106 protein-coding genes (2 of these 106 cut by a window edge) are annotated in these 115,343 nt (G+C 39.7%); 29 read left to right on the forward strand and 77 right to left on the reverse strand.

Annotation, left to right across the window (positions count from 1 at the left end; genetic code table 11):
* On the forward strand, positions 1 to 1,010 hold the 3' portion of the coding sequence (locus R4Z09_RS27965; protein ID WP_338453372.1) for a bifunctional metallophosphatase/5'-nucleotidase. It extends 577 nt beyond the left edge of the window; the window shows 1,010 of its 1,587 coding nt (coding positions 578-1,587); the start codon falls outside the window, past its left edge; it ends in the stop codon at positions 1,008 to 1,010.
* Between the two features lie 42 nt (positions 1,011 to 1,052).
* Here R4Z09_RS27965 and R4Z09_RS27970 read toward each other — a convergent pair whose 3' ends face one another.
* The 8 genes from R4Z09_RS27970 to R4Z09_RS28005 form a co-directional block, all read right to left on the reverse strand.
* Complete coding sequence (locus R4Z09_RS27970) at positions 1,053 to 2,336, reverse strand: ATP-binding protein (RefSeq protein ID WP_338449938.1); 1,284 nt, start codon at positions 2,334 to 2,336, stop codon at positions 1,053 to 1,055.
* Between the two features lie 149 nt (positions 2,337 to 2,485).
* A complete protein-coding gene (locus R4Z09_RS27975) occupies positions 2,486 to 3,817 on the reverse strand; it encodes a citrate:proton symporter (RefSeq protein ID WP_338449939.1) in 1,332 nt (443 codons plus the stop codon).
* Positions 3,818 to 4,015: 198 nt separating this feature from the next.
* The gene (locus R4Z09_RS27980) at positions 4,016 to 5,176 is read right to left on the reverse strand and encodes a CoA transferase (protein ID WP_338449940.1); all 1,161 of its coding nucleotides are present in this window, start codon (positions 5,174 to 5,176) and stop codon (positions 4,016 to 4,018) included.
* Between the two features lie 102 nt (positions 5,177 to 5,278).
* Entirely contained in the window at positions 5,279 to 5,803 is a 525-nt protein-coding gene (locus R4Z09_RS27985) for a gamma carbonic anhydrase family protein (protein WP_338449941.1), read from the reverse strand.
* A gap of 38 nt (positions 5,804 to 5,841) precedes the next feature.
* Positions 5,842 to 6,726 carry a hydroxymethylglutaryl-CoA lyase gene (locus R4Z09_RS27990; RefSeq protein WP_338449942.1) on the reverse strand — a complete coding sequence of 295 codons (885 nt, stop codon included), beginning with the start codon at positions 6,724 to 6,726 and terminating at the stop codon, positions 5,842 to 5,844.
* A gap of 34 nt (positions 6,727 to 6,760) precedes the next feature.
* Positions 6,761 to 7,447, reverse strand: a complete 687-nt coding sequence (locus tag R4Z09_RS27995; protein WP_338449943.1) for a GntR family transcriptional regulator — start codon at positions 7,445 to 7,447, stop codon at positions 6,761 to 6,763.
* 258 nt (positions 7,448 to 7,705) lie between these two features.
* Positions 7,706 to 8,335 (reverse strand): hypothetical protein, encoded by a 630-nt coding sequence (locus R4Z09_RS28000; protein ID WP_338449944.1) that lies wholly within the window; start codon positions 8,333 to 8,335, stop codon positions 7,706 to 7,708.
* Positions 8,336 to 8,467: 132 nt separating this feature from the next.
* Entirely contained in the window at positions 8,468 to 8,710 is a 243-nt protein-coding gene (locus R4Z09_RS28005) for a DUF1450 domain-containing protein (protein ID WP_338449945.1), read from the reverse strand.
* 220 nt (positions 8,711 to 8,930) lie between these two features.
* On the opposite strand from R4Z09_RS28005, the gene hppD reads away from it, so the two are divergent.
* From hppD to R4Z09_RS28035, 6 genes are all read left to right on the forward strand, one after another.
* Positions 8,931 to 10,052, forward strand: a complete 1,122-nt coding sequence (gene hppD, locus R4Z09_RS28010) for a 4-hydroxyphenylpyruvate dioxygenase (protein WP_338449946.1) — start codon at positions 8,931 to 8,933, stop codon at positions 10,050 to 10,052.
* A gap of 242 nt (positions 10,053 to 10,294) precedes the next feature.
* Positions 10,295 to 11,236 carry a hypothetical protein gene (locus tag R4Z09_RS28015; protein ID WP_338449947.1) on the forward strand — a complete coding sequence of 314 codons (942 nt, stop codon included), beginning with the start codon at positions 10,295 to 10,297 and terminating at the stop codon, positions 11,234 to 11,236.
* Complete coding sequence (gene fahA, locus R4Z09_RS28020) at positions 11,233 to 12,528, forward strand: fumarylacetoacetase (protein ID WP_338449948.1); 1,296 nt, start codon at positions 11,233 to 11,235, stop codon at positions 12,526 to 12,528. Before R4Z09_RS28015 ends, fahA begins: the two co-directional genes overlap by 4 nt.
* A 57-nt stretch (positions 12,529 to 12,585) precedes the next feature.
* Positions 12,586 to 13,743, forward strand: a complete 1,158-nt coding sequence (locus R4Z09_RS28025) for a homogentisate 1,2-dioxygenase (RefSeq protein WP_338449949.1) — start codon at positions 12,586 to 12,588, stop codon at positions 13,741 to 13,743.
* A 52-nt stretch (positions 13,744 to 13,795) separates the two neighbouring features.
* Complete coding sequence (locus tag R4Z09_RS28030) at positions 13,796 to 14,482, forward strand: CoA transferase subunit A (protein WP_338449950.1); 687 nt, start codon at positions 13,796 to 13,798, stop codon at positions 14,480 to 14,482.
* Between the two features lie 3 nt (positions 14,483 to 14,485).
* Positions 14,486 to 15,163, forward strand: coding sequence for a CoA transferase subunit B (locus R4Z09_RS28035; RefSeq protein ID WP_422392224.1), 678 nt, complete (start codon positions 14,486 to 14,488; stop codon positions 15,161 to 15,163).
* Between the two features lie 67 nt (positions 15,164 to 15,230).
* Here the strand turns inward: R4Z09_RS28035 and R4Z09_RS28040 are convergent, their stop codons facing one another.
* From R4Z09_RS28040 to R4Z09_RS28090, 11 genes are all read right to left on the reverse strand, one after another.
* Complete coding sequence (locus R4Z09_RS28040) at positions 15,231 to 15,530, reverse strand: YerC/YecD family TrpR-related protein (protein WP_338449951.1); 300 nt, start codon at positions 15,528 to 15,530, stop codon at positions 15,231 to 15,233.
* A 360-nt stretch (positions 15,531 to 15,890) separates the two neighbouring features.
* Positions 15,891 to 16,340 (reverse strand): YhcH/YjgK/YiaL family protein, encoded by a 450-nt coding sequence (locus R4Z09_RS28045; protein ID WP_338449952.1) that lies wholly within the window; start codon positions 16,338 to 16,340, stop codon positions 15,891 to 15,893.
* Between the two features lie 83 nt (positions 16,341 to 16,423).
* On the reverse strand, positions 16,424 to 18,172 hold the full coding sequence (locus R4Z09_RS28050) for a glycoside hydrolase family 3 protein (RefSeq protein ID WP_338449953.1): 1,749 nt from the start codon (positions 18,170 to 18,172) through the stop codon (positions 16,424 to 16,426).
* Positions 18,173 to 18,191: 19 nt separating this feature from the next.
* A complete protein-coding gene (locus R4Z09_RS28055; RefSeq protein ID WP_338449954.1) occupies positions 18,192 to 19,034 on the reverse strand; it encodes an HAD family hydrolase in 843 nt (280 codons plus the stop codon).
* A 346-nt stretch (positions 19,035 to 19,380) separates the two neighbouring features.
* Entirely contained in the window at positions 19,381 to 20,235 is an 855-nt protein-coding gene (locus tag R4Z09_RS28060) for an SDR family oxidoreductase (RefSeq protein ID WP_338449955.1), read from the reverse strand.
* A 41-nt stretch (positions 20,236 to 20,276) separates the two neighbouring features.
* A complete protein-coding gene (gene uxuA, locus R4Z09_RS28065) occupies positions 20,277 to 21,323 on the reverse strand; it encodes a mannonate dehydratase (RefSeq protein ID WP_338449956.1) in 1,047 nt (348 codons plus the stop codon).
* 2 nt (positions 21,324 to 21,325) lie between these two features.
* Positions 21,326 to 22,759 carry a glucuronate isomerase gene (gene uxaC, locus R4Z09_RS28070; RefSeq protein WP_338449957.1) on the reverse strand — a complete coding sequence of 478 codons (1,434 nt, stop codon included), beginning with the start codon at positions 22,757 to 22,759 and terminating at the stop codon, positions 21,326 to 21,328.
* 23 nt (positions 22,760 to 22,782) lie between these two features.
* Positions 22,783 to 23,796, reverse strand: a complete 1,014-nt coding sequence (locus tag R4Z09_RS28075; protein ID WP_338449958.1) for a sugar kinase — start codon at positions 23,794 to 23,796, stop codon at positions 22,783 to 22,785.
* Positions 23,797 to 23,799: 3 nt separating this feature from the next.
* Positions 23,800 to 24,441 (reverse strand): bifunctional 2-keto-4-hydroxyglutarate aldolase/2-keto-3-deoxy-6-phosphogluconate aldolase, encoded by a 642-nt coding sequence (locus R4Z09_RS28080; protein WP_338453374.1) that lies wholly within the window; start codon positions 24,439 to 24,441, stop codon positions 23,800 to 23,802.
* A 203-nt stretch (positions 24,442 to 24,644) separates the two neighbouring features.
* Complete coding sequence (locus R4Z09_RS28085; RefSeq protein ID WP_338449959.1) at positions 24,645 to 25,364, reverse strand: GntR family transcriptional regulator; 720 nt, start codon at positions 25,362 to 25,364, stop codon at positions 24,645 to 24,647.
* A 137-nt stretch (positions 25,365 to 25,501) separates the two neighbouring features.
* Positions 25,502 to 26,875 carry a glycoside-pentoside-hexuronide (GPH):cation symporter gene (locus tag R4Z09_RS28090; RefSeq protein WP_338449960.1) on the reverse strand — a complete coding sequence of 458 codons (1,374 nt, stop codon included), beginning with the start codon at positions 26,873 to 26,875 and terminating at the stop codon, positions 25,502 to 25,504.
* Between the two features lie 500 nt (positions 26,876 to 27,375).
* On the opposite strand from R4Z09_RS28090, the gene R4Z09_RS28095 reads away from it, so the two are divergent.
* Positions 27,376 to 28,983, forward strand: coding sequence for a glucose PTS transporter subunit IIA (locus R4Z09_RS28095; RefSeq protein WP_338449961.1), 1,608 nt, complete (start codon positions 27,376 to 27,378; stop codon positions 28,981 to 28,983).
* 307 nt (positions 28,984 to 29,290) lie between these two features.
* Here the strand turns inward: R4Z09_RS28095 and uidA are convergent, their stop codons facing one another.
* Positions 29,291 to 31,090 carry a beta-glucuronidase gene (uidA, locus tag R4Z09_RS28100; RefSeq protein WP_338449962.1) on the reverse strand — a complete coding sequence of 600 codons (1,800 nt, stop codon included), beginning with the start codon at positions 31,088 to 31,090 and terminating at the stop codon, positions 29,291 to 29,293.
* Between the two features lie 267 nt (positions 31,091 to 31,357).
* On the opposite strand from uidA, the gene R4Z09_RS28105 reads away from it, so the two are divergent.
* Positions 31,358 to 32,614, forward strand: a complete 1,257-nt coding sequence (locus R4Z09_RS28105) for a helix-turn-helix transcriptional regulator (protein WP_338449963.1) — start codon at positions 31,358 to 31,360, stop codon at positions 32,612 to 32,614.
* Positions 32,615 to 32,710: 96 nt separating this feature from the next.
* On the opposite strand, the gene R4Z09_RS28110 is transcribed toward R4Z09_RS28105, so the two are convergent.
* From R4Z09_RS28110 to R4Z09_RS28130, 5 genes are read right to left on the reverse strand one after another with little or no spacing between them, the layout of a single operon-like run.
* A complete protein-coding gene (locus tag R4Z09_RS28110; RefSeq protein WP_338449964.1) occupies positions 32,711 to 35,968 on the reverse strand; it encodes a hypothetical protein in 3,258 nt (1,085 codons plus the stop codon).
* Positions 35,961 to 37,328 (reverse strand): glycosyltransferase family 2 protein, encoded by a 1,368-nt coding sequence (locus R4Z09_RS28115; protein WP_338453375.1) that lies wholly within the window; start codon positions 37,326 to 37,328, stop codon positions 35,961 to 35,963. Before R4Z09_RS28115 ends, R4Z09_RS28110 begins: the two co-directional genes overlap by 8 nt.
* Positions 37,329 to 37,359: 31 nt before the next feature.
* Positions 37,360 to 38,418, reverse strand: coding sequence for a hypothetical protein (locus R4Z09_RS28120; protein WP_338449965.1), 1,059 nt, complete (start codon positions 38,416 to 38,418; stop codon positions 37,360 to 37,362).
* The gene (locus tag R4Z09_RS28125; RefSeq protein WP_338449966.1) at positions 38,419 to 39,750 is read right to left on the reverse strand and encodes a GGDEF domain-containing response regulator; all 1,332 of its coding nucleotides are present in this window, start codon (positions 39,748 to 39,750) and stop codon (positions 38,419 to 38,421) included.
* Between the two features lie 8 nt (positions 39,751 to 39,758).
* Positions 39,759 to 40,043, reverse strand: a complete 285-nt coding sequence (locus R4Z09_RS28130; protein ID WP_338449967.1) for a hypothetical protein — start codon at positions 40,041 to 40,043, stop codon at positions 39,759 to 39,761.
* A gap of 253 nt (positions 40,044 to 40,296) precedes the next feature.
* Between R4Z09_RS28130 and R4Z09_RS28135 the strand changes: the two genes are divergently transcribed.
* Together R4Z09_RS28135 and R4Z09_RS28140 are read left to right on the forward strand one after the other, a co-directional pair.
* The gene (locus R4Z09_RS28135) at positions 40,297 to 40,449 is read left to right on the forward strand and encodes a hypothetical protein (RefSeq protein WP_338449968.1); all 153 of its coding nucleotides are present in this window, start codon (positions 40,297 to 40,299) and stop codon (positions 40,447 to 40,449) included.
* Positions 40,450 to 40,762: 313 nt separating this feature from the next.
* Positions 40,763 to 41,641 carry a processed acidic surface protein gene (locus R4Z09_RS28140; RefSeq protein ID WP_338449969.1) on the forward strand — a complete coding sequence of 293 codons (879 nt, stop codon included), beginning with the start codon at positions 40,763 to 40,765 and terminating at the stop codon, positions 41,639 to 41,641.
* 151 nt (positions 41,642 to 41,792) lie between these two features.
* Here the strand turns inward: R4Z09_RS28140 and R4Z09_RS28145 are convergent, their stop codons facing one another.
* A complete protein-coding gene (locus tag R4Z09_RS28145; RefSeq protein ID WP_338453376.1) occupies positions 41,793 to 42,797 on the reverse strand; it encodes a bifunctional metallophosphatase/5'-nucleotidase in 1,005 nt (334 codons plus the stop codon).
* 237 nt (positions 42,798 to 43,034) lie between these two features.
* Between R4Z09_RS28145 and R4Z09_RS28150 the strand changes: the two genes are divergently transcribed.
* Together R4Z09_RS28150 and R4Z09_RS28155 are read left to right on the forward strand one after the other, a co-directional pair.
* On the forward strand, positions 43,035 to 43,400 hold the full coding sequence (locus tag R4Z09_RS28150) for a hypothetical protein (protein ID WP_338449970.1): 366 nt from the start codon (positions 43,035 to 43,037) through the stop codon (positions 43,398 to 43,400).
* A gap of 73 nt (positions 43,401 to 43,473) precedes the next feature.
* Positions 43,474 to 43,770: a hypothetical protein gene (locus tag R4Z09_RS28155; RefSeq protein WP_338449971.1), complete on the forward strand. Its 297-nt coding sequence runs from the start codon at positions 43,474 to 43,476 to the stop codon at positions 43,768 to 43,770.
* Between the two features lie 187 nt (positions 43,771 to 43,957).
* On the opposite strand, the gene R4Z09_RS28160 is transcribed toward R4Z09_RS28155, so the two are convergent.
* From R4Z09_RS28160 to R4Z09_RS28240, 17 genes are all read right to left on the reverse strand, one after another.
* Entirely contained in the window at positions 43,958 to 45,301 is a 1,344-nt protein-coding gene (locus R4Z09_RS28160; RefSeq protein ID WP_338449972.1) for an ABC transporter permease, read from the reverse strand.
* The gene (locus R4Z09_RS28165; RefSeq protein WP_338449973.1) at positions 45,298 to 45,969 is read right to left on the reverse strand and encodes an ABC transporter ATP-binding protein; all 672 of its coding nucleotides are present in this window, start codon (positions 45,967 to 45,969) and stop codon (positions 45,298 to 45,300) included. Before R4Z09_RS28165 ends, R4Z09_RS28160 begins: the two co-directional genes overlap by 4 nt.
* 60 nt (positions 45,970 to 46,029) lie before the next feature.
* Entirely contained in the window at positions 46,030 to 47,250 is a 1,221-nt protein-coding gene (locus R4Z09_RS28170; protein WP_338449974.1) for a hypothetical protein, read from the reverse strand.
* On the reverse strand, positions 47,138 to 48,451 hold the full coding sequence (locus R4Z09_RS28175; RefSeq protein ID WP_338449975.1) for an O-antigen ligase family protein: 1,314 nt from the start codon (positions 48,449 to 48,451) through the stop codon (positions 47,138 to 47,140). Before R4Z09_RS28175 ends, R4Z09_RS28170 begins: the two co-directional genes overlap by 113 nt.
* 12 nt (positions 48,452 to 48,463) lie before the next feature.
* The gene (locus tag R4Z09_RS28180) at positions 48,464 to 49,594 is read right to left on the reverse strand and encodes a glycosyltransferase family 4 protein (protein ID WP_338449976.1); all 1,131 of its coding nucleotides are present in this window, start codon (positions 49,592 to 49,594) and stop codon (positions 48,464 to 48,466) included.
* Positions 49,591 to 50,733, reverse strand: coding sequence for a DegT/DnrJ/EryC1/StrS family aminotransferase (locus R4Z09_RS28185; protein ID WP_422392322.1), 1,143 nt, complete (start codon positions 50,731 to 50,733; stop codon positions 49,591 to 49,593). The genes R4Z09_RS28180 and R4Z09_RS28185 overlap by 4 nt, the downstream gene beginning before the upstream one ends.
* Before the next feature lie 24 nt (positions 50,734 to 50,757).
* Entirely contained in the window at positions 50,758 to 51,324 is a 567-nt protein-coding gene (locus R4Z09_RS28190) for an N-acetyltransferase (protein ID WP_338449978.1), read from the reverse strand.
* Positions 51,321 to 52,400 (reverse strand): Gfo/Idh/MocA family oxidoreductase, encoded by a 1,080-nt coding sequence (locus tag R4Z09_RS28195; protein WP_338449979.1) that lies wholly within the window; start codon positions 52,398 to 52,400, stop codon positions 51,321 to 51,323. Before R4Z09_RS28195 ends, R4Z09_RS28190 begins: the two co-directional genes overlap by 4 nt.
* 13 nt (positions 52,401 to 52,413) lie before the next feature.
* On the reverse strand, positions 52,414 to 53,742 hold the full coding sequence (locus R4Z09_RS28200) for a nucleotide sugar dehydrogenase (protein ID WP_338449980.1): 1,329 nt from the start codon (positions 53,740 to 53,742) through the stop codon (positions 52,414 to 52,416).
* 30 nt (positions 53,743 to 53,772) lie between these two features.
* A complete protein-coding gene (locus R4Z09_RS28205) occupies positions 53,773 to 55,071 on the reverse strand; it encodes a glycosyltransferase family 4 protein (protein WP_338449981.1) in 1,299 nt (432 codons plus the stop codon).
* Positions 55,068 to 55,691, reverse strand: a complete 624-nt coding sequence (locus R4Z09_RS28210) for an acetyltransferase (RefSeq protein ID WP_338449982.1) — start codon at positions 55,689 to 55,691, stop codon at positions 55,068 to 55,070. Before R4Z09_RS28210 ends, R4Z09_RS28205 begins: the two co-directional genes overlap by 4 nt.
* Positions 55,681 to 56,283, reverse strand: coding sequence for a sugar transferase (locus R4Z09_RS28215; protein WP_338453377.1), 603 nt, complete (start codon positions 56,281 to 56,283; stop codon positions 55,681 to 55,683). The genes R4Z09_RS28210 and R4Z09_RS28215 overlap by 11 nt, the downstream gene beginning before the upstream one ends.
* Positions 56,284 to 56,397: 114 nt before the next feature.
* A complete protein-coding gene (locus tag R4Z09_RS28220; RefSeq protein WP_338453378.1) occupies positions 56,398 to 57,507 on the reverse strand; it encodes a DegT/DnrJ/EryC1/StrS family aminotransferase in 1,110 nt (369 codons plus the stop codon).
* 28 nt (positions 57,508 to 57,535) lie between these two features.
* Positions 57,536 to 59,377 carry a nucleoside-diphosphate sugar epimerase/dehydratase gene (locus tag R4Z09_RS28225; protein ID WP_338449983.1) on the reverse strand — a complete coding sequence of 614 codons (1,842 nt, stop codon included), beginning with the start codon at positions 59,375 to 59,377 and terminating at the stop codon, positions 57,536 to 57,538.
* A 414-nt stretch (positions 59,378 to 59,791) separates the two neighbouring features.
* Positions 59,792 to 60,496, reverse strand: a complete 705-nt coding sequence (locus tag R4Z09_RS28230) for a CpsD/CapB family tyrosine-protein kinase (RefSeq protein ID WP_338449984.1) — start codon at positions 60,494 to 60,496, stop codon at positions 59,792 to 59,794.
* Positions 60,486 to 61,226, reverse strand: coding sequence for a YveK family protein (locus R4Z09_RS28235; RefSeq protein WP_338449985.1), 741 nt, complete (start codon positions 61,224 to 61,226; stop codon positions 60,486 to 60,488). Before R4Z09_RS28235 ends, R4Z09_RS28230 begins: the two co-directional genes overlap by 11 nt.
* Positions 61,227 to 61,566: 340 nt before the next feature.
* A complete protein-coding gene (locus R4Z09_RS28240) occupies positions 61,567 to 63,699 on the reverse strand; it encodes a sensor domain-containing protein (RefSeq protein WP_338453379.1) in 2,133 nt (710 codons plus the stop codon).
* A 353-nt stretch (positions 63,700 to 64,052) separates the two neighbouring features.
* Here R4Z09_RS28240 and R4Z09_RS28245 point away from each other — a divergent pair, with 353 nt between their 5' ends.
* The 6 genes from R4Z09_RS28245 to R4Z09_RS28270 all read left to right on the forward strand — a co-directional run bounded on the left by R4Z09_RS28245 (position 64,053) and on the right by R4Z09_RS28270 (position 70,619).
* Entirely contained in the window at positions 64,053 to 65,165 is a 1,113-nt protein-coding gene (locus R4Z09_RS28245) for an IS110 family transposase (protein WP_338449986.1), read from the forward strand.
* A 704-nt stretch (positions 65,166 to 65,869) separates the two neighbouring features.
* Positions 65,870 to 66,421, forward strand: a complete 552-nt coding sequence (locus R4Z09_RS28250; protein WP_338449987.1) for a hypothetical protein — start codon at positions 65,870 to 65,872, stop codon at positions 66,419 to 66,421.
* Positions 66,422 to 67,250: 829 nt separating this feature from the next.
* A complete protein-coding gene (locus R4Z09_RS28255; protein ID WP_338449988.1) occupies positions 67,251 to 67,589 on the forward strand; it encodes a YmaF family protein in 339 nt (112 codons plus the stop codon).
* A gap of 271 nt (positions 67,590 to 67,860) precedes the next feature.
* Positions 67,861 to 68,568 (forward strand): DUF421 domain-containing protein, encoded by a 708-nt coding sequence (locus tag R4Z09_RS28260; RefSeq protein WP_338449989.1) that lies wholly within the window; start codon positions 67,861 to 67,863, stop codon positions 68,566 to 68,568.
* 235 nt (positions 68,569 to 68,803) lie between these two features.
* Positions 68,804 to 69,898 (forward strand): cell division protein FtsZ, encoded by a 1,095-nt coding sequence (locus R4Z09_RS28265; RefSeq protein ID WP_338449990.1) that lies wholly within the window; start codon positions 68,804 to 68,806, stop codon positions 69,896 to 69,898.
* A 145-nt stretch (positions 69,899 to 70,043) separates the two neighbouring features.
* The gene (locus tag R4Z09_RS28270; RefSeq protein ID WP_338449991.1) at positions 70,044 to 70,619 is read left to right on the forward strand and encodes a hypothetical protein; all 576 of its coding nucleotides are present in this window, start codon (positions 70,044 to 70,046) and stop codon (positions 70,617 to 70,619) included.
* Positions 70,620 to 70,682: 63 nt separating this feature from the next.
* Here R4Z09_RS28270 and R4Z09_RS28275 read toward each other — a convergent pair whose 3' ends face one another.
* Positions 70,683 to 72,116, reverse strand: a complete 1,434-nt coding sequence (locus tag R4Z09_RS28275) for a PQQ-dependent sugar dehydrogenase (RefSeq protein ID WP_338449992.1) — start codon at positions 72,114 to 72,116, stop codon at positions 70,683 to 70,685.
* 280 nt (positions 72,117 to 72,396) lie between these two features.
* Between R4Z09_RS28275 and R4Z09_RS28280 the strand changes: the two genes are divergently transcribed.
* Together R4Z09_RS28280 and R4Z09_RS28285 are read left to right on the forward strand one after the other, a co-directional pair.
* Complete coding sequence (locus R4Z09_RS28280) at positions 72,397 to 72,768, forward strand: hypothetical protein (protein WP_338449993.1); 372 nt, start codon at positions 72,397 to 72,399, stop codon at positions 72,766 to 72,768.
* A 293-nt stretch (positions 72,769 to 73,061) separates the two neighbouring features.
* The gene (locus R4Z09_RS28285) at positions 73,062 to 73,223 is read left to right on the forward strand and encodes a Fur-regulated basic protein FbpA (RefSeq protein ID WP_338449994.1); all 162 of its coding nucleotides are present in this window, start codon (positions 73,062 to 73,064) and stop codon (positions 73,221 to 73,223) included.
* A gap of 147 nt (positions 73,224 to 73,370) precedes the next feature.
* Here R4Z09_RS28285 and R4Z09_RS28290 read toward each other — a convergent pair whose 3' ends face one another.
* The 13 genes from R4Z09_RS28290 to R4Z09_RS28350 all read right to left on the reverse strand — a co-directional run bounded on the left by R4Z09_RS28290 (position 73,371) and on the right by R4Z09_RS28350 (position 87,066).
* On the reverse strand, positions 73,371 to 73,550 hold the full coding sequence (locus R4Z09_RS28290; RefSeq protein ID WP_338453380.1) for a sulfurtransferase TusA family protein: 180 nt from the start codon (positions 73,548 to 73,550) through the stop codon (positions 73,371 to 73,373).
* Positions 73,551 to 73,619: 69 nt separating this feature from the next.
* A complete protein-coding gene (yedE, locus tag R4Z09_RS28295; RefSeq protein ID WP_338449995.1) occupies positions 73,620 to 74,846 on the reverse strand; it encodes a selenium metabolism membrane protein YedE/FdhT in 1,227 nt (408 codons plus the stop codon).
* 50 nt (positions 74,847 to 74,896) lie between these two features.
* Complete coding sequence (locus tag R4Z09_RS28300; protein WP_338449996.1) at positions 74,897 to 75,235, reverse strand: DsrE family protein; 339 nt, start codon at positions 75,233 to 75,235, stop codon at positions 74,897 to 74,899.
* A 382-nt stretch (positions 75,236 to 75,617) separates the two neighbouring features.
* Entirely contained in the window at positions 75,618 to 76,004 is a 387-nt protein-coding gene (locus tag R4Z09_RS28305; protein ID WP_422392225.1) for a hypothetical protein, read from the reverse strand.
* A gap of 268 nt (positions 76,005 to 76,272) precedes the next feature.
* Positions 76,273 to 77,706: a DHA2 family efflux MFS transporter permease subunit gene (locus R4Z09_RS28310; protein WP_338449998.1), complete on the reverse strand. Its 1,434-nt coding sequence runs from the start codon at positions 77,704 to 77,706 to the stop codon at positions 76,273 to 76,275.
* A gap of 402 nt (positions 77,707 to 78,108) precedes the next feature.
* Positions 78,109 to 79,314: a cytochrome P450 gene (locus R4Z09_RS28315; protein ID WP_338449999.1), complete on the reverse strand. Its 1,206-nt coding sequence runs from the start codon at positions 79,312 to 79,314 to the stop codon at positions 78,109 to 78,111.
* Between the two features lie 78 nt (positions 79,315 to 79,392).
* Positions 79,393 to 80,397, reverse strand: coding sequence for a biotin synthase BioB (gene bioB, locus R4Z09_RS28320; protein ID WP_338450000.1), 1,005 nt, complete (start codon positions 80,395 to 80,397; stop codon positions 79,393 to 79,395).
* Complete coding sequence (gene bioD / locus R4Z09_RS28325) at positions 80,394 to 81,095, reverse strand: dethiobiotin synthase (RefSeq protein WP_338453381.1); 702 nt, start codon at positions 81,093 to 81,095, stop codon at positions 80,394 to 80,396. The genes bioB and bioD overlap by 4 nt, the downstream gene beginning before the upstream one ends.
* Positions 81,095 to 82,264, reverse strand: a complete 1,170-nt coding sequence (bioF, locus tag R4Z09_RS28330; protein ID WP_338450001.1) for an 8-amino-7-oxononanoate synthase — start codon at positions 82,262 to 82,264, stop codon at positions 81,095 to 81,097. Before bioF ends, bioD begins: the two co-directional genes overlap by 1 nt.
* Positions 82,251 to 83,612 (reverse strand): adenosylmethionine--8-amino-7-oxononanoate transaminase, encoded by a 1,362-nt coding sequence (gene bioA / locus R4Z09_RS28335; RefSeq protein ID WP_338450002.1) that lies wholly within the window; start codon positions 83,610 to 83,612, stop codon positions 82,251 to 82,253. Before bioA ends, bioF begins: the two co-directional genes overlap by 14 nt.
* Positions 83,609 to 84,379 carry a 6-carboxyhexanoate--CoA ligase gene (gene bioW, locus R4Z09_RS28340; protein WP_338450003.1) on the reverse strand — a complete coding sequence of 257 codons (771 nt, stop codon included), beginning with the start codon at positions 84,377 to 84,379 and terminating at the stop codon, positions 83,609 to 83,611. Before bioW ends, bioA begins: the two co-directional genes overlap by 4 nt.
* A gap of 431 nt (positions 84,380 to 84,810) precedes the next feature.
* A complete protein-coding gene (locus R4Z09_RS28345; RefSeq protein WP_338450004.1) occupies positions 84,811 to 85,683 on the reverse strand; it encodes an STAS domain-containing protein in 873 nt (290 codons plus the stop codon).
* 387 nt (positions 85,684 to 86,070) lie between these two features.
* Positions 86,071 to 87,066 (reverse strand): MBL fold metallo-hydrolase, encoded by a 996-nt coding sequence (locus R4Z09_RS28350; protein ID WP_338450005.1) that lies wholly within the window; start codon positions 87,064 to 87,066, stop codon positions 86,071 to 86,073.
* Positions 87,067 to 87,418: 352 nt separating this feature from the next.
* Between R4Z09_RS28350 and R4Z09_RS28355 the strand changes: the two genes are divergently transcribed.
* The gene (locus R4Z09_RS28355) at positions 87,419 to 87,886 is read left to right on the forward strand and encodes a GNAT family N-acetyltransferase (protein WP_338450006.1); all 468 of its coding nucleotides are present in this window, start codon (positions 87,419 to 87,421) and stop codon (positions 87,884 to 87,886) included.
* Positions 87,887 to 87,985: 99 nt separating this feature from the next.
* On the opposite strand, the gene R4Z09_RS28360 is transcribed toward R4Z09_RS28355, so the two are convergent.
* The gene (locus R4Z09_RS28360; RefSeq protein ID WP_338450007.1) at positions 87,986 to 89,365 is read right to left on the reverse strand and encodes an aromatic acid/H+ symport family MFS transporter; all 1,380 of its coding nucleotides are present in this window, start codon (positions 89,363 to 89,365) and stop codon (positions 87,986 to 87,988) included.
* A gap of 325 nt (positions 89,366 to 89,690) precedes the next feature.
* Here R4Z09_RS28360 and R4Z09_RS28365 point away from each other — a divergent pair, with 325 nt between their 5' ends.
* Positions 89,691 to 90,485: an IclR family transcriptional regulator gene (locus tag R4Z09_RS28365; RefSeq protein WP_338450008.1), complete on the forward strand. Its 795-nt coding sequence runs from the start codon at positions 89,691 to 89,693 to the stop codon at positions 90,483 to 90,485.
* A gap of 1 nt (position 90,486) precedes the next feature.
* Positions 90,487 to 91,266, forward strand: coding sequence for an IclR family transcriptional regulator (locus R4Z09_RS28370; protein ID WP_338450009.1), 780 nt, complete (start codon positions 90,487 to 90,489; stop codon positions 91,264 to 91,266).
* Positions 91,267 to 91,507: 241 nt separating this feature from the next.
* On the opposite strand, the gene R4Z09_RS28375 is transcribed toward R4Z09_RS28370, so the two are convergent.
* Together R4Z09_RS28375 and R4Z09_RS28380 are read right to left on the reverse strand one after the other, a co-directional pair.
* The gene (locus tag R4Z09_RS28375) at positions 91,508 to 92,455 is read right to left on the reverse strand and encodes an amidohydrolase family protein (RefSeq protein ID WP_338450010.1); all 948 of its coding nucleotides are present in this window, start codon (positions 92,453 to 92,455) and stop codon (positions 91,508 to 91,510) included.
* Positions 92,456 to 92,817: 362 nt separating this feature from the next.
* Positions 92,818 to 93,561, reverse strand: coding sequence for an extradiol ring-cleavage dioxygenase (locus tag R4Z09_RS28380; protein WP_338450011.1), 744 nt, complete (start codon positions 93,559 to 93,561; stop codon positions 92,818 to 92,820).
* Between the two features lie 375 nt (positions 93,562 to 93,936).
* Between R4Z09_RS28380 and R4Z09_RS28385 the strand changes: the two genes are divergently transcribed.
* The gene (locus R4Z09_RS28385) at positions 93,937 to 94,872 is read left to right on the forward strand and encodes an AEC family transporter (RefSeq protein WP_338450012.1); all 936 of its coding nucleotides are present in this window, start codon (positions 93,937 to 93,939) and stop codon (positions 94,870 to 94,872) included.
* A 416-nt stretch (positions 94,873 to 95,288) separates the two neighbouring features.
* Here R4Z09_RS28385 and R4Z09_RS28390 read toward each other — a convergent pair whose 3' ends face one another.
* From R4Z09_RS28390 to R4Z09_RS28415, 5 genes are all read right to left on the reverse strand, one after another.
* Positions 95,289 to 96,050, reverse strand: coding sequence for an isoprenyl transferase (locus tag R4Z09_RS28390; RefSeq protein WP_338450013.1), 762 nt, complete (start codon positions 96,048 to 96,050; stop codon positions 95,289 to 95,291).
* A 54-nt stretch (positions 96,051 to 96,104) separates the two neighbouring features.
* Positions 96,105 to 96,875, reverse strand: a complete 771-nt coding sequence (locus R4Z09_RS28395) for a DUF817 domain-containing protein (protein WP_338450014.1) — start codon at positions 96,873 to 96,875, stop codon at positions 96,105 to 96,107.
* 97 nt (positions 96,876 to 96,972) lie between these two features.
* Complete coding sequence (locus R4Z09_RS28400) at positions 96,973 to 97,197, reverse strand: helix-turn-helix transcriptional regulator (RefSeq protein WP_338450015.1); 225 nt, start codon at positions 97,195 to 97,197, stop codon at positions 96,973 to 96,975.
* 10 nt (positions 97,198 to 97,207) lie between these two features.
* The gene (locus tag R4Z09_RS28405; protein ID WP_338450016.1) at positions 97,208 to 97,699 is read right to left on the reverse strand and encodes a DUF2975 domain-containing protein; all 492 of its coding nucleotides are present in this window, start codon (positions 97,697 to 97,699) and stop codon (positions 97,208 to 97,210) included.
* 821 nt (positions 97,700 to 98,520) lie between these two features.
* Complete coding sequence (locus R4Z09_RS28415) at positions 98,521 to 99,573, reverse strand: helix-turn-helix transcriptional regulator (RefSeq protein ID WP_338450017.1); 1,053 nt, start codon at positions 99,571 to 99,573, stop codon at positions 98,521 to 98,523.
* Between the two features lie 186 nt (positions 99,574 to 99,759).
* Between R4Z09_RS28415 and R4Z09_RS28420 the strand changes: the two genes are divergently transcribed.
* Positions 99,760 to 101,226 carry an amidase family protein gene (locus R4Z09_RS28420; RefSeq protein WP_338450018.1) on the forward strand — a complete coding sequence of 489 codons (1,467 nt, stop codon included), beginning with the start codon at positions 99,760 to 99,762 and terminating at the stop codon, positions 101,224 to 101,226.
* Between the two features lie 45 nt (positions 101,227 to 101,271).
* On the opposite strand, the gene R4Z09_RS28425 is transcribed toward R4Z09_RS28420, so the two are convergent.
* The 5 genes from R4Z09_RS28425 to R4Z09_RS28445 all read right to left on the reverse strand — a co-directional run bounded on the left by R4Z09_RS28425 (position 101,272) and on the right by R4Z09_RS28445 (position 106,117).
* Entirely contained in the window at positions 101,272 to 101,592 is a 321-nt protein-coding gene (locus R4Z09_RS28425; RefSeq protein ID WP_338450019.1) for a hypothetical protein, read from the reverse strand.
* Between the two features lie 733 nt (positions 101,593 to 102,325).
* Positions 102,326 to 102,760: a CBS domain-containing protein gene (locus R4Z09_RS28430; RefSeq protein ID WP_338450020.1), complete on the reverse strand. Its 435-nt coding sequence runs from the start codon at positions 102,758 to 102,760 to the stop codon at positions 102,326 to 102,328.
* A gap of 161 nt (positions 102,761 to 102,921) precedes the next feature.
* Positions 102,922 to 103,926 (reverse strand): DUF3231 family protein, encoded by a 1,005-nt coding sequence (locus tag R4Z09_RS28435; protein ID WP_338450021.1) that lies wholly within the window; start codon positions 103,924 to 103,926, stop codon positions 102,922 to 102,924.
* 113 nt (positions 103,927 to 104,039) lie between these two features.
* Positions 104,040 to 105,110: a branched-chain amino acid aminotransferase gene (locus R4Z09_RS28440; protein ID WP_338450022.1), complete on the reverse strand. Its 1,071-nt coding sequence runs from the start codon at positions 105,108 to 105,110 to the stop codon at positions 104,040 to 104,042.
* A 125-nt stretch (positions 105,111 to 105,235) separates the two neighbouring features.
* On the reverse strand, positions 105,236 to 106,117 hold the full coding sequence (locus R4Z09_RS28445; RefSeq protein ID WP_338450023.1) for a LysR family transcriptional regulator: 882 nt from the start codon (positions 106,115 to 106,117) through the stop codon (positions 105,236 to 105,238).
* Between the two features lie 274 nt (positions 106,118 to 106,391).
* Here R4Z09_RS28445 and trmL point away from each other — a divergent pair, with 274 nt between their 5' ends.
* Entirely contained in the window at positions 106,392 to 106,862 is a 471-nt protein-coding gene (gene trmL / locus R4Z09_RS28450; protein ID WP_338450024.1) for a tRNA (uridine(34)/cytosine(34)/5-carboxymethylaminomethyluridine(34)-2'-O)-methyltransferase TrmL, read from the forward strand.
* 176 nt (positions 106,863 to 107,038) lie between these two features.
* On the opposite strand, the gene R4Z09_RS28455 is transcribed toward trmL, so the two are convergent.
* A complete protein-coding gene (locus R4Z09_RS28455) occupies positions 107,039 to 108,043 on the reverse strand; it encodes a DUF3231 family protein (RefSeq protein ID WP_338450025.1) in 1,005 nt (334 codons plus the stop codon).
* Positions 108,044 to 108,148: 105 nt separating this feature from the next.
* On the opposite strand from R4Z09_RS28455, the gene R4Z09_RS28460 reads away from it, so the two are divergent.
* Positions 108,149 to 108,835, forward strand: a complete 687-nt coding sequence (locus R4Z09_RS28460) for a hypothetical protein (RefSeq protein ID WP_338450026.1) — start codon at positions 108,149 to 108,151, stop codon at positions 108,833 to 108,835.
* A gap of 122 nt (positions 108,836 to 108,957) precedes the next feature.
* Here R4Z09_RS28460 and R4Z09_RS28465 read toward each other — a convergent pair whose 3' ends face one another.
* Complete coding sequence (locus R4Z09_RS28465) at positions 108,958 to 109,974, reverse strand: acyltransferase family protein (RefSeq protein ID WP_338450027.1); 1,017 nt, start codon at positions 109,972 to 109,974, stop codon at positions 108,958 to 108,960.
* 302 nt (positions 109,975 to 110,276) lie between these two features.
* On the opposite strand from R4Z09_RS28465, the gene R4Z09_RS28470 reads away from it, so the two are divergent.
* Positions 110,277 to 110,501: a hypothetical protein gene (locus tag R4Z09_RS28470; protein WP_338450028.1), complete on the forward strand. Its 225-nt coding sequence runs from the start codon at positions 110,277 to 110,279 to the stop codon at positions 110,499 to 110,501.
* Between the two features lie 137 nt (positions 110,502 to 110,638).
* On the opposite strand, the gene R4Z09_RS28475 is transcribed toward R4Z09_RS28470, so the two are convergent.
* From R4Z09_RS28475 to R4Z09_RS28495, 5 genes are all read right to left on the reverse strand, one after another.
* A complete protein-coding gene (locus R4Z09_RS28475; RefSeq protein ID WP_338450029.1) occupies positions 110,639 to 111,646 on the reverse strand; it encodes a biotin-dependent carboxyltransferase family protein in 1,008 nt (335 codons plus the stop codon).
* Positions 111,647 to 112,531, reverse strand: a complete 885-nt coding sequence (locus R4Z09_RS28480; RefSeq protein WP_338450030.1) for a 5-oxoprolinase subunit B family protein — start codon at positions 112,529 to 112,531, stop codon at positions 111,647 to 111,649. It abuts the gene before it with no gap.
* The gene (locus R4Z09_RS28485; protein ID WP_338450031.1) at positions 112,524 to 114,599 is read right to left on the reverse strand and encodes a sigma 54-interacting transcriptional regulator; all 2,076 of its coding nucleotides are present in this window, start codon (positions 114,597 to 114,599) and stop codon (positions 112,524 to 112,526) included. The genes R4Z09_RS28480 and R4Z09_RS28485 overlap by 8 nt, the downstream gene beginning before the upstream one ends.
* Before the next feature lie 101 nt (positions 114,600 to 114,700).
* Complete coding sequence (locus R4Z09_RS28490; protein WP_338450032.1) at positions 114,701 to 115,324, reverse strand: nucleotidyltransferase family protein; 624 nt, start codon at positions 115,322 to 115,324, stop codon at positions 114,701 to 114,703.
* Positions 115,321 to 115,343 carry the 3' end of an XdhC family protein gene (locus R4Z09_RS28495; RefSeq protein ID WP_338450033.1) on the reverse strand. Its footprint extends 805 nt past the window's final position, so only the last 23 of its 828 coding nucleotides appear in the window; its start codon lies off the right edge, out of view — the gene reads right to left on this strand; it ends in the stop codon at positions 115,321 to 115,323. The genes R4Z09_RS28490 and R4Z09_RS28495 overlap by 4 nt, the downstream gene beginning before the upstream one ends.

The following is a 115,343-nucleotide window of genomic DNA, read 5'->3' on the forward strand; positions in this document are numbered from 1 at the left end:
TTGTAGTGGCAAGTGCTGTCGAAGGGATTGAATTTACAGATGAAGTGAAGGCAATCAATAGAGCAGCTGCAGAATTAAAAGAAAAAGGCGTTCAATCCATTGTTGTTTTAGCTCATAATCCGGTTTCCTCTGCACAAGACGGTTCTAACCCAACAGGTGATGTAGCTGAGTTCGCCAACCAAGTAGATGATGAAATTGATGTCATCTATGGCGCTCATAATCATGGATATGCCAATACAACTGTGGATAATAAATTAATTGTACAATCATATGCAAACGGAACAGCATTTTCTGATGTAGATTTATTAATTGATCCAAAAACAAAAGATATTGTCCAAAAAAAGGCAGAAATTGTTACGACCTATCACGAAGGAATCGAACCTGATACAGAAGTAAAAGAAATGGTAGATTCCTATAAGGAAACAGTAGCTCCTTTAGTGAATGAAGTCATTGGACAAGCTGCCGATTCATTAACAAGAAATCAGGATGACAGCGGTGAATCTTCGCTTGGTAATTTCACAGCTGACTCACAGCGTATAGCGATGGGTACAGATTTTGCTTTTATGAATCCAGGCGGAATCCGCGCTGATATTGATGCAGGTTCTATTACATGGGGCGAGGCATACACAACTTTCCCATTTGGTAATAATCTTGTTTCTATGGAACTGACAGGGGAGCAAATTAAAAGGGTTTTAGAGCAACAATGGAGCGGCAGTTATCCGCGCATGCTGCAAGTTTCCGGTCTTCACTATACTTGGGATAAGAACGCACAAAATAGTGAACGAATTGTAAAAATCACAGATCTTGAAGGGAATCCAGTTAATCCTGATCAAACCTATACAGTGACTGTAAACAGCTTTCTATCAACTGGAGGGGACGGTTTCACTGTCTTAAAAGAAGGCAAGAATCTATTAAACGGCCCTGTTGACCTTGACGCGTTAGTTGAATATATCAAAGGTTTCAATGAACCTATCAAAGCACCTGCACTAGATAGAATTGATGTTCAATAATACAGGGGTCGAGGGGACGGCACCTCGACCCACCAACTTTACTCAAACAATCGGGTCGAGGTGCCTGTCCCCCTGACCCACTGGGAGATTGATATAGAAAGTTGTCCCTTTTTCTTGTAAGCTTTCCACTTCAATTTTCCCGCCAATTCCTTTTATTACACTGAAGGCAACCATCATTCCTAAACCAGTTCCATTTTCTTTTGTAGTAAAAAATGGTTCACCTAATTGATCAATTTGCCGCTGGGTCATACCTATGCCCTTATCCTGAATGGTGATATTGATATTGGATGTCCGATTGCAATCCAAAGTAATATTTATTTCTCCACCATTTGGCATCGATTCAATTCGATTTTTTACTATATAGATTAGACATTGTTCGAATTTTTTTCGCTCGCCGAGGACAAAACAATTGTTATTCTTCAGAAGTGATATATTTATTTTTACGTTATGTTCCTCTGCTACAGGAGTTAGTACTTCGATCCCGCGTTGAATTGATTCAAAAATCGGAATCTTATCTCTATTTTTAGGAGCTGGGTTTGCAAAGGTCAAATAATCATCAATAATGTTTATTGCATGATCTAACTCTTGAGCTGCTATTTTCAAGTATTGATTTCTTGTCTCGATTGAAATCTTTTCATCCGAAAGAAGCTGAATAAATCCTTTCGTAGCAGTAAGAGGGTTGCCAATTTCATGAGAAAAACTTGCAGCAAGTTGACTGGCAACATCTAATTTCTTTGCTTTCATTGATTTGTGTAACAAATCAAAATTAATAAGAATAATCTCCGTTAAAAGAGTGGCAATGACCATTCCAATCACATTTATAAACCAATGTTCAATACCGATTTTCATTGTAAAAGTCTCAGGCTTGTTTATTAGAAATGATCCAATAATTAACGAAATAAGGATTAATACACTATTTATTAATACTTTCTGCTTTAACGATTTCTTTAAATAATAATTTGATAGTAAACTTGCACAGATAGTAGTTAGTATTAAAATGATACTAGATAAATAAAATACATCTCCACCCATTAAATACCTAGTGCTGAACATGACAGCTAATAATACAAAACCTACCTTATATCCCCCATATAAAGTTCCCAGAATCAGAGGAATCCTGCGAAAATCTAAAAGAAGAGGTTGAAGTAAGGCTATTGGAAAGGTCATACATAAAATAATGGATAATATAGGAAAAATGGCAAACATCCACCTTTTAACCCATTTAAATTGATAATTATAATGTAAAAGATAGAACAATTGCCATACAAATAGGGGAAACATAACTGATAAAAAACTGATAATTAAGTTCTTTGTATAAAGATCCATGCAAATACCCCTGAAGTTATTTTATTAAAAGTAATATAATTAGAATATATCAGAAAAATACAGTTTCACCAACCATAAAAAACGGGACGCGGGGACAGGCACCTTGACCCAAATTCGGGTCGCGGTGCCTGTCCCTGTGTCCCATTATTTTATAGAGGAATTATTCCTGAGAATATACCCACGATGATGTAAATGAGTAGTATTCCTAATGACCATTTTCCGGCGGTTTTATGAAGATCTCCTAGACTGATACCCGTAATGTAAATTAAAAGATAAACAGATGCAACGAGTGGGCCCATGATGCCAAACGGAGTACCGAATAAGGATGCCGTTCCAATGGATATTGCATCAATGCCGTAATTAGCAGCTGTTTCAGCTAGTACTGGTAGAACACCAAAGTAAAAGCCGTCAGGACCAATAAAGAATAGAGCTGGTGCACTGACAATCGCTGTAATGAGAGCCATGTATGGCCCAAGTTCAGTAGGAATAATGTCTACTAGAGATTGTGCCATAGACTCTGAGATAGGAGTACCTTTGAAAATACCTGAGAATACTCCAGCAGCTAAAACCATACTTACTACTGCCAATGCATTTGGAGCATGTGCTGCAATTCGTTCCCGTTGCTGATCTAAAACCGGGTAATTAATGACTAACGCTAGAGCTGTACCGATAATAAATAGGATAGCAGCCGGCAGCCATTCTAATATAATCGCTACCATAATGATCGCTGATAGCAGCGCATTGAACCAAATCAATTTAGGACGTTTCATCTTACTATCTTCTGGACTAATATTCTCAATTACAGCGCTTTCAATAGATGCATCCTGAATGACAGTATCTTCAATCTTAACTTGCTGCGTATTTTCCCTTCGAAGCCGGGCTCTTTCTTTTAAACCAATCATATAGGCTACACCCACAACGTATAGCAGACCGATAATCATACCTGGCAGCATGTTAAGATATAGTTTTGTCGGATCAAGATGCAGTACACTTCCTACTCGACCTGCTGGGCCTCCCCAAGGGACAAGGGTTGTGATTCCAACCTGCATAATGATGATGCTGGCCAAGACAATCGGACTAATCCCTAGCCTTTTATATAATGGAAGAAAAGCGGTAACGACAATCATCATTGTTGTCGAACCATCACCATCAAATCCGATAATTCCTGCCAATACAGCTGTTGCTACAATAACCTTTAATGGATCTCCTTTTGTCCAGCCTATCATCTTTGATGTTAATGGATCAAAAAGTCCTGTATCTAACATAATACCAAAATACAAAATAGCAAATAATAATAGAAACGCAGTTGGGGCTACATTTTGAATCCCTTCCATCATTAATGGACCTAATTCCTTGCCGAAGCCCCCAATGATTCCAAAGATAATCGGAATCAGCGTTAACCCCACAAATGGGGAAAGACGTTTTGTCATGATTAGAACTAAAAAGGTTATAATCATGGCGAATCCTAAAATAGACAACATAAACTCGGTTACCTCCTAAAATGAATATTCATAATTTAGTAGTCTACTTATAGCTAAAAATCAAATAGTCTAGCGGTCTATGTTGTCTAATCCATGTTGTTTGTATATAACATCACCTCCATTTTTTCATGATATATATCTCTTCTTAGCCGCTGTTATTTATTAGAAAAGATTAAACAACGGCTAAGAAAAATAAAACTATTTTTGCTTGCTTAACATATCTCCAATTACTTCTTCAGTATGTTGACCGAGCTTAGGTCCAATCCATTCGATGCTTCCTGGTGTTTCTGAAAGCTTTGGTACAATTCCTGGGACCTTGACACGCTCACCATCTGGGAGTGTAACGGTTTCGAACATACCACGTGCTTGGAAATGTTCATCATTGACAATATCTTCAATGCTATATATCGGTCCTGCCGGAACAGCAGCATCATCAAGAACTTTCTGAGCCTCTTTTTGCGTACATGACTTTGTCCACTCTTCAATCAGTTGGTCAAGGTATTCCGCATTTTGTGCTCTGCCTTGATTATTTGCGTAGACAGGGTCCTCAGCTAAATCTGGACGGCCAATGGCATTCATGAATCGTTTAAAAATACTGTCGCTGTTAGCAGCGATTACAATATATTTACCATCCTTACATAGGTACGTATTGGACGGGGCGATCCCTTCTAATGTTGCACCAGTTCTTTCCCTTATAATTCCCTTCACGTCATACTCTGGAAGGACGCCTTCTAATAGGGAAAAGACTGCTTCAGTTAGTGAAACGTCTACATATTGACCTCTCCTCTCTGGATCAATATCCCTTGCTCTTAATGCCATAAGGGTTCCATTTACCGCATATAGGCCTGCAATAGAATCGCCAATCGCCAAACCGACGCGAACAGGAGGACGATCAGGAAAACCAGTTAAATATCGGATTCCCCCCATTGACTCTGCGATACTTCCAAAGCCCGGCTTTTTTGCGTAAGGACCTGTTTGCCCATAGCCTGAGATTCTAGTCATGATGATACTCGGATTAATTTTCTTTAAATCTTCATAGCCAATTCCCCACTTTTCTAATGTACCCGGACGGAAGTTTTCAAGGACAACATCCGCTTCCTTCGCAAGTTCGCGAATAATTTCTTGATCCTCACTTTTCCGTAGATCAAGTGCAACGGATTTTTTATTTCTTGCATGAACATACCACCATAGGGATGTATCCTTGTGCATAACCCGCCAATTTCTTATTGAATCGCCTTTTTCAGGATCTTCAATTTTAATAATCTCAGCACCAAACTCTCCCATTATTTTTCCGGCAAATGGTGCAGCGACGAAATTTCCTAATTCTAATACTTTAATTCCATATAAAGGCTTTTTCATATTTAAATCTTCCTTTCTTTTTACGATAATGGAATACGATAATCTCTATTAGTTGGAATATTCTGAATAACAAATTCAAAAGTTTATCTAATTCTAATTCATTTAGGCTTTTTCTAAGATATTCTCTTCCTTAAACACAGCACCCTTTTGAACATAGGCAAGTGCCCCTTCTATTCCACGCTCAATGTTTTCTGGTGTAAGCTTTCGAATGACTTTCGCCGGAACTCCAGCCACTAAAACACCTGGTTCAATAACTTTCCCTTCTGAAACGAGTGCTCCGGCAGCGATCAGCGAGCCTTCCCCAATAACTGCACCATTCAAAATCGTTGCTCCCATTCCGATTAGTGCACCATTTGCGACCGTACATCCATGTAAGACCACGTTATGACCGACTGTAACATTTTCCCCTATATTAACTGGAAATCCTGGGTCAGCATGGACAACCGCTCCATCCTGGATATTGGAGCCTTTTCCAATCGTAATCTTGTCATTATCTCCTCGTAAAACCGCATTGAACCAAACAGAAGCATTTTCTTTCAGTTCAATGTTTCCAATCAACTGGGCCCCTGGCGCAATATATGTACTGGAATGTACATTTGGGTAGTGCCCTTTAAATTTATGCAGCATTCTTTGTTCTCCCTCCCAAAAACAAATATCTAAAAACGTTAAACTGTTTTTGTTAATACCTTTGATGAGCCTAGTAATTTTGGAAATTCTATATCTAGTTTCAATATTTGGTCGATATCTAAACCGGTGTTAATATTCTGTTTTTCTAATAATTGAACCACCTTACTTGCTTGGATATTGCCTGGTGAGCCTGGGGCATATGGACAGCCGCCTAATCCAGCCTGCGCAACATCAAATAGACGAACGCCCGCTTGTATTCCTGCCATTACATTTGCCAGGCCGTAACCATATGTATCATGCAGGTGAAGACTTAGTGGAACATCAGGAAACTTTTCTAGGATTCGGCTGCTATATTCATAGATTTGTCTAGGGGTTGCTTTCCCAATCGTATCTCCTAGTCCTAATTCATTCACACCACTGTTTACAAGGGCTTCAGCAACTTTTTCCACTTCTTCGTATGGAACCTCCCCTGAAAATGGACAGACAAAGGCCGTTGAGATAGCACCGACTGTTTTTCTGCCTTCTTTATTTGTAATGGCAATTAATTCTGTTACCTCTTCCAGTGATTCTTCAGTGCTCTTATTAACATTTGCTTGATTATGCGCGGTGCTGGCAGATAGGAAAAGAACTGCACTATGAAAATTTGATTGTAAAAAACGATCCAACCCGCGCTTATTTGGAACCAGTGCTTCATATTCTACACCTAGAATAATCGGTAATCGCTGCCCTAATTCATCTGCATCCTGCATCGTAGGGACCCATTTTGGATGGACAAAGGAGGTTACTTCAATCCGTTTGAATCCTGCTGCAATAATCTCCTTTACTTTTTCGATTTTTTGTTCCGTTTCAACAAACACGGATTCGTTTTGCAAACCATCTCTCAATGTGACATCACGGATTGTTACTTGTTCTGGGAATATCATCTTGTTCACACTCCATTTTTTTTAAGAATTTTTTCTATATTAGATCTAATGAAGTCTCTTGGTTCCTATTCGAATACTTAGAAAGGTAGAATTGATAATCACGCTCAATATGCAGCTTCATTAACTCTTCTGCTGCCTTTGCATCCTGTGCAATAATGGCTTCTCCGATGGCTTGGTGTTCGTCTGCTCCTTCTCCAATTCGCGTTGGGATATTTAACACGGCATTTCGATAAAAAGTCAGGTGGGAAATTAACTGTTTCATCATTTTATTCAAGTAAGGGTTTTCACTTAGTTGAATAATCAGCTGGTGAAATCTTGTACTTAAAGATCTTAAAAGATCAACCTCCTGTTTGTTCACTGCTAGCTGCATTTCAACCATCAAGTTAGATAAGTGTTCTTTTTGAACAGGATTGATACGAATAGCTGCATAATGAGCAGCAGTGGATTCAAGGCTTAACCGGCATTCGTAAAGATATTTAAAGTCTGAAAAAGTTGGCCGATATACCCTGACGCCTCCTCTAGGACTAACCGTTACTAATCCATCACTGTCCAATCGTCGAATGGCTTCACGAATCGGACTTCTGCTGATTCCTGTTTCCTTTGAAATGCTTTCTTCGACAATCCTGTCTCCAGGCAGAATCTCACCATTTACAATCTTGCTGTGTAAATAATCGTAAACTTGACTTTGAAGTGTTTTGGACTGCTCAATTTTCAAACTCAATAAACATCACCTCATATTTATTTTTCAGAATTTTCAGTCATTGTATACAGAAAATTCGCAAAAAAATATCCACGTAAATGGAATGATTTAAAATGTCAAATTAACACTATTTGCGTATTGCTAATTTTCTAAATATTAAAACACATTTTTGGTATTTTCAAGTAGTTTCATAAAAATATTTTATTTATGTGGTCTAGGATGGATTCAAAAGTGTCTGAGAAAACAAAAGCGACCTGTTGTAGGCCCGCTTTCTAAAATCTATTTTACTAGGGTACAGAATCCATCCTCATCAATTTCCATTTCACAATAATCATTTCTTGATACATAGACGGAATAAGTACTTTTTCCGACCATTGGATGGTTAATTCTTCTAATGGCAGCGGAAAACTTTTGAATGTAGTAGGGAATTTCTTTCTGGGATGGATCGACTTCGTTAATCAAAAATGTACGAAGATCCAGCATTTCTTTATTTGGAAAGGTCTTATAAAAGAGTTCTAGTGGTTTTCTCTGTTGAAAATAATCATCAGAGGAAAAATAAAAGATAAATGTTTCATCATCATCATTAAAGCCGGCTAAAATATAAACGGTATCATAGCTTTGCTGTGGATGGTTATTTTTAAAGTGATCTAATGCAGAACTAAATAGATTCTGTGCTTGCTTAATGATCTCCTCCAGTGAGTTTACAGGATCTTGAGCAAAATTCTGTAGATTGCCTACACACCTATCAACAATATTTTTGACACCTGCATAAGCAAAAATTAATTTGGGACTTAAAACCATTATTTTTTTTACATCATCGGTAAATTCTTGTGTTCCTCTAACGGTAATTCTTTTATCTGCTAAGATTAAAACCCCATCCACAAACTTTTTCCCGATTATAGCCGTCATAATAGGCCTCCTGCACAATATGTTCATGTAAAGAAATCGATAAAAAAGCCCCTCTAAATGCCATTGTAACATTCAGAAGGACTTTGTTGTAAATAGGTGCAATGATGTTGAATTCAAGGTGTCATATTTTTATTATACGCAGCTTCCCTTTAGCTCATTCACATGATTTTGAATTTCAACCAATAAAGCTTCTGGACTATCAGCCGTTAAATTTTCCCCATTCACAACAGCAAATGGTTCAACCAAGCATTGACCACAATAAAGCAGACAACGCTCTTCCCATATACTTACATCTTCACATTCCTGCAATTTCTCTTTTACCATTTCCATTTCATCTTCAAAGTTGCATGGACAGAATTTAACCTCTACTCCCATCTTTATCACTCCTCTTTTTTATGGCTGTATGTTAACTGATTTTTCAGAATCGAAGCAAGATGATGCCTAACTGTATTAATCCTTTAATCAGTTAAAGGATAACAGCTATAAATCAAAAACGCGGTAAAAGGAGGGTTTGTTTGCTAAAAAAATTTATATTATGATTTGTCACATCAACAGAAATTAGAAAATTTTTTATATTGAAAAAGGAGTGTTGGCAATGACTCAAAAGGTCACATCTGTTATCCAAACGAAAAAACAAGAAATTTTTCCTGTAAAAAATATTCACCACATTGAAATCTATACTGGCAACACCAAACAAGCTGCTTTCTATTATGCAAAAGCATTTGGTTTCAAATTAACGGCCTATAAAGGGCTTGAAACAGGATCCCGCGATAGAGTTTCCTATGTACTTGAACAAGGGGCCATCCGCTTAGTTCTTACAGGTTCTCTTTCAGATAATACAGAAGTTGCTGAGTTTGTGAAAAAGCATGGAGAAGGCGCTAAAGATATTGCCCTGCTTGTAAAAGAACTCGATAAGACGTACTACGAAGCAATTGAACGCGGAGGAATTGCCATCAAGGAACCTTGGATTGAAGAGGACGAAAACGGAAAAGTGAAGAAAGCCATTATTGGAACATATGGCGACACGATTCATACCATTATTGAACCAATCGATTATAAAGGTCCATTTTTACCAGGATATGAAGCGTATGAAGACCTTTATCAATCAACTTCAACTGGATTAGTTGGTGTGGACCATGTCGTTGGAAACGTAGAGGATATGGAAGAGTGGACGAATTATTATGAGAAAGTCTTTGGCTTCAGTGTATTGAAGCACTTTGATGATGATGATATTTCAACAGAGTATTCCGCACTTATGTCAAAGGTTATGACGAACGGAACGGGACGGATTAAATTCCCAATCAACGAACCGGCTGAAGGCAAGCGTAAATCACAAATTGAAGAATATCTTGAATTCTATAATGGAGCAGGTGTTCAGCATATTGCCCTATTAACCAATGACATTATCAGTACGGTTGCCAAGTTAAAAGAAAATGGAGTTGAATTCCTAACAACACCTGATACGTATTATGAAGAATTGGCAAACCGTGTGGGTGAAATTGATGAAGATGTGAAGAAAATTAAAGATCTCAATATCTTGGTTGACCGTGATGATGAAGGATACTTACTGCAAATCTTCACCAAACCGCTTGTGGACCGCCCAACCCTGTTTATCGAAATTATTCAACGTAAAGGCGCCCTTGGATTTGGTGATGGAAACTTTAAGGCCCTATTCGAATCCATTGAACGAGAACAAGAACGTCGTGGAAATATTTAAGTTCATTCAGCAGAAACCTTCCACTACTAAAGTTTAAGGATAATTTTTAAAAAAGCACTCTAATCCAGTAAAGGCTTAAGCCCAGCTGAATAAAAGCCTCCGGCGGATGCCTCGGATTTTTTAAAGGAAATTTATCGAGCAAGCTCGATAAAAATCCGGACGCAAATTCGCTGGCGCGAAATTTGATTTTTTAGGAGAGTGTCTCATCAGACACTCTCTATAAAAAAGGAGCGTTGATCTTCATGTTAACAAAGGTAAAAGCAAAGTGGAGAGAAACTGCTGTTAGTCACTTTATAACAGAGTTGATTGATTATGCGGGACTTTTCCCTCCTGCAGCGCTGCCACTTCCTGAAGCGATTCGAAACTATTCCTCCTATATATCAAGGTCTGATTCCTGGATGCTGGGGCCATTTGTGATTCCGGCTGCCCGATTGAATGAACTTGCGGAATATAAAGATCGATTTAATGAGCAATACCCATTACGATTATCGGTGATTTTAACAGAATCCAACGAGCTGCAAACACAACTCAGGAGCATCGAACAATTTTTACATACGTACCAAGATGTTGGCTCTGTCGATTCTATAGAAATCAAGCTTTCTCATGATGTCAAACCTTCCTTTTTAGAAAAATTGGCAAAGGACACAATTGATTATCCTATTTATTGTGAAGTAAGCGGCACGAATGAACAAATTAAAGCACTATTAGATACGATCAAAAGTGTGAACCATAAATCACCAAAACAAATTGGGGTCAAAATGCGGATGGGCGGGATTAAAGCTGACCTGTTTCCATCGGCAGAAAAAGCTGCTTTCGTGATCCATGAATGTCAGGGCCGAGATTTATTTATCAAATTTACAGCAGGCCTCCATCATCCGATCCGCCAGTATCGTAATGAAGTAGAAACGAAGATGCATGGATTTGTGAATGTGTTTACGGCTGCTCTGTTCGCTTACAATGATTCGATTGATGTGAAAACAATAGAAACGATTCTGCTAGATGAAGACCCGTCACATTTTTCTTTTACACCTGCAGGCCTGAGCTGGGGAAATATGTCCGTTTCTTCAGAAGAAATTAATAAAGCACGCAGTCTTTTTGCTCATTCCTACGGAAGCTGCAGTTTTGATGAACCGCGAGAGGAACTTGGCAATTTATCTATTTTTCATGAGGAGGAAACAGAATGAGTTATTCATTTATTGAGACAAAACAAGATTGTGATTTTCCAATTCAAAACTTACCATATGGGATCTTTCAACCTAGCAGCCTATCTCCTCGTGTCGGTACGGCCATCGGGGAATATGTCCTTGACCTGTCTGTCATTGACGAGGCCGGTTTGTTAAATGGGACGGGTGCAGAAGGAAAAAATATTTTCAGCGCATCATCACTAAATCCCTTTATGGAACTTGGCCGTCCTGTCTGGAAAATGGTCCGGGAAAAACTTCAATACTTGCTGGATCAAGAAACAGCAGATTTAAGAGATAACGAGGAGCTTCGAGTGAAAGCGTTTTATCCGCAAAGTGAAGTTCAAATGCTTTTACCAGTTCAAGTCGGCGATTATACCGATTTTTATGCCTCTAAAGAACACGCAACAAATGTTGGGACGATGTTTCGCGGCAAGGATAATGCCCTTATGCCGAACTGGAAGCATGTTCCGATTGGATATCATGGCCGGGCCAGCTCCATTGTTCTCAGCGGAACGAATATCCGCCGTCCTTTAGGGCAGACCAAACCAGCCAATGCCGAATCCCCTGTCTTTGGGCCATCTGCCCAGCTTGATTTTGAATTAGAAATGGGATGGTTTATCGGCCCGGGAAACAAACTCGGTGAGCCGATTCCAGTAGATCAGGCGGAAGACCAAGTATTTGGCATGGTGCTTGTTAATGATTGGAGTGCCCGTGATATTCAGTCATGGGAATACCAGCCGCTTGGACCTTTTCTAGCGAAAAACTTCGCGACTTCGATTTCACCATGGGTTGTTCCATTTGAAGCACTAGAGCCGTTCCGTCAGGCTGGACCTGCTCAAGATCCAGAGCCTCTTGCCTACTTACGACAAACGAAAAATGGCGCTTTTAATATTAATCTCGAAGTCTATTTGAAGCCAGAAAATGATCAAGAAGGAACGCAAATTACAAAAACCAATTTTAACTATATGTATTGGTCCGTTGCCCAGCAGGTGGCCCATCATACCATTACCGGCTGCAATATGCGACCTGGTGATATGCATGCATCCGGTACGATAAGCGGTACAGAGCGAAGTGAAAGAGGAAGTATGCTGGAGCTTACTTGGCGGGGGGCAGAGCCACTTGTACTAAAAAATGGCGACGAACGGACATGGATTAAAGACGGCGATGAGTTGATTATTAGAGGATATTGTCAAGGAGACGGTTACCGAATTGGTTTTGGCGAAGTGAAAGGAACCGTATTACCCGCCCTTTCAGAGGCAGACATTTTAGGCGTTGAAAAAGTAAGCAAGTAATTCTCCCCCACTCGAGGGGCTGTTCGAACAATTATTTTAAAGAAAGAGGTGTACAACATGCCGCACTATATCAAAATGGGACGGATTCCACATAAACGACATACACAGTTTCGAAAAGAAGATGGCGGTCTTTATTATGAACAGTTAATGGGAACAAAAGGGTTTTCCGGTATTCAATCACTAATCTATCATGTAAACCAGCCTACCCAAGTAAAAAAGGCAGAAAAAATTTGTGATGTTCAATATGAATATGAGGAAAAAGGAGCGCTGCAGCACCGTCATTTCCTAACAAAGGACATCCAAGCAGGCGGAGATTTTCTTGAAGCACGCCGGATTTACTTAGCCAATGATGATGTGGCGATCGGAGTGGCACGTCCTAATAAGCAAATGAAGTATTTTTACCGGAATGGTGAAGGCGATGAAATGCTGTTTGTTCATGAAGGAAGTGGAAAAATTGAAAGCATTTTCGGTGAGTTAAGCTTCGTACCAGGGGATTATCTCGTGATTCCAATTGGGACAACCTATCGTGTAGTACTGGAATCGGATGAAGCCCGTTTCTTAGTCTTAGAGTCCAATTCAGCGATTGTTCCTCCGAAACGCTACCGAAATGAATTTGGGCAATATCTTGAAAACTCACCATTTTGCGAGCGTGACATCCGAACACCGGAAAAATTGGAGACAAAGGATGAAAAAGGTGAATACGAGGTCCGAGTACGGGCACAAGGAATGATTACTTCCTATATGTATGATTTCCATCCACTTGATGCGGTTGGCTGGGATGGCTGCCTGTATCCATATGCCTTTAGTATTCACGATTTCGAACCAATCACTGGACGTGTTCATCAGCCGCCACCAGTGCATCAAACGTTTGAGGGCTATAATTATGTGATTTGTTCCTTTGTACCAAGGCTGTATGATTATCACCCAGAGGCCATTCCAGCACCATATGTACACAGCAACGTAGAAAGTGATGAAGTCCTTTATTATGCGGATGGAGACTTTATGAGCCGCCGCGGCATTGAGGAAGGATCGATTACCCTTCATCCAAGTGGTTTGCCTCACGGTCCACATCCGGGCAAGATCGAAGAAAGCATCGGCAAGAAGGAAACAAGTGAGCTTGCTGTAATGATCGATACCTTCCGTCCTCTTCGTGTTGTAAAAGGGGCACATATAATAGAAGATAGTCGGTATATGAGCAGTTGGATGCCTTCTTAATTAATTTTAACAATTGAAATCTTTTATCCCATACAAAGCGAGGCTGGAATAGATGAAGCAAGTGTATACATCTTATATTGACGCTGTAAAAGATATTCATAATGGAGCAACCGTCATGGTTGGCGGTTTTGGATTATGTGGTATTCCTGAAAATTTAATTATCGCCCTTAGTGAGACCGGTGTAAAAGACCTAACCATGATTTCCAATAACTGCGGAATTGATGATTGGGGTTTAGGGATTCTTTTAAAAAATAAACAAATCAAGAAAATGATTAGCTCTTATGTCGGCGAAAATAAAGAGTTTGAAAGACAATACCTGTCAGGTGAAATTGAAGTAGAACTGATCCCCCAAGGTACTTTGGCAGAAAAAATTCGGGCAGGCGGCGCCGGCATCCCTGCTTTCTATACTCCGGCTGGTGTCGGTACTCCTATCGCAGAAGGAAAAGAAGTCCGTACCTTTGACGGGAAAGAATATATCCTGGAAACAGCTTTAACAGCTGACTTTAGCTTAGTCAGTGCGATAAAAGCAGATACAATGGGAAATCTCGTTTACAACAAAACTGCACAAAATTTTAATCCGAATGTCGCTACGGCTGGGAAGATTACGATTGCAGAGGTAGAGGAAATCGGTGCAATCGACCCTGCCCAAGTTCATACTCCTGGTATTTACGTCCAACGATTAATTGTTGGGAATAAAGAAAAACGAATCGAAAAACGTACTGTTCAAAAGGCGGTGTGAAAAATGGGAACACAGATGGCAACAGAGCAGAACGTCAGGGAAAAGATTGCTAAAAGAGCGGCAAAAGAAATTGAATCAGGAAATTATGTCAATCTTGGGATTGGCATGCCTACCTTAATTGCTAATTATATTAGCGGTGATAAACAAGTGGTTCTGCAATCTGAAAATGGCTTGCTTGGAATTGGGCCTTATCCAACGGAATCTGAAGTGGATCCTGATTTAATTAATGCCGGTAAAGAAACGATTACGGTAATAGAAGGCGCCTCCTATTTTTCAAGTGCTGATTCCTTTGCGATGATTCGCGGCGGTCATATTGATGTGGCGATTTTGGGCGGAATGGAAGTTTCCGAGAATGGGGATTTAGCCAATTGGATGATTCCCGGAAAAATGGTCAAAGGCATGGGCGGCGCGATGGACCTTGTCCATGGTGCGAAAAAGACGATCGTGATTATGGAACATACCAATAAAAAAGGCCAGACGAAAATATTAAAAAATTGCACCCTGCCTCTTACCGGCAAAGGGGTCGTAAATCGAATTATCACTGATCGAGCTGTCATGGATGTGACAGAATCGGGGTTAAAATTAGTTGAAGTGGCCAAAGGATATACTGTTGAGGATGTTCAAGGAGTTACTGAGCCTCTGTTGATCATTGATGAAAATGTAAAATTGGATGCTTTTTAAAGAATGTTAGATTTTAAAATAAAGAATCCGCTTAGAAGCAAAATAACTCTGCTCAAAGCGGATTCTTTTACTTTTGACGAGCGGCTAAACGGTCCAGTACTAACGAAAATCCTCCATTACCATTGTCCAATTGCTGCTTTACTCTGGCGATCGTCGTTGAATTGGCATCCGTTTCAATTTGAATATCCATATACGTCGCCCCTTCCCTTAGCAATCTCGCAACGACCAATCTTTGAACAAAAGAATTAAGTTCTTTTGTGGTACAAAGATCATCAAAAAAGTCCATACACTCTTCTTTCGTTTGCAAGGAAAGGATCGCATTAAATAACTGTTTTATTTTATCCTCGGACAAGTTTCCCCCATGCATCGTGTACCTCCAGATGTATAAATCAAAAAATAGGACTGGTTGTATTATACTAAATATTCTGTATTTGGTCGAGGGGGACAGGCACCGCGACCCAGTACAGAAACTTGCATACGGTTCTCGTGTTTCGGCTTGCACCTGGATTTATCTTGCAGAAACTGTATCCAAAAAAGGCAATCCCTGAAGAGATGTAAATCCTCAGGGATCGCTTAATTTAAGATTGAAACGTCAGATGGTCACAGGGATAACTTGGCCCAATCCAGATGTCTAGTTAATAGCAGTGAACCTATTAATCAAACGTTTGTTTAATAATAACCATCCAATGGGCAAACTGGGTCGCGGTGCCTGTCCCTCTGACCCTCCCTAGTCACATAATACTTTGACTACTGCTTTTCTGATTGGTTGGGGCTGGTCGACACACATCCCAGGTCTGTGGGCATCCTCTGGTGTGAAGATGGCAAAGAACCCTTCATTGACAGTGAAGTTGTCTCCATTTGCTTCTAAGAACATAAGGTCTTTATCCATATATTCTTCTACTACCTTCGCATTTTCTATATGAGTATAGCCCATTTTTTCCTGGCCTTTGATGACATATTGAATGTCTGTATACTGATAATGAGACTCATAACGGCACTCTTCCGGCAGTTTTGTTTCATATTCTTGAATCATGACGAATACATTATTTTCTTCAATATGATAGGTACCAACCTCTAAAGAATCCAAATCATTCTCAAACAAGAAATCGAGCGCCTTCTTTAATCTCGGATGCAAGTTATCATACATGATTGCATTAGACAATTTATCAATAATCAAACTGACTTCCTCCTCTAGTGAGAATTCCAAATTACTCTAAACAAAAGCAAAGGCCGTCCAAACAGCCTCTGCTTTCTATCTTATTAAAGTCTTGTATCCCATTTCCCGCACCAAACATTTTCATTCGGTGTGCCTTTGAACTCGGATTCACCCATGATTTTATCAATCACAGCTTTGATAGTAATCTCTGAATCTTTGTATGCATTAATATAGCATTTTACCATTGGTACATCTGTTAAATGGGTAGTAAAGTTTAGTGATACAAATACAGTTGGTACTTCATGAACATACCAAGGTACTTCGTTAGACATAGCCGTCTTCCATCGAATACGATAGTTGTTTTCCGCACCATATCCTACTACATTGGCAAAGACTAAGGCGGCGTCTACTTCTTCACGGTATGTTAATGTAGAACCTTTCACACGAGTATTGCCATCATTTACGGTTACTTCAAATCCTCTTCGTGTTAGCTCCGCCACAATGAAATCAAGTGTTTTAGAATCCCCTTCATAAATGCCGCCTTTTTCACCTTCTAAGAAATACAGACGAATGCGCTTATGTGTTTCCGGACGAATAGGCAGCTGGTTTAACGTATTTTTAACAAGAGTGATTCCTTTATCAGCCGCTTGTGTCGCACGTTCCATATGATCCTCACAGCCAACCACTTGTAAATCTTCCCTTGTACGTAAAATCGTGCCGTCTTTTTGTGCTTTGTGTAGGCCAAGCGCAGCTTTAAAGCCTAAAATTCTTTCTAAAGCATCTTGAAGACGCTCTTCTGTAATGATTCCATTTTTATAGCCATTTAACATAAAGTTGAAATCTTCATCAATATTATTAAAGAATAAGAACATATCACAACCTGCTGCAATCGCTTGCGGTACATACTCTTCACGTTTCATCGCTGCTGTCATACCTAACATATGAGAGGCATCAGTTAGAACTAAGCCATTAAAGCCTAGTTTTCCTTTTAATAATCCATTAAGTAATTCAGGTGCCAGCGTTGCAGGTAAAATATCCTTATCTTCCAATTCAGGTACTAATGCTTTCTGGTATTCTGGTAAGGCAATATGACCAGCCATGATAGAGTGAACACCGTTTTCAATATGATTGCCGTATACTTGACCGAAGGATTCTTCCCATTCCTCAACGGATAATTCATTGACACCCATGACTAAGTGCTGATCGCGTTCTTCAGTTCCGTCTCCAGGCCAGTGCTTAATACATACACCGATGTTGCTTTCTGTTAACCCTTTAATGTAGGCATTTGTATGTTTAATAACCGTCTCAGCATTTGTACCGTAAGCACGAGTGTTTACGATTGTATTTCTCCAGTTTTTCAAAATATCCACACATGGGTCAAAGTTCCAGTTCACACCAATTGCATGTTCTTCACGGCCTGAGACATATCCTGCGTCAAATGCGACTTGCTCGTCACCTGAAGCTTCACACATAGCGGCTGCAGCAACATATGTACCATCATTCATCGCACCGTTACCGCCAGCATCACAGTTAGCAGCTACTAATAATGGAATCTTTGAATCCTTTTGCAGGCTATTAATCAAGTCCTGCACCTGCTCAGAAGTACCACCTTGGTAACGCGCTCCGCCAATATGGTATTTCTCAAGCAATTCTTTATTGGTAAAATTGTTTCCGCTAAACTTGTCTTCTCCAAAGAAAAATAGGTTTATAAATAATTGACCAATTCTCTCTTCATCAGTCATACCAGAAATCGTGTCTCTTACCCATTGAATATCTTCATCAGATAGATGATAGGGCTTTGCCTTTAAATCTACTTTTGGCATTGGGATATTTTTCGCGATCTTTTGTATCATAGCTAATCCCTCCTGAACTTTATTTCAAGTTATGATTAAATTCATCTATTAATTTTTGCTGATACTCACCTGCAAAGCTGCCATCAAGGAATTTCCCTAAAGCTTCGTCTCTAAAGCGGTCCCATGAGAACTTTTCTTTTCCAACTAGGATCGGATAATATAAAACTCCATTCTTCTGTGCAGCATCTAAATCCCCAGGTGCGTCGCCAACCATTAAAACATGAGTATTGTCAAAGCCAAATGTTTTCATTTGTTCAATACAATACGCCTTTGTACCGGCTTCTTGACCCAGCATGACGTCAACATGTACAGAAAGCTCATGTCTTGTCCATTCGTCTAACACAGCAGTACCGTTTGCGGAAGAAACAATCGCTACATTAGCCACATGATTGGCTGCAAGAAGTCCTTCCTTCGCGCCTTCAACCGGCTTGTCGTTGCCAGCCAGTTTTTCTTCAATCGTACGATTTACGGCATGGCTCCATTCAAGCGCTTTCTTTAATTGCTCATCATTTGTTTCTGCAATCGCTCTTTCAAGAGATGGATTTGAAAGTTCATTTGTCGTTTCCGTCCATTTTTTAAAAGAAGAAATATCCGGCATTTGAATTCCTTCTGCTTCAAATGCAGCAAATGTTGTAACGACTCCTTTGAAACGATTGATCCCTCTCGTTTTTGTATAAAGATTAATATCATTCCATTTTTCTAGAAAGTGATCTTTGATAGGATGAAGCTCCCACGTATTCACTGCCTCTGGTCCGAATGCCTCTATGTGTTTGACGTCCATCGTATCCATGGCACAGCCGTCAGAATCCACACACACCAAGAAGTCTTTCGTTTTCTGGAATTCTTCTATTCTAACTTTCATCTATGAATCTCCTTTATTCATAAGTTTGTTTATTTCTTAGAAGTCTCTGTTAAACTTAGTCGTTGATTTCCGTTCCAGGCACTTCGCGCACCTTAGGGCGATCGCCGAGCCTCCTCGACACTTCGTGTCTGCGGTGTCTCGACTGTCTCGCTTCTCCCGCAAGAGTCTTCGTGCCTTCCACTACAATCAACCTGCTTTTTTAAAATAACCATTTTTCTATAACAGAGTCTTTTGAAAAAAGGTACTAGATTACCGAGGAATGATCTGTTTTTGAACATAATGATAAGGCTGCCAACCCAAAGCATTAGGACTAGCAACCTTTCATTTCTATAAAGATCAAATATCATTAAACTCCTGTGTAAGAAGAGAAACCGCCATCGATTGGAAGTACAACACCTGTAACAAAGCTTGCTGCTTCTTCGCTTGCTAGGTAAAGAATTGCTCCGATTAATTCTTCTGGCTCACCGAATCTTCCCATTGGTGTGCTGTTAAGAATTTTACCTGTACGAGCTGTTGGTGTTCCATCATCATTAAATAATAATTTTTCATTTTGTTTTGTGACTAGGAATCCTGGCGCAATCGCATTTACACGGACACCAGTTTTGGCAAAGTAAGTAGCGCACCATTGTGTAAAGTTAGAGATTGCTGCTTTTGCTCCGCTGTATGCAGGGATTTTTGTTAATGGTGTATAAGCGTTCATCGAAGATACGTTAATAATGTTCGCACCTTTTTTACCGATCATATCTTTCGCAAAAACCTGTGAAGGAAGTAATGTTCCTAGGAAGTTTAAGTCAAATACGAAACCAACACCTTTTGGATCTAGATCAAAGAATGTTTTTAATTCTGGATTCTTTTTCACTTCTTCTTCATTGTAGAATTCATCATCCGTTGAACCTTTAGGATTGTTACCGCCAGCGCCGTTTAGAAGGATATCAACCGTGCCTAGTTCTTTTACAATGATTTCTCTTGCTTTTTCAATTGCTTCTTTATCTAATACGTTTGCAGCCACACCAATTGCTTGTCCGCCTGCTTCGTTAATTTCCGCTGCCACTTTATCAGCCGGCTCTTGATTAAGATCCATAATCGCTACTTTCGCACCGCATTCTGCTAAAGCTTTTGCAAAATATGACCCTAAAACACCGCCGCCGCCTGTTACAACTGCTACTTTACCTGTTAAATCAACTTTAAATGGAACTGTCATGTTATGATCCTCCTCAAGGTATGATTGATTTCGCATGATTATTATTTTCGATTTTTTTGTTCAGCTTCCCATAGTCCATAAAGGTACGTCGCACCTAATGCACGGTCATATAAACCGTAGCCTGGTTTACCTGTTTCGCCCCAGATCATTCTTCCGTGGTCAGGACGAATTGGACCTGAATAGTTGAAATCTGCCATCGATTTAATTACTTCATACATATCAATGGAACCATATTCAGATGGATGGGCACTTTCTTCAAATGACATTCCGCCTGTTAGTTTTACGTTACGAGCATGTACGAAATTTACGCGATCTTTTTGACCGAAGTAACGCAGCATTTCAGGGAAATCATTTTTAGGATCAGCACCAAGAGATCCGCTGCACATAGTTAACCCATTGTACGGGCTATCATATAAGTTAATAAATCTTTCTAGGTTTTCTTTGTTTGTAATAATACGTGGTAATCCAAAGATATCAAATGGAGGATCATCAGGGTGAATCGCCATTTTCACGCCAGCTTCTTCCGCAACCGGAATGATTTCTTTAATGAAATATTCTAGGTTTTCCCATAGTTTTTCGTGGTCCACATTTTTGTAATGATCAAATAATGCTTGTAAGTCTTCTTTCTTATAGCTTGAATCCCAGCCCGGAAGAGAAAGTTCACCTGTTAACGGATCCATTTTCTTCGCTACTTCTTCTTCAAAAATAAGTGCTGTTGATCCATCTGGAAGACGGTATTCTAAATCCGTACGTGTCCAGTCAAAGATTGGCATGAAGTTGTAACATACAACCGGAATGCCGGCTTTACCTAAATTGCGTAATGTTTCCTTGTAATTTTCAATATATTTATCACGAGTTGGCAGCCCGATTTTAATATCTTCATGAACGGGTACACTTTCAATAACTGAAATGTATAAACCAGCATCTTCAACCGTCTTTTTTAGTTCTTCAATTTTATCCATTGGCCAAGCTTCTCCAACCGGGATATCATAAATAGCTGTTACAATTCCTTTCATACCAGGAATTTGACGGATATATTCTAATGGGATCGAATCTGTTTTACCATACCAACGAAAACTCATTTCCATAATTAATTGCCTCCTAATGATTCAACTTCAATTGCGAAGTAATTTTTAGCGTTGTTATAACAAATATTTTCAACTAGCTTTTGCAATAATGCCTGGTCATTCGGAATTTCACCAGCTTCCACCCATGTTCCAACGAAGTTACATAAAATACGGCGGAAGTATTCATGTCTGCTATAGGAGATAAAGCTGCGCGAATCTGTCAGCATTCCCACAAAATGCATGAGTAGGCCTTGATCAGCAAGAGCTGTCAATTGACGGATCATTCCTGGTTTTGTATCGTTAAACCACCAACCAGAACCAAACTGGATTTTCCCGGCAATTCCTGCTTCATTCGTTTGGAAGTTCTGAATCGTAGTTCCAATCAGTTCATTATAGACTGGGTTCAAATTATAAAGGATGGTTCTTGGTAACGAGTCCCGCATTTCTAATGCATCTAATAAAGCATTTAACGGTCTTGCTACTTCCCCTTGATCACTAATAGAATCAAAGCCTGCGTCAGGGCCTAATTTTTGGAACATTTTCGTGTTGTTATTACGAATTGCACCAAAATGGATTTGCATGGCCCAATCTCTTTCTTTGTAAGCTTTTGCCAGTGCAAATAGAATGGCTGTTTTAAATTTCATCTCATCTTCTAAGCTTACCTGGCTGCCGCTGCGTCCTGATTGGTAAATGCCTTCTAATTCATTCTCTTCAAATGAAGCAAATGGAATATTAGATAAACCATGGTCAGAAATCCGGCAGCCCTTTTCATGGAAGTATTGAACTCGATCTACTAAAGCTTGAATATACTTTGCATAGCTTGAAAGAGATTTATTTTCTGCTTTTTCAAGAGCTTCAACAAAAGGGACAAATGTATCTTTATTTATTTCAAGCCCTTTGTCAGGACGAAATGATGGAACTACTTTCACTTGAAAGTCTGGTAAACTAGCAATTTGTTCATGATATTGAAGATCATCAGTCGGATCATCTGTTGTACCAATGACTTTTACGTTGGAACGCTTGATGATTTCACGAACAGAATAATCATCCTGTTGTAATAATTCATTACAGCGATTCCAAATGGATTCCCAACTATCTTCATTTAATAGCTCTTCAATACCAAAGTATTTTTTTAGCTCAATATGTGTCCAATGAAACAAAGCATTTCCAAGTGTATAGGGAACGGTCTTTGCCCATGCAGCAAATTTATCCTTAGGATCTGCATCACCAGTTATATATTTTTCATCAATCCCATGGGCTCTCATGGCTCTCCATTTATAATGGTCGCCTTCAAGCCATAGTTCTGTTATATTGTTAAATTTACGATTTTCAGCAATATCTTTTGGTGATAAATGACAGTGATAATCATAAATGGGCATATTCTTTGCAAATGTATGATACAGCCGGGTGGCTGTTTGATTGTTTAATAAAAAGTTATCATGAATAAACGTGCTCAATTGTTACCCTCCTTAGACCGTCATCAGCGGTCAATTGCAAAGGATCGCTGCATAAATTTTTCTACATCAGAAATGGGAACCAAATTGGCATCGCCTTCAATCGTATGCTTCAAGGCGAAACACCCTAACGCAAATTCAACGGCTGTTTGGGGCTCAAATTGGTTAATTAAGGAGTAAATCATTCCAGCAGAAAATGCATCTCCTGTTCCCACTCGATCAATGATATCGACTTCGACGTCACTTGATTGGTAAATCTCATGACCATCAAAAAGCAATGCTTGCAGACGATTGCGGTTGACAGAAAGATGGGTCCTTTTTGTCATGGCTATATATTTCGTTCCAAATTGCCTTTGCATCACAAGCATGATTTTTTTATAGTCGTCTAAATCCGGTGTTTCAGGTAATTGTTCTTTTATATCTTGTCCATTCGAATCCAGTAACTGTAATGGCTCGATTCCAATGCAGACATCGACATCTTTGATTAAATCCGTCATCTTTTTCCGAGCATCAGCAAAAGACCACAAGGCACTTCGATAATTAAGATCACAGCTCGTTGTTATTCCTTTTTCTTTTGCAGCTGCCAGCGCTTTTTTTGTTAAGAAAAATAATTCCTCACTTAATGCCGGCGTGATTCCACTGATATGGAACCAATCGGCACCTGCAAAAATCGCATCAAAGTCGTATTCTTCCCGTTTTGACATCGCAAAGGATGAATAGCTGCGGTCATAATAGACTTTGGAAGCTCGAATCGAAAAGCCTTTTTCAAAGAAGTAGATTCCCAGACGTTCTCCTCCGCGGATGACATGGTCTGTTTTCACCCCAAAGCGGTTTAATTGCTGTATCGCACTCGTACCAACCGCATTGTCAGGTACTTTCGTAACAAAGGAACTATCCAGTCCAAATTTCGCTAAAGAAATGGCTACATTTGCTTCTCCGCCTCCATAAACAGCATCAAAGGATTGTGTTTGAACAATTTTTTGATAGTTTGGAGCAGATAATCGAAGCATAATTTCTCCTAATGTTACAACCTTCTTCATTGTTTATTCCGCCTTAACAGAAGCTAGTTTCTCTACGAATTGGCGGGCCACTTTTTGTACAGAAGAATAGTCACCATTAGTAACCCCTTTAGTCAAAGCACTTCCAATTCCTACAGCGAATGCACCGTTAATTACCCATTTATCAATATTATCAATACTAACTCCGCCAGATGGCATTAACTCTACATGCGGAATCGGTCCTTTTACATCTTTAATAAATCCTGGTCCAAGCAAGCTTCCAGGGAATAGTTTAATCACATCTGCTCCGGATTCTAACGCCTGCATGATTTCTGTGACAGAAGCACATCCAGGTAAGTAAGGAATCGCGTAACGATTACATACAGTCGCGATTTTACTGTTGAAATGAGGGCTGACAACATAACGAGCACCCTTCATAATCGCAATTCTAGCCGTTTCAGCGTCAAGAACTGTTCCTGCGCCAACAATCATATTTGGATCACCAGTTTGTACTAATTCAGCAATGGCATCTTCTGCACCAGGTGTAGAAAATGTAATTTCTAGTGAGCGAATTCCGCCTTGAAATGTCTGCTTAGCAATTTCTACTGCATCCTCTTTATTTTTCCCGCGGATTACCGCGACTAAATAACCTTTGTGCATTTCACTTAGAATTTCATGTTTTTGCAACATGACTATCACCTCTTCCATTTCTTTGGTGAAATCGTAATTTCACATCATAGTGCTTTTAATCAAATCTATCACCTAGCACTAGTTCATATTAGTGAGTAATATCTCTTGCATACTTGTATACTAGCATGCTAATAATTTTATTTCAAGCGATTATTTTAAGAAATAGTGGCTATTTTTTGAACAAGTAAAAAGCCAGTATCCTATAAGAATACTGGCTTTTCATCAAGATATTCAAAATAATTGATATAAGGACTATCTGCTTTATATAGATCATTCCATAGTTTTGTTGGTTCAACAATATGCAGTCTTACGATATCTTCTACCTGGTCACTATCTTTTTGTTCAATAATTTCAACAATTTTACTATGCTGTTTAATGGGTTCAACAAAGCTATGCCTGATCTCCGATAACAGTCTCATGCGGTTATAGTGAGTACTTATGCGAATAATCGCTTCCCAAATGTGTTCCTTTTCTTTACCCTTAAAAATGATATGATGAAATTCCTTATCAAGTATATGGAATTCACGTTCTTTTCCTTTTTGCCCAATTAATTCTTCTTGGAGGGCCACATTTTTCTTTAGATCGTACATATCTGTTTTTGGAAAGGATTCACATGCTTGTTTTAATACCTCTTTTTCCAAAATATATCTCATAAAAGAGGCTTCCTTAATGAGTTGTGGTTTAATTTTAGATATATATGTGCCCACTTGTGGGATGACTTCAACTAAATGTTCTTCCCGTAATTTTCCTAGTACTTCTCGAATTGGTGTACGGGATATGCGTAACGCTTCTGCCAATTCAATTTCACTGATTGCCTGTCCGGGTTCTAATTCTAAAGACATGATTGAATCTTTTATCACTCTATATGCATAGTCTTTATTATTTTCTCCAGGAAGCTTTGGCGATACTGTAATCATCATGTTACACTCCCTATTTAAGACCATTTCTTTTTCATCATATCATGGCCAACATCTTGTATTCAAATAGAAAACAAAAAGATAGTTAACCAAAAATTAACTATCTTCTTAATTATAGATATATTAGGATAAAAATGGAATTAAGCAGATTGTACAGCAGACTTTTTCTTTCTGTTCTCAGCTAAATCTTTAGTAAGTTGCTCTGTACGTTTTTTGTTTAAAGGATAAAGGAATACAATAATTAAGAAAACTACGCCAAGGACTACTGCCGGCACCAACGTACCAAGCATATGAATTCCGCTAAGAGTTTCAGCTGTTTGTGATGCAAGTTCAGAATTGTAACCTACAGCTGCAATCGCTGCACCACCAACACCACCAGCAACAGCTTGCCCAAGTTTACGTGCCATTGAATAGATTGCATAAACTGTTCCATCTTCACGTAAACCAGTTAAATATTCGTGGTAATCAATTACATCTGTAACGAATGCCCAAATGACTAGGTTGAAAGTCCCGTAACCAAGCATAGCAACAGTTAGGATCACGATAAATTGTGTTGCATTTAAGTTTGGCAGCATATATAAAACTCCATAAACGACAGCAGCTATTAATAAGCCTACAGATGCTACTTCTTTTTTACCGAATTTTTTAACTAATTTTTGAATAAATGGTGCCACAACAAATACTGCTGCAGATTGCAGAAGACCAACCATACTTAAAGCTTTAGCGCTTCCGAAGTAATCTTTAAATAAGTAAACGTTTACTGTACCGATTAACATAAAAACAACCATGAAAGCTAAAGAACTGATAAGGAACCACATGAGCGGTTTGTTTTTCACTAAACCTTTCATTGTTCCCCCCTTTTTTGCTTGTGGCTTCGCAGTCTCGTCAATAACAACACGTTCAACAGATAATTTATAACAAGCCAAGTAACAAGAGATTGCTAATACACCGAAAATGATTGCTCCTAGTAAAAAGCGACTTGGAACAGCTTTGTTATCCACAAATAGAATGATGGGTCCAACAACATTAATAATTAATCCAGCTAATTGTGCTCCAATCGTTCTCCAAGAAGATAAGGCAGTACGCTCTACAGGATCAGCCGTGATAACAGAAGCCATAGATCCATAAGGGATGTTAACAGTACTATATAATGTTCCCCAAAGAATATAGGTTACGTAAGCATATGCAAGATAAAATCCATGAGACAATCCAGGAATATAAACAAACATTAAAATACCTGAGATAACTAATGGGAAAGACATTCTAAAAATCCAAGGTCTAAATTTACCATTTTTCCCCGCTTTTCTTGTATCAATGAAACGGCCCCACGCCATATCAGCAAATGCATCCCACACACGTGCAACCATAAATAGCACACCGACTGCTGCAGGATTAAGATGAAAAACGTCAGTATAAAACACCATTAGGAATGCCATAACAAGGATAAAAAAGAAATCGTTTCCAAAATCACCAAATAAATAGCCTAACTTGTCTCTCATACCAAACTTTCGCATTACGTTTCACCCCTATAAATTATGATTGAAATAATGAATAAAGCGATTACATTTCTACTAAGAAGAGAAAAATACCAAAAGATAAAAGATTAAGAATAAGAAAAAAATAAGATGATGCTTACATACTAGTATGCCAGATTTTACTAAGGCTTCCCTATTCAACTAAGAGTTGTAGTAGGAATTCGCGACTTTTTATACTAGTATACTAGCATGCAAAAATAGTTTTTGGCAATAAAAAAATGTAATCGTTAACAATTTGTTCGAAATTTAGTTTTGAGAGCGGCTGCTCCATGTTTAAAAAATATTTATTTAGATTATGAAAGCGCATCATAAATCAATTGAAAAGGTTTACATTCCTTGTGAAGAGATAAACAATGCCTAGACAAAAAACAATACGTTTGTATACTAGTATACTAAGGAGAATGATTTTACTAGGAGATGAAATACTAACAAGAAAACGTTCTCTAATTTTCAAGAAAATTTCAAGAAGGAGAGCTAAAATGGAAGCAAAGAATACTTTGAATAATAGTTCAGCGGAGCAAAAAGAGACAGTCATGAATAAAATATTAGGTACCGTAAGTGGAAGTTTCGCTCCTATCCTAGGGGTCTTAGCAGGATCCGCATTAATCACAGCCTTACTATCCCTATTAAAAACATTAGGCTTGATCAATCCTGAAAGCGGAACCTATTTGATTCTTGCTGCAGCAGGACATGCTGTTTTCTACTTTTTCCCAATATTCCTTGGGATAACAATGGCGAACAAACTCGGGGCCAACGGTTTTGTAGGTGGAGCCATCGGTGCAGCATTGTTGGAACCGCATTTTACTGATTTAGTTACCCAAAAGGCACAAGATGTATCTTTCCTGGGGATTCCTGTAATACTGGCAAACTATTCCTCAACCGTTTTTCCAATCTTAATTGCAGTTTCTATTTACGCCCTATTAGATAAGCTTTTGAAAAAAGTGATTTATAAAGATTTACAGATGTTTATTAATCCAATGATTTCATTAATCCTTATTGTTCCATTAACGATTCTGATTTTTGGACCATTTGGTACCTATGTCGGCGAAGCATTATCTATCGGTGTTCAATTTTTAAGTTCAAAGAGCGGTCTGTTAACTGGAGCAGTCATTGGGGCTGCCTGGTCATTTCTTACCATTGTTGGTCTCCACTGGGCTGTTATTCCAATCGCTCTTGCTAACCTTTCTGCTACTGGCTTGGATCCAATTATTCCCATGGCAGCTGCAGCACCATTTGCTCAAATCGGATTAGGTCTTGGAGTTTTCTTCAAAACGAAAGATAAGAACTTGAGAACGCTGGCTGGGTCCGGTCTTCTTCCTAGTGCTTTTGCAGGGACAACCGAAATCATCACATATGGTATTCTCGTCCCTTACAAACGAACCATGCTTTATGTTGCCATTGCCGGGGCAATCGGCGGAGCAATTATTGGCTCCCTCGGCGTATCAGGTACAGGATTTGCTTTGCCAAGCTTCTTATCCATTCCTGTATTTACACCAATGGGATTGTTCTTACTTGGTACATTAACATCTTTATTAATCGCAATGGTTCTTACCATTGTGTTTGGATATGAAAGTACAAACAAAGTTGTCTCTAAAAACACAGTCAAAGATTTTGTATTAGGGAATGTAAAGCGAGAAACCATTTCAAGCCCATTAAGCGGAGAAATTGTTCCATTAAGCACGATTGCAGACCCTTTGTTTTCAACGGAAACGGTCGGAAAAGGAATTGCGATTATACCAACAAAAGGAGAAGTTGTTTCCCCTGTTGATGGCGTGGTTACCACGATTTTTCCCACTCAGCATGCCATTGGCGTTACTTCATCAGAAGGAGCTGAAATCTTAATATATATCGGTGTGGATACGGTTCATTTAAAAGGTGAATTTTTCCATTCATATGTCAAACAATGGGATATGGTTAAAAGGGGAGATCTGCTCATTCAATTTGACATTGAGAAGATTAAAGCTGCTGGTTATGATGTTAGAACTCCTGTCGTTATTACAAATACGAATCAATATGAAGAGGTGGTTCTAGTTAATGATGGCGAGGTCCATGCGAAAGACGACGAATTACTTAGGCTGGTAGTCTAAGTAAAAAACGGTGAAGGAAACCCCTCACCGTTTTTTTATTTTTGGCTCTGTTATTATTCATTGTTGACTTTCTTGTAGGTATTTAAATTCATAGGCGGAGAATTTCCGGCTAAATGGATATTGTGGAGGCTTATTAGCAGATTTAAGCGGAGATATTCCGATTAACTGCTCTAAATAAGACAAAATCGAAAGGTTTGGATAATATAAACGGAAAAACTCCCTTTATTTTTAGGGAAATAAAGGTATTTCCCAATTTAATCGGATTTTTTCCGTTTATTTTCAATCAAAATTCAGTTAGAACAGGGCCTTATTTTTTATACCCAAAATTCGGTATGTTATTCCAACGGTTACTTAAATAACGTACAACCATTTTCGGTTCTCTTTCGCGGGTGAAGATTCCTTTTTTATTTCCTTGAACACGCTGAATACCAAACTTTGTTTGGAAGTCAGCAAAATTCCATAATTGTTCGCCGACAAAGTTAGAGATTTCATCGAACACTTTGCTATTCATACGATAGTAGTCCTCTTGATATTCTTCAGAGAATGGCTCCCCATACGCACTATGGAATCCAGCTACCGTATCCGCTCCATATTCTGTATACATAATTGGTTTATCTGGATATTTTTCCTGCCATTCCAATAATTCTTTACGGGTCTCTTCTTCTGCTTTACTTAAATCACCCGTTTGTAAATACCAGCCATAATAACGGTTTAAAGCGATGACATCCACTAAATCTGAACATTTATCAGCATTTGGCGTTGCCATTAGGATATTGACAAAGGTACAAGGACGTTTTTGTGGATCCAGCTGACGGGCAAGATTGAATAATGGTTCAAAATATTCATGCGCTCCTTCGATATGGGAAGCCGGCTCATTGGCAATCGACCACAAAACGACACAGGCATGATTTTTATCACGATCAATTAATTCACGAATGACCTGCTCGTGGGCTTCCGTTGTCTTGAGAACACTCCAAGTAGAATTGGCGTTTTTTCCGCTTAAATCAAAGCCAAAACCGTGGAATAAACCAACCGCCGGTGTTTCATCAATAACGACAATTCCTTCCCTGTCACATAAACGCATCATTTCTTCTGAATATGGATAATGGGACGTACGGAAGGAGTTCGCACCCATTTGTTTCATCAAATTAATATCAAGCACATTATATGCTTCATTTAAGCCTCGGCCTTGTACAAACGTGTCTTCATGCTTACCAAAACCTTTAAAATAGAATGGTTCACCGTTGATCAAGAACTTACCGCTACTCACTTCAACCTTGCGGACACCAAAGGATTCTTCATAAACATCAACCGTTTCTCCGCCTTTTACACCTTCTACTTTTGCCGTATAAAGATAGGCATTCAGTGGCTGCCATAGCTGCACATTATCAATGCTAATATTCGTATCATTACCAGAAGCTTGAGCCACTTGCTTGCCCTCTTCATCTAAAACAGTTACCCGTACTTCATCAAAAGCTCCTGCTGTTTTAATGGAAAAATGTACATCCGCTTTTTTAGCAGCTAAATCAACGTTAGGTACGATCACAATATCTTCAATGTAATCGCGTGGAGTCGTATAAATATTAACTGGACGATGCAAACCCGCATAGTTAAAGAAATCAAAGTTTTCATCTACTTTACGAATGATCCGCCCATTCTCATCTTTCTCTTCACTATAGTTCCCAACTGGCAGTGTTGTGTAATCTAATAGATTGCTTAAGCGGACTGTTAAACGGTTTGGCCCATCTACTAAATAGTTATTAATTTCAACTTCAAATGGAGTAAATCCACCTTTATGATAAGTGATTTCTTTACCGTTTAAGTACACCCATGCTTCATGTGTAGCAGATCCAAAACGCAGGACTAATCTTTCATTACGTAGAGCTTTTGCAATTGTAAATTCCTTTTCATACCAAAAATAACCGCTGTGCATGCGGGTTTCCTTTGATACTGTCTGATCATTAAATGAAGCTGGAACAGCCACTACTTCATTTGTTGGAAGCGGTTGCGATACTTCGATCGGTTCTACTTCTTTATCGGTCATAAATTTCCAAATCCCACTTAAATTGACAACGACACGGCTTTCTGTAGCTATTGGATATAACATATGATTCCTCCGTTCATGTTAAGTGAAATACTCAAGTGATAGTACTGCATGCTTATCCTTTTTATATTTCTCTTTCATCGGAATATATAAACAAATATTCCTTTAGGATAATATTTTTCATCAAAACTCCTTTTTGAAAGGGCTTTAATTTAAGTACATTATAATAAATCACTTCAAATCTTAATCGTATTTTTTTTACCTAATTAGTAATTATATTGTTTTTTGTCGATTTTATATGTAAATTTTAATAGAAAGGAGAATCCTTAAGTGAAAAAAAGAAAGTATCAAGATTTAAGTAAAATTGTTCAAATTCTAAACTCTACTACAAAAATGGATACGATAGTCATTGATCATGATGGAAATACCCTATTTCAATTGATCAACCATCCGATCCCTTCCGTGCTAACTTACCAAAAAAATGAGTATTTGTATTTTAATGAAATACTTAGCAAAAAGGCATCCAATTATTATTTTCACTATACCAATACATATGGTCTTGAATATATGGCTGTCGGCATTTGGAAAGGCCAGTCCTTTTATGGCAGCCTGGCAGTGGGTCCTTTTATTTCAAGCATCTCTATTATTGATCGGATAAAGGATATTATTTTAAGAAACAACTTGCCTGCAGCTGAACGTAAACATTTGGAGCAATTCTATCAATCCCTTCCTATTCTAAGTGAGGTGGAATACAAACATTTGGGAGAATTGCTTGTGAATATGTGCGGTCATGACTATATAAGCTCTCAGCTCATTTCCTCTGAAAGATCGATGCCATTATTAAACCAGGATCGGCTAAAAGTAAGCATAGAGGAGAACAAGGATATTATCGAAAAGCGATATAAAACGCAAAACCAGCTAATGGATGCCTTAGCAAAAGGTGATAAAGCAGAAGTCAATCATCTCATCAGTATGATGTCAGGTATCATCGAGTTTTCTGACCGCATACCTGAAAGTCCTATTCGAGCCTCTAAAAATATGGCTTTTGTTTTAAATACAACCTTTCGAATTGCTGCCGAAAGAGGGGGTGTCCATCCAATTTACCTCCATAACATATCAGAACGATTTGCCATATTGATTGAAAGAACAAAGAATATTCCAGATTTGAATAAGTTAATTCTCTTAATGGCCAATGAGTATTGTGACCTTGTAAACACATATGCTACCGGACAATATAGTTCTATTGTGAAAAAAACAGTCGATTACATTATGCTAAATTTAGGAAATAACTTATCACTTAATAGAATAGCGACGGAAATACATGTTAACCCTTCCTACCTTTCGCGAAAATTTAAAGAAGAAACACAAATGAATATAAGTGAGTTTATTAATCAAAAGAGAATAGAAGAAGCAAAATTATATTTACGAAGAGGAAATATATCGGTCACAGATATAGCCTTTTTGGTCGGATTTAATGATTTAAATTACTTCAGCAAAGTATTTAAAAAAGTCACGTCTGTAACCCCGTCACAATACGCAGAAGGAATAGGGCCGAGTGGGTCGAGGGGACAGGGACCCCGACCCTAAAAACAACGCAAAAAAGCAATCCCCTAAGAGATGTAACTCCTCGGGGATTGCATAATTGAATGATTGAAACGTTAGAACTATCCTGGCATTTCTTGTCTACTGGGTCGCGGTGCCTGTCCCTCCGACCCCTGCGACCCCAAAAACTTCCTTCATGACATCATACGATTTCTTCAACCGCTCGTGATAGATTGGCTCTTGCCAGTTGTCCCATGTAAACTGCATCCAAGGCACCTGCTGTACAATTTCTTTCTCCCGATCTGTTACAAGGACAGCAGCAGAAATGGAGTCAATATTCTCAGTGCTCTCCAGTCCATCACCAGACCACAGATCGCCCATAATCTCTTTTTGACTTGGGTCCTTCATGTTTAACATGAGCCACGGCAGCCTGATCTCCAAAATTCCGTCCTTCATATAGAAATCCGCAAGGGAATTGAAGTCTTTGGCATCAGGATTTCCATTGCCGTAGGTCAGCTTCCCTGTTTCATATGCTGTGAGCGGCAGCTGAACCTGTGAACCATCCTGCTTAGGAATCGTTAATCTCTTATTCAAAATCAACCGAATCGGATGGTACACTCCATTATTCACCGTTCCTGCATTCGGCTCCATTTCTATCATCTGCAGCTTCTCCCCATAGAGGTAATAGAATGGATCGTAATAACTATCAACCAACACCCTCGAATGATCCTTTCCATTCAACTCAACAAGGAAATCAATCCCCTCTTCCTTTGCTGCAGGTACCCCTGGAACAGTTGATTGCCCCTGATTTTGAATCGTATTTAGTAAAATAGAAGCGTTAAACTCATCTTCCTTCCACTGCTTCTTATCATAATCAATCCGTAAAAATAGGCCTCTCGCATCACTTGCCATATAGACATTTTTAATCGGACCGTTTTCATTAGCCCCAAAACTGATCGGCTCCAAACCTCTTCCCTTCCAATCAGAAGGATCCCCATCAACCTGTAATTGGGTGTCCTCCTTATCCGGCTCAAAACTCAGCAATCCAAAATGCTGCTCATTTGTTTGAACATTATCCCAGTAAGGCCTGCGCTCTGGATTATCAAAATCCATCGTATTCCAAGTTCGCTTAAACCACTCATCCTGCCACGAGAAGACAAGCCCTCCTGCCATTTTTTCTGCAGCAATGTCTTCATATAAGCTCTTCAAAAGCTCGCCCTGCTTCTGCTCTGAGTGATTCCCCTGATCAAACCCGTACACATTTTCATGGGCCATGCCCCTCGATGCCGGGATGCCAAACTCCGCTACCAAGAGCGGCATGTCATGATGCTCCTTCATATCATGCAGATAACCGGCATAATTGTTTTTCTTCCCTCGATGGTCCACATACTCGACATATTCCTCCTCATAATTCAGGAAGTCCGGATAATAAGGGTAAATATGATACGAGGCAAAAAGCCCGGGATAAAATGACTCCTTCGCAAGGATCACATTCGGATTGACCGAAACAAGATCCTCCTCCAGATTAGGTTCAGCAGGATGCTCCAGCAAATCAGTTGTAACCCAATTAGTAAAGCTCATCGGATGCTGCCAGCCGTAGGTTTCCGCTTCATAGTTTGCAGTAAAATCCATCATTTCCGCAAGCCATACTTCAAATGGCGAGGCATTTGAAGTCATGATATACTTCCCGTCAAAGCTTGCTCTATCAGCATTTTTTTCATTCGTCCCCACAACCGCTTCCGGATCCCACTCAACACCGAGAATCCAGCCTAATAAATACGGGGACAAATCATGAGCGTAGGTTCCACTAGCATGCCCGGCCCTCTCCTCAAGCTCAGCATTCCCATGAATCAGATCAATCGTCCGTTGAATTTCCTGTTTGAAATCATCGGTAACCGCCTGATCGAAAGCATTCTGTTTTTCGGTAAAAGTCTCTTCATTCACCCAGACTCCCTGGAACAGATATAACGGATCATTCCGCTCGCGATTATGTTCATACAATGCCTGGTAAAAAGCAGGAGGATGAATCGTATACACCCGAATGGCATTCGCGTTCATCTCACTGATTTGATCGAACCAGCGGGCATAATCTGACTTACTAATTTTTGTTTCCCCTGGGAATGCGCCGGGCTTCGCAATCCCCATATTCACACCCTTAATGAGAAGATCCTCCCAAGCCCCGTTTTTATACACCTGTAGATAATCCTCACCAGAATGACCAACGACCTTCATCCCTCCGGCGGTATGCACCTCCGGCTCAACCTCATTTCGGGCGGTTTCTTTTTTCTTTGTTAAAATATCCTTCATCATCGGCACATAAGCATCCCAATAGAAAGTATCCGTCCTTCCCTGCCCGTTAGAGGAAAACAACTTCTGCCACCAAGTGATACCACTTATCTGATAAAAATTTGGCACTTGTTCCTGATCCGCAAAGTCCCCTGCAAAATAATAGCTGTCATAGGAAGAACCCTTATGATGCACCACTGCAGGAAACGTTAACGGAATAAGGCTGCCAGCGAGTTTTTCTACTCCGCTTTTAGCTAATGACAATTCAAAATTCGCCTGAACTTGGACCTCCTTTTCATCATACGGCTCGATAATATCAAACCAATAATGATATGGAATGCTCTTCCCCAGCCCATATTGCTTAGCACCGCTTTTCGTGAGTGTAAACAAAACAGGCTCATCCTTAATGTCCTTCTCAGTTAAAATAACCACTTTGTCCTCTTCATTGACAAACACAAGACCATTCCCTTTAAACGTATAAGCCTCGCCATACTGCTTTTCATAGTTTTGCTTCAGCCAGACCGGCACCTCTTCATTACCCAAATCATGAAAATACCGGCCCATCCACCCTGTCCACCTGACATGCAGTAAATCGTAAAAGCCATCCCTCACAGGCTGCTCCGTTGGCGAACCAAATGTATTAAATTCGGCGATCAGCGTTTGATGATGTTTCATTAATGAGTCGCCTATTCTCGTAACATCTGAAGTTGTCAATCCGCCATACAATAGCTCCGAGCGGTTTCCCTCTTGATTTTTTCCAACATATTCATCCTTGTATACACCATAACTGTCCGCCACATACAGGACGTCATACAGCGACAAATTCTCAGGCAGCTCCCTGACACTGAACTTTGGAGGCTGATCCGTCGGGACAAACCCGACATAATCCTCTTTCGAATCGTACGCTTCATTCCCGCCTTTTTTAAGCTTCAAGTGATTTAGCAGCCAAACCAGCCCTTTGTGTTCACGGTACGACTCATCTGGAACGGTCTTGTCCATGATCAACACATTCAGCTCTTTTGCGGGCTTCAATTGCCAGACCCAAAACGGAGAGGAAAACAGGACAAAAAGCAATAAAATCCCAATAAGAATGATTCTATTTTTTCTAATCATTTGAAACACCTTTCCGCACCATTTCTCCCCATCCTTTTTTACCAAAGATGGCTTCAATCATCCCTTCGACGCGCCATAGCACAGTGAGTGGCCGGTACCAAAGGGTCTCCGTGAGGGACATCAAAAAAAGGATCGCAAAGTGCCGCACCTTCGGATATTTCTCCATGCTCCATTCCTCCAACAGCACTGCGGCCATCGAGTAAATTGAGCCGTAAATCAAAGATAGCAGGAAAAATAGAATACCATACTCAATCTGAATACTTCCTGTAAAAATAGAAATAATTAATAGAATATAGCCAAGCAACTCAACGAACGGGCCTAAAAATTCAATAAAAAAGAAATAAGGCATAGAAAATAACCCGATGGAGCCGTACTTCGGATTAAACATTAACCTTTTATGCTTCCACAGACTATCAAATAAGCCGCGATGCCAACGCTTGCGCTGCCGCCGTAAAAACATAATCGAATCAGGAGCCTCTGTCCAACAAACAGGGTCCGGTACATACATAATCTTTTTGTTCACCTTTTTTTCCTTCATAAACCGATGAAGACGTACGACTAACTCCATGTCCTCGCCAACCGTATGGGCATAGCCACCTGCTTCCACCACCCATTTTTTCGAAAACACGCCGAACGCGCCTGAAACAATAAGGAGTAGATTGTTCTGGCTTAAGCCAACCCTTCCTGTTAAAAAAGCACGTAAATACTCAATAACCTGCATCAACACAATCGGTTTACGCGATAAGCCAACCTTGATCAGTTCGCCATTTTGAATCTCACAACCATTAGCAATCCTTACACTTCCACCTGAGGCAATCACCTCATCGTCCGATTCAATAATCGGCTTCAGAACCTTTAAAAAAGCATTCCTCTCAATGATCGAATCCCCATCCAATGAGCAAAAATAAGGATATCTTGAACAATTAATCCCGGCATTCAAGGCATCAGCTTTGCCTCCATTTTCTTTATCTAATACAACTAAATGGGGGTAAAGCTTCGATTGATAAATTCCCTTTATCGACTTTGTCTCCAGCAGTTTCCGATACACACGGTTTATTTTTACCAACTGGAATCTCTCCGTCAGCTTTTCAAGCGTATCATCCGTCGAGCCATCGTTAATGATGATCACTTCATACTCCGGATATTCAATGCTTAACAAGGACCGAATACTCCCATAAATTCCAGCCGATTCATTATAAGCAGGAACCAGAATCGACACCGGCTTTGTATACTCGGACAGCAGCAGTTCCTCGTATGGCTCAAATTCATCAAGCTGATAGGTTTTTCTTATGGAAAAGAGGGAAAGGATCAGCATTCCGCCATACACAAGAATGATCATGATCATATAAAGGAAAATCATCCAACTTCCTACGATCAGTAGATTCGGCCAATTAATAGGAATAACCACCACCCTCCTTCTCAAGCCACTCAACAGCCATATCCTTTGCGAATAGATCCTTTGACTCTTCTGTTACTCTTTGTAAAATAGCTTTGCCTTCTTTATATCTCAGAATCGCTTTAGCCGCTTCCGCACGTACAATATATTCGCGATCAGATAATAGATTGAGCAGACTCTCTCTGTACATATCCAATCGCTGCATTCCCGCAACCCTTGCCGCCATCATCCGCAATTGCCAATTGTCCGCTTCAAAAAAACCGCCTAGCGCTTTGGCATCAATCGGGATTCCTGATTGAGCATAGGCCTTTAAGGCCCGAATCCTTAATTCCGCATCATCCTGCAGCACCAGCTTTTGTAAAAGAGGATGATGCTGTGTCAGCTGTTTTTTTCCAATCATATCAACCAATATATATTGTGTTCTATTTGGAAGTTCATCAAAATCTGAGAGTAACTCATCAAGCTTTTCATCGTCCATGATGGATAGGATCGATATCAGAGAAAACTCAGATAGGTTCTGGTTTTGATTGATTCCTTTTATATATTCAACGATTTTCGGATCATTATATTTAGCGATCAGTTTTAAAATTTGTGCCTTTTCAGAAGTAGTTGTGCTTCTTTTTTGATATAAATCATGTAAAGAGGGAACTAAATGCTCCATATAGAAATCTTCTATGGCAAATAAAGCATTCATTCGAAGACTCCAGCGTTTTTTGGTAAGCTTTTTTTTGATAAAATCGGTCAAATGCTCTTTTGCAAAAAGATAGATTCGCTCTTCCACCTCACGACCTGTTAACACATGTGAATAATCACTAAGAAGTTCGATAAGAGCCATTACCTTTTCTTTCTCAGGATCCTGCCCCCATAATTCGGTTTGTCCGTTTTGCAAATAATGAAACACGGCCAACCGATAATCTTCCTTCAGAGCATTTATTTGTTGCCTTGTTTGATTTTTTTGATATTTTTTGACCATCAAATAGAAAAAAAGGCTAAATAAGAGGAAGAGCAGAACAAGAAATAGGATAAAAAGCAAGACCAGACTCATTTCAATCATCTATATCATCCTTTTGATTAAATACCCCAGCCTGGTTTCCAGCTCCAAAGGCTTGAATGGTTTTGTGATATAATCATCTGCACCAAGCTGAATCGCACGCGATATATCCTGTTCACTTTTCCGTGAGGTCAGCATAATGATGGTATATCGATCTTGAAAGCTCAGCCCCCTTAGCTTCTGAAGCACCTCTATCCCGTCCATCCGAGGCATCATTCCATCTAAAATAATCAAATAAGGCTCCGTACTTTCTGAATACCAGTTTGACTCAATGAATTCCATGCCGTCCTTGAAAGTTTGAATGTCCAATTGGATGACTTCTGTAAAATTACTTTTACTAATTAAGTCCGTCAGAATTGCTCGGATAATCGGATCATCATCAACAATTCCAACATGAATCTGTTTTTGATGATAGCGGATATTGTTTACCGGAACTACTTTTACAAGGTTTCTGCCTTCCTGTTTCGCTTCATATAGGGCTTGATTCACAATTTCAATGTTTCGCTGAAGATCTAACTCATCTTCTTGAATTTCATGAACACCGGCAGAAAAGGTGCAATGAAAGGCTTGATGATGCTGTATATCAGTAAACTTCTGCTTTGAAAATAAGCGTCGAATTCGTTCCAATACCTGTTTTGTATCCTCTGCACGTGCCCCTGGAAGCAGCAGGAGAAATTTATCACTGCGATAACGAATGACAATATCACTTTGTCTTACCGTATTTTTAATCATTTCTGCAAATGAGACTAATACATAATCCCCTGCCGCATGACCATGTGCTTCATTCACTTGTTTAAAGCAATCAAGATCGATTAAGGCCATACTAAAGGTCACGTTTCTTCTTTTATATTGGCTCACTAGCCTTTCAAACGAGGGCTGCAAATATTTTCGATTATAGACTCTTGTTAATTCATCAAGCAGCATCACATCATCAATGGCCTGTTTTCGTTCTAGCTGCCGATTGATTCTTACAATCAACTCATCCATGTCAAAGGGGATAAGAATAAAATCATCTGCACCAAGCCGATAGCTTTCGATCCTTGTTTCCTTCGATGGATCACGGCTAATCATAATCGTCGGAATAAACTGCTGCCTCATGCCTTCCTTTAGCTTTACTAGAACATCAAGCCCATTAATTGCTTTCATATGGGCATTGATCATGACACAATCGGGCCTTAAATCATAATAAGAATTAAGGGCTCTATCAGGATCAGCCGCAGCCATGACCACCCAGCCAATTTCTCCTAACGTGTCCTTTAGATACATGATATATTCCGGGTCATCGTCAATTAATAAAATGAGCTTTCTCTCTCCCTCATCTTCCTTTCGTTTCATGACTTCATCTATACCTGAATGTTCTTCAAGAGAAAAAAAAAAATTGAAAGTAAAGGATTTAAAAAGGCCCTCAAGCTTTCCTTTGTCCATTCTCTTTCGTCTATTTCATGTAACTGCTCGATTAACAATTGAGCCATGTCCCCGGCCCTGTCCAACCCAATGACTACAGCTGTCTCCGAAATCGACTGGAGAAATCGGTATAATTCCTTATGTTGAACAACTTCTTGATCCTCCGGCCAGGAATCAAGCTTTTTCCTTACACTCTTTATCAGCGCTTGTTTGTATTCAGTCACAGTGCCCCCCCGAAAAATCTTGTTTCACCATATCGTTTCACAGAAGGTAATTTGTATTCGTACCATCCATTTACCTAATCACTCCTATTTTAATATAATGTTGGAAAAAAGTATAAAAAGAAGATGTGGGTCGGGGGACAGGCACCGCGGTCCAAAAGAAGCAAAACCATTTAAAGTTCTTGGATGTTTCTAGAGTTCCACGACATTAACACAATATTGTATATTAAATATAAATTGATAAGGAGTAACAGCGATGGGGAAAAAGAAAAAGAAAAAGAAAAAGAAAAAGAAGAACAAGAAAAAGGTTGAAAAAGTTGATTATGGCTCCGTGGAATTATATTGCAAGCACTGTGATTATATTGGGAAGTCATTTGGGAAATACAAGAATGTACCCACGGATATGTAGGCTATCATCTAAACGATACCTTTATTAGTTGCCCGAAATGTGATGGAATTTGTACAAATGAAGAGGCTGAAGCAGAACCTGAAGTTAGAAGGGCGATTCATACCCTTTCTGATGATCTTCCTTTGTAAGACTTACATAAAACTTAGGGACAGGTCCCTTGCCCCAGTGACATTGCCTAACTGGGTCGCGGTGCCTGTCCCTGCCTTCCTATGCCTAGCGCTGCCCTTTCGATGGTAAAAAGTTTACAGCTTAATGATTCTCTAAAAAGCAAACATTAAAATGTCACCAATTTTATGACAGGAGGATATTATTTATGGTCTATCTTAAAGCCATACTTGTAAGTCTGGTTTCAGTTTCATTTTTGTTTCACACCCATTCGGCAAATGCTGCCCCGCCTCAAAGTGAATTAAACCAATATTTGTCCGAAATTGGATGGACTAACCAGGAGTTACAGGATTATTTAGCCTATTACGAAATCCCATTAGATGAATTTGATACGATAGAAGATCTAAAAATGATCATGGGAACTCCGATTAACTCGGAAAATTTTCAGGAGCTGCTAACGAGATATCAACTAACGGAACAGGAACTAAATGCCTTGATGGATCATTTCGGTGACTCTGTGAAAGACTATAAATTTATTGAGGATTTGGATGCGACTGTTGATTTTTATGTTAATCATGATGAATATATGGCAGAAGTTGAAAATGGGCTGGAGGATTTAGGTATCACAGAAGAGGAAACGGAAAGATTCTTTAATTATTTAGCTCAAGTAGAGGAAAATAACAAAAACAATCTCGACCAAATGGAAACACTTGATACCAGAATTGAAAAGTTTTTTGATGTTGAAGACCCCTCTCAGCTCTCAGAAGAGGAAATCAATGAATTAGTTCAAATTTTAGAGGAGTCCATTGCCCTCTATGAAGTAAAAGTAACATTTTCGATGAACAATAAGGAAATCACATTAACAGAGCTATTAAAAATGAAGGAAGCTCCGAACAATTTATATATAAGTGTATTTAGTACAGCCGGAGAACTTCTCATTGACTTTACATTACCTGCTGAGTTTTTTGAAACAGCAGACGTCATCGATCAAGGTGAAGATATGATTCATGTAGGTGAGCTTTCAGACGAATACGTAGACCACATGCACGATGAAAAATACAAGAACGCCGAAAAAGAATTAAAATAACCACTGGGTCGCGGGGACAGGCACCGCGACCCAATAACCGTTTTTACGAAAACTTTATCCTGTCATGACAATTTTTTAACACTATAAATAATTTTTAAAAAAACGACAAAGCTGGAATCTCGCTTTGTCGTTATCTCATCGCATGATAAAATTATTCCGCCTTCATCTCTGCACGATAATCATCAATTATGGCTTGTACCTCCGGATCTTCCGGAACATTTGTTACGTCGTAAAGAAATCCATCAGATTCGACCAATGTCATTTTGCCGTCAACAACTTCAAAAGTCAAATCCAAGCGGCCCAAATAGTTTTCTTGTTCTCCGCCTGCTTGGGTAATTGGCACATTCCACTCTCCGTTAAATTCATATTCAGGTGTTTTGATAACCTTATGTGTATCTGCGCCAATTACTGCTGAAACTCCAGGAACCTTAGCCAAGTTGTGGTCTTCAGGGTTTCCAGCATGTGACAGGACAATGTTAATGTCCGATTTTTTACTCACTTCAGGAAGCAACGCATTCAATGCTTCAACCGGTTCGATGAAATCGAGGTCTGCTACATCATTCCAACCGCGAAGTTCCGGCTTCATTGAAGTTAGGCCGATCATGCCGACTTTTACACCCTTGAAGGTAAAGCCTGTCCAAGGCTTGACATTTTGGATATACTTTCCTGTTTCCTTGTCAATGACATTCCCAGTAAGGATTGGGAAATTTACGTTTCTATGATAATCCTTTAACTGTTCATAACGGCTTTCTGGCGTGCCCTCTCCGGCAGGGAAAACACGGAAGTCGTTATTTCCAAGAACCATTGCATCATAATCTAAAGCTTTTAATAGAGAAGTCTCGAGCTCTCCTTGTCCTGCTTGAAACTCACCGCGCAGGAAGACATCCCCGCCATCGACGAGAAGCACGTTCTCCTCTTCATTCCGCACATCTTCAATAATGGTGGCATACTTCGCAATCGAATTGTGATGAACAGTTCCATCATTCAGCGTGGTGATGTCATCCAAATGACCATGAAAGTCATTCGTTTGGAGAATAGTGAGATTAAACGTCTCACCCTCTTTAAGGTTTCCCTCCGCACCTGCCGTAACGGGAATTCCGACAAAAGCAGCAGCCAACGCAAGCGAAGCGCACCCCGTTAATAAACTTTTTCTCATTTTCACATGATTTCCTCCCAATCCATTTTATTCACATAGACTCTATTAAATTGTAAAACTAGAATGTAAATCTATGGTTAACATCTGATTAAAATCACGAAAAGATGGGTCGGGGGACAGGCCCGCGCCCCTATTTGGAAAACCGAATTTTTTCATACATAAAAGGTGCACTTGTCCTCACAAAAATTCAAAAAGAGAATAAATTGTATTGTTAAATGGAAAGGGGGGAAATCATGAATGAGTAAAGTATGGAGAAACCCAGATATTTTTGATAATGAAAGCTTTGAAGCTGACATTGACCTTGATGTTGAAAATGAGTTTAAATCAAGAATCAAAAATGAAGTAGAAAATGAAGCAGAAAATGAAACAGATGTTAATCTAAAAGATAAAAACACTAATGTTGCTAATTCGAGTGTAACCAAAAGTGGAAACTCAAACATTAAAGTAGAAATTAATGTTGATAGCGAATCAGCAGCTAAAGTACGTGCAAAATCTGAATCCAAGCAGGAGCAAGAGCAGGAGCAGGAGCAGAAACAAGAACAGGAACAGGAACAGGAGCAAGAGAAAAAAGAGCAAAAGAAAAAGCGAAAGAAAAATTATTAAGAGTGCTTCATTGGGATACTTGTTCCAGGGATACTAGATTTAGTATCCCTCTTTTATAAAAGGAGGGAAAGATTTGGAGAAATCAAATGAAAATAAACTAAATGCACTGGTTGGACACAGTGGAAACTCAGATGTTGACCTTGTTGTAAATATAGATATTAATACAAAAGCGATTGCCTATGGAATGTTATGCAGTTTATATGCTAAAGGGGAATTAACTGAATTACAGCTTGTAAGGGCAGTTGAAGTACTTGATAAGTTAATAAGAAGGGATAAGAGAAGAAGGAAGTCAAAAAAGAACCTTGCCAATGAAAATAAGCCAGCATTATTAGACCCGCCCGAACAAAGTTCAAGAAGAAATCGGTATTAGGTGGGTCTGGGGGACAGGCACCGCGACCCATTCTCACCCCAATGAATGGAGCCGGAATTCCTTCCATAATACCTCATAAAACAACTAGAAAGTCCATCAGCAAGAACTGATGGGACTTTCTAGTTGTTTAGTTCATCAACCTAGGTCGCGGTGCCTGTCCCCGTGTCCCTTCTGTCCCCGCGACCCTTTACTCAAACCTCAACGCCTCACTAGGCTGCAATCGTGCTGCTTTGGTCGCTGGATAGATGCCGCAAATGCACCCGATCCCGATGGATGAGAACAAGGATAGTTTGACGACCCATATTGGGATGATAAGTGAAAATATCGTAATCGACCCATTCCACCACTGCACAAAACCATAACCCAGCGCAAGCCCCACGGCTCCTCCCAATGTACACAATAACAGGGTTTCAAAGAAGAATTGGTATAATATTTCTACGGTGGTTGCACCTAATGCTTTTCGAATCCCAATTTCACGTGTCCGCTCTCTAACGGACATGACCATGACGTTCATGATCCCGACACCACTTATAAGTAAGGCTGTGGCTGTAATGCCCAACAGCATCACCTGTAAGATTTCCGTTACCTTATCAATGGCTTCCAGCATCTCCGTTTGTTTGACAATACTAAAATCGCTTTCCGGGTGATGAACACGAACAGCAGAATACACAGCTTTTTCAACTTGTTCCACCCCGTCCACCCCATTCGGTTGAACATAAATAGTGGTTAAATTCTGCATACTCGTCACTTCCAGCGCGGTTTGAACAGGAATCAAGATACTATTATCCGTCGTCATCCCGAGTGTGGCTTGTGATTCTAATACACCTACTACCTGAAAGGGCTCGCCTTGAATCAGAACTTCCTTTCCAACTAATGTTTGTTTGGCCTCTTCCGCATTTACGCTCGTTCCGATGAGCCAATTGAACAACCTCTGCCACCATTTCTGTTTCTGCTCTCCCGGATCTTCATTCTGAATTTCCTGCTCTGTCAGACGCTCCTTCATTAGTGTGGAATGGATATGGCTGCCAAGTACAACAACCCGCTCCTTTCCTTCTGCTTCTTCCATTGAAAAAAAGCGGCCTTCATCTAAGCCCGTATGCATCAACTCCGGATAGGTCGCACTCGTACCGATGAGCATCCCTTCAACCGCTGATGCTTCCTCTTGCTTACTGTTCTTATAGTCGATTCTCCCAACCGTTTCAAGAATAGGGGTAACAGATTCCACTGACTCCACCTTTTCAATCTCCACTACATCATTGTATGTCAAAGTACTAGGAGCACCAGACACACCGCTCAAAAGGTTCAAGTTTCCCGTATCATCCCCTAACACCCGTCCGGGCATGATCATCATCTGTTCTGCACCCAGTCCGCCTAATTGCTTCATGACGGTATCCTTCACACCAAGGGCAATCGCAGACAACACGATGACGGCAAATACTCCGATCACAATGCCAAGCATGGATAATAACACACGAAATTTATTGGCCCAAAGTCCAAGAAGAGCCAATTTAAATGAAGTGACAAGTCTCATATTGAAAACTCCTTTAATACTCCACCCTTTAGAATCATGGTTCGTTGGGCCCTTTTGGCAACCTCTAGATCATGTGTGATTAAAATAATAGTCACACCCTTTTGATTTAAATCATCGAATATATTCAAGATGAATTCTGTATTTTCTTCATCTAAGCTCCCAGTCGGCTCATCCGCCAACAGAAGCGACGGGTCATTCACAATCGCCCTTGCAATGGCCGCACGCTGCTTTTGACCGCCTGATAACTGATGGGGTTTCTGCCTCGTTTTGGCCTCTAACCCCACTAGATCTAAGGCCTTTAGTACGCGATCATTTTTACGCGTCAACCATTTTCGGCTATAAATAAGCGGAAGCAATACATTTTGCGAGATCGATAGATTAGGGATCAGTTGGAAATTTTGAAAAACAAAGCCTATCTGTTCATTCCGTAAAAGCGTTAACTGACCCTTTCTCATTCGTTCAATCTTCTTGTCTCCATACACATATTCACCAGCATCCGCCCGTTCAAGTGTTCCTAAAATATTCATTAACGTACTTTTTCCTGCTCCTGAAGAACCCATAATCGCAACATATTCACCTTTGTCTATCGAGAAGCTCAAATCCTTTAAAACTAATTCCTTACCAGCCGCTGATTTATAGGACTTATGGATATTCGATAATGTGATCATTCCAATCTCTCCTTTCGGGATCAGATGCGCATGGGATTTAAGCCCCTAGGACCTGAACTTTTATGCATCAGCAGACCTCTTACTCTGCTCTTTCTTGAGATCATTCGATACAAAGATTGAAATCATGAGCAAGAGTTTAAATAGGCCCGCCGCTAAGATTCCGATCGAAAATCCAACCAAACCGTAAAAATGATAAAGTATCAATACCCCTGTCAGATAGATGATTACATTCGTTCCACTTATAACGATCTGCCAGTTCATATGATTAAACCGGAGTACAATGGGATGAATAACACCACACATCACTTCCATAATGGCTGTTGCGGTCGTAATTGGTATTAACCTCAAGGATTCCTCAGCCCATTTAGGATAGAGCCATTGTAGTACAGGACCACTAATCCAAAATGTGACAAAATATCCAATCACACCGACAACAAACGTAATGGATAAGACAGATAAAAATTGCTTCATTTTCATTTTTTCCATCTTTGCTAAATAGCTCAGCATGACACTACTGACCGGTGTTATCGCCATGGATATGATTTTCCCCAATACAGTTGCACTATAGTAAACGGACACTGTCGCTGGTCCAAGCAGAGGAAAGAGCAAGAGTTTATCCCCATAATTTAAAATGGTTTTCATAAAGACGGAAATAAATAAAATGATACTCTTATAAGTTGTTTGCTTAAAAAATGGGGTTCGTGTTAGTTTTTCTTTTAAAAGGCTGCTATGTCTCATCACATAGATGAGACTTAAGGCAGATCCTATGATATAAATCGATTGCCAGTATCCCGTTAACCAAAAGACCAGCATTCCTGCTAAATAGCCTATTCCTAAAATGATGTTATTCATAAGAATGGCTTTATAATTTAACGTGATTCTAAAAGTTACGATGACATACTCTCTTGTTAAAGTTAAACAGGAGAGTATGATCATCATTCCTACATTCAAGAAGGAATCAGATCCTGCATAATAAATGGTACCGATGACCATCATACATGCATTGATCAGAATCGCTCCTGCAAGCAGAATATTAAAATCACCTGACACCCCATGATCTTCATACTCTTTATGGGTTAACAGCCTAATATTATTAAGCACATTTCCAAAAGGCTGGCTTAGCAAAGTAGAAAGACTGACTAATGTAATAATTAAGCCGTATTCGACATCACCTACTCTTGTACCGATGACGGGTAAGATCACCAGTTGAAGAATCATAATGGGCAGAGCCGTAGCGATGATATTTAAGATTGTATCGTTGATGATTTTCCTTTTGAGCATGCAGGCTCTCTCCCTTTGATGGAACTAAAAAATGAACGTTCATTAACAGACCAAGCAAGATCCAAAATTTCATTTCTATTAGGTACGAACCGCTCACCATTAAATGGACAAAACCAAGGCACAGCCAGATGATCACCATATGGCTTTTTTCTTTATTTTTTAGAAAGATAGTACGAAAAATAAAGAAAATCAGTACCATCGAAATCATTCCGCCAATAATTACGCCAAAGTTAGCCCCTATTTCTAAAAATAAGTTATGACTATAGCCCAATCCCCCTGCTCGATCGCCGCCAAGACCTATTCCTATTAGGGGATGCTCCGAGATTTTCCCCATCACATCTTGATAAATCTTTTCCCTGCCGCTTAAATGGACTTCTTCATTTATAAAAAGCCGTAAGCTCCTGCTATTAATTCCAAATTTTAATAAGAAGTCGTTAAGAGACAGCAGAATGCGTTCAAGATTGACCAACACCAAAATGATACTCACCAAAATAGCCAAGTACAGAAGGATCCTTTTATAATGAAAGTTCGCATGAGTTTTTATCAAATTAAACACCATAAATACAGCGATACACAGGATGGCCCCTCGCGATCCTAATGCCAGTATGACCATCACAGAAAGGAACGCACATAATAGAGCTTTTAGTGAAAACTTATCAAAAAATTTATCGGTAAAAAGGATGGCCGGAAGGAGAATATAATAGGACAGTGACATACTGTAGGTACCTGCTGCCGCTCCCCCTAAGACGATTTGTATTCCAGCAATCACTCCAAATACAAACACAATCCAGCTTGTTTTTTTCATCATTTCTTTTAGAACATTCCAGTCATTGAGGCACAGACTATACAAAAACGCTGGAACACACATCAAGAAAAAAGATACGCTTATTTCTCCTATAAAGATTCGATTTTCCGGAAAGAACAAGAAGTGAAGAAGAAACACAAAAATGGCTATGAAGTAGCTCCCTAAAAACATGATTTTCCTTCTTTTCAGCACGACTGGGAGTGCGTACAGGAAAAACAGACCTACAAATCCCTTTGATAGGAGCTGGACCATCGCACCACTGCCCGTATCCAATAAGTTAAAGGATATTAAAATAAAGTACTGAATCGTCAGAACGACATAGGAAGCCATTAAAGCCATGCTTATTTTTCTATCATCATTTTTCGTTACAAGGTTTGTTTTCGCTATTTTTCTCATAGGAAGCCTCACTTACAACGAAATACATTCAGAATGCCCCATGATCTGTGAATAAAGGTCGAGATACTCTTCCGATATTCTTTTCCAATGAAACTGATTCACCTTTTTCACACAATGACCGGATAAAACTTCATAGTTACCTAGGATATCTTCAATCCGATCCGCTATTTCTTCTGCTGAGGTAGAGGTGACAGAATAGCCCACTACTCCATCGTCAAACTGCCCATCAAAGCCTTGGCCTTTACTATAAATGACGGGCAATCCTTGACTCATTGCCTCCGGATAAACGAGCCCAAATGTTTCTGAGATGGATGGCATAACAAAAATATCGTTTGCACGATAAATGTCGATAAGCTCTTCCTTTGGCACTGGTTCTATATATTGAACATATGGCAAGGATGTTAATTTTTGATGTATCTTAGTATCCTCCATTCTTCCCACTACCGTGAATGTAACCCCGTAACCTCTCTTCCTTAAAAGCTCTACGGCTTTTATAGTGGTTAATACATTTTTTCGTTTATTGACAGCCCCTGCATAAACTAATTTCAAATTGTCTTTACGAGGAGACTCCTTATCATGATTTCTATTTTTAAACCAAAACTCATCAATCCCATTCGGTAGGATTCTTACTTTTCTGTCAATTTTACATGTAAGATGTTCAGGTACATATCTCTCGATGACCGTATTTTTATAGGGTTCCGACAAACAAATGATGCTTTCTGCTTCTTTTAAGATCCTAACTCCCAGTTTCCTTAAATGAATCATATATTTAAAAAAATAATTCACATCCGTATTTCTTATGGCTACCGTATAAGGAATTCCAAACTCTTGCTTTAACTTGTATGAAATATAGCCATTTGAAAATAAGGAATGAGCATGGATCATGTCATAGTCCTTGATAGTGAATTTTTCCTTTATGTCTTTAAGAATTTTATGATGTTTTAGATGAAAGAAAAATCGATCATATTTATGATGATTGGTACTGACGGTTGTGTAATCGCCAAGATTTAAGTTTGCGAGATTCACAGCCGTTGATGCTGGGACATACACATCGATCTCTAGTCCTTGGTCTTGCTGCTGATCATATAAATGTTTATAAAACAATCCGCCGCCATAGTATGAGTTGATATGCATTATTTTCATACCGATTTGTCTCCATCTAAGACCATCATGATGACCTTCGTGACCTTGATCACGTCATCTACGCTCATATAAGGATGAATCGGTAATGACAGCACAATTTCACTCAGTTCATTGGCTACATTAAATTCCTTATCATCATAATTTAGGTCTTCAAATGCTCCCTGTTTGTGCATGGGTTTACCGTAGTAAATCATACTAGGAATCCCGTATTCTTTAAGCTTCGCCTGCAAGTAATCTCTCTGTCTTTTATTTTTCAGCTTGATCGTATACTGGGCAAAGCTGGAATAATAGCCTTCAGGGATGACAGGAGTTTCTACGATACCCGAGAGTCTTTCGTTATACAGCCGGTATACCAGATTGATATCATCTAATTCATGATCGATAAACGCTTTTAACTTCACCTTCAAAACGGCCGCTTGAATGGTATCAAGTCTAGAATTGACGCCAATTCTCACATTGTCATATTTATGAATCCCTTTCCCATGAACCTTCAGGGACTGAATGAATGCCGCTAATCCGTCGTCATTCGTGAAAATCGCTCCCCCATCACCATAGCAGCCTAAAGGCTTTGCCGGAAAAAAAGAAGTCGTGGCAGCATCACCAAAGCTGCAGGCCCTTTTTCCCTTAATATTTCCTCCAAAACCCTGTGCTCCATCTTCTAATACAAATAACTGATATTTTTTTGCGATTTTCTCGATTTTTTCATAGCCTGCAGGAAGACCAAATAAATCAACCGGAATAATTGCCTTTGGCGTTAACTTTTCTTCCTCCATTGTTTTCATGATAGATTTTTCTAAATGAACGGGGTCGATATTGAACGTATCTCGATCGACATCGACAAAAACAGGTGTTGCTCCGCTAAAGGAAACGACCTCCCCTGTGGAAAAGAAGGTAAAGTCTGGAACAAATACGGCATCCCCTTCACCGATGCCCCATGCCATCAATACTAACGTCATAGCTTCTGTTCCATTGGCACAAGTTATACAGTGTTTGACCCCGACATAATGAGCTAATTGCTCTTCCAGCTCACTCACTTGTTTCCCCCCAATAAAATGTGCGCTGTCCAGAACTTCCTGTATCGCAGTATTTATTTCCTGCTTGTAGGTGTGATACTGTGTCTTTAGATCTCTGAATTCCATCATGTATCCCTTTCCACCTCCATGTCATTCGTCTTTTTCTTCTAGTCCTCCTTCAATAAGGAAATACGCTCTCCTACATACCTTACAATTCCATCCATCAGTAAGAGCCCTGCCGCATTCGCATACCCAGCCAATTTGTTTCCCAGGTACTCCGACAATTAATGCATGGTCCGGAACATCCTTTGTTACGACCGCCCCTGCTGCGATCATGGCCCACCGGCCAATCGTAACCCCACACACAATGGTCGCATTTGCTCCAATAGACGCTCCGTATTTCACAAGGGTCCTTTTATAGCCTGCACTTCCCTTCGGATACTTACTTCTAGGGGTTAAATCATTAGTAAAAACCATTGAGGGACCGCAAAATACATAATCCTCCAGCTCTACCCCTTCGTAGACCGACACATTGTTCTGGATTTTGACCCCATTACCGATTTTGACATGATTGGAGATATTAACATTTTGACCTAATGAACAATTTTTCCCGATAGATGCTCCTTTTTGAATATGGCAAAAATGCCATACCTTTGTGCCTTCCCCGATCGTTACCCCTTCATCTATATAACTGCTTTCATGAATAAAATAGTTCATCTACCAATCCCCCTGAAATCCAACGTACTGCCCTTTTCCATTGGCAGCTTCACACTTTTCCCGTCTAATGATGATTTGTAAATGGCAAGAACCAGTTCCAACGCTCTTCTTCCATCCTCTGCCGTCACATATGGATCTCGGTCCTTTTGGATGCTATCAATGACATCCGCATATAAGGGAATATGGCCAAATCCATAGACATTGGGAGGGTCCTCTTGAAAGGTTTGTTTCACCTCTTCTGGATGATCTCTTCTGTCAGAAAACTGCCATTCTTCAATTCTATTAACCGACTTTCCACCAGCTTTAACCGTGCCATTCTCTCCAAATAGATATAAGGTTTCTTCCAAGTTTGTCGGGTAAATATTCGTTGTACCCTCAATCATTCCATAGCTTCCATTAGCAAACTTAATTAGCGCCATTCCTAAGTCCTCCGCTTCGATAAAGGGATGCTTCAAATTAGCGGTGATCCCAATTACCTCATCAATTTCGTCGCCCATCATCCACCTCAATAGATCAATATTATGAATACACTGGTTCATCAGGGCGCCTCCGTCTTGCTCCCATGTTCCGCGCCAAGGAGCTTGCTTATAATAACCCTCCCCTCTGTTCCAGCGAATATGGGCCGTTCCATGCAGCATCTTTCCAAATCGATTTTGTTCTACTGCTTCTCTTATCTTTTGAATCGATTTATTAAACCGATTTTGATGACAGGCACATACCTTTACCTTTTTTTCCTTTGCTCTGGCAATGATTTCATCCGTTTCCTGGAGTGAAAGAGAGATTGGTTTTTCAATAATCAGATGGCAGCCTGCGTCGATACAATCTAAAGCGATTTGACCGTGCTTTCCGCTCTCCGTACAAATCGCTACAAGCTGCGGTTTTTCCTTTTCAAGCAGCTCTTTATAGTCCGTATATTGAGAAGTAGATGGGGGAAGATGGTGGGTGCGAATTTTATCCTTCATATGTTCAGGTACTATGTCGCATAAAGCAGTGATTTCCAGTTTATTTTCGATCGCAGCGGCAATATGATTGGGTGATATTCGTCCACAGCCAATTAAGGCATATCGTAAACGCATCATAATCCTCCTTCTATAGTAATTCGATATTTTCTCTATTTTGCATGGCCTTCATGGCATTTTTCGTATCAAATATCACCTTTGCTCTTTGGTGGACGAAGGAGTAATCGACTGTTGTATGGGCCGTGGTAATCATCACCAAATCAGCACTTTCAATCAGTTCCGCTGTTAAGTGAGATTCTCCCTTTTTCACCTTTCCTTGATCACGATACTCCTTAACGAACGGATCATAGTAAACGACCTCTGCTCCTCGTTTTTCTAACTCGTTAATGACCCGAAGAGCAGGACTTTCCCGGTAATCATCAATATCTTGTTTATAAGCAACGCCAAGTACGAGGACTCTTGATCCCTTTATCGCTTTTTCGTGCCGGTTGAGGATTTTACTGGCTCTTTCAACACAGTATTCAGGCATTCGGTCATTCACCATCATAGAAGCTTCAATCATCGAAGTATGAAATCCATATTCACGCGCCTTCCAAGATAAGTAGTAGGGATCAAGCGGGATACAATGCCCTCCTAGTCCTGGTCCTGGATAAAAAGCTTGAAATCCATATGGCTTCGATTTAGCCGCATCAATGACTTCCCAGATGCTAAGATTCATCTTGTTACATAAAATGGCTAGCTCATTCACAAGCCCAATATTGACATTTCGATAGGTGTTTTCTAATATTTTTTCCATTTCAGCAATGGCTGGAGATGAAACGCGGTGAATGGGTGCTTCTAGTATGCTTTCGTATAAAGTAGCGGCTACATCCGTACAATTTGGCGTCATCCCTCCAACGACTTTTGGGGTGTTTTTCGTCTTATAAATCAGATTACCCGGATCGACACGCTCTGGAGAAAAGGCAAGATAGAAGTCCCTGCCACAGGTAAGTCCAGATGATTCAAGAATGGGTTTAAGCAGGTCCTCCGTCGTTCCAGGATAGGTGGTTGATTCTAAAACAATCAGCATCTCTTTATGCATATAGGGAACGATTGCTTTTGCGGAGGCTTCCACATAACTAATATCCGGCTGCTGATGTACATCAAGGGGTGTAGGTACACAAACACACACACAGTCCGCCTTCGCAACCTGGGCAAAATCGGTTGTCGCTGATAGAAGTCCTGATTGGACAATTTTCTCTAAATCTTCATTAACGACATCGCCAATATAATTTTTACCGGCGTTCACCATTTTTACTTTATCTTCCTGCACATCAAAACCAATCGTTTTATATCCAGCTTTCGCCTTCTCAACAGCAAGTGGCAGCCCGACATATCCCAAGCCGACCACACCAAGTATTGCACTTTTGTTCAATAATTTTTGTTTCAAGTCATCTGCGTTTGTTTTGTTTACATCCATACCATTGTTCCCCCGTTTCGTTTCCTGTTTCTAACCTTGATCCCCCATCGAACGTTCCGTACCATTCGTTTCTCCTTTTAATAGATCCGCAAGCTTACTTGTTAATCGATTAAAATCATAATCCTGTGCGGCGATCCGGGCATTGTTACAATAGATGGTGTATTCAGCTTTAGACATGTTAGAAAATTGAATGATTACTTGGGCTAGTTGTTTGGCATTTGCGTTATCGATTACCATTCCGCATTGATATTTTTGAATCAGATCATATCCGAACTCACAATCTGACACAGTCGGCCTTCCGCTAGCAAAATACTCAAACATTTTATTAAGACTTGCTCCATATCGTTTTAAACTATTAGGTTCAAAATGCATGATGTTCAAGTTTGATTGGCTAAGGATGTAGGGGATTTTATTTTTCTCGATAAACCCTTTAAATTTTATATTTTGCAGCCCTTTATTTTGGCAGTATTGTTCTAATTCTTCTCTCTCCGTTCCGTCCCCATAGATCAAAAACCGTATGTTCTGATATCCCTTAAATTCGATATACTCTGCTGCTTCTACCATTTTTCTCACATTGTTTGCTTTTCTGATCGACCCTGTATAAATGACCTTAAATAAGTCTTTCCTGAATAGATCTTCATCCTCTAACATGTGAAATTCCTTGTTATATTCAAACGTCTCTAAGTCAACGCCATTATTGATATGATGCACTTTATTTAGATCGATTGGACCGCCATTTTCTTGATCCCAACCCTTTTCACGGATATAATCCATCCCGCCTTCCATCGTGAAAATTAATTGATCTGCTTTTTTGTAGATCCATTTTTCACCAAGATACAAAAGTTTGGCGATGATGCTGCTTTTCTTTAAAGCACCGTACGCAACAATCGATTCAGGCCATAAATCTCTTATTTCACAAATACATGGAATCCCAAACTTTTTGGCTATTTTAATTCCTGCAATAAGGGTCAGTGGATGAACACTTGAAGCCAAAATAACATCAGGCTTTCCAAATCGTTTGGCATATTGCCTTGCCACTGGAAAAAGATTGTGATAGAACATAACCATATTTAATATTCGTGATCTGCCATTTCCCTTATAATCGGGCGTTTTGACAAATACAAACGGAATTCCATTGACCTGCTCTGAAACATACTTTCCGGTTCCGATAGGGATTCTTTCATTTGAATTATGAAACGTTGATGCACAAAATATGGTTGGATTCTCCCCTAGCTTCCTTAAGTTTTCGGCAAACCAATAATGTCTGCCCGCCTGATCTCTGTACATATTGGTACCATAATGATTCCAGATCCAAATGTTCTTTTTCATTCTTTGGCTCTCCTCGCTGGTACCCCTATATAGGTTCCAGGATCTGTGATATCTTTCACAACCACAGCACCCGCACCCACTCGACAATGGGCTGTAATCGTCACATGATTACTTACGGTACTCCCGACCCCTAACCATGAACCTCTTCCCACTTTGACCAATCCAGCTAAATGGGCTCCTGGAGATACATGAACATAGTCTTCCAGCAGGTTGTCATGATCAATGGTCGCACCTGTATTAATAATGCAGCCCTTTCCGACTTTGGTGCAGCAATTCACCACAGCACCCGCCATGATCACGGTTCCTGTTTCGATCTCCACCTCGTCTCCAATCACCGCAGCAGGATGGATCAATGTAGCAATGCTTGCACCTTTGATTTCAAGTGTTTCCTGTAAGGCTTCTCTCGTTCGATTGTCACCGATCGCTACAAAAATGTCGTATTCCTCTATAAGGTCAAAAGCATCAAAGGACTTCCCTACTACTTCGATTCCCATGGAAGATATCAGACATTCGTTATCATCTAGAAAGGCAATCCTTTTCCATGTATTCATCTTTAAAGCAATATCTGCAGCCACTTTTCCGTGACCGCTGGCACCTATGATGAGAAGTTTATTTTTCATGGCTCCGTCCTTTCCGGTTTGTTCCTTCAAAGGGCTCCATTGTCGCCGTATTTTCCGAATGAATCCCTTCTCTTTTCAAAACCTTTGTGATCGTGAGAAAGATAATTTTCCAATCAAGGATGAGAGAAACGTTGTCTACATACTGAACATCCAAATTAAATTTATCTTCCCAGCCTATCGAATTCCTTCCACACACCTGTGCCAAACCAGTTAAGCCCGGTCTCACTTCATGGCGTCGTTTTTGATGATCATTGTAAAGTGGCAGGTATTGGACTAATAATGGCCTCGGACCTACGATCGACATATCTCCTATGAAAATATTAAAAAGTTCCGGAAGCTCATCAAGCGAGGTGGAACGAAGGAACTTTCCAAATTTCGTTAGTCTCACATGATCCGGCAGTAATTCGCCATTTTCATCTCTCTCGTCCGTCATCGTCCTAAACTTATACAGGGTGAAAATTTCCCCCATATATCCTGGACGCTTTTGCTTAAAAATCACTGGACCGCCCAGCTTGACTCTCACAAGGATGGCAATAAGGAAAAAGAAAGGACTAAGAACAATCATTGCCAGCAAAGATAATAGAACATCCATTGGTCGTTTGAAGTATTTTCTGTATAGTTCAAGCTTCGTTAACAAACAGGATCACCAGCTTTTTAGTAGTTTCAAAACTGACCAGAGCTTAGCCGTTATACGACCTGCCAACATCTACCATAACTTCTTAATCGTCTCTACCACTCTTACTAAATCTTCTTCTTTCATTTTTGTATCACTCGGCAAACATACTCCATTTTCAAACAACCATTCTGATACGTCCGTTCCCACAAAATCATATTTTTCAAAAAATGGCTGCAAATGCATCGGTTTCCATATTGGTCTTGATTCAATGTTCTCTTTTTCCAGTGCTTCCATCAGTTCTAGGGGACGAATGCTGCTATCTATTGTCATGCTGCTTAGCCAGTAATTAGGCTCATTCCACCCATTAATCGGCATAAACTGGACTCCCTCAAGTTCTCCCAGCTCTCTCTTGTAAAACTCAAAAATAGATTTCTTCTTCGCCACTCTTCTATCCAGCACTTTCAGTTGTCCTCTGCCAATCCCAGCAAGGACATTACTCATACGATAATTAAAGCCCAATTCACTATGTTGATAATGTCTTGCCTGGTCTCTGCTTTGTGTTGCCCAAAATCGGACCTTCGCTACTTTTTCTTCCTGATCCGAAACCAGCATGCCGCCGCCAGAGGTTGTAATGATTTTATTCCCATTGAACGAGAAAACCCCGTAATCCCCAATGGTTCCTGTATGCTTTCTTTTATAATAGGTACCTAAAGACTCTGCAGCGTCTTCAATTACCGGGACATGATGCTTCTTGCAGATATCCATAATGGGATCCATATCGGCCGACAACCCATAAAGATGTACGACGATCACGGCCTTCACGTCTGGATATTTCAAAAAGGCTGCTTCTAGCGCTTTCGGACACATATTCCATGTCTCATGATTACTATCGATAAAAACGGGAGTAGCATTTTGATAGATAATGGGATTCGCAGTTGCAGAGAATGTAAGTGTTGGACAAAATACAATATCCCCCGCACCCACATCCGCTGCTTTCAAGGCTAAATGAATGGCTGCCGTACCCGTTGAAAGGGCAGCTGCTGCTTTTGAACCGACACGGGCTGTAAGCTCCTTTTCAAATCGATTCACATTTTCTCCTACAGGAGCAATCCAGTTTGAATCAAAGGCCTCTTTCACGTACTCCTTTTCATATCCCTCATCACTCATATGCGGTGATGACAAATAGATTCTATCCCCCACAGTCCCCTTATTCTTTTCGGTCATCGCCTTACCCCTTCCATTGATGAGGTTTTACACTTACATTTGAGTACTCCCCCATCTTCGTATTAGCGATTCTCACCAGCGTCCTCTTCAGTTCAGCTTCATCTTGATCCAGCAGTGTCTCCATCACAGAATAAAGCTCTTTTTTCCCAATCGGCTCTGCCTTCCCAATAAAAATTTTCGGAAATACTTGTTTTTGCCCAACCTCATTTTCATTCAACAACTCTTCATAAAGCTTCTCACCTGGTCGTATTCCCGTGAAGGTGATGCCGATTTCTTCTACTGAATACCCAGAAAGAGTGATAAGGTTTTTCGCAAGGTCTACAATCTTTACCGGTTCCCCCATATCCAATACAAAAACCTCGCCGCCTCGAGCTAAGGCACCTGCCTGAATCACAAGCATGGATGCCTCGGGAATCGTCATAAAATAACGGGTCATATCTGGATGTGTAACGGTAACAGGACCACCTTCTTGAATTTGCTTCTTAAATACTGGAATGACACTCCCGCGGCTCCCCAGTACATTTCCAAACCTTACGGCAACAAATTTCGTATTGCTTTCCTTATTCATATTTTGAATAATCATCTCCGCAAACCGTTTGGTCGCTCCCATAACATTTGGTGGATTCACTGCTTTATCAGTTGAAACAAGCACGAAATTTTTCACCCCAAAAGCATCTGCCGCAACCGCCACATTCCTCGTGCCGAAAATATTGTTTTTAACCGCTTCTGCAGGATTATATTCCATCATGGGAACATGCTTATGGGCAGCTGCATGATACACTACATCTGGTCGATACTCTTTCATGATTTCAAGGATTCGGGCAGAATCTTGAACATCCGCAATAATGGGAATGATCTCAAAGTCATGCTGGAATTGTTTTTTTAATTCCATGTCAATGGTGTAAATGCTATTCTCCCCATGGCCGAGCAGCAGTAATTTTCCTGGCGAAAATTTGGCAATTTGCCTGCAGATTTCTGAACCGATCGAACCTCCTGCACCTGTGACCAAGACTGTTTTACTTGTTAATTTATCCGCAATACTCTCTATATCTAATTCAACAGGCTCACGGCCAAGTAAGTCCTCCACTTCAACATTCCTAATTTGATTGATGGAAACTTTCCCAGTAACCAAATCCTCTATTAAGGGAAGAATTTTGGTATTTGCCTTTGTTTTGGAGCATTCATCATAAATCTTGTTGATTTCTTGCTTACTTAAGGAAGGAATGGCGATCACAATATTTTGTATCCTGCATCTTTTTACAATACATGGGATGTCTTGAATCCCGCCCTTTACTTCAATTCCATAGATTTGCAATCGATGCTTATTCAGATCATCATCTACAAAGGCAACTGGATATAGCTGCCCTTTATTATTTTGCAGCAATTGGCGTGCAACCATCGTTCCAGCTGAACCAGCTCCTACAATCAAGGTGCGAATATTATTAGGACTGACTGTTATGTAATGGTCCCGGAACACCCTCCATGAAAAACGAGATCCTCCAATTAATAAGACATGCATCATCCATGTAATTCCCAAAACTCTGAAGTAGACATCTAGGTATACTAGGGATTGGACCAATGCTGTTACAGCAATTGAAAGGGTTACAGCTTTCAGAATCGCTTTTAACTCTCCGATACTTGCATACTCCCATGCTTTCTGATACAGATGATAGATTGAAGCAAATATATGGTGACAGGCTAATAAGGTGATGGCACTAATCCAAAGCATGGGCTCTGAATAGAACTTGGTGTAGGGATGCAGCAATAAATACCCAAAAAAGATAGCGGTCAAGACAATGATGGAATCTAACCCGACAAGAAGCGGAACCCGCTTTTCATAAGGCATTTATAACTTCCTCTCTCTAAATAGGTTAAAAAGGATATAATCCTTAGGTCGAATGACAACCTTGTTCCGAGTTGTTCTTCCGTTAAAACTTAATGTGTTGAATGTTTGAATAGTAATTATATTTATAGGTATAATTGGCTTTATCCCAAATAAATGCAATCCATATAGGTGAACGGAATCCTCTACAAAGCTGGTATCCTCACCCATGTCGGCTGCCTTAGGGCGAACCCAACCAGTCGGTTTGATGAATTCAAATATTTGAATATTCGTTTGTATTCATTAATAAATTTTTGATTTGATAAGAAGTCAATTGGATAAATTTTTCCAATTCGTTAACTTTTACATATATCGAGATATTATTCATGCGTATATTTAAATATTATTAAGGTATATTACCGTTAGGTTACAATCTGTTTACTGCTCTTCAAAATAAGAATAATAATTGGGGTTTTTTAGCTTTTTATTATTTAGGATGGCACCTAAAAGATGACTATTCACCGAGTTTAATAAATCCTTTGCCTTTTTCGCTTGCTCTATTTCTGTTTTTCCACTGCTTATAATCAACAGGGTACCATCACATTTACTGGCTAATATTTGCCCATCTGTCACAGCCAACAATGGTGGGGAATCAAAAAGAACCATATCATACTTATCTTTTACTTCATTCATTAACTCCTCCATTGCTTTTGAACTTAGTAGTTCAGCGGGGTTTGGTGGAATGGGACCGCTTGGTAAGATTGATAAATTTTCTTGAATCGATTCTTGGATCACTTCCTCTAGCGCTGATTGTCTTGTCAGGACATTCGTTAATCCTTTTGTATTGATCACATTAAACGTATAGTGAACGGTTGGCTTTCTTAAATCAGAGTCAATCAACAGTACCTGCTTTCCCTGTTGAGCAAAGACAACCGCTAAATTAGCAGCCGTCGTTGATTTTCCTTCTTCAGGACCTGACGACGTTACAACGATGGTGATCAATTCTTTATCAACTGACGCGAATTGGATATTCGTTCGGATCGTTCGATATTGTTCGGAAATGTGTGACTGTGGATCTTTATTCGTGATTAAACTCCGCTTTAAATCAGTCCCTTTCTTTTTTGCCTTTTTATTAAGAGCCATATGATCCACCCCTTACAGCTTCCTTCTTCTTGTTTTTTTTTCTTGACTTACTCTTACTGTCAAAGGCAGCAACGGCGCCAAGTACAGGTACTTGCAACAGCCTTTCAATGTCTTGTTCACTTTTTATCGTATTATCCAACAACTCTAAGAAAAGGGCTGTTCCAACACCAAGCATGAAACCAATTACAAGAGCTAAAGCCATATTTAACAGTGGCTTTGGCTTAATAGGAGATGGATTTTCTTCCACTTTTGCCTTTGATAAAATATTCACATTATCAATGTTCATAAGTGTGACAATTTTTTCTTGGAAGACTTCAGCTGTTTCATTGGCAATATTGGCTGCCATTTGGGGATCTGAATCCTGGACGGTTAAGTTGAGGACTTGAGAATCCTCTTCACTTGAAACAGTGATTTTTTCGTTTAATTCAGCTACCGTCAAATTCATTCCCAATTCCTCTACCACTTGATCTAGGATGGCTGGACTTTTAATGATGACGTTATATGAATTGATGAGTTGTAAATTTGTTTGAACTTCACCCGGATTATATAAAGGTTGTTCAGACTGAGTTTTGTTCACCAAAAGCTGTGTTGAGGCTTGATAAATGGGGGGCAATACAAAATAACTCATCACTCCAGTCGCGATTACTGCTAATGTCGTAAAAATCACGATTAAACCCAATCGCTTTTTCAACTTAAGCAATACTTCTTTTAGATGAATGGTTTCCTCCATGTTCTCCTCCTCATAGCTTAGTTAAAAAATCTTTTAAAGTGACATTTTCTATTCAGAAATAATGCACAATCTCAATCTCTAAAAATCTATATTAGATTATCTATAGAAATATTCTATAAAATCGTCAGAATGTACTTCACCTACATGTGAATAACGCTATGGAACAGCATGAGGAAGGGGTTCTTGTCGTTTTAAACAATTTCGGTATTTTTAGTAAAGATTATGTTAAAGCGAGGAATGGGTCGGGGGGACATCCCCGTGGGAAAGAGAAAAACTTAGAGACAGGCCCCTTGCCCCAGTGACATTACTTCACTGGGTCGCGGCGCCTGTCTCTAAGTCCCTATGCGTTTCTAGTTGCTTGTTTTAAATATCCTTCAAAATCATTCTTGGATAATGGTTTGCTAAAGAGGAATCCTTGTCCCTGAAGACAACCATTTTCCCTTAAGATGAGCAATTGCTCTTGGCTTTCAACACCTTCGGCAATCACATTTAAGTTAAGCGTTTGGGCGATGTCTATAATCAACTTTACAATTGCCTCACTTTCTTCATTTATATGAATATCTCGAATAAACGAGGCATCTATTTTTAAAGTATCTATAGGAAGATGTTTTATATAACTAATTGAACTGTAGCCTGTACCAAAGTCATCGATTGAAACGTGGACACCTAAATTCCTTATTTCTTGAAGCGTACTTACTGAATGGTCTAAATCCATAAAAATACCTTCCGTCACTTCTAATTCCAGCCATTTCGCTTCCAAACCAATTTCTTTTAAAATCTCTTTAATTTTTTCAGGTAAGTTAGGTTGAGTGAATTGCCGGACAGACAAATTGACTGATAATTTTAATGGCGGGTATCCTTGATCTTGCCATTGTTTATTTTGGATGCATCCCTGGCGAAGCACCCATTCTCCAAGAGGGATAATCAATCCTGTTTCCTCAGCTATTGGAATAAACTTATCTGGTGAAATTCTTCCTAACTCTGGATGTTCCCAACGAACAAGGGCCTCCATCCCAATTAATTCACCTGTACTGATATCCTTTTTAGGCTGGTACTCGATAGTAAATTGCTGCTGCTGAATGGCTTTACGAAGCTCATTCTCTAATAAAATTTGCTCCAAGGACCTTTGTTCCATATCTAAATGGAAGAATTTAAATCCACTTCTCCCTTGTTCTTTGACCGTATAGAGTGCGATATCTGCACGTTTTAACAGCTCGTCTACCTTTTTTCCATGTAAGGGAAAAAGTGAGATCCCCATACTACAAGAAAGATTAAAAGACTTTCCTTCAACCTCGAATGGCTCTCGAAAACTATCTGTCATTCTTTGGGCAACAGTTTCAACTTCTTTTGTATTCTCTATGTTAGACAATAAGATGGTAAACTCATCCCCGCCTATACGGGCAACCATATCCGTGGAGCGAAGACACTCCCTAATTCGATTCGCAACTTCTACTAAAATCAGATCTCCCATCTCGTGCCCATATGAATCATTAATATATTTAAACTTGTCAACATCAATAAACAGGATCCCAAGTTGCAGTTGAGATTCCTCCGCTTTTTGAACTTCCTTACGAAGCTGTTCCATAAAGAACCTGCGATTTGGCAGTTCAGTCAATGTATCGTGGTATGCTAAATGATAGATTGTTCTCTCTGTCTTTTTCCGTTCAGTAATATCTCGAACCACTAATACTAGGGTTTTAACTTTTCCCATTTCATCAACAATTGGATTCACCTTTGCTTCCACTTCAATCAACTCACCATGTTTCTTCTTGATACAAAATTCTATTTGCGACGATTTTTTTCTTTTAATAAAAATCATTGCCACTTCATAAGCAAAGAGATTACTTGAATACTCTTCGTCTATCCAATTGTAGATATTAGTAAACTCTTTATCTAAAACTTCCGTCCCTAAGAAACTAGTATACGAAGGTGAGGCATATAATAGGTTTCCTTCTTTATCAATCGTTACAATCAAATCTGATGAATTTTCAGTAATCAAGCGATATTTTTCCTCGCTTCTTTTCAACTCGTTCTCCATTTGCTTGCGTGAAGTAATATCATTTCTTATCGAGACATATTGATAGGGCTTTCCTTGTTCATTTAAAAAAGGAACGATGGTTGTATCCACCCAATAAAACGAACCATCTTTAGCTTGATTTCTCACTTCTCCATGCCAAGTCTGACCGTTCCCAATGGTTGCCCACATATCTTTGAAAAAATCTTTGGAATGGTATCCTGAATTGAGTATCCGATGATCTTGTCCAAGTAACTCTTCCAACTGGTATTGAGAGATTTTACAAAATTGGGCATTAGCGTGAAGAATTTTCCCTCGTTGATCGGTTATCGCTACAATGGTCGATTGATCCAAGGCATATTTAACATCAGCCAGTTCTTTCAATATACGCTTATTTTTTTCATCCTCATTTAGTAATGTTCCATGTAAATATAGAGGATCTATTTCAGCAGGCACCATCTCCAAACCGTTCTTAGTCATTTATATCACCCATCTCAAATTATTTTTATAATAGGTTCGTCTGCACTACTCGCTTCGAACCATTCTAAATACCCATATACATTTATCGAAATTTTACAATTTTAATTATTTTATCATAGTTTTATATTCAATAATAGCCATATAGTCACAAGGGCGGGTCGAGGGGACAGGCACCGCGACCCATTCCCAATCCAATGGATGCAGCCGGTGGGTCGAGTTATCATGAACGAAACTAGCTCCTTACTCGTAACAACGTAGGTTAATTTGGTAAGAATGTTTACTGTGAAAAACAAACCAAATCAGAGCCACAATACGAAAAGGAGCTAGTTATTATGAAGGATACCATAAAATACGTTGGTTTAGACGTGCATAAGGAAAAAATAGCTGTTGCCATTGCAGAAGAAGGTCGTGGAGAACCACGATATTGGGGAGTCATTCCCCATAAAGTAGAAGATATAAAAAAATTAGTTAATAAACTTGGTGATCCTGCAACTCTTCGAGTTTGTTATGAAGCTGGTTCATCAGGCTACGGATTATACAGATTGTTTCTAAGTATGGGTATTTATTGCGCGGTGATCGCACCATCTCTAATTCCTAAAAAGCCGGGTGAACGTATTAAAACAGATCGTAGGGATTCTATTCGGCTTGCCCAGCTTTTCCGTTCAGGTGAATTAACTTCAATATATGTACCAACTGAAGAAGATGAAATTCTACGGGATTTAGTGCGGGCACGTGAAGATGCTAAAGAGGATGAATTAAGAGCGAAGCATCGATTAACTAAATTTTTACTACGGCATAATATTCGAGCTCCGAAAGGAGTTAAAAATTGGACTCATAAATATCGCGAATGGTTAAATACATTAAAATTTGAACATTCATCATCGAAGACTGTCTTTAAAGAATATCTTCATCACCTCTATGAAATTGAACAAAGAATTAAACGGTTAGAAGAAGAAATACAGGTACAGGCAACTGAAGGTGTTCATGCCCCAATGATACAAGCACTTCAAGCTTTAAGAGGAGTAGCTATTATAACCGCAACAAGCTTGGTCGCTGAAATCGGTTCATTTAGAAGATTTATTTCGGCCAAACACTTTATGTCTTATGTAGGACTTATTCCAAGTGAACATTCTAGTGGAGATAGTAGGAGACAAGGGGATATTACAAAAACTAGGAACCGTCATGTTCGTCGTTTATTAATTGAATCTGCATGGAGTTACCGTTATCAACCTGCCGTAAAAGGAGAATTAAAAAGAAGACAAGAAGGACAACCAGCTAGTATTCAAGCAATTTCTTGGAAAGCACAAAATCGTCTCCATAAAAAGTATTTTCGCCTTTTATCAAGAGGGAAATCAGGTGGAAAAGCAGTAACAGCAGTAGCAAGGGAATTAGCAGGATTTATTTGGGCAATTACTCAAGAAGTGGAGAATCTAGCTGAGGCTTAAAAAAATCTATTAATACCAAAAGATTCGTAAGAAAAAATTAGAAAGAGAAATAGATTCCTGAGAACAGGGCTCGAAGGCAAAGAAAAATACCGGAAAGGATCATCCACGTGGTACCTCTGTACCGTGTCTAAATAGACTAATGTACGTGTCGAGTTAGTGGAAAGTCCTTTATACGGAAAGATAAAATGTGAAAACCCACGAATATCAGAGTGCTAACCGCAGTAGAGATTTTTGCCTTCGTGCCGTGTTCTTAACTTCTATTTATAATACAAAAAGGAGGAAATTGTTTCTACTTCCCAACCTAACACAGTGTCTCAATTCATAGAATAGTCGTCAAGGAAAGCACTTGACAACTATTCTATGAATTGAGAGGTGGCTACTAGGTTGAGAAGGAGATTCCCTAGCCTGTAAAGGCTCATTTATAACCAAAAAGAAAAGAAGCCGAAAATAGCTCCTCTTCTTAAAGTTGGTCAAAAATATAATAAAAAATGTTATTGAGTGGGACGCTTGACTGTTTCGTTCATATCAGGTGCCTGTCCCTGCGTCCCTATACGACCCTAATTTTTATTATCACGGGCGCTTGCCTTCACCGTTTCCATGATCGGAAATAAAATGCAAGTAATGACACTCTATAATGATGAGGGAAACCAGATACCAAATACACATGATCTTTCCTTAGGCATGATAAGCAAGGAGGGAGTGATATGCAGGTTGTTATTTACCGTAGTTTAAAAGGGAATTTTCAATCCGAAGCATACGAGTGGTGGAAAATTTTTGCCAATCTGTTAGGATTCATGATCGATGAGCATAACACAGAAAACACTAGCACCATTACCGTTTATCAAGATGAGACAACAGCCTCCTTTACCATCTATAAATCTGAGTCTAATCCACATCTTCGCCTGGATTATCTTCGTCTTGAACCAGCGAACCCACAGTTAGTTCAACTAATCGATTACCTTATTAAGGATATGAATTTATCCGGAGAAAAGCATCTAATTCATGAATCGGTCCGTACCTGTATCTTTTTCCATAAAGGCAAGGTCGTGGATACGGTTCATCGGAATGAAAGCCCCAAATTCGAACTTCTGTTAATGAGGGAAACTATTTTTGGCCATGTGCATTTGTCATTGGATCGAATGATTGAGTTCCAACGTCTAGGTCAGCTAGATAAGGTAGCCGATATCAAAGAAACACTTGAGGTTTATCGAGAATGCCTGAATCAATTAACAGAGCAAATCAACAACGCCGGATAGCCAATTCCCGATTAATTATATAGAAATTAAAGGGATAAATGGACATTTATTTCTATGAACATTTGGAATATAAATGGCGATATCACAATATATTTATTCTGTAGTAAAAAAAGTATAGGCCAACTCTACATTGAGACGCGAAACGGGTTCCAATTCGTGGCAACCCTTCGCTCTTTTATTTTGTGCTCTTGCTTTTTCCTACGATCGAAAAATACATTTTTTCGGAGGTTGAGTGATGGATATTACAACAAAAAGCACGATAAAAAATAAGGAAACTGCGGCGAATTATATAATCGGAAATCAATTGAACAATTATTTGCAAGAGTGTTTAGAGGCTTGTAATCGGTGTATTCAAGCATGTAATGAGTGTTTTGACGCATGTTGTAGATCCCCACAGCAAGAGGAATTTGCCAATTGCCAAAAAATTCTCCGTGACTGCGCAGACATTTGTGCTCTCGTAAGCCAAATGATCGCTCGTAACAGTGTCAACGCAAAACTCATTGCAAGTTTTTGCGCCAACATCTGTGATGCTTGCGCGAAAACATGTGAAAAATGCCAGGATGCTTGCTGCCAAAAATGTGCAGAAATTTGCAGACAATGCGCAGACGCCTGCCGTGAAGCCTGCTGCTGCTAATAGTTGATTGCAGAATGGGTCGCAGGGACAGGTACCGCGACCCATTCTGCACCTGAATAGACGAGGTCCTTCAATTTATTCAATAATACTAAGTCTCATCAGCGAATACTGATGGGACTTTCTAGCTGTTTAGTTAAGGTTTATCAATCTGGGTCACGGTGCCTGTCCCCTTGACCCGCAAATGAGGTGAAGGTAGTGGCTAAGGCTGGAAAAGATGATTTTGTAAAAGGGTTTGTCCCGCACCATAATCATGGCTCTGTTGATTATACTTCGGTGGAAGCCGGGCATGTTCATCAGTGTTTAGATGTGACAACACCTCCTATTATGACTCAGGATGGAAACCATGTTCATTATACGGAGGGATATGTACTCTTTGAAAATGGACATACCCATCATTATAAAGCTTACTCATGGCCGGCTATTCCAGTTGGAAATGGAATGCATGTCCATTATTATGACTTTTATACAACTGAAGACGATGGACACAGGCACCATGTAAAAGGCGTTGACCATCCCGCTCCAGGCGATCGGTAGTAGTGGAACGCAGGGACAGGCACCGCGACCCATTCCCAGCCCAATAGATACAACCTGAATTCCTGCTATAGTGCCTATTAAAGCTAAGTCCCATCAGCAACTTTCTAATGTTTAGCTGATCAATCTGGGTCACGGTGCCTGTCCCCTTGACCCGCCTTCGCAAATAATTTTTTTATTTCTGTTGTTTAGACACTGATGAAACTTCTAATACTATCGGTAGTTCAAGATGGAAATTTTGTTAATTGCGGAGAATCTTAGGAGAGATGCAAATTTGGAAATTTTATACCGTACTTTCATTGTTTTTATCGCTGGTTATTTGTTTTTAAAGTTGACTGGAAAAAAGGCTGTATCCCAAATGCATAGTTTTGATTTACTTTATATCTTTGTCCTGACAAATATTATCAGTACCCCCGTTGAAGTCAACGATTTAGGAAAAGCATTAACCTATGCTGGAATCACAGTTATTTTATATAAAATTTTGATACGTTTATCCTTACATAACAAACTAAGATGGATTTTATATGAAAGGCCTACTGTTCTAATCCACAACGGTGATATTGATAGACAAGGTTTGAAAAAGGTGCGAATGCCTATGAATGAGTTATTATCACATTTAAGAGTCCAAGGATACACCGATACGCAAAACATTGCGATTGCCGTAATGGAGGAAACAGGGAGTATTAGTGTGATTCCCAAGTCGGAATACCGCCCGGTTCAACCAAATGATTTACAGCTAAAAGTAAAGAAAGAGTATCTTCCCATTCCATTGATCATGGACGGTCAAATTCTTGACCAAAATCTAAAATATCTTCAACTAGACCGAGAATGGCTCATGAACGAAGTTGGAAAAATGGGAGAAAAAATCAAGCAAATCACATTAGCCACTTATTTAGAAAACGGAAAAATATTTATTGATAATAATAAAACAACGGACCATCAACATGATCCTTATTACTACAAACCAGGAAAAGAATATTAAGGCGGGTCGCGGGGACAGGCACCGCGACCCTATTTGCTCTACAGCTTGAACAGGTTCCAAGCCCCGTAATCCACTTTCCGTTCCTCTACTTTCGGTCGCGCTGTCCTTTTTCTTAGCCATTCTATGTGTCACAGTGCCTGTCCCCCTGACCCATCCCTGTACTTTTTCAGTCATTTTAAAATGAAAACGTCTAAATTCATAAATCGTGAGTATTATCATATAGGGAGGCGATGGAATGAAATCAATAGGAATCTTAGGCGTAGGTCAAGCAGGCGGTAATATAGCTGATGTTGCAGCAAACCTAGGCTTTCAAACAGCCCTTGTCAATACGAACCAACGTGATGGCTTAGCTAATACGGGCGTAGTGAAGAAGTATTTTGTCCCTGGTTATAATGGCGCTGGGCAGGATCGTTCAATCGGAATAAAAGCTGTAAATGATAATAGTCAAGATATAATTGGCTTTGTAAAGCAGTCCTTTAAGAATATCAAGCTATTACTGGTAGCTTTTTCAACTGACGGGGGTACTGGATCTGGTATGAGTCCGCTTTTAATAAAGCTGCTATTAGATCAACTGCCTGGAATCAACATTGGAGCGATTGCTATTGTGCCCGAGCAAAACGTGCTGGCGGGAAATCGAATCAATGCAGCTGAGTGTATCGAAGAGCTTTCTGAAATAGAAAAAATTTCCTCAGTGTTCCTCGTAGACAATGATCAGATACGAAAGATGAACCCGCAATCAAGCAAACATCAGATCTACCTTTCTGCAAATAATCAGGTCATGGAAGCCATCAACTATGTACTGGAAGTAACGCAAAATAGTTCAATATACGGTAACTTTGATGAGACGGATCTTATGAGAATTCTCAATACAAGAGGAGTAACAATCATATCTTCAGCTGCAATTACAGACGCTAAAACGATGGAAGAAACTTGCAGTAAAATTCACCAATCCTTGGAGAACTCTGTATTCTGTCCTATTGAGTCAGCAATTCCCATTCGTGCAGGGCTTATTTATGAAGGATCAGAGAATATGTCAAAATTGATTAATGTACCATCAGTTTTTGAAAGGATTGGGGAACCTCTACAATTATTCGAAGGAACCTATAGCTCAGATTCTGAACCTACAGTAACAACCATATTAGCGGGGCTTTCATTCCCAACCAATCGCCTGCTTTCCTTTGAGCAATCTCTTGAGAAGAACAAAGATCGATTACAGAGCCTAATGAAGAAGGAACATACTCAAAAGTATGAGTCTCGCATATCTACGTCATACAACCTAAAACCTAAGAAACATCCAGGACCAATTTCAAAAGACCGATTTCCGGAATAAAGAGTAAATCACGGGGAAACGTGAGGAAGCTTCTCGCGTTTCTTCTATTAAGGGAGGGACGTAGTGACAGACTTCTCGTCCCGATTTGGCTAAAGTTTTGGGTCGCGGTGCCTGTCCCTCTGTCCCACCTGAGTTAGGTGAAGCGATGTATTTTTTTAAAGCAATTTCGGATGATGTGCAATTTGCCCAAATAGAGTTTCGTAAGCAGTCTAGAGTGAAAAAGCTTGTTTTAGGGTCGTTTCTCTCCTGTATGGCGGCCATCCTTCACTCAGCTGGCGACCTATTACCAGGGGTCGGCTATTTTATCAGCCCATTTGCCACTTTACCGATTCTTATAGGTGCCATGTTTTCCCTTCAGATGGCGGCGATGGCATATTTTCTTACCATCCTGCTGCTACTTATGCTGTTTCCAAGTGAACTATTTGTTTTTCCTTTTACAACAGGGTTGTTAGGGATTGGGATAGGCGCAGCTTTTTCCTTTTTCAAAAAGAGATTAACGATTATTTCTTTTTGTGCCATTCTCTTAACAATAGGAATTATGGGTTTACTATATGTTTTCCACTTTCCCGTTCTTGGTCCAGCCGTATCCGATACTTTTTCATTTCTCACATCAGGAAGTATTTTCCTGTTCGCTTTACTTTATAGCTGGCTTTGGGTTGAGTTAGCTTTATTCTTTTTTAAAAGAATAAAGGGGACAGGTTCCTCGTCCCAATTTGGCTAAACCTTAGGGTCGCGGTGCCTGTCCCCCTGACCCATGTCCCCCTGACCCACAAATTTCGGGGCGTCACAGTGACGGCAGTGATTGCCCCACTATTTCAAATACTGTGCCTTGGTTAAGGTCGGTTACTTTCATGGAGCCATAGACTCCTAAATATAGTCTGGTTTGATCCAGATTTGTTCCCAAACTTACATAATAAGCCGATTGAGAGCCAAATGAATAATCGGGTTGAATCACATGAAAATCATTTGGTTTACCGTCAGCTCTTACTCGGGTATAAGCTAAAGCCCCCTTGACTGGACCCTGAGATTCTTCTTTCCGGGCAAGATCGGTAAATACAACGCTTCCCGTTAATGCAGGGATCCCATTCCCCATATAGGGCTGCACTCCTGTAAGTGCGGTCCCTTCAAACTTATCTGGCCTTTGATCTTGGTGAAAATAACTCGTTAAAGGCGGAAGACGTATCGCTGAAGTTTTTACTGCTTCATGATAATAAGAGATTATTTTCTCATCCAAAGCCGGATTTGTCGGGCAGCCCCTCATCATCGCAGTAGGAAAACCACCTTCCCACCCTCTCCAGCCAAAATTAATAAAACCTTCTTGGTCAAGTGCATTGTTCATGATAGAGGCCTGAACAAGTTGTGTAACATTCATCGGTTTATAATGAACGAATGAAAAAATGGACTCCACCAAATCCTGTCCGACATTCCCTACATATTTTATATACTGATTATAAAAGCGTTGGAAGGAAATGCCCGGTATATTACGCACCCCTTTGGCTATTACTGTAAGTGTTTCCTGAATTGGTACGGGAAGTTCATGAAAACGTGTGACGACCGGTGGGTTGCCGACAAATGTATTCTTAGCTACATCGATTTCAATGATTTTACCGGCGATTTCCATATCGTCCTGGCTGAGATTAAATGGATCATAGCCGGATCCACCATCTCCGGTTGTTAAAACAAGCCTTCCTGTTTCAGGCGAAAAGTTCAAGCTATTGACACCATTATGATTTAAAAAGGGTCGTCTTATGTTAAGTAAGGTCCGTCGTTTTTGCGGCTGCCCATTTGCCTGTAAAATCCACTCTTCAACTGTATCAATATGATCATATTTGGTTTCTCTATTCGTCCACCTAAGGTTTAACGTACTCGGATCACACGGGTTAGGCGTAAAGGATTCAGAAAGGGAGTCCGAACCCTGTGTTCCAGCTACAGAATAATGAAGATAAAACAAACCGTTATAATAAAATCCGGGGTGAAATGCCAGCCCCAGCAATCCTCGTTCATCATATCCACCGCCAGAACCACCGAGCTTTATAAGTCGAGAGCGAATATCTAAAAAAGTCCTTACATCACCGTTTCCTATGTAAAAAATCTCCCCTACCTGCGTTGCAATAAATAATCTTTCCATTGAGTCACCTGGAAGGATCGCTGTTTTCAAAACCGTCGGTAAATTAATCCTGCTTACAATGGGCCGTAAACCAACCTTTACGTTTATCAACGAACTGTACACCCCTCTAATTGTTTTTCTTTTAGAAGAATATGATTCTAACGGTTCAGTTAGTACCAAAAGTGGGTCGAGGGGACAGGCACCGTGACCCACCCTCGACCCCAAAATTACCTTTATTACAAAGTTTTTCATTTTTGATAGAAAGATAACAATTCATTTAAGAGTTGTAAATTTCAGATAAACCGACAATTTTTTATATAGGGGGTTGTCTATAATGACAACAGCCCGATGGAAAGGAGTAAAAAAAATTTAAAACCAGGGAGGAATAGAAATGATATTTAAAAAAGTATTGAAAATTACGGTTCCTGTGATTTCGATCATGCTTGTTTCTGCTTGTGGCTATGTGAATGAACTCAAGGAAAAGGTCAACCCTAGTAGCCCTCCGGTAGAAGAACCTGCTAATCCAACTGGTGGGAGTGTAAATCCAGAAGATGAGAATGTTAATCCAACAGAAGAGGATGGAAATCCAACTGATGAGAACATAAATCCAGAAGAAGAGGATGGAAACAATAATGAACCTGCAACTAAAGAGGACTCTTCTAACGAAATAAATGAAGACCCAAGCGACTCTATCAATGGTGATGCAAACACGGACAAACCTACCAATGAAGAAATTCCTTCTAATGAATTGCAAAATGAATAATTTAATCTCTATTCTACTTTTCCTTCTCAGAATGAAAAAAATAATAACTCCACTAACATTCATACTATTTATCTAAGAACTTCTATGTCGTTATATACAACTTCCTTATCCTGTAAAAACGATTTTACAGGATAAGGAACTGATGGAGGAAATGAAAATGGGGATGGAAAGCTATCTGAGCATATACTTCTTGATTTCCTTCGTTATTATTTGGTTGGTTAATATTGTCTTTAATCAATTTTATAAATAGAGGATGAGAAGTACGGAAACCCAAGGAAAAGAGGGAACAAAAAATGGGAAAACTACTTCGGCTTGCAGTTCAGTCAAAAAGGCAAAAGTTAATTAATAGGCTAATTAAATCTGGTGTTTACAAAAAAAATAACAAACATCTTTATGAATGGACATTGAGTGATCTAGAAAAAGAGTACAAGCATATAGAAACGAATGACAGATAGCAAAAATTGAATTCCTCTTGGAAATAACGCGGGGACGGTTCGCCCCCTTTATTTGGGATAAATAAAAAAAACGCGAGAATGAACCCGCGCTTCCTTTTCCACTGGGTCGCGGTGCCTGTCCCCGCGACCCACTGAGTGACGACACTGTCACTCAACAACTTTTATATAGAAGTAAATATCCTGCCCGTCTTTTTCTGGTTCAGTGACTAGTTCATAGCCGTGTTTGACTGCTTCTTCCGGGACACTGCGGAAAGACTGCGGGCAGTCGGCAATAACCTCTAATACTTCGCCGATTTTCATGGTTTTTAGCGCATCCAGCGCATAAATGACTGGGTATGGTCAAGGTTCACCGCGGATATCTAATGTGTAATCTATTTCAAGTTCTTGTGACAACTGTTATACCTCCTTTGCTGCAAATCGTTTTTGTTCTTCCTGTTTAATTCCCGTACCATAGCGGAAACGTTTTTCCCACCAGCTGGAAAATAGGAACCAAACCAGTAACATGCCTAATGTTCCAAGAAGAGCTCCTGTTGCTCCCCACTCCTCGATTAAGTTCACCTTCGGCCATTCTGCGGCAAGAGCATTGAAGATGCCTAGGTGATCCCAGCCATAAGATAGAAGCGTTGCACCGACGATATTTCCAATCCCTACAATCCAGAATAGGACTTGCCCTTCCATGGCACGGTACATCATTCCCGTTTCACAGCCGCCGGCAAGAACGATTCCAAATCCGAATAAGAGACCGCCAATCACCGTGCTTGGTGCAGCCATTTTTATAATCTGGACAGCACCGGTTTGAATATAAATAAATGTGATAACGACACTAATCATCATCCCCACTGCGATGGCTTTTGACATGACCGCACGTCCGCTGATCCACATGTCGCGGAAAGCTGATGTGAAACAAATTTGTCCACGTTCAATCAAGATTCCAAATAAAGCGCCCGCAATCGCTCCAACTCCAAGAAGACTCTTACCCACTGCGAAAAAGTAAACAATAATTGCCAGATATATACCTGCTAATACAAATCCTAAAATCGGCTGGATGTTGGTTTTGTTACCATCTTTCTTTTTGACGATTCTTTTTCCCTTACCCTTTTGCAGGTTCGGCTTGCCAAGCCACCATTTTGTGTTGACCACCTTCACACCAAAGAATGTTCCAATGGCTGTCATCAGCATAAAAATCCATGCATGGAAGGAAAACTGCGGAACCCCTGTAAAGAAAGCAGCTAAGTTACAGCCAAGCGCTAGACGTGCCCCAAAACCGGCAATGATTCCTCCAATGAACCCTTGCACGAGGCGGCGTTTTTGTTTTGGCATCCTGATTTTAAAGCTATTGCTAATCAAGATCATCATCAACGCCCCGACCAGCATCCCAATGACGATCCAGCCATCGGTTCGGCTAATTGGCGTTCCCTCAATATTTATTAATTGGAAATAAGCCCACTGGGACACATCTACCCCAAACCACTGTAAGACATGTCCTCCGAGTCTAGTAAATTCTCCCGTTACCGCCCAAACGGTTCCCGTTATGCCAAAATACAAAGCACTGAGCAGTCCGGCGATACTAATGGCCACATAAGGATTCCAATACTCCTTGAAAATTTTATTATATAGATTCATGTTTATCTTGCAGCTCCTTTTTTAAAAGTATGACAGATCCTTCTACAAACTTAAGATAATGTCATCACTTCATACTTTGCCGCTAATTCAATAAATTGGGCCATCCCGCTGATTTTCCCAACTGTAATCTTCTCGCCAAGCTCATAGTAGTCTACACATGTTTTACACGCGAGAATGTCAACTCCCTTATCTTCCAATTCTTTTAATTGGAGAGAAACGAGCGACTCCTCCGTTAACGTAAATACACCCCGGTTCATACAAAAAACAGCCACAGGGAGGTCTTCCTTTTGCTTCAGAATGGTAAAGAAAGTTTCCAAAATTCCTTCGCCCAGCTCTTTTTCTCCTTTTCCAAGCTGATCTGATGAAAGTAAAATAACTTTATTTTTCAATTGCTTCACCTCACTGATTTATTCATGCTTTGTTGTGTTATCGCATTTCTTAGCAGACTATTAGCACTCTTCTAGTTGCGATATGTATCTTCTTTCAAACACACATATAGAATTCTATCACCGACCTTATTTAATGTTCCATTCATTCTTTAGATATAATCGATAAATTCCTATCTATTCTTTCGATACATAATATGAAGAGCGGGGACGGTTCTTGTAGTACTACCGTAAGGATTACTGCTATAGTTAATTTTTTTGACATGAAAAAGCAAGCCTGTAGAGATTTAACTCATAGAGCTTGGTTTATTGATAAGAATGAAGAAACGGCAGAACCATGCCGGGCGGCCTTCCATGGGTCGCGGTGCCTATCCCCTTGACCCAATTAAGGTTTTTTCTCAAAGATGCTCTTAAAATTCTGTCTGAATTGATATAACAAATAAACATAAACGATGACAAGAACTGTGACTAAAGGAAGTAAGGAATGATCAACGAACAAATGAAGTAAGAAAATATTCGTTATTAACGGGGCTAAAACGGTAAGGGATAATGGAATAAATCGGTTGGATAGTAGTAGGACACTACAGATGATTTCTAATGATTTTTCAACAATCAATAAATATTTAAATTCGAATAATTTCATCGCCTCTGGGCTATTGGCAATGAACGGTTCCTGTCCAAAAATAACAAAATAACCGTTGATTCCAGCGACAAGAAAAACAAGTCCCAAAAAAATTCTGGCTGTATGAGTGATTATTTTTTTCAATCTCACCACACCTCCTATTAGAGTTTATTCAGGATGTTGGTATAAATACACAAAAGAAGTTTGGAGTTGTTTTCCAAGCCTTTTTTCGTATATAGAAAAACATGGGGACGGGTCTGGCATGTAAAGTGATTGATGAGGTGTTCAAATACTCAAATCGATTCTACTTAGTCGCTTCATAATAAAAGTTAAGTGGCTGCCATACACAGCCATCGTAAATATCTACAACTTTACGAAAGTAATAAGAAAAGGGAGTCCAAAGACTCCCTTTTGAACATCAATGCATCGAATTCATTGAAGTGTGGTTTACAATAACACGACGGATGAAGAAGGCTATGGCTAAGCCGATTAGCGTCACGATCATGGCGAACAAAAACACGTGTTGTGAACCAAACGTCATCGCATTAGCCATCTCTGTCTGCATACTCGGAGCAGGAGAGTTATGCAAATAATTCTCCATACCTCTCGTAAGTATGATGATCGCAACTGCTGTGCCAACCGCTCCTGCGACTTGCTGCAGTGTGTTCATCACTGCTGTTCCGTGTGGGTATAGTTCGGATGGCAGCTGGTTCAGTCCGTTCGTCTGCGCCGGCATCCAAACCATGGAGATGCCGACCATGAGTCCGATATGCAATAAAACAATAATAGCAATAGAAGACTCCGGTGAAATGTTGGAGAAAAACCATAACATGGCCGCAACCACGACCAAGCCGGGAATAACAAGCCACTTCGGTCCATACCTGTCGAACAAACGTCCCATGCGCGGCGATAGAATGCCGTTCAGCGCGCTGCCCGGCAACAACATAAGTCCGGCGGCGAACGCGGACAGTCCCATGCCGTTCTGAAGGAACATTGGAAGAATAATCATGCTTGACAAGATAATCATCATACACGATAGTACCATAAGAAGCCCCACATTATACATTGGATACTTGAGGACGCGCAGGTCCATCATCGGTTCGCGCATAAATATCTGCCGAAGAGTAAACAAAACGAGTGCAACCACCCCGATGATAATCGAAGTAATCACGACTGTGTTCGTTAGGCCTTCCGCTCCTTCGCCAGCCTTGCTGAAACCGAAGACGATACCGCCAAAGCCAATGGTTGATAATACAACGGACAATAGATCGATTCGGGGCTTCGTGATATCGGTGACATTTTCCAAATACTTAAGCCCTACTAACAGACCAATGACCAAAAATGGAAGAGATAACCAAAAGATATAATGCCATGTTAAATATTCGATTAGAAGGCCTGCAACAGTCGGACCGGTTGCAGGTGCGAACATAATAACGAGTCCCACAAACCCCATTGCCGCCCCGCGTTTCTCCGGTGGATACACGACGAGGATTGTATTAAACATGAGCGGAAGAAGCAATCCCATGCCGGCCGCCTGTAGAACACGAGCTACCATCAGCATTTCGAAATTAAACGCAACCGCAGCAATCAACGTACCGATGATTGAACTCACAAGTGATCCGATAAACAATTGCCTCGTTGTAAACCATTGTAAAAGCAACCCAGTCAAAGGCATCAGAATACCAAGAGTAAGCAGGAACCCCGTAGTCAGCCACTGTGCTGTCGCAGCTGAAATTTGGAACACGTCCATTAAGTTACTGATTGCAATATTGAGAGCCGTCTCACTGAACATACCAACGAAACCGCAGATAAGTAACGACGCCATGATGGCGCGTGTATTGTATTGCTTCATTCTCCATCCCACTTCCCTTTACTGAAAAAATATCAATTTTTGCCCTATATTTGGAGCGCTATTTAATACAATAGTGTTCACCGTTATCGAAGTCAATAAAAAAATATTGAAAAGAGACAGCTGCTTAGTTCTGACGTATTAATAATGTTTAAGGAAACGCAGGACCGTTGTCCCACCAAAAAAAGGAAAACTCTGTAGGGATTTTGTTTCCCGCAAAGTTTTCCTTTTTTATTTTTATATTTGGACATATCTCAATGTATATTTTGATTCTCATTTCTCGAATTATTTTTAACTAGGAAGCGGGACCTGTGTATTTTCTTTGGAAAGGGCTTCCTATTTAATCAAACGTTTGTTTAATTAAATGTTCCACAAAATGAAGCACAAGAACCGTCCCCCTGCTTCCTAAAAGATAATTTGGAGTTCGTTCAACGAGCGAAATCCTATTAATTTTCGCCATGAGAGGTCGGAAGATAGCAGCTTTGGATGGTCGATCTGTTGTAGGAAGGTTTGAATCGCAATTTGTGCTTCCAACCGTGCCAACGGAGCACCTAGACAAAAATGTGTGCCATGTCCAAATGCAAGATGAGGATTCGGGTTTCTAGTGAGATCAAGTACATGTGCATCAGCAAATTGGCTCGGATCTCGGTTCGCTGCACCCAAAAGAAGATAGACCTGTTCACCCTTTTTAATCAATGTCTGATTGATTTCAATATCCTCAGATGCAACCCGGGCAAGCATTTGGGTTGGGCTTTCGTAGCGCAAAAATTCTTCTACAGCCTGTTCAATCAGCGTTGGGTTTTCTTTTAACAGCTTCATCTGATGTGGATGGTTTAATAAGGTAAGGATTGAATTGCTGATCAGATTCACTGTTGTTTCATGACCGGCGATAACAATCAAGATACATGTTGCAAGTAATTCCTCGTCTGTTAACCGATCCCCTTCTTGTTCCTCTTTTATTAATCGGCTGATCAGGTCATCTTCCGGATTTTCTTTCCTTTTCGTGATCAACTCTTTAAAATAATTCCTTAGTATTATGGTAATCTGATTTCCATTGTCTAAAACTTTTCTCGAACGGGTAAAATCAATGGTTTGGATTAAGCTTACTGTCCATTCTCTAAATTGCTGCAGATCTTCCTTGGGAACTCCTACTATTTTCGCGATGACGAGACTTGCTAAAGGAAAAGCAAAATCAGAGATCACATCCATTGATTTCTGATGGGTAACTTGTTGAAGCAAATCGTTTACCGTTTCTTGGATGTCAGGACGAAGACGTTCCACCATTCTTGGGGTAAAAACATTACTAACCAGAAAACGTAACCGCTTATGGTCAGGCTGGTTTTTGAAAACCATCATATTATTTTGGATGTTTTTGAGCTGCTCATATTTTTTTGAAGTCTGCGGCAGAGGCATACGATTTTGAAAGCGAGTATCTTTTAGAATCGTTAGCACTTCCTGATACCCTGTTATGTACCACCCAGGATTTTTTAATAGATTCCCCCGATAGATAGGGTGATAGGATCGAAGCTTTTCATAAAATGGATAGGGATTTTGAAAAAACTCTGAAGTCGTAAAGGAAATCGGTTTGGATTGAGATAAAATCGTTGTCATGTTAGCCCTCCTTTCATATTGGGTTCGAGGGGATAGGCACTGCGACCCAATGGGTCGGGGTGCCTGTCCCCCGTTCCATTATTCCGCTGCTAGGCTGGCCTTCATTTCTTCTACTGATTCTACTTCGAAGCCTAAGTCGCGAAGCATTTTTTGGTCTTCGGTTTCGTCTTGGCCTGCTGTTGTTAGGTAGTCACCAACGAAGATGGAGTTGGCTGCATATAGTGCTAGCGGCTGCAGGGAACCTAGGTTAACTTCACGTCCGCCGGAAACGCGGATTTCCTTTGTTGGATTGATAAAACGGAACAGCGCTAAAACTTTCAAGCAATAAAGTGGATTTAGTTCCTTTACTCCTTGCAGCGGCGTACCATCAATGGCATGAAGGAAGTTTACCGGAATGGAATCTGCATCAAGTGCTTTTAAACTATTTGCCATATCGACTACATCTTGTCTTGTCTCTCTCATCCCGACAATGACACCTGAACATGGAGACATGCCTGCTTCTTTTACCGTCTCCACCGTACCAACGCGATCATCGTATGTATGGGAAGTCGTGATGTTTGCATGATTGCTCGCAGATGTATTGATATTATGATTATAGCGATCGACTCCAACTTCTTTCAGACGCTGCGCTTGCTCTGGTTTTAAAATCCCAAGACAGGCACAAACTTTCAATCCATAAGTTTCCTTTATTTCTTTTACAGCATCCACCACATGATCGATTTCTTTATTAGACGGTCCTCTGCCGCTGGCAACAATACAGTACGTTCCAACATTTAAATCATAGGCGCGCTTGGCTCCTGCAAGAATGGTATCCTTGTCTACCATTTTGTAAGCATCAATCGGTGCATTCGAAATAGAAGATTGCGAGCAATAGCCGCAGTTTTCCGGACATAACCCGGATTTTGTATTGATGATCATATTAAACTTTACTTTTTTCCCATAATAGTGCTTTCTAATTTTAAAAGCCGCATGCATCAGCAATAGGACATCATCATCTGGACATTCTAAAATAGAAAGAGCCTGTTCATTTGTTAATTCTTTTCCTTCTAATACTCCATCTGCAAGTTCCAGCCATTTATTCATTTAACTTCCTCCAATTGATTTATTAGTAAATTCACATTAATGTGATCCTCTACCATTTTTTTGATGTTCTCTTTTGCGATGTCTTTTAGTTTGGGTGTAATTCCTAATATAGGAACCTGACAAAACTCTTCAATTAATTCTGGATTTGTTCTTTCCGCAATGTCAGGATCATCACTGATTCCATTGATCACAATCCCGGCAATGGAAAGGCCGACACTTTTTGCATATTGAACGGTTAGAAAAATATGATTAAACGTCCCAAGGTTGGGTCTGGCTACAATCACAATGGGCAGCTGCAGCGCTTTAACCAGGTCACTCACTAAGAATCCTTCACCTAATGGCACGGAAATACCACCGGCACCTTCAACGATGAAACATTCATGTTTGTCTCTAATTTTTCCCCAATGACTTAATACGTCTTCCAGCCCAACAAGCTTCCCTTCCAGCTTCGCAGCCACATATGGAGCAAGCGGTTCTTTAAATTGAAAAGGCGTAATGTCTTCATGGGATAAAGACGTTTGAGACAGCTCCTTCAGCAAGCTTGTATCACTTGCATGATCTTCTCGGACAATGCCGCTTAACAATGGCTTAAATACACCAACATCTACATTCTTTTCTTTTAAAACAGCTGCAAGGCCGCTAGATATAATCGTTTTCCCGACATCTGTATCTGTTCCAGTTATAAAAAATCCCTTCATCAAATCATGTTCAACTCTTTTCCAATGGAATGAAAGCACTCCAATAAGTAATTGATTTGTTCTGAGCTGTGGTCAGAATTCACGGTTAGCCGAATCCGGCTCTCTCCGTTTGGTACGGTTGGTGGACGGATTGCAGGTGCGTAGATTCCATTTTCCTGCAGCCTTTCTGCAAAACGAACAGCATCCTGGGAATCTCCGATGATTACAGGAATAATCGGGGTTAGATCTCCCTTCACCGTATAACCCATCTCTATTAAACTATTTTTCACCTTTTTTATATTGGAAAATAACAGCTGACGTTTTTCCTTGCTTTCTTCAATGATTTCCAGGGCAGCATAAGAAGCTGCACAGATGGACGGTGGCATGGCTGTTTGAAAAATAAACGTTCTCGCATGATTGAGCAGAAAGTCAATCAACGCTGTCGATCCTGCAACAAAGCCGCCTTCCGTTCCAACGGCTTTACTCAACGTTCCAATGACGACATCAGGATGAACACCGAAATATTCACTTGTTCCCCCGCCACGCTCTCCCAAAACGCCGGTAGCGTGTGCATCATCCACAATCACATAGGCATCATATTGCTTCGCCAATCCCATTATCTGATCAAGCGGGGCAATCGTCCCATCCATACTATACACGCCATCTGTTACAATAAAACGCCGGTTATATGAAAGTGCTTCTTTCAATTTTTCTTCAAGATCTTTCATATCGATATGGTTATACACCACGGTATCTGCTTTTGAGAGCCTGCAGCCGTCAATAATGCTGGCATGATTGTATTGGTCGCTTAGGATCACATCGCCTTTTTCAGGTAAAGAAGAAAGGACACCTACATTTGCTAAAAATCCGCTGGAAAACAGGAGCGCTGCCTGCGTTCTTTTAAAACGGGCAATTTTTTCCTCAAGCTTTTGATGCCAATCGGTGTGGCCTGTCGTCAGCCTTGAGCCGCTGCTTCCAACCCCAAATTCATGAAGGACGGTTTCTGCTGCATAAATTAAGCGCTCGTCATTTGCAAGCCCTAAATAATTATTGGCGGAAAAAACGATCTGCTTCCGACCATCAATCACCATCTCAGGAAGCGGAGCTGTGTTCATGGTGCGGAACTTCCGATACAAGCCGGCTTCTTTTGTTTTTTCTAATCTTTGGTTTAACCAATTATCGAGCACCAACACCTGTCACCCCATTTGTGACGTCTATGATCGCTTCTTTCATGATCGAAACCATTGCTTTCAGTTCCTCCCTTGTACTTACATGCGGAGGCATAAAGACGATGACATCGCCAAGCGGTCTCGTTAGCATGCCAAGCTCTCTCATTTTTAACGTAGCGTGGTAGCCTACTCGTTTGCTAGCAGGAAAAGGTTCCTTCGTTTCCTTGTCGTAAACAAGCTCGATTCCACACATAAAACCAAGCTGTCTAATGTCGCCAACATGAGGAAGCGATTTCAGCTCTTCCAACAATGATTGGAGATACTCTGACTTTTTCGCTACTTCTTCTACAAGGTTTTCCTTTTCAAATAAGCGTAAATTTTCTAAGGCAACGGCACATCCAAGCTGGTTCCCCGTATACGAATGACCGTGGAACAAGGTTTTTAACTTGTCGTAGTCGTCATAAAAGGCTTGGTAGATGTCTTCTGTTGTTAAGGTAGCAGCAATTGGCAAATAGCCTCCGGTAATTCCTTTTCCTATAGCCATTAAATCAGGCTGAACGCCTTCATGCTCACAGGCAAACATTTTACCTGTACGGCCAAAGCCAGCGGCCACCTCATCGACAATCATTAAGACATCATATTTGGTACAAAGCTCGCGAACACCTGACAAAAATCCTTCCGGCATAACAATCATACCGCCGGCCCCTTGAATCATGGATTCAATCGTCAGCGCTGCAATTTCCTGATGGTGTTCACTCAGCAGCTGTTCAAGAATCGCTAAACATTCATCGCGGCACTGGTCAGGATCACCACTATTGGAGTGATAGACATCCGGAATCGGTGCTTTAAAGCTTTCAAACATTAATGGACCGTACACTTGATGGTAAAGATCAATGGACCCAATACTAACGGCTCCAATCGTATCACCATGATAGCCATTTTTCATCGCTATAAATTTTTGCTTCTCCGGTCTGCCGATGTTCATCCAATATTGATAACCCATCTTTAGCGCAATTTCCATCGCCTCTGCTCCGCTGTCTGAATAAAAGACGCGTGTCAGCTTTTCAGGACTGATTTCAATTAGTTTTTCAGCAAGCTCTGTTGCCGGAACATTGGTCATCCCAAGTAAGGTGGAATGAGCGATTTTATCAAGCTGCTTCTTAATCGCTTCGTCCAATTCTTTTTTTCGGTGGCCATGGACATTAAGCCATAGAGCAGAAAATCCATCATAATATTCCTTGCCATCAACGTCTCTGACCTTTATGCCATTGCCGCTTTCAATGATGATCGGATTTTCATCGTAATCTTTCATCTGCGTGAACGGTAGCCAAAGATACTTCTTGCTTTTTTCGATTAATTCGTGTGTCACTCATCTTCCCCCCATTGAACAAATAGTGGCTGCTTTTCTAGGTAGTCTATGTATGAATGTCGATCGCTTAAGCCATCGACAAAAAAGATGCGGCAGCCGCGTTCATCTCCATATTCTTTTAGCTTCGTAATCCGCTGATAGCCTAATTGTTTGCTGGCGACATAACCTGTTATATATTCGGGGTCATCTGACCAGCATAATTCCGCGACGGTTGCGGGATGCGTACTTACCTTCGTGGCAAGTACCAGCGCCTCCTTTACTCTTGGACTGCGTGGCATCTGGTAATGGTCAGCCCATTTTTCAAAGTTTGTGGTTAACCAGTCCATTCGCGAAACCCGAACGCCTTTTTGTTGGCGGTCATCGATTCGTGAACCGGAGCGAATATCAAATAGAATCGCACCCCTTAGGTCTGAATATTCAGTCACTTGTTCGTATGCCTTTTCAATCATTTCGGCTGGGACTCCTGCCTTTTGTAAAAGACTTCGAGCCACTGACTGCCCCTCTTCAACAGATCCCACTTCGTGTGTTCCCATCGGCAAGGGTTGTATTTTTTTTATTGGTTTATCAATCATTTCAAACTGAATTTGCATAAAATCTGGATTCCCTCTTGAATGGGATATCGCTTTTTCCAACAAGGTATTTACGGAATGTTTTAAGTTTGCATATGTCGACAGCTGTTCCCCGCCTGATATATGCTTTCCACCCTTTTCATGAGGACCATTCTTTGAAGCTCTCATTCTAACACTATAAAAGACTTCCTCTTGCAATTGTTTCAACCATCCTTTATTGAACGTCACAATCAAATAACGCTCACTCTATATGTTAACTTTAATTTTATTTTGGTTAACAATTAAAATATAACTATCCCTAAATATTTTGTCAATATTTTTATTTTTACGAAATTGGGATGAGGGGACAGGTCCGTCGACCCAGTTGGGGATTTCAAGGGCAAAGCTCATTCTTTACCCCCTACTGAAACCGTAAGCGCAGTTCGGGAGTGACCAAATCTAAATGGAAACTGCTCTAGAACAGAATCATGCTTATCACAATGAGGCTCTTATTCTAACAGATCCAGGAATTTTTACCTTGCCTCAGTCAGAATGAACCCTCTTTTCTTAAAAAACAACAACCAAAAGAAGGAGCATACATAATAGAGCGCCCCCTTCTATGCATTGTTCACTAGACTTGCTTTTTCCATTTATCCAACATTCTCTACAGTTTTAAAAAACGACTGAAGATCCTGTAAGGCTTGCTGAAGATCGGCTCTTGCTATTAATTCATTATCGACATCAATGCCCAGTTCAATCATCGTGTTAGCTATATCCGGGCTGATTCCGGTTAGGATGGCTGAGCAGCCTAACAATTTAATTCCTTTCACGATTTTAAACAAATGATTAACAACCGCAGTATCAACGAATGGTACACCTGATACATCAATAATTAATTGTTGTGCATGTAGTTCCATTATACGTTGAAGCGTTTTTTCACGGATTTTTTTAGCACGGGAGGTATCAATCGTCCCTACTAACGGAAGAATACAGACACTTTGCGTAATCGGAATAATGGGGACTAACAGTTCATCCACCGTTTTACGATGCCTTTTTAACAATTCATCTTTGTGGTTGGTATAGTAAGCCGTGTAGGAATCAATATAAAAGTCAATGATATCGTTTACATTACGTTCTAACGTAAAGAGTTCCTCGAGGGAAAGGGTGCTGCCGGTTTCATTGTGAAAAGCTTTGATCGCATTCCAAATAAAACCTCTCGATGATTGGAAAAGCTCCCACATCAAATGAATCGGAAAATCCGTTTTTACATTCTTCACACAATATTCTCGGGCAGCATCCATGATAACATCCACTTTTAAGCTACTAATATTTTCGACCACAATCTGAATAAATGGATGACAGTTTTCTTTCAGGTAATCTATATCCCCGTTTTCTATCAGGTAAGAGATCATGTGGCTTTTATTCTTTTTTAAAAACTCAACCCACTCTTCCGTATAAAAATTCATATTCCTTTTTAAAAAATTTTCCAGCTCAGCTGCTAAATGAAAGGTTTGTTCCATCATAATCCCCTCCTATAATGATTGTTCCTTGTGCTTCATTAGTATGTTTACTCTCATGTAGTATGGATTCCGCAAACCATGTGCTGGAGGAGTATCTGCAGAATCTCCAACCTGCGACAAACTGTCCAATAGACAGAATATTATTTCGTATAACAGGTAATCCCTTCAATCAAACAATCTCATTTTTTAATAATCAAAAAATTTTTATAACTATGAATTGTTTATTTGAATATACCACCTTATTTTTATCATATAAAAGTAGAATGTTCTTTTATATGACAATTCATTAAAATTTTTAAGGGAGCAAAAAAGGGACAGTCCCTTGACCCATTTTTAACTCAATCTTTTGGGTCGCGGTGCCTGTCCCTCTGGCCCACTTTGTTCCACTATTTACTTGGCCGAGGCCCCATCGACCTTCTTGTATAATCGTTTTCCGTTTATGCATTCTGATTGTAGCTTTCCAATGGATTCTAGATAGATACATCTTATGATCGTGGACATGATTGGACCGAATGCGATGTTGCTAGCGTTTTTATATATCTCCTGGGTCATTTGGCCTGCGGTTTTTTCCTCATCTTTAAGGGATTCTAGTATTTGCTTCATACGATAATGGTGGCCTGATTGAATATCTTCTATTCTTTTATTTACATTTTCAAAAAGGTTTCCATGTCCAGGAAGCGCAAGGTTAATCGAATAGTCCTTCATTTTTTCTAATGAATCATAGTAACTCATTAAAGGGTTTAAATCGGTCGAAGACTCAAGTAATATAAGTGGAGAGAAGTGTTCCACTATATGATCACCTATAACCATTAGCTGTCGTTCATGGTTATAAAAACAAAAGTGGTCTGCGGAATGCCCTGGTGTCCAGATCGTTTCATATATTTCGTTTCCTAACAAAATATATTGGTTTTCATCGAATAAACCATCCGGTTCAAATTCATAAGCGTACATCATCTGCTCTTCTATGGCTATCTGTTCTTCTATCGCTGTTTTAAATAACTGAAGACCATCGTGTTCTTGAAATAATTCAATAGCCCAATCGGAGTAATCTCCTTTTCGCCTTTTTTTCATCTCCTCATATCCGTGGCTTGAGATAAAAACAGGCACTTGTTGCTTTTCCTGAAACCATCTCGCAAAGCCAATATGATCAATATGGAAATGAGTCAGCACGACTTTTTCTATCTTAATCCCTGATGATATTAGATCTTCCCAAATAGCCATTCCTTCTGATGTATAAAGACCAGTATCAATCAGCGTAAAGCCTTTTTCTCCGCGAAATAAATAACAATTAATCTGCTCCATTACCGGAATAGGAATGGATATTAAATAGATATCTTTTGCCACTTCTTTTAAAATGGGCGGTGATTTTTTCATTAAATCTAACATCCTCTTCCCCTCTCTCTCTCATGCGCCTTTAATGAATTTTTCTATACTAAAAAAGGTCATCCAAACCCTAATCAATATTTGTAATTTTCTGCATTATAACTATAATACTTACAACTTGTCTTTTACACCTACACAGTGTAGAAATTAAATATGTTTTTTCCGCATTTCAGCGGACCGCAGAGACAGGTCCGTCGTCCCAAGCAGACACAGGAACAGCTTCATCGTTCGCGGACTGTCCCTAGTATTGTTCATTCATTCTTGCTCTATAATTTAATATACTATAATTAATAGTAATAGAAAAAGAAGAAGCACCTATTTTTTGTAAATTCTGATGAAATTAAGGTGATTTAATATGATTATCAGGCAAGCAACCATCGATGAGATGTTAGCACTTTGGTTTAAATTTTATACCTCTGACTTTTTTTCGGAGCATATCAAGAATGGAAATGCTGAATTTTGGGCAATCGAACATCATGCCAGACTAATCGGCGAATTATACCTATTCAAGTGTCTGGAGGATTATGATTTTGCTGATGGGAAGACAACTGCTTATCTTTATGGATTCCAAATCGAAGAAATCATGCGAGGCAAAGGGCTCGGAACGATGTTGATGAACCATGTTTTTGAAAGATTAGGCGAGTTGAATTTTGGGTATGTAACGATTGGCGTTGAAAAGGATCACGAAGCGAATGTTCGTTTATATACGAGGTTGGGTTTTACAGAAAAAATCAAAACAGTTTGCGAAAACCCCTGTGATGTAGATGAGAATTACAAGCCGATTATAGGTCCGGAATACTGGTTATTGCGTAAAATGCTGTGAAAAACCGGGATATTTCTCAACCCGTTTTTTCACAACCATACTGGGTCGCGGTGCCTGTCCCCACGACCCACCTCGAATCAGTTTCTTCTATTATATTTGTTATGCTTTTTCTATGACATTTCTTACTTGGGTGGTTCCTTGGTTGATATGGTCTTGGGCCATTCTATCAAATGAACCGTACTTCTCTTTCACTAGAATATATCCAATTGCAGCAATGATACTAGGTATAGCAAACATAGCAAATGCTGCGTTTGGAGAAATTCCTGTTGCAAGGATCATCGCAATTAGGGTTGGGGCGAGAATGGAACCAATACGGCCTATTGCTTGTGAATAACCCATTCCTGTTGCACGAATGTCACGTGGGTAGTATTCCGTAATGTATGGATTGGCTAAGTTCATCGCACCAACTGTACATGCACCTCCTAGGCAAATCAGGATGTAAAGTCCAAACACATTACTTGTCATGCTTAATGCAACAAATGTAACTGCGCCAATGAAGAACATCGTAACAAGAACTTTACGGTGACCCACTTTTTCTGCATAATAACCGCCAAGTAAAGAACCAACAATCTGACCAATACACAATACTAAGTTAAAAGATAAGCTGGAAGTGATACTAAATCCAGTTTCTTGCATCATTTTTGGAAGCCATGTATTCAAGCCGTAAGCCATCATCAATGTACAGAATACTGCTGCCCAAATACTGATGGTACTGAATGCACGGTTTTCTGTAAATAGTTTGGCCACTGGTGATTTATTCGCACCTTTTTCAATTGCCGCAACTTGAAAATCATCTTTTTCACTATAATTTCCTTCAGGATGAACCTTATTAAGAATTTCAATAATTTTTGCCTTATTTTTTCGAGCCATATGAAATGAAATCGATTCAGGAAATTGCTTGATAAAGAATGGAATAGTGATTAATGGCAATGCCCCAATATAATAAAGGACTCTCCAATCATCAACTACTGGAACAATATACATACCAATTAAAGAAGCTAAAATTCCGCCGAGTGAATAACCGCAATACATAGCAGCCACGATCATTGCCCGACTTTTTAGAGGTGTATACTCTGTCATTAAAGAAATAACGTTAGGCATTAATGCACCCATTCCAATTGCAGATAGACAACGCATAATGGTAAACCATGTAAGATTAGGTGCTAGTCCGGCTCCTAAGGTAAAAATACTGAATAATAGCATACAAATGACTAGAACCTTTTTGCGGCCATATCTGTCTGCAATGGGCGCTAGGATCAATGCACCTAACATCATACCGAATAAAGAATAACTTCCAACTGCTCCTGCCTGAATCGGAGTTAAATGTAACTCCTCCATCATCCATGGTAGCCCTACCCCATACATCGCAATATCAAAGCCATCAAAAGCTATTGCATAGAAACACCAAAGAAAGACCATTAAATGAAAACGGTTAAATTTACTTCCAGACACAATATCCGGCGCAACAATACTACGCATTTTTTTCTCCTCCTCTTTTGTTTTCAGAAAACACATACTTTTCTGTTTTTAAATTTTTGCATTTGTATAATAATACCTTTTGATTCCAATAACAATTTTATTATTTCGCTATGTGGAAAAAATGAATTTTTTTGAATTTTATATAGCGATTATCGGTATAATAACGACTAGTATTTGGATACTCCCCTTTCTATTCTATTAAAATAGCTGCTTTCTATTATTTTGGTAGTGCTTACAATGCTTATAATGTATAATATTAATATTCCGAATAATAGATTACTTTACTTCTATGTGGAACATTTGAAAAATTTCCGAGGGAGATACCATGACATCGACTATTGAAAACAAATCGATTCTGCAATCTGTTCAAAATGGGCTGCAAATATTAAAACTTTTTTCTAAGGAAAATTTAATTTTAGGGATAACGGAAATTTCCAGAGAACTGGAACTTCCGAAAAGCACGGTCAGTCGGTTAATGAATGATCTTATAAGTGAGGGCTATATAAGAAAAGTCGGCAGAAAGTATACCGTTGGATTATCGATTTTAGGCTTAACAGGTGTGATCATGTCCCAGCTGGAATTACACAGGGAAGCATTCGATCCTTTAAAATGCTTAGTAAATAAATTGAATGAAAATGCACATGTATCTACACTTGATGGAACACATCTCATTTATATCCTAAAAGTAGAATCCAAACAGACCATTCGCTTACTCTCACATGTCGGACACCATCGTCCTCCAACATGTTCAGCACCTGGAAAACTCCTATTAGCTTTCCAGCCTAGTGAAATCGTAGACCAGGTCATTCAAGCAGGACTGCCAAAAAGAGGGCCAAACAGTGTGACAGACCCTAATGTTTTGGTACAACAGTTAAAACAAATCAAACAAGATGAATATTGTGTATGTATCGATGAAATGCACGAGGATGTTGTATCTATTGCGGCACCAATCAAGAATTATACAGGAAAAGTCATAGCCTCCGTCAGCGTTTCGGCTCCCAGACTTCGAATTGGAGAGGATCTCATTCCACAATGCGTGGAGGAGATTATTAAAACAGGCAAGAAAATATCAGCCAAACTAGGTTACATGGAATCATTACGATATGAAGGGGAATTTTAATATGGGCAGCAATGAAAAGAGTTCTGTTTCTTCCATGGTCAATGCTCTTAAACTATTAGATTTGTTTACAATGGATGAACCGGAATGGACCTTAACAGATTTAGCTGATGAACTGGATGTTGGAGTCAGTACCGTATATCGGCTCACCAATACGTTAATGCATGAAGGGTTTATTGTAAGGGATCCTTTGACAAAAAGCTTTCGTTTAGCTTCATCCCTATTAGAATTGGGGCACTATGTCCTGACTTCCTTTGATATCTATGAAATCTCTCCTCCTATTCTGGAAAAATTAGTCCAAGATACTGGGGAAACCGTTCATCTTTCTATATTAGAGGGAAACCAATCGATCTACTTGCAAATGTTTGAATGCTCGAACTATGTCAATGTACGTACACACGTTGGGAAAAAACATCCGGCCCACTGCACCAGCACCGGACAAGTCATCCTGGCCTATCAGTCTGAGGCCGAGATTGATCGTGTGATTGCACAAGGGTTGCCATTATACTCTCCTAAATCTTCTACGATTACGGATCCCATTTTATTTAAAGAACGTTTGGCTTTGATTAAGAAGCAGGGTTATACGTTTAACAAGGATGAAATGAACGTGGGCGTCACAGCCATTGCAGCACCAGTAAAATCACCTTCGGGAAAGGTTGAATTTGCTGTCAGCATTGCCGGGCTTAGTTCAAGAATTAACACCAATAATGCACCTATGTTAATCAAATTAGTGACGAAGGCTGCTGATGAGTTGTCGAAGAAATTAACATTTGGTGTTAATTGAAATGGCAGTGCCTTGGCTGAGTCCAGTGTTAGCATATAAAAAAAGCTGTTTTTAGAGGCGGACGGTCTCTCAAACAGCTTTTTATTTTTGTTGTATAAAAAAAACTTGCGGAGAATAGATTCTTTGGAGGGTGCATATTTGAGTTGGGGAATTCAAGGCACTGAAAAAAAGAAATCTCCGCAAGTATATTAACTGGAACGTGTCAGGCACCGTCTGTTCAAATAACGGCTGCCTGCTTCTACTATTTAACGGCGTACTCTAGTAAAGATTGAGCGCCTTTTTCACTTACTTCTTTTGGAGGCCATACACATAAATCAAATGGATAATCTGATCCTCCAACGACGCGGTCTTCACCAACTGCTTTGACAAGGTTATCAAGGCTGTTTTCATTCCAAAGTACGGTGTCATACCAGAAGCGTTTTAAGTATTCGGAAGGTGGTGCCTGAAGATTGGAAGAAACCAGCTTCCATTGCTCATACCCTTTATCCAATCGGCCAATTTGATACGGCAGGAATCCTCCGCCATGTGCAAATAAGATTTTTACATCCGGGTATTGATCAATCATTCCGCTCAGCAAAATATCCGTCGCACAAACCGTTGTTTCCCAAGGGACACCAACCAGGTTCGGCATCATTCTTCTCTTTAGGCGGGGGTCTTCACACAATAACGGATGAACGAAAAGAATCGCCTTCAATCGATTGGCTTCTTCAAAAAACGGCTTAAAGAAGTCATCTGACAGCATATGCTGCTCAATTCCAGGTCCAATAATCGCTCCCTTTAATCCGAGATTCATCGCTTCTTGTAAAACCTCAGCAGCTTTATTTGGATGTGCAAGCGGAACCGTTCCTACGGCAGATAATTTATCTGGAGTCTGTTTCGTTAACTGAGAAAGGGAATGATTATAGACTCTGGACATCTCTGTTGTGATTTCTTTAGGGAAATCATACAAAAACAGCTGCGGAATCGGTGAAATCATTGAGTGTGAAACACCGATACTTTCTTGCTCCTTCATATAGAGATCATAGTTGATAAACGGTTGTTTTAACTCGAATCCCCATTTACCATTGATAAAAAGAAAATCCTCTTTACTCGGATCTTTCTTAATCCATTCTGCATTGACTGTGGTTTTATTCTCCTCAAGCCAGTTCAGTACTTCGCTTGGGATAAAATGAGTGTGAAAATCATGCACGCTCAGGTCACTCCTTCTTATGACTAGTAGATGTATTATTTTATATAAGTGGGAATATTGCTAATTTTTCAATCCTAGTATTAATAATAAATTTTTATTGATTCTATATACAAGACGATCTTTACTCTATGCGGAACAAATATAATGTTTTATGCATATTTTTCATTTTAGTTAGGGGTTTAACATAGTTGCATTGCATTTTGAAATAAAAAAACTGCTTAAGAAGGAGCGGACTCTTAAGCAGTTTGAAAACCAAATGTTTAGGCAAATACTTCCTCTGCAATTTGTTTGGTGTTGCTTACCTTCTTTTTCGTAAAAGTAATAACCGGATTCCAGCTGCCGGAAGATTGTCCACTACCATATTAGGCAGCATTACATTCTTGATCAATGATTCCCAAAAGCATCGCTAAATGGCGGCCCCCTGATTCCACCTTAGCCGCACTAGCATATTGCGGAAGCATTTCATAGGCAGCTTGATACTCTTTATTCATCAATAATTCGAGAAACTTTTTATCCATGGCATGTTCTGAATGGGTTGGTTTATTATGTCTTCCGCGTACAAGGCTATGTGAGAAGGCACCGCTTGCTACAAAGACGCACCTTTTGTCAGACGCCCTTAACACTTCAGCAATGGCCTGTCCCCATTTATAGGTTTCTTCAAGACTGGCAGTTAACGTAACACACATGTTAACAACTGGTATATCTTCATTTGGAACAAGGTGACGCAATGGCACTAAGGTTCCATAGTCCCAAACATAATGATGATCATTCAATTCAATAACTGGAATACCCGCAGCCTGCCCTGCTTGAACTAGCAGCTGACCTAACTCTTCATCTCCAGGGTAATGGTACGGAACATCTTTAATGACTTCCGGAATTTCCATGGCTGTCAGATAGCCTTTATGGACTGGCGTGCAATCGACATAATGATTAAACGTTGATGGCCAGTGACAAGAAATTAATACAATCACATCAGGATTCACTTCTACGATCTCTTCTGATACTACTTTCAATCCAGCAACCAAATCTTGTTGGAAGTCTGGAATGTGATCCTTGTGGCAAATACTTGGTACATGTGGTGCAACAACACTTAATTCAATTGACATAGCTTACATTCCTCCCTAATGAATTCAATCCCCATTGAATAGCAAAAAAATATATTTTGAATAATTCATATATTCCAAATACTATTTCTAACACGGTTTTATGATAGCGTTTTCTAATTCCATATATAAGATTCAATTTACTCTATACGGAATAATTTTAGTTTTTATATTTACTTAGATGGTTACAGGCACCATCATCAAAAGGAGAATACAAATTATTAACACATTTTTAAAAATTATGTTATTTTGTTTTATACAACTTGAAATTTTCTAGAATATTTGAAAGGGAGTAGATAGAATTATCTCGAATATTACTTTATTAATATAATATTAAGTTCAAAAATTGCAGCTTGGAGAAAAGGAGATCGAAGGGATATGGATTATTCAATTTTAATATTTACTGTTCTAAAGTTGGCCGTACTGATCGGAATTGGGATGTGGCTTGCAACTAAAATTGCATTGACAAAAGATGTAAAGGGATTCTTAATCTTTGTCATTATAAATATCGCACTGCCTGCCATTATTCTAAGCGGATTTTTTAAGGTTGAAATTGATAATAGTTTATTGCATCAGATCGTTATTATTTTCATTTTCTCGCTTTGCTTTAATATTTTAGCGCTTTTTGCAGGCTGGGCATTCTCCAAATCGATTGGATTGGAAGCACTAAAGGCTCGTGAAACGGCCTTTTTATCAACATTCGGCAACTCCGGGCCAATCGGTATTCCTTTATGTGCTTCTCTGTTCGGAGCGAAAGGGGCTGTGTATGCAGCTGTTTTCGATGCAGGGATGTCATTAACGCTGTGGACGATTGGCACTCTGTTTGTTCAAGGAAAAACAAAAGTGACAGTAAAAAATTTCAAGTCTATGATTACTGCACCAAATATTGCTGTAACTATTGGAATGATTTTTACCTTCTTCAGAATTGATCCAGGTTCTTTCGTTAAGGATGTCACATCTTCCTTAGGCGCAGTGGCAAGCCCATTAGCGATGATCTACATAGGGATGTTAGTGATGACGATCATTAAAGAGAAAAGAACAGTCCCAGCAAAATTGGTTGCTATACCTGTATCGTTTAAGTTAATTGTTTTTCCGGTAATCGGAATTTTAGCCCTGACTCTATTACCTATTGCAGCAGACGTAGAACAAGTTCTACTCATTGAAATGGCCATGCCAGCAGTTACCGTAGCCTCGGTCATACTGGCACTATATAATGCAGATGAAAATTACGGGGTTATGCATACCCTGTTATCAAATTTGATTGTTCTTGTTTCACTTCCGGTAATTGTCCTGCTTGGGGGAATGCTGCTATAAGAGAGGGTCGGAGGGACAGGCACCTTGACCCAATTGAAACAAATAAAGGAGAGTTCTGTAAGAAAGTTAAATTTCTGCAGAACTCTCCTTTATATCATTGTTTTTTTTCCTATACTATAGGATGCGGTGCCTTTGTCCCCTATCAAGTGTTTTGTTTGGAAATAGGCTTTTTCGGGGAGCGCCAGCAATTGATATATAAATATAATAAATTATTATGATGATTATTATAAATTCACGATTCTTAGTCAGCTAACCTGTTACCATTTATACATTCCGAATGTAATTTTTCCATATCGACTCTAAATAAATACATCAAATAAAAACAAGCACATGATGCAACTCCTGAAACCTCACAACGTACTGGAACCATAGCGAACCAATTTTTACAGATTACTCCTTTTCGACAGAACGGAAATCTATATGCCTCCATACCTTCTTTTTCGTTGCCTGTATTCATCAAGCGCCTGTAGAAATTCTTTCTCGGAGAAATCCGGCCACAGTACATCGGTAAACCAGAATTCAGTGTAGGCCAGCTGCCAGAGCAAGAAATTACTTAGGCGTTTTTCCCCGCCGGTACGAATAAGCAGGTCAGGTTCTGTCATACCAGCTGTATACAGGTATTTTGAAAACTGCTGTTCGTCCAGTTCATCCAGTGATAATTTTGCCTCGTTAAGATCAGCAAACATTTCTTTTATAGCGTATAGAATCTCGTGCCTGCTTCCATAGTTAAGCGCAAAATTTAGTTGAAGTCCGTCATTGTCGCGGGTACGCTCAATGGCATATTGTACCGCCTCACGTGTATGAGCTGGAAGTTTCTGCATATCACCAATTGCCTCAATACGTACATTATTTGATATCAACTCTGGCAGGTAAATTTGTAGAAACTCCTTGGGAAGCCTCAATATAAGGTCGACCTCAGGCTTTGGACGTTTCCAGTTTTCAGTTGAAAACGTATAAAGTGTCAGAATCTTCACCTTACATTTGACTGCAGCCTTGACGATTTTTACAACTGTTGATACCCCTTCTTTATGACCAGCAACTCTAGGCATGCCACGCTTCCTGGCCCAGCGTCCGTTTCCGTCCATAATGATGGCAATATGGTCCGGTATATTATCCTCCATATAACCGAAGGATTCTTTCGATTGTTTATAATTGAAAAAAGGAATTTTCATTGACATGGTCTACCCTCCCGACATGTTGTTCATCTTACTAATTACTCTAATTGAGTGCATCTACCATCTTGGAACTTTTCCCTTAACCTGCTTTAACGTTGCAACGATAAGAAAACTAACAATTACTAATAAGAGCCATGAACTCACCTTTCCTAGATGAACGAGACTCCATGCATCCGTTTGGTTTGGATATTCCCAAGCCCCAAAGAACGTTGCGATATTCTCAGCTATCCAGATAAAAAATCCAATAAGTACAAAAGAAAGGACTAGCGGCATACGGTAACGGATTCCATTAACTTCGTATGTGACCCATGATTGCCAAAAGACGATCATGACAAGTCCAGATAACCACCATCGAATATCCATCCAATAATGGTGAGTGAAAAAATTCAAATAAATCGCAGCTGCAAGAGGTACAACTGCCAAAAACGGCGGCCACTTAATTAATTCAACCTTAAGCCTTCTCCACGCCTGGCAAAGATAACTCGCCACACTCGCATACATGAATCCGCTATACAAAGGTACCCCAAATATTTTGCAATATCCTTCCTCTGGATAAGACCATGAGCCCATATGTACCTTGAAAAGTTCAAGGGTAAGCCCAATAAGGTGGAACAATGTAATAACCTTTAGTTCATCCTGTGTTTCAAGGCCATAACGTACCATCCACCACTGCATCAGAAGGCAGATAATGAGCAGCCAGTCATAACGTGGAAGGAAGGGAAATGGGATAATTTGTGTAAAAGCTAAAGAGGCAAAAATAACGACTGGAAACAAACAGGATAGGGCCTGCTCCCAACCAAAACGAACGAGCTGTACTAGTGCCCTCATGTTTTTGCCCCCAAGTTTTTTGATGAAAATACGTAAATCTAGTTGATTAATCTATTAATTTATTGAAATGTGAAGCAGGTGGTAACACACGCTTTATTTATGATTCTGGAGGATCTTTTTCGCTTTTGTATTCTAGAATATCTCCGGGTTGGCATTCTAAAGCCTTACAAATCGCCTCTAAAGTTGAAAATCGAATTGCTTTTGCCTTTCCATTTTTCAATATAGAAAGGTTCGCCATTGTGATTCCTACCCTCTCCGAAAGTTCTGTTACACTCATTTTTCGTTTGGCCAGCATCACATCGATATTGATTATTATCGCCATTAGTATCACCTCAGACCGTTAAATCATTTTCTGATTTTATATCTATCGCTTCTTTTAAAAGCCTTTGCAGAACAGCAGCAAAGACTGCGATAACCAATGAAGCACCAATAATGACCATTCCGATTAGGAAGAGGCCCGGTGCATCATCCCACTCTGCTATGATGTAAACCAATGGCAGTGCTACCACATACATGCCACTAATGGCAATGGCACAGTTTTTAATTTTCTTTAGAGCGATTACAGATAGGTCCGAGAAAGCTTGATTCTTGTCGATATAACTTAAAAGTTTAAATGCTTGAAACAACGCAAAGTAAAACGGTATTGCCGATACATACATAATAAATAAAAGGCCAAATACCACATAAGCCAACTCTGCTCCCTTTTTGGCTTCTTCAATGGCGACATTCGCTATGTATGGCAACAAGAATATGCACAAAGCAAGAACCGGAAGGCCAATAAAGATAACAGCTATCTTTAAAAATAAAGTTGATCCTTTTTTCATAAAAAGCACCTCTCCTATTTATTTACGATTTGATTTTAGCATGCGTTTTATCGTTTATCAATAAAAGTTTATCTTTTTTTAATATTTTTTTATTGAGATGAAAGGTCAGCTCTGGAGTTTTGATACGAAACATCAACTCCATCCAGGTGATTTCTATTATGGTCTGGGGACGGTTCTCACGTTTCCATCAAGCCACGATTTTCCAAATAGGAACATCATAAAAAGGGGTAGCAGGGACAGGCACCGCGACCCACTTAAGTTATCCTTTCACTCCCAGAAAAGCCTTGTTTGCAAAATGAAATGCTATTCTCCTAATTTATTGAGTGATATTCAGGAAACACATGATTTATGGCAGAAGAAAAAAGGCGAAGATTTTGGAGGTATTGGTTGAGTTTGTTTGCAGTATAACTTTTTAGGCAAAAAAAAAACAGCTCCATAAGGAACTGATCTGCTTAATTATGTAAAGCCACCTTTGCCGTATTTCTTAATATAAGAAAGTTTTAAACCACCACTCCTAAAAGTGGGTGTTCGCAGAAACATTTCTGCATGTTCTCCTTGTCATATAGACAGAGACTTGTCATTCCTGTTTCAATTAAAACTCCCTATTACAGCTTATAAGGTTAAAACTTAATTATAAATACGAACAACGTAGCTTATGTGATTATATTACTGCAAATTCGCTTTACATTCAATGGTAAATTGTTGCTGATGAATCTGCTAACGAATGTTCAATTCAAATGGGGATTGGTCCTGCGTTTCACTATGAAACATCAAAACCGGCTAAATGATCATCACTTGAACTGTCCCCCTATATCTGTGGGTCAACGGACCTGTCCCTGCGTACCAGCTTGTAATGCTGCCCGGCTGTTGATGCCGAGTTTTTGATAAATATTTTTGATATGCTTATTAACGGTATGGACACTGATATATAATTTTTCGGAAATCTGTTTATAAGTCCATCCCTTTTTTAAGTAAGAGCAAATTTCCTGTTCCCGCTTTGTTAATTGGTTCTCTTCGAGCAACATGTTTGGTTTATCTTCTTCTATGATTACCGCATAACAGCTTTCTTTTGCTAAAAATGGTTCGTGATGGGTAATGACCTTAATCCGATAGTCATGCAGATGCATTTTCATAGACCCTGCATGGCGATTAGCAGATCTAAAGAAAAGGCTTTCAATAAAACGATCAAGATCTTTATCAATAGAAGCTTCTTTAGACATTCTTAATGCTGACTTGTTCATATAGATTACTTGATAATGTTGATCGAGTAAAATCAGACCCGTATGATTGTTATCAGCAAAGGCCTCGAGCATTTCTTTCTCTTTGCGCTGTTCTTCATATTCAGTTTCTAAATGTAATAGATTTGATATAATTGGTGCCAGTGTCCGGAAAATCGTCCGGTCCTTCTCGGAGAATGCGCCTTGTGACTTCGATTTTGCTATACCAAGGACCCCATTAAATTGATTACGTGAGTGAAATGTAATCACCATTTCATGATAGTATTTATGTTTTTTCATAAACTCCTTATAATAATCTGAAGCTTCATAATCCTTCAACTGGGTTACATCCTCCAATCGTAAAGCAATTTCTTTTGGAAATAGATGTAACTGCTTTTTAGGATGTAGATAATCTTGATTTTGAAAAAAACCAACATAATTCTCTACAAAATCATCACTAATACGGTGATTAATTGGGTTTGATAGGTTTCCATTCTGGTCCACCTTCCAAAAAATTGACGAATGATATCCAAAGTACTCCGATAGCAGATGCTGTAATTCATACGATCCTTTCTTAAAATTCATGGATAATGTATGGATTAATCTTGTGATCCTTTCATAATCAATTGAAGATAGATTCATATGCATAGCTGTCATGTCCATCCACCTCTTTTTTCATTTTGGGTCATTGGCGGTACTTATCTTAGTACCTTTTTCACCTAAAAATCACTTATTCTAGTCATATACTAACAGTCTTTTTTTTAATAGAATAGCATTAATTCATCAAAATTTTAAATATTTTGATAATTATTTATAGTTTAGTGATTAAGAGGAGGAATGAACATGAGTGAAAGACCTATTTTTCCGAGTATTGAAAGAGAAAAAGAACAGAAACGTGAGCTTTGGCAATGGACAGCTGCCGAAATGGTAAGAGCTGTCAAATCAAGAAAGGTTTCATCACGAGAAATCGTTCAAAGTTCATTAGACAGAATCGAAGAAGTGAATCCGAAATTAAACGCTCTTGGCGAAGTGTTTGCTGAAGAAGCTCTATTCGCTGCTGATCGTGCTGACCAAGCAGTTGCAGCCGGAGAAGAACTGGGGCCGCTCCATGGAGTACCAATGTCCATTAAAATAAATAGTGATCAAATAGGCAAAGCGACTACAAACGGGGTTGCAGCTTTCAAAGATAACATAGCTGCCGAAGATGGACCACATGTAGCGAACTTACGTAAGGCAGGAGCGATTTTTGTCGGCAGAAATAATTCACCTGCTTTCTCGTATCGTTGGTTTACGAATAACGATGTACACGGGCTTACATTAAATCCTTGGGATCCATCGCGGACCCCTGGAGGTTCAAGCGGCGGTGCGGCATCTGCTGTTGCGTCAGGTATGATGCCGATTGCGCATGGGAATGATATCGGCGGTTCCATCCGTCATCCCGCATATGCAACAGGAATCTTCGGCCTGCGTCCAACGATGGGACGAGTCCCAAGCTGGTATGGAGCCGTAGATCAGGATCAACCATTGTCCGTACAGACGATGCTTGCCCAAGGTCCATTAGCAAGAAGTGTGGAGGATTTACGGCTAGCGCTCCAAGCGATGGCTCCATTTGATCCTCGCGACCCGATTCATGCATCTGTCCCGTTACTTGGAGAGCCGCTTCAAAAACCAATACGGGTAGGTCTTCTAAAGGGTGCAAATATTGCGAAGCCGGTTGATGCGGTAGATAAAGCACTAAATGAAGCAGCCGCTAGGTTAAGCGATGCTGGCTATATTGTGGAAGAAGTTGATGTACCTATTTTTGAAGAGGCCTATAAACTCTGGTATTTATTATGCATGGAAGAGTTCCGTCAAATCATGCCGTTAGTTGAGGAAGTTGGGGATTACGGTATGAAAAAAGCAGCTGAGCATTACTATGCAGTGGCGAAAGATTGGTGGGGACCTCAGCCTGGTTTAACACAATATATGAATGGCTACGCACGTCGAGGCACGCTGATCGCTGAACTACAGAAATTCTTAGTCAAGTACCCAATTTTATTAATGCCAGTATCGGCTGAGCAGGCGTTTGAACAGGATGCCGATATTGCAAGCGTTGAAAGAATGCGATCTGTTATGGCTGCCCAGTGGTCCATGATGGCCATACCAATGCTCGGATTCCCAGCGATGTCTGTACCAACATCAGTCGAAAACGGACTCCCAGTCGGTGTCCAATTACTAGGAAGAAGGTTCCGTGAAGATACCCTATTTGACGCAGCTGAAATTTTAGAAGCACACAACACAATCAAAACACCAATCACTCCTGTCTGGTAATAGAACCAGGGAGGAGAACCAGGGGGACAGGCACCCCGACCCAGTTTATCTTAACCATTCTGGATCGCGGTGCCCTTTCCCGCTTTCCAATGATTCTAAGGAGATCAATTCTAGTTTCAGTTTCTCTTCACCTAAACCTTCTAACACCTTGTTAACTTTATCTATATATCTCTGAAATTCTGCTTTAGCATTTTCTAATCTCGGCCCTTTTTCTTCTTCGAATATTTCTGCTTTATTTATGTCTTTAAACTCTGTTATTCCATGAAGTGTACCAATTTCGGTTTTCCGCTGAGGAAGTTTTCCTATGAACCCTCTTACCGTTTTAAAAACATAACCTTTTTCCTTTTCAATCCAAGCATTTTTCATACAAGCCCCTCCAATAAACTTAAATTATGCAAGAATATATTGTTGCTATTGGTTTCCCTTTATTTTTTTACATTGAATATTTTGAATAGTTTTCCGATATCAATCGTAAAGAATTTAATTATGGATTGTTATTAAAACCACAGCTATTAAATTACGCTCTACTATAAGTTGCTGAAAGTATATCATATAAAGAGTGAGCGTAATTTTAAGATTTCTCTAAGTTTATGTTAAGATATCTTCCTTAAAAAAAGCTTAAAATTTTTTTTTCGTGAGATCTCTTAAAAAATAGAATTGCTGTAGCAGCTTAGAATAGAGAGGTCTTTCTGACAAGGGGAAGCTTTTAAACGAAAGTCTGTCAGGATAAGGGAGTCTTTCTGACAGAGAGAGGCTTTTAATACGAAAGTCTGTCAGGATAAGGAGGTCTTTCTGACAAGGGAGAGGCTTTTAATACGAAAATCTGTCAGGATAAGGAGGTTTTTCTGATAAGGGAGAGCCTTTTAAACGAAAGCCTGTCAATATTAGGGGGTCTTTCTTGTGTCACAGGCACCTCCTCCCAATCGAAACAACATAAGGAGAGCTCTGAAAAAAATTAACTGCTCTCCAGAACTCTCCTCGTTTATTTGTATTTTTCATTTCAGGTCGGGAAGCTGTCCTTTCAACCCTCAGAGATTAGATTCCTCGTCCAAGTTTTTCTAACCATACCGGGTCACTACGACTGCCCCAACGTTCCATACTATTGTTGAGGAGCTGAAGGCGTTGAAATACTTTGTAGCGCCTCTTCTGCCTCGTTTGCATATTGATTTTGTACTGCTAAATCACCTAAAGCAACCATTCCTACTATTTGTCCATTTTCAACTACCGGCAATCGGCGAATTTGCTGCTGTGCCATCAAATCAGCTGCTTGATGAACATCCATATCAGGTGAACCTTGTACGATTTGCTGTGCAGTCATGACTTGTGATACAGGTGTTTGTGCATTTTCTCCTTGTGCTGTTGTACGAAGGGTAATATCACGATCTGTAATAATACCCACTACTTGTCTGCTGTTATTTACTACAGGGATAGCCCCGACATTATATTGGCTCATTAACGCTGCAGCTTCCTGTACCGTCTGTGTTTCGTTAACTGTAACAATATCCGATGTCATGATATCTCTTAATTGTGCCATAAAATTACCTCCAATTATATTTTATTACCCTTATAGGATGGGGAACATTGGAGATATTATTTATGGAAATTTTTCTCTAAACGGACCAGGGGGACAGGCACCGTGACCCATTTTTCCTTAACCATACTGGGTCGGGGTGCCTGTCCCCCCGTCCCACAAAATCATTTAACCAATTGATCCCGATCCGCTGCTTGCGGGGGTTGTTCCATCCAGCCGTTTTCAATCATTAGGTTTGCTGCATCTTCTGTAAAAAGAGCAATTTCTCCCATTAAACGGGTGTAATGGGTCCCTATATCTCTTCTTGAACTAGCAGAAACAGCGACTCCATAGTTACCTATTCCTAATGCATTTAATGCCGTAGTATGAAATAACATTAATTTGTCAGAAAATGGAGGAGTGGTTGAATCGGTTGCATATATTTCCGAAGATTCAAAGGATGAAAGGCCCTCCTCTTTTAAAACAGCAGCAAATACATTCGAATGTTTAGCGGCAATCTCCTTTCCCCTAATGAATAACTGACGAAGTTCCTTGGATTTGGCTACTTGACTGAAACCTGTCATTAATGTAATGCCTATTGTATTGGTCATCGCATTTTTATATAAATGAGTAATTTCTAGTGCATTTAACGGTCTTCGTTCTCCAAACCATCCGGTTAAGAAACTTTTCTTTTTGACAAAGTCTACTTTTTTGGGAATTGGAATATGGGGTGCACGAATGAATAATCCTTTTTGTAAAGCTAATTCCCGTGCTTTTGTGTCCGTATCAGCAGAACCATTTAATACTTCTCTGTAATAATCGTTCACATCAGATCTAGAACATAATGACAGTGATAAGGAGTGAACTTGTAATTCTACACTACTCATAAACCAAATGTAATACAGATAGAAAGTATCAGAAAAAAGTCGGGGAGCTTTTAAGTTTACATCTTCATCAGTAAATCCTATAGGAATGGGAAAATTCTCTTTCGATAGCAATTCTTTAATTTTAGGGATACGTTTATTACAAATGTTTAACCCATGCTCTAGAAGTGATTCAATATCTGAGTCCTCGACGTTGTTTTCTAAAAAGTGAAGAAACATACACTTTGTTATTGTTTCTGAAAAATATGCACTCCACAAAGCACCAATTTCTATTGAAGTAAGTTTTACATATTCATTGTTTTCCATCGGACTTTTCACCCCATTATCATTTCATCATAACTTCCAAGTAATGGTTAGTATTGTCCAATGAAAAACAATTATGCTAAAAAAGGACCGAGGGACAGGCACCGCGACCCAGTTTATAGTTTAATTGTCCAACTAAATGGATCTTCAAGTGAGCCATTCTGAATGCCTGTTAAGGTGTCATAAAGCATTTGTGTGACTTCCCCAATTTCACCATTATTAATGATGATTCTTTCTTCCTGCCATTTTAATTCACCAATTGGCGAGATGACTGCTGCTGTTCCTGTACCAAATGCCTCTTCTAATGTTCCGTTATGATAGGCTTCTATAACCTCGTCAATTGAAATTCGACGCTCTTCGATTGGAATATTTTTTGATTTTAACAATTGAATCATGGAATCACGCGTAATCCCTGGCAAGATACTGCCATTTAACGCAGGTGTTACGACGGTTCCGTTCATTTTGAAGAAGATATTCATGCTGCCTACCTCTTCCACGTAGCGCTTTTCTACTCCGTCTAACCATAACGTTTGAGAATATCCATCCTCGCTCGCTATTTCCTGGCCTTTAAGGCTGCTGGCGTAGTTACCGCCTGTTTTCGCTGCACCCGTTCCCCCTGCAACAGCACGTACATAGTTCTGCTCCACTAGAATTTTTACTGGCTTTATGCCTTCTTTGTAGTAAGAACCTACCGGGGACATAATGATGATAAATTGGAAACTCCTCGAAGAAGACACGCCTAAATACGGATCTGTTGCAATAATAAATGGACGGATATAAAGGGACGTCCCTGGTTCAGTCGGAATCCATTCACGGTCCACAGTAATTAACTGCTTTAGCCCTTCTAATGCAAACTCCTCGTTAATCGCAGGAATACATAAACGTTCATTCGATGCATTCAACCGTTTGAAGTTGCTTTCTGGACGGAATAATAGCACCCTTTTATCAACTGTTACATACGCCTTTAATCCCTCAAATACCGTTTGACCGTAATGGAAAACCTTTGCCGCTGGGTCCAAGGAAATCGGTTGGTACGGGATAATGCGTGGATCATGCCAACCTTTTCCGTTTTTATAATCTATAATCAACATATGGTCTGTAAAAAATTGTCCAAAACCAAGCTTATCACTAGCAGGTTTCTCTTTTTTATAGGTTGTTAATTCTATTTTTATATCTTTCATCGTCATAGCCCCCATTATAGTTAAATGAATACTCCGAAAAGAATGAAGAATTATTAATTATTCTACTCAGCGTACTCCAATTCGTAAAATATATATTAACTATAGAAACTATGCGATAAAGTTATAGAAACTTAAAGTTTATGCGACTGAATATACTCTATGAACTCCCGTGTGGCAAAAGAAAGATATTTATTTTTTTTATAAACAAGTACTAATTCCCACTTGATCATTGGATCAGAAATGGAAATGGCACGCACCCTCTGATTATTAAACCGACTCACCATCGACCTTGGAATCAACGAAATTCCTAACTTTGTTGCGACCATTTCACCGATTAAATCCCACAGAGAACTTTTATAAGCAACGGTTGGTTCAAATCCCGACTGGATACATGCTTGTTCAACCACATCATGAAGGGCATAATCTTCTGTTAAAAGGATAAATGATTCATTTTTCAAATCGGATAAACGTACGGACTCTCTTTCAACCAGCCAATGCTCACTGTCTACGAGGACAACCAGTTCTTCAGTTAACAAAGGAATCGTTTCGAAAAGCTCAGAGTTCATCGGCAGTACTGTAATTCCTAAATCAATCTCCCCTTGTTCTACCTTACGCTTCAATTGTTTAGCACTGTATTCGACCATTTGGATGTCAATTTCTGGATACTTCCTCTTAAATCCAGCAAGTACATTAGGAAAAATCAATACACCTGTTGTAGGCATTAATCCTAACTTTATCGTTCCTTTTTTCACTTGAACCAGCTCATTAACAGAATCATATACATCTTCGACCGACTGCAGAATTTTTAAAGCTTGTTCATAAACGGTAACCCCTGCATCAGTAAGTTCAATTTTTCTCTCTGAACGATCTAACAATGTGACCTTTAATTCATCTTCAAGACTTTTTATCATCTTACTAATAGATGGCTGCGAAACAAGCAAAATTTGAGAGGCTTTTGTAAAATTCTTCTGTCTGGCCACTTCTACAAAATATTTAAGATGTTGAATATCCATTTTATAGACTCCTCCAATTGATCCAGGGGGGACAGGTCCCTTGACCCAGTTTTCTCCAATAAATAAAAATGCGAAGTCGGTTCTCACACTTCAAAAAATCATTTCAATAATAATAGCATGCACAGGTACGCAGGGACAGGCACCGCGACCCATTTTTTCTCAACTATACTGGGTCGCGGTGCCTGTCCCTCCGACCCACTCCGACCCGGCGGTGCCCCTTCGTCCCACATATGCTATAATTTGGAGGGTATTATAATAATAGAGGTGACCATTCTTGGCAATACATGTTGTACTATATCAACCAGATATTCCGTCTAATACGATAAATATTGCACGTACTTGTGCCGCTACGGATACAGCCTTGCATTTAATCCGACCGCTTGGCTTTTCAACAGATGAAAAAATGATCAAGCAGCTAGGTTTAGATTTCTGGCATACTGTAAACATCACGTATTATGACTCAATGGATGAATTTTTCGCAAAAAATCAAGGTGAGTTTTACTATATTGAGACGTTTGGTGAAAAAACACATTCAGCCTTTGATTTCAGTGATATGTCACAGGAACATTATTTTATGTTTGGAAAAGAAACAACGGGTTTACCAATGGATTTACTGGAAAATAATAAAGACCACTTTTTGAGAATCCCAATGAATGAACATGTTCGTTCACTGAACCTTTCGAATACAGCTGCAATATTGGTGTATGAGGCATTGCGCCAGCAAGGATATCCCAATTTAAAATAAAAAATCTTCCGTCTTGGAAGATTTTTTTATTTTTCAACCATTCATTATTTTATAAAAAAAATCTTGAAATAAATGTCATGAGTAAATATCGAGAACTACTCACTAAAAATCGGTTAGCAGTCACTTTTAAGAGGTTAAAAACACCTGTGAAAAATTAATTACACAAGTGTTGGACTTCATTCTTTGATTATTTGTTTTCTTTCTACCATCTGAGGCGGTTCTTCCATCCAGCCATTTTTGATCATGATTTTCGCTCCTTTATGAGCATATTCAAAAATATCCTTCATAAACACAGACATTTTTGCAGATAAGTCGTTTCTCATACTAAAGGCAGTCCCTAGTGAGTTTCCGCCCATAGAAAAGCTACACAAAAGGCTTGTGCAATACATCATCAATTTATCTGAAAATGGCGATACAGTTGAAGCGGTTACATTCCCCCCCGATGGTTCAGCAGATGGTACATCACTTTGTAAAAAGACCTCTCTTAATTCCTTTATTATTCCTTTGGCAAGTTCTGCCCCTTCGTTAAAAAACATTTTCACTTCACTTTTATTCGCACATTGAGCAAAACCAATAATCATCTGCATACCAGCAAAATTAGATTCAATGGCATGATGCAGATGTGCCACTTCTACTGTATTTAATGCTCGCTTTTCACCAAATGGATTTATACCTCCTAAATAACTGTTATCTTTTACAAACTCAACAGAATCAGGCATTGAAACATAAGGAGGTCGAACAAGCATCCCTTTTTCAAGCAGGTATTGTGTACAAAGATTGTAATAGTTTTGAGCAATTGCAGTCAGTTCTTTAAACATCATCACAATATCTTCACGATACGTCATCGTTATATTTAACGAATGCAATCCCATACTGATTTCTTTTAGCAGACGAATGAGCATGATGTCTAAACCGTTATCATATAACTTCGGCACACCTTTGTTTACATCATGGGAAGTAAACCCTACCGGTATGGCAGCACCTTCATTTTTAAAAATGTCGGTTATCTTGCTAACATAAAGGTCAAGTTCTTCATATAAATTTGTCATAATCTCTTTGGCTTTCTCGTCATCGGCTTTTTCAATAAAATATTCTAACATTCGTAAAAACATTGTTTTTTCTTGATAGGTAATCCATAACCCACCTAATTCGGTTGACGTAATGGCTGGTTTTTCAGGCATTCAGCGTTCCTCCCTAATAATTTCTAAGTTTAGGTTGAACCTAAATTGGCAGAATAATTCGGTGATTAATGAATAATGAAAGGAACGCCCAGCACCGTCCTACTAATGGATTTTTATGGTAAACTATTAAATAAGGGAGGGGAGATTCTGAATAAATATTTAAAAATTGCACTTGGTATTTTGAGTGTCATCTTATTAGGTATTGGCATACTTGTAGTTACTTTAATATTTGAAATGAAGCCTAATAAAGATGAAGAGGAAAAGATAAAGATTCAAGCTGAGCAATATTTACAAGATGAATTTAATGATAACTTCGAGATATATGACACTTTGTATGATAATATGGGGAACTTTGAATTTGAATATGCAGCTAAGGTAAGGGTTAAGAAAACGAATACCCAATTTTTAGTTTATTATGATGATGAAACACAACAAATGGTTGACACTTACGTTGCTGATAAATGGGCAGATGATTTAAAAACCGAATTGAGTCCATTTATTAAAGAGAACTTTGGGAAAAAAGCTGATTTCTTCGTTTTCTTTATCAATGAAAACATTGGGCAGGAATTGGGTATTGATCCCCTTCATCTTAGAAGCTATAAAGAGTTTGAGATTGCACCTACTATTCGTATCACAGTACCCCGAGAAAGAACCGAAGAGGATGAGAGAATCCTTAATGAGTTCATCTCTTATCTAAAAAGCGAAGATATATTGCGACATGGTTCGGTTATTATCGAATATATCGATGAAAATGGTGTCATTTTAGATGATGAATGGGGAAAAGAATTTTAATAGAAAAATAGGTCGTTTTAGTTTACAGAAAAGCCTGTTCATTCAATAAGTGGCGGTGCTGTGACGTTTCTCGCGTTTCAATATGAAACATCAGAAACGTCCCGCCGTTATCACGATCCGGATTAAACTTTGGGTCGCGGTGCCTGTCCCCGCGTCCCTTTTCCTAAGATATAGGGGAAATCATTTTTAATAAAAGAAGCTACAGGCGCTATGGTGATAATACTGATGATTGTATAGATTATTCCAAGCGAAATTTTGATTACTACTGATTCATTATCCAAAAACTTTTTAAATACCATATCTAATATACTAAACACAATACTTTGATGTAGCGCCAGGTAAATTAGAGAGTTTCTTCCTATATATTGAAAAACCGTATTCGTTCTGATGATCTTCTGCACAGCAATGAGGAAGGCCATAATGCCTGAAAATGCTGCAACGACAAACAAAACATAGTTTCCATATTGACTCTCGTACATATCTACCCTTTCACCAGAAAGCTGATAGTTAAGATATCCAGTCAGAATGTTTATGAAACAAAAGATCAGGAATACCTTCATATTTAAAAAATAGCTTACTTTCTCAGTGCTTTCTTTATACATATAACCTGCACCGAAAAAAAGAACAGCTATCAGAGCGGCATCAATATTCCATGGTAATGGTTCCTCCAAAAACTTACTACATACATAACCCATAAGTGACGAAATAATAAGTGCGATAATAACGAAAAGATTTGTTTTGAGCCTAGTTTTTATAAAATAAAACAAAAGCTCAGTTGTAAATAGACAGGTAAGGAACCAAAGTGCTCCAATATGAACCGTCCAGTCCGTATTTCTCTCCCCAATGATCGTCCCTAGTAATGGTTTAAACAAACTGCCGGAGTAATCGACATCACCAATTTTATACCTAAATAGAAACCAAACATATACGATAATGGAAAAAGAAAAATATGGGACTATCAGGGATTTAAATTTACTAGTAAAAAACTTAGAAAAACGTTGATACTTCGTTGGCGAAAACAGATAACCTGATAAGTAAAAAAATAAAGGCATATGAAAGGTATAAATAAAAGCTTTCAGATGCTTTGGAATGTGATCATGAGCAAATATCACTAACACCATACCAATTCCTTTACCCACATCCAACCATTCCAATCTACGCTTCACAAATAATCCCCCTTAATGACCAAACTAACGTAAACAAGTTAATAACTTTTATTATTACCTTTTCACAAGATAATCTTGCTTTATTTCTTTTCTAAAAATGAAGATATTCTGCGACATAGTTTCGTTGGTATTGAATATAGCGCTGAAAATGGGGGCTTTTTGATGATGAATGGGGAATTGAATTTTAATAGAAACAAAGGTCATTTTAGTTTACAGAAAAGTCTGTTATTATTTTACTTAGTAGGTTATATACCCCAATACATGGAGGTGCTGTTATGACGGGGACTATTGCTGTAATTATGGTATTTGGAATTCCAATCATCGCTATCATTACAACGCATTTACAAAAACAGTCAAAAATAAAAGCCACTATGGTGAAAGACCAACTGGAACTGGAAAAACTCAAACACAAAAACTATCTAATTGAAACGGAAAAAATGAAACTTGAGCTTGAAAAAATGATGCTGCAAAGTCCTAAAGATGAGGAAAAATTCATGTAATCGAAATTCAGCACTATAAGCTATAGGATGCAGGAGCTGAAAAAGCTGTCATTACGACAGCTTTTCTTGTTTAATCATAATGGGTGATCATTCAACTGAAACTCCATGACAGTTCTGCTATTCATCCATATCAAGCTTCAAATAGAAAATGAAGCAAGAGAACTGTCCCCGCGCTTCCTTAGCAACTCAACCAATCCTTCAAGCTTTTGTTTTCGTTCATTGCGGGCTTGGATGGCTTGATCAATGGTAACGGCGATGAAGCGGCATTTGGATAATGGTCTTGATTGGGCAATGAGGTCGAGATCGGGACTAATAACGGTGCCAATGGTGATAAATCCCCCGCCTGTTGTCGCATCGTTTTGTAAGACAATCAGTTCTTCCTCGTTCGTAAACAGCACAGCACCGATTGGGTAAGCGATATCGACTACATTGGAGAAACTATTTCCTGCGCCAAATGGGGGACGTTCAGAAAATGACACTTTTGGCCCTTTATAGCGATAGGCCACACGATTCGATTCTTGTGAAACCGTCCATTCGGAATTTAGAAATGTTTTTAAAGCCATATCATCCATAAGGTATCCCGTAATTCCTAATGTGACCCGCAGCTCTTGAAAATCGGGAAAATCCGGAATGTATTCAGACGGGATGGTTTTCCCCACCTGAAGCATGGCATCAGACAATGGTTCATTTATGTCGATGATATCTCCGGCCTGTAGCTTCCTACCTTGAAAGCCGCCAATCTGACTTAATTCATAAGTCGATTTGCTGCCCATCACATCTGGAACATTAATACCGCCTGCAATACATAAATAGCTTTTGACCCCCAGCCTGCATTCTTTTATTATTAAATAATCGCCTTCTTGGACTTGATGTGCTTCCCAGAAGGAAATGGGCTTGTTATTGAGATAAGCCTCCATTGGCGCGCCTGTTAACGCGATAATGGAATCTTTTTGAAACGTATACTCGCCGCCAATGAGCGTCATCTCAAGTGCAGCCAAGTGCTCGGGATTTCCAACAAGCAGATTGCCAATCATATAGGAGTACTTATCAGCAGCGCCTGATGGAGAAACACCAAGATGATACTGCCCATGCCTTCCCATATCCTGTACGGTTGTCCAAAGTCCAGGTTCCATAACTTCAATCATTTAGAAACCCTCCATCAACTCTTGAATATACCGTTTACCTTTTTCGATATATTCCAGTGGTGAAAAGATCATTTTCTTTATTTTAAACCGATACGCACCTGCTTCTACCTCACTCGTAATCTGATGGTACTGCGATTCATTGACTGCACGATACTTCCAAATATCCCCTGGACGAGCTAAAAAAGACGTTTCCTTTAAATCAGCTAATTGCCTTTTCGGATCAAAGACGGGTACAGCTGCCCTTCCAATCAATTGATAACTTCCCGGCCCGCTGACAGGGTAAATCACATTGAACGCACCACCAAGACCTATGCCTCTCTCGGGTGTTTCTGTCCTTGGACTATGATATTTAGGAGCCTTAAGAACCTCGCTTGGCTCCTGCCCAAGAGGAAAATGCCAGGCAGTTCCCGGCAGAAAGCCAACCATTGTAATGAAATAAGGCGTCCCTGAATGGTATTCGATGAATGCTTCCTTATCCGTAAAGTTGTTCACCTTCATCACAAAATCGAAATTAGATAACTCAGGCTCGGGATGGCGATTCCGAAAACGATAGGAACATTCCCGTGACACAGGGTCATCATACCATGCAGGAATTTCAATGATTCGAACAGAAACATGCAGCTTTCGCGGATCACTTTTCGTTAAATCAATCTCTTTTAAACAATCCAGCAAATCTCTTGCTGAAATCATATCTGGATTATACCTTACTAAATACGAGGAATTGGCCGAAACAATATCAATGATTCCCGACAGTTCTCTTCTCCTAAGCTCATTCGTGACAGCCAATGCTTTAAAATTACTCTCAATTCTCATATCACGTGAGATTTCACCATAAATATACTCATCCCCGCCAAAATGGAAGTGGGTTTCCGGTAGATTAAACATGAGGATTCACCCTTCTTTCAAGTTTCAGCTTTTTGATCCGTCTGCTGAGTGTTGCCGGACTCACTCCAAGCACTTTCGATAAATGGTCTGCTGTTGGATATTCCCGCATGCCTTTTTCAATTAATTGAGCTTCCACTTCTTCCACCGCATCCTTAAGCGGCATCAGTTCAAGGACAAATAGCGGCCGGTTCTTTACTTCCAATTCACCATATAGATAGTTAAGTACATGCTCCCGCTGAATCCATTCTCCTTCTGTCAGTAAAATTAAGCGCTCAACAATATTCTGCAGCTCCCTCACATTTCCCGGCCAGGAATATGTCTCCAACACCTCGATGGCCTCCGGTGTAAAGCTTTTTCTAATCTGGTACTTTTCGGTGAATTCCTCTAAGAAATAAATCGACAATGGCAGGATATCCTCTTTCCGGTCGCGTAGGGCCGGGATACGAAAAGGTATGACATACAAACGATAATAAAGATCCTCACGAAAGGTCCCTTGCATAACCATTTCCCGTAAATCACGGTTTGTCGCTGTTATGATCCGAACATTGACAGGAATCGGCCGCACCCCCCCGATTCTCGTAATCTCTTTTTCCTGCAGTACACGCAATAGTTTTACTTGCATATTAAGCGGCAGCTCGCCAATTTCATCTAGAAACAGCGTACCATTATTGGCAGCTTCAAATAATCCGGCTTTTCCCTTTTTATCAGCACCGGTAAATGAACCCTGCTCATAGCCGAAAAGCTCACTTTCAATCAGACTATCAGGAATCGCTCCACAGTTAATCCGGACGAAAGGCTGCTTCCTGCGGGGACTTGCCGCATGAATTTGCTGGGCAAATACCTCTTTTCCAACACCTGACTCTCCTTTCAATAAAACGGTGGATTGAAACTGCGCGACACGTCTGATTTCTTTCACCAATTGCTCCATTTTTTTGGAACGGTAGATAAGCCGCTTATCTTTATCTGTTATTTCAAAACGATTATGTAAAGAAAGGTCTGCTTCGTCCAGGGAATCTGCCTTAAGCGATGGGCTTCTAGGAGTGATATCCCGTGAAAGGACGACTACCTTTTCTAGCTTTCCTTCATAATAAACGGGGGTTGCCACCGACCAAAATCTGTCGCCCCCATCGGACTCTTGAATCGCTGTCACTTTTTTCTTCTGCTTCTGACATAGCTCAAAGACATTTGGTTGAAACACTTTCCTCGTAATAAATTCCGCAATATTCTTCCCAATAACCTCCTCAGCAGAATCGACCTTCCATAGATTTTGTAAAAATGAGCCTGCCACGCGAATGATGGTTCCACGGTTATCGATGACAAGAATCTGCTCTTGCGAAGAGGCATAAACGGCCTTTAAATCTGAATTTAAATTGCGGACAAAATCTAACTCTCGGACCGCCTCTTCAAACACCTCTTTTGCGAAAAAAACATGTACGAGCCCTGTGATTTGTCCATTCTCTTTCAGCGGATAGAAATTGCCGCTTATTTGTTTAAAATTAATAGAGGAATTTACGCTGAAAATGGACTCTCCTTCCATGACCTTTTCAATATCTTTGTCATTCGTCAGGAGAATCTTATAATTTCGATGCATTAAAAATGTACAGGAGATACCCAATATATTCTCTGCTGTTTCATTCATGAACTCAATTTGATAATCCACATTTGTTCTGACAATCCCAACGCCAGCACCATGTAATAGTAGATTGATATCTTTTAACCTTAACTCATTGATCGTATGCCGTGCCTCTTCAATAGAGGTGTAACCTACGATTTCTTCCTTTTCATTTACGCCAATGATTAAAGAGGCATTATGGTAAAATTCAATCGGAGAAGACTGCGGGACTTTCAAAATATCATTTCGATAGGTAATCAATTGCTCCATGTTCAAGGACTGGGCCAGCTGTTGGAGCAAAAGTTCCTTTGTATAATAACCAACAATTAATTCTTGATCCGTAACAAAGGCAATCTCTCCATGGTGAACAGAAAACTGTTGAACGAGATCACGAATCGTGCTATCAACACCAACAAAGACGGAAATCGGTTTTAAAAGATCCTTCCAAATAATCAACCTTTCCCCTCCTGTTCGAAGAAAAAACTCCATAACTCTATTATACTTCTTTCCATTTGGAAGGGAAAATAAAATACTGAAAATACAATATTTTCTGTCTATTATAGCTTTTTAGCCTCCTCATAGATTTCCGGTGTATCAATATCATATATAATACCACGGTCATCAACTGGAAAGCGGCGGCGGCAGGCTATTTTATTCATCATGGCCTTTCCTCCACGATCCCCTTGAAGCCGTTCAATGAAACTGCGATCTAAATGGCCAAAAAAAACAGGATGCCCTGTTATACCGTTATACTCAGGCTGGATAACAAAGCTTTCCTTGCAATCAGTAAGCATTTCCATACCTGCATGAAAAATGGATTGTACAGTTTGTTCGGCAAGGAAAGGCAGATCACCAAGAAAAACCATAACACCTGAACTCTGCTGATTAACAGAGACCATGCCTGTTTTTAATGATACGCCCTGCCCTTTTTCGTACTCTTCATTCATCACCCAACGAAAACGAGGATCACTTACTAAAATCGATTGTTTTATTTTCGCAGCCTCACAGCCAACGACGGTAATAATCTCCGCAAAGCCCTGTGAAATAGCCCTTTCAATGGCATGCTCTAATAGCGGGCGTCCTTGTAAAAAGAGTAATTGCTTTGGCTGACCCATTCGCGATGAGGTTCCCGCTGCCAAAATAATAGCGGAAATCTGCTGTCTTCCGTCCTTGTTACTCATACATGTTCCTTTTCCTTTA

The sequence above is a fragment of the Niallia oryzisoli genome, assembly GCF_036670025.1.
GTDB classification, from domain to species: Bacteria; Bacillota; Bacilli; order Bacillales; family Cytobacillaceae; genus Bacillus_BD; species Bacillus_BD oryzisoli.

Bases quoted from the DNA above. Each gene is read 5' to 3' on its own strand.
- R4Z09_RS27970 (WP_338449938.1), bottom strand. From the start codon at position 2,336: ATGGATCTTTATACAAAGAACTTAATTATCAGTTTTTTATCAGTTATG.
- R4Z09_RS27975 (WP_338449939.1), bottom strand. From the start codon at position 3,817: ATGTTGTCTATTTTAGGATTCGCCATGATTATAACCTTTTTAGTTCTA.
- R4Z09_RS27980 (WP_338449940.1), bottom strand. From the start codon at position 5,176: ATGAAAAAGCCTTTATATGGAATTAAAGTATTAGAATTAGGAAATTTC.
- R4Z09_RS27985 (WP_338449941.1), bottom strand. From the start codon at position 5,803: ATGCTGCATAAATTTAAAGGGCACTACCCAAATGTACATTCCAGTACA.
- R4Z09_RS27990 (WP_338449942.1), bottom strand. From the start codon at position 6,726: ATGATATTCCCAGAACAAGTAACAATCCGTGATGTCACATTGAGAGAT.
- R4Z09_RS28000 (WP_338449944.1), bottom strand. From the start codon at position 8,335: ATGACGGCTATAATCGGGAAAAAGTTTGTGGATGGGGTTTTAATCTTA.
- R4Z09_RS28005 (WP_338449945.1), bottom strand. From the start codon at position 8,710: ATGGGAGTAGAGGTTAAATTCTGTCCATGCAACTTTGAAGATGAAATG.
- hppD (WP_338449946.1), top strand. From the start codon at position 8,931: ATGACTCAAAAGGTCACATCTGTTATCCAAACGAAAAAACAAGAAATT.
- R4Z09_RS28015 (WP_338449947.1), top strand. From the start codon at position 10,295: ATGTTAACAAAGGTAAAAGCAAAGTGGAGAGAAACTGCTGTTAGTCAC.
- fahA (WP_338449948.1), top strand. From the start codon at position 11,233: ATGAGTTATTCATTTATTGAGACAAAACAAGATTGTGATTTTCCAATT.
- R4Z09_RS28025 (WP_338449949.1), top strand. From the start codon at position 12,586: ATGCCGCACTATATCAAAATGGGACGGATTCCACATAAACGACATACA.
- R4Z09_RS28030 (WP_338449950.1), top strand. From the start codon at position 13,796: ATGAAGCAAGTGTATACATCTTATATTGACGCTGTAAAAGATATTCAT.
- R4Z09_RS28035 (WP_422392224.1), top strand. From the start codon at position 14,486: ATGGGAACACAGATGGCAACAGAGCAGAACGTCAGGGAAAAGATTGCT.
- R4Z09_RS28040 (WP_338449951.1), bottom strand. From the start codon at position 15,530: ATGCATGGGGGAAACTTGTCCGAGGATAAAATAAAACAGTTATTTAAT.
- R4Z09_RS28050 (WP_338449953.1), bottom strand. From the start codon at position 18,172: ATGATACAAAAGATCGCGAAAAATATCCCAATGCCAAAAGTAGATTTA.
- R4Z09_RS28055 (WP_338449954.1), bottom strand. From the start codon at position 19,034: ATGAAAGTTAGAATAGAAGAATTCCAGAAAACGAAAGACTTCTTGGTG.
- R4Z09_RS28060 (WP_338449955.1), bottom strand. From the start codon at position 20,235: ATGACAGTTCCATTTAAAGTTGATTTAACAGGTAAAGTAGCAGTTGTA.
- uxuA (WP_338449956.1), bottom strand. From the start codon at position 21,323: ATGGAAATGAGTTTTCGTTGGTATGGTAAAACAGATTCGATCCCATTA.
- R4Z09_RS28075 (WP_338449958.1), bottom strand. From the start codon at position 23,796: ATGAAGAAGGTTGTAACATTAGGAGAAATTATGCTTCGATTATCTGCT.
- R4Z09_RS28085 (WP_338449959.1), bottom strand. From the start codon at position 25,364: ATGATGATTACAGTATCGCCAAAGCTTCCTGGAGAAAATAATAAAGAC.
- R4Z09_RS28090 (WP_338449960.1), bottom strand. From the start codon at position 26,875: ATGCGAAAGTTTGGTATGAGAGACAAGTTAGGCTATTTATTTGGTGAT.
- R4Z09_RS28095 (WP_338449961.1), top strand. From the start codon at position 27,376: ATGGAAGCAAAGAATACTTTGAATAATAGTTCAGCGGAGCAAAAAGAG.
- uidA (WP_338449962.1), bottom strand. From the start codon at position 31,090: ATGTTATATCCAATAGCTACAGAAAGCCGTGTCGTTGTCAATTTAAGT.
- R4Z09_RS28110 (WP_338449964.1), bottom strand. From the start codon at position 35,968: ATGATTAGAAAAAATAGAATCATTCTTATTGGGATTTTATTGCTTTTT.
- R4Z09_RS28115 (WP_338453375.1), bottom strand. From the start codon at position 37,328: ATGATTTTCCTTTATATGATCATGATCATTCTTGTGTATGGCGGAATG.
- R4Z09_RS28120 (WP_338449965.1), bottom strand. From the start codon at position 38,418: ATGATTGAAATGAGTCTGGTCTTGCTTTTTATCCTATTTCTTGTTCTG.
- R4Z09_RS28125 (WP_338449966.1), bottom strand. From the start codon at position 39,750: ATGAAACGAAAGGAAGATGAGGGAGAGAGAAAGCTCATTTTATTAATT.
- R4Z09_RS28135 (WP_338449968.1), top strand. From the start codon at position 40,297: ATGGGGAAAAAGAAAAAGAAAAAGAAAAAGAAAAAGAAGAACAAGAAA.
- R4Z09_RS28140 (WP_338449969.1), top strand. From the start codon at position 40,763: ATGGTCTATCTTAAAGCCATACTTGTAAGTCTGGTTTCAGTTTCATTT.
- R4Z09_RS28145 (WP_338453376.1), bottom strand. From the start codon at position 42,797: ATGAGAAAAAGTTTATTAACGGGGTGCGCTTCGCTTGCGTTGGCTGCT.
- R4Z09_RS28150 (WP_338449970.1), top strand. From the start codon at position 43,035: ATGAGTAAAGTATGGAGAAACCCAGATATTTTTGATAATGAAAGCTTT.
- R4Z09_RS28160 (WP_338449972.1), bottom strand. From the start codon at position 45,301: ATGAGACTTGTCACTTCATTTAAATTGGCTCTTCTTGGACTTTGGGCC.
- R4Z09_RS28165 (WP_338449973.1), bottom strand. From the start codon at position 45,969: ATGATCACATTATCGAATATCCATAAGTCCTATAAATCAGCGGCTGGT.
- R4Z09_RS28170 (WP_338449974.1), bottom strand. From the start codon at position 47,250: ATGCTCAAAAGGAAAATCATCAACGATACAATCTTAAATATCATCGCT.
- R4Z09_RS28175 (WP_338449975.1), bottom strand. From the start codon at position 48,451: ATGAGAAAAATAGCGAAAACAAACCTTGTAACGAAAAATGATGATAGA.
- R4Z09_RS28180 (WP_338449976.1), bottom strand. From the start codon at position 49,594: ATGAAAATAATGCATATCAACTCATACTATGGCGGCGGATTGTTTTAT.
- R4Z09_RS28185 (WP_422392322.1), bottom strand. From the start codon at position 50,733: ATGGAATTCAGAGATCTAAAGACACAGTATCACACCTACAAGCAGGAA.
- R4Z09_RS28190 (WP_338449978.1), bottom strand. From the start codon at position 51,324: ATGAACTATTTTATTCATGAAAGCAGTTATATAGATGAAGGGGTAACG.
- R4Z09_RS28195 (WP_338449979.1), bottom strand. From the start codon at position 52,400: ATGCGTTTACGATATGCCTTAATTGGCTGTGGACGAATATCACCCAAT.
- R4Z09_RS28200 (WP_338449980.1), bottom strand. From the start codon at position 53,742: ATGGATGTAAACAAAACAAACGCAGATGACTTGAAACAAAAATTATTG.
- R4Z09_RS28205 (WP_338449981.1), bottom strand. From the start codon at position 55,071: ATGAAAAAGAACATTTGGATCTGGAATCATTATGGTACCAATATGTAC.
- R4Z09_RS28210 (WP_338449982.1), bottom strand. From the start codon at position 55,691: ATGAAAAATAAACTTCTCATCATAGGTGCCAGCGGTCACGGAAAAGTG.
- R4Z09_RS28215 (WP_338453377.1), bottom strand. From the start codon at position 56,283: ATGGATGTTCTATTATCTTTGCTGGCAATGATTGTTCTTAGTCCTTTC.
- R4Z09_RS28225 (WP_338449983.1), bottom strand. From the start codon at position 59,377: ATGCCTTATGAAAAGCGGGTTCCGCTTCTTGTCGGGTTAGATTCCATC.
- R4Z09_RS28230 (WP_338449984.1), bottom strand. From the start codon at position 60,496: ATGGCTCTTAATAAAAAGGCAAAAAAGAAAGGGACTGATTTAAAGCGG.
- R4Z09_RS28235 (WP_338449985.1), bottom strand. From the start codon at position 61,226: ATGGAGGAAACCATTCATCTAAAAGAAGTATTGCTTAAGTTGAAAAAG.
- R4Z09_RS28240 (WP_338453379.1), bottom strand. From the start codon at position 63,699: ATGGTGCCTGCTGAAATAGATCCTCTATATTTACATGGAACATTACTA.
- R4Z09_RS28245 (WP_338449986.1), top strand. From the start codon at position 64,053: ATGAAGGATACCATAAAATACGTTGGTTTAGACGTGCATAAGGAAAAA.
- R4Z09_RS28250 (WP_338449987.1), top strand. From the start codon at position 65,870: ATGCAGGTTGTTATTTACCGTAGTTTAAAAGGGAATTTTCAATCCGAA.
- R4Z09_RS28265 (WP_338449990.1), top strand. From the start codon at position 68,804: ATGAAATCAATAGGAATCTTAGGCGTAGGTCAAGCAGGCGGTAATATA.
- R4Z09_RS28270 (WP_338449991.1), top strand. From the start codon at position 70,044: ATGTATTTTTTTAAAGCAATTTCGGATGATGTGCAATTTGCCCAAATA.
- R4Z09_RS28280 (WP_338449993.1), top strand. From the start codon at position 72,397: ATGATATTTAAAAAAGTATTGAAAATTACGGTTCCTGTGATTTCGATC.
- R4Z09_RS28285 (WP_338449994.1), top strand. From the start codon at position 73,062: ATGGGAAAACTACTTCGGCTTGCAGTTCAGTCAAAAAGGCAAAAGTTA.
- yedE (WP_338449995.1), bottom strand. From the start codon at position 74,846: ATGAATCTATATAATAAAATTTTCAAGGAGTATTGGAATCCTTATGTG.
- R4Z09_RS28310 (WP_338449998.1), bottom strand. From the start codon at position 77,706: ATGAAGCAATACAATACACGCGCCATCATGGCGTCGTTACTTATCTGC.
- R4Z09_RS28315 (WP_338449999.1), bottom strand. From the start codon at position 79,314: ATGACAACGATTTTATCTCAATCCAAACCGATTTCCTTTACGACTTCA.
- bioB (WP_338450000.1), bottom strand. From the start codon at position 80,397: ATGAATAAATGGCTGGAACTTGCAGATGGAGTATTAGAAGGAAAAGAA.
- bioD (WP_338453381.1), bottom strand. From the start codon at position 81,095: ATGAAGGGATTTTTTATAACTGGAACAGATACAGATGTCGGGAAAACG.
- R4Z09_RS28345 (WP_338450004.1), bottom strand. From the start codon at position 85,683: ATGATGGAACAAACCTTTCATTTAGCAGCTGAGCTGGAAAATTTTTTA.
- R4Z09_RS28350 (WP_338450005.1), bottom strand. From the start codon at position 87,066: ATGTTAGATTTAATGAAAAAATCACCGCCCATTTTAAAAGAAGTGGCA.
- R4Z09_RS28355 (WP_338450006.1), top strand. From the start codon at position 87,419: ATGATTATCAGGCAAGCAACCATCGATGAGATGTTAGCACTTTGGTTT.
- R4Z09_RS28360 (WP_338450007.1), bottom strand. From the start codon at position 89,365: ATGCGTAGTATTGTTGCGCCGGATATTGTGTCTGGAAGTAAATTTAAC.
- R4Z09_RS28365 (WP_338450008.1), top strand. From the start codon at position 89,691: ATGACATCGACTATTGAAAACAAATCGATTCTGCAATCTGTTCAAAAT.
- R4Z09_RS28370 (WP_338450009.1), top strand. From the start codon at position 90,487: ATGGGCAGCAATGAAAAGAGTTCTGTTTCTTCCATGGTCAATGCTCTT.
- R4Z09_RS28380 (WP_338450011.1), bottom strand. From the start codon at position 93,561: ATGTCAATTGAATTAAGTGTTGTTGCACCACATGTACCAAGTATTTGC.
- R4Z09_RS28385 (WP_338450012.1), top strand. From the start codon at position 93,937: ATGGATTATTCAATTTTAATATTTACTGTTCTAAAGTTGGCCGTACTG.
- R4Z09_RS28390 (WP_338450013.1), bottom strand. From the start codon at position 96,050: ATGTCAATGAAAATTCCTTTTTTCAATTATAAACAATCGAAAGAATCC.
- R4Z09_RS28395 (WP_338450014.1), bottom strand. From the start codon at position 96,875: ATGAGGGCACTAGTACAGCTCGTTCGTTTTGGTTGGGAGCAGGCCCTA.
- R4Z09_RS28400 (WP_338450015.1), bottom strand. From the start codon at position 97,197: ATGGCGATAATAATCAATATCGATGTGATGCTGGCCAAACGAAAAATG.
- R4Z09_RS28405 (WP_338450016.1), bottom strand. From the start codon at position 97,699: ATGAAAAAAGGATCAACTTTATTTTTAAAGATAGCTGTTATCTTTATT.
- R4Z09_RS28415 (WP_338450017.1), bottom strand. From the start codon at position 99,573: ATGACAGCTATGCATATGAATCTATCTTCAATTGATTATGAAAGGATC.
- R4Z09_RS28420 (WP_338450018.1), top strand. From the start codon at position 99,760: ATGAGTGAAAGACCTATTTTTCCGAGTATTGAAAGAGAAAAAGAACAG.
- R4Z09_RS28425 (WP_338450019.1), bottom strand. From the start codon at position 101,592: ATGAAAAATGCTTGGATTGAAAAGGAAAAAGGTTATGTTTTTAAAACG.
- R4Z09_RS28430 (WP_338450020.1), bottom strand. From the start codon at position 102,760: ATGGCACAATTAAGAGATATCATGACATCGGATATTGTTACAGTTAAC.
- R4Z09_RS28435 (WP_338450021.1), bottom strand. From the start codon at position 103,926: ATGGAAAACAATGAATATGTAAAACTTACTTCAATAGAAATTGGTGCT.
- R4Z09_RS28440 (WP_338450022.1), bottom strand. From the start codon at position 105,110: ATGACGATGAAAGATATAAAAATAGAATTAACAACCTATAAAAAAGAG.
- R4Z09_RS28445 (WP_338450023.1), bottom strand. From the start codon at position 106,117: ATGGATATTCAACATCTTAAATATTTTGTAGAAGTGGCCAGACAGAAG.
- R4Z09_RS28455 (WP_338450025.1), bottom strand. From the start codon at position 108,043: ATGCCTGAAAAACCAGCCATTACGTCAACCGAATTAGGTGGGTTATGG.
- R4Z09_RS28460 (WP_338450026.1), top strand. From the start codon at position 108,149: ATGGATTTTTATGGTAAACTATTAAATAAGGGAGGGGAGATTCTGAAT.
- R4Z09_RS28470 (WP_338450028.1), top strand. From the start codon at position 110,277: ATGACGGGGACTATTGCTGTAATTATGGTATTTGGAATTCCAATCATC.
- R4Z09_RS28475 (WP_338450029.1), bottom strand. From the start codon at position 111,646: ATGATTGAAGTTATGGAACCTGGACTTTGGACAACCGTACAGGATATG.
- R4Z09_RS28480 (WP_338450030.1), bottom strand. From the start codon at position 112,531: ATGTTTAATCTACCGGAAACCCACTTCCATTTTGGCGGGGATGAGTAT.
- R4Z09_RS28490 (WP_338450032.1), bottom strand. From the start codon at position 115,324: ATGAGTAACAAGGACGGAAGACAGCAGATTTCCGCTATTATTTTGGCA.